The sequence below is a fragment of the Listeria booriae genome (assembly GCF_000766865.1).
GTDB classification, from domain to species: domain Bacteria; phylum Bacillota; class Bacilli; order Lactobacillales; family Listeriaceae; genus Listeria_A; species Listeria_A booriae.
This window is the reverse complement of the sequence record NZ_JNFA01000001.1, coordinates 1-115,343: the sequence shown is the minus strand read 5'-3', so window position 1 is coordinate 115,343 and position 115,343 is coordinate 1. Positions and strand designations below refer to the sequence as shown.

Genomic DNA, 115,343 nt, shown 5'->3' with positions numbered 1-115,343 from the left:
AGAAGGTGAATATATGCCGTTGCTTGAAAAACATATACACCGCATTGCGCATGTTCATTTTAAAGATGTTCGTAAAGACGTGATGGAGACGTGCAAACAAGAAGGGCTCTCCTTTTTGCAATCGTTTTTAAAAGGGATGTTTACCGTTCCTAGCGATGGTTGCATTGATTTCACAAAAGTATATGAGCAACTGTTGGCGCATGATTATCAAGGTTGGATTGTTATCGAGGCCGAGCAAGATCCGGCGCTTGCCAATCCATTGGAATACGCTTTAATGGTTAGAAAATATATAGATGAAAACTTACTACACGTAGGGGAGCGATTGGTATGAAGCAGGTAGAGCCAGACGGGACAGAGTTAGTGATGGAAAGCACGCCAGCCAGCAAGCGAACGCCAAAAGCTTATTTACGTTTAATTGCAATCATTTCGACGTTCGGTGGTTTGCTTTTTGGGTATGATACGGGGGTTATTAACGGGGCACTTCCTTACATGTCTAAAGCAGGGCAACTGAACTTAACGCCAGCCGGAGAAGGCATTGTCGCCAGTTCCTTATTATTCGGAGCTGCATTTGGAGCCGTGTTCGGTGGAAGGTTATCGGATCGTAACGGTCGCCGCAAAAATTTGTTAATGCTAGCAGTTGTTTTTTTCGTGGCAACGCTTGGTTGTACATTTGCGCCAAACATGGCTGTCATGGTAGTTTTTCGTGTTATTTTAGGGCTTGCAGTCGGCGGTGCTTCGGTTACAGTACCGACATACTTAGCAGAAATGTCACCAACGGAAAGACGCGGCCGAATGGTGACACAAAATGAATTAATGATCGTAACGGGGCAATTATTAGCCTTCACATTCAACGCCATCATCGGCACAACACTCGGCGAAGATGGCAACGTTTGGCGCTACATGCTCGTGATTGCGACGATTCCAGCTGTCGTTCTATGGTTCGGCATGTTTATCTTACCAGAAAGCCCACGCTGGCTCGCTTCTAAAGGCAAAATTGGCGATGCGTTACGTGTGTTACAACAAATCCGTGAGCAAAATGTAGCAGAGGCAGAACTAACTGAAATAAAAGATAATATTACCGCAGAAGCAGCGCTCGACAAAGCGACATTTAAAGACTTAAGTGTCAAATGGGTACGGCGAATCTTGTTTATCGGTCTTGGCATAGCGGTTGTCCAGCAAATCACTGGCGTTAACTCGATTATGTATTACGGCACAGAAATATTGCGCGACGCAGGATTTGGAACCGAAGCGGCTTTAATCGGAAATATTGCAAACGGTGTCATTTCAGTGCTCGCCACATTCGTCGGCATCTACTTACTCGGAAAAATAGGACGGCGACCGATGTTGATTACCGGGTTAATCGGAACGACAAGTGCGCTACTTTTAATCGGGATTTTATCGATGTTGCTCCAAGGAACCGAAGCATTGCCATATGTTGTGTTAAGTTTAACCGTTACTTTTTTAGCTTTCCAACAAGGCGCGATTTCACCGGTTACTTGGTTGATGTTATCCGAAATTTTTCCGCAAAGATTGCGCGGAATCGGCATGGGAACGACGGTATTTTGCCTATGGATTACGAATTTTCTTGTAGGATTTTCATTCCCTATTTTGCTCGCGCATGTTGGTTTATCGATCACATTTTTCATGTTCGCGGTGCTCGGTGTTTTTGCGATTCTATTCGTTAAAAAATACTTACCAGAAACAAAAGGCCACTCGCTAGAACAGATTGAGTATTACTTCCGAAATTATATGAAGTTCAAATAAATGTAAGCGTTATAAAACAAGGAGGAATTGACAATGAATTTACGATTTGGAGTTATTGGAACAGGTGCGATTGGACGGGAACATATTAAACGGATTAGCCAAACATTGGCAGGCGCAGAAGTCGTTGCGGTAACAGACGTTAACCAAGAGGCCGCAAAACAAGTCGTGGCTGATTTCAAGCTAAACGCGAACGTGTATCCAGATGACAAAGCGCTCATTGCTGCCGAAGAGGTCGACGCTATCCTTGTTTCTAGTTGGGGCCCAGCCCATGAAGCAAGCGTACTCGCAGGAATCGAAGCTGGAAAATATATTTTCTGTGAAAAACCATTGGCTACAACGGCAGAAGGTGCACGTCGCATTGTGGACGCCGAAATCAAACATGGCAAACGCTTGGTACAAGTGGGTTTTATGCGCCGTTACGATCATGGTTACGTCAAATTAAAAGAAGCGATTGAAACCGGAGCAATCGGTGAGCCGCTCATGATTCACGCTGCCCATCGCAATCCGACCGTTCCAGAAACCTACTCCACAGACATGGCAATCACAGATACGCTGATTCATGAAATTGACGCCTTGCACTGGCTTGTAAACGACGATTATGAAAGCGTTCAAGTCATCTATCCAAAGAAAACGAAAAACGCACTGCCACACCTTCGCGATCCACAACTCGTGATTATCGAAACGAAAGGCGGTATTTCCATTACTGTAGAAATTTTCGTGAATTGTCGTTACGGCTATGATATTCAATGCGAAGTCGTTGGCGAAGAAGGTATCGTGAAGCTTCCTGAGTTCTCCAACATCGTCACACGCAAAAGCGGCAAGCTCAGCCAAGATATCCTAATGGATTGGAAAGACCGTTTCATCGACGCCTACGATATCGAAATTCAAGATTTCATCGATTCTATTAGCAAAACGGGCGAACCAAAAGGCCCAACATCGTGGGACGGCTATATTGCTTCCGTAACCGCCGCAGCATGTGTCAAAGCCCAAGAATCCGGCGTAACCGAAACAATCGAATTAGACGAACGACCAACATTCTACGAAGAAGGAGCGAAAACCAATGAAGTTAGCGCTTGATCCCAGCATGTTTCGCGACAATATGAGTCTCGAACAAATGATTTACAAAACCGCCGAACTAGGCTACAAATACATCGAACTCAGCCCGCGCGAGGACTTTTGCCCATTTTACAAATATCCTAAAGTCGATAAGGCAAAAATTAAACTCGTGAAAAAATGCTTGCGCGACACGGGGCTTGAAATTTCGTCCTTGTTGCCGTTATACAATTGGGCTGGCCCTGACGAAGACCGCCGCGTGGCAGCTGTTCGCAATTGGAAGCGAGCCATCGAAATCGCCGTCGAACTGGACGTCGACCTTATGAACAGCGAATTCAGCGGCACTAAATATAATCCGGTTGTCTGCGAAGAGAAGTTCGTCAAATCGATGGATGAACTCATGCCAGTTTTCGAAAAAGAAGGCGTGCGTCTGAATTTGCAGGCCCACCCGCTGGATTTTATTGAAACAAATACTGGCGCCATCGATATGATTCGCGCGCTCGATAAAGATTGGATTAAACTCGTTTACTCGACGGCGCACACGTTCTTTTACGACGACGGAATCGGTGACGTTGGCAAAATGCTAGACGAAGCGGGCGATTTACTCGATCATGTCTTGTTCGCCGATACATTTAATCACAAAGCTGCGTATGGCTTGCGTTACATCGTTAACCCACCAGACGCCGAAGTGACGATTCACCAACATTTGAATATCGGAGAAGGCGAAGTCGATTTTGATACCATTTTTCGCAAAATGCGCGAGATGAAATTTGACGGAATTGCAACAAATGCCGTTTTTGCTTGGGTAGATAAAGCTGAGGAATCCAGTAATTTCATGCTCCAAACAATGAAAAAAGGGCTCGGCCTGAACGAATAAAGAAAAGAGGGACACGACATGAAGCTATGTTTCAACGAAGCAACCACACTCGAAAATTCCAATTTAGAAAAAGATCTCACAATTTGCGAACAAAATGGCTATGACTACATCGAAATCCGCACCATGGACAAACTTCCAGAGTACTTAAAAACGCATACATTAGACGATTTAGCGACCTATTTCCAGAATCATCACATCAAGCCACTAGCACTTAACGCCCTTGTTTTCTTCAACAACCGCGACGAAGCAGGGCATGCCGCTATCATCCAAGAATTCCAAGAAATGATGCACATCTGCGATAAAATCGGCGCCAAATATGTCGTTGCCGTCCCGCTCGTCACAACGGAGAAAATCCTCAAAAAAGACATCAAGCAAAGCTGCATCGAGGTACTCCAAGAACTGTCCAACATTGCAGAAAGCCACGGCGTAAAAATTGCTTTAGAATTCGTCGGTCACCCGGAATGCACCGTCAACACATTCGAAGACGCCTACGACATCGTTCAAGCAGTCAACCGCGATAACGTCGGACTCGTATTTGATTCCTTCCATTTTCACGCAATGGGCTCCAAAATCGAAAATCTAAAAAACGCAGACGGCTCCAAAATCTTCATTTTCCACATCGATGACACCGAAGATTTCCAAATTGGCTTGCTAACCGATGACGACCGCGTATGGCCAGGGCACGGCGCGATTGACCTCGAGGCTCACATCACGACACTCAAACAAATCGGCTACTCCGACGTCGTTTCCGTGGAACTTTTCCGACCTGAATATTATCAATTAACAGCCGAAGAAACCATCGAAAAAGCAAAAACAACCACATTAGAAGTCATTTCGAAATATTACTAAGCGCAAATCCACGAGTGGCAACTAAAACTCGTGGATTCTGCTATTTATAAAAGGAGGTACCATTATATGCTAGTAACACTAAATGAAGTATTACAAAAAGCACACACAGAAAAATACGCCGTTGGGCAGTTCAATATAAACGGCTTGTCCTGGATTCACGCCATCCTCATTGCCGCCGAAAAAGAACAAGCACCCGTCATCATCGCTTCATCCGACCGAATGGTAGACTTCCTTGGCGGCTTCCAAACAATCACAGCTATGGTCAAAAACCTCATCGCAGAACACCAAATCACCATTCCCGTCGTACTTCACCTAGACCACGGCCTAACCGTCGAACGTTGCAAACAAGCCGTCGACGCAGGCTACACATCTGTCATGTTCGACGGCTCCAAATATCCAATCGCAGAAAATATCCGCCTCACCAAAGAAGTCACCGATTATGCCCACGCGCGCGGCGTCGATGTCGAAGCAGAAGTCGGAACCGTTGGTGGAAACGAAGACGGCATCATCGGTAACATCAACTACGCCAGCCTAGAAGAATGCGTCGCGCTCGTCCAAGCAACCAACATCGACGCCCTAGCCGCCGCACTAGGCTCCGTTCACGGCAATTACCAAGGTGAGCCCGTTCTCGGTTTCCAAGAAATGGCTGCCATCCAAGAAGCCGTCTCAATCCCGCTCGTCCTTCACGGCGCATCCGGCATCCCAAAACACCAAATCGACCACGCCATCACACTTGGGCACGCCAAAATCAACGTCAACACCGAATCCAACAAAGCGTGGCTTGCCGCCATCCGTCACGCACTCAAAGCCAATCCAACCACCCACGAACCCCAAGTCATCCTAGAACCAGCACGCGAAGCCATCATTCAAACCGTCCAATCCAAAATCCGCGAATTCGGTTCCGCAGGCAAAGCCACGATACATGCTTAATTTTTGAATCCTCTTACTAATCTTGCTATACTAAACAAGCAATCAAAACACATAGAAAAGAGGAATAAACTAATGATTAACAAAATCGGGCAAGTAATGATTTACGTCAATGACCAAGAAGCCGTAGCAAAATTCTGGACAGAAAAAGTAGGCTTCGTCATCATATCCGAAAATGCAGCAGGGGATGCAGAACGTTGGATCGAAATCGCGCCAACGAAAGATGCAGCAACAACATTCGTTCTTCAAGACAAAGTAGCGGTAGCTAAAGCCCAACCAGAAATGAACCTAGGCACACCGTCTATCTTACTCTATGGTGATAATTTAGAAGCGATGTACGAAGATTTCAAAGCAAAAGGCATCACAGTCGGTGAACTTGTTAACATCCCGAACTTTGGCCGCGTCTTCAACTTCGCTGACATCGAAAATAACTATTTCGCAATTCTTGAAAAATAAACGACAAAAAAACGGTAGCCTCCGAATATGGAAACTACCGTTTTTTATTTGCTAATTATTTCGTTGTTGAAGAATCAGACTCTGTTTTTGCAGATGAATCGTATTGTGCGAATGCATCTTTCAAATCTTTGTCGTCAATCTTAACGTCAGCATTTTTGTATAGTTTTTGCAATGCTGCTGTTTTAGCCTCTGTAGTTACTTTAGAAGCTAGATAATCTTTCTTCACTTGCGCTTTATCTTTTTCAAAAGTAGTTTTCGCAGGGTGGTCTAACATTTTAATAATGTGGTAACCAGCGTCTGTTTTAACAACTGGGCTGATGTCGCCTTTGTTTTTCAATGCGTATGCTGCTTTTTCGAACTCAGGTAACATTTTACCAGGACCGAATGGTGCTAATTTACCACCTTGTGTAGCAGAACCTGTATCTGTAGAGTTAGCTTTTGCTAATTCTTCAAAGTTACCGCCAGATGTTACTTTCTTGTGAAGGTCATCTGCTTTCGCTTTGTCAGCAACTAGAATGTGTTCAACAGTGATAGCTGGTTGCCATGTTTTGTAATACTCTTTCAACGCTTTATCGCTTGTATCAACAGAAGCTTCTGCTGCTTTCGTGTTCAAAAGATCGAATTTCAGATAGTCAGATTTAAATGTTTTCTCTGTGTAACCACTTTGTTGCAACATGCTTGCAAGTTGGTCACCATATTGATCTTGATACGTTTTGTATGCTGCATCGATTTCTTTGTCTGTTACTTTGTATTTATCTTCTAAAATCTTCGTCATTGCAAGTTGAGATACGTACTGATCTCCAACTTTCGCTTTCATGGCATCATAAAGTTCTTGTTGTGTTACGTCTCCAGCTTTTGTTTCAACAACAGCGTCATTTGCTGAGTTGCCACATGCGGCTAAACTGAAAAGACCCATCATTGATACCATACCTAATACTAATTTTTTCTTCATTAACTAATACACTCTCCTCAAAAGTTTTAAATAAGTTCTGCTTAACTACACATACATCATACCACAAAATAGGTGGCAATAAAGTAAAATGTCAAAAATCTAATCCATTTCTAATTTTGCCTCTAGCGTCTCTCATTAGGCGTTTATGATAGCATAATACCGTCAAGCGTTGCCGAAAAGAGAAGCAGTAATACGGAAATATTTACAATACGATAAAATAATTGACATTGTTTCGGGTTAAAATCTTGTTTTGTTGCATATCGCTCGACTAATAAATTAAAAGCAAGCAAAGCAATCACGCCAAATACGGCGTATACTACGTAAAGAAACACAATTTTCCTCCTTACTCTTCTGAAACAAGCACTGAAAAACCACGATCAGCATCTTCAACAAAAGTATGTTTTGGCGTTCCAAGAATGTTTTTGATATGGAGAAAATCCGGATAACACATACCCACATGAATCGCAATTAAAATGAGAAACAGCGGAGAATGAAAAATCGGCGTCGTAAGCATTGCCACAATTAAAATCACCGATATCACCACAAACGGAAAAATTAAAGAAACGATGTAGCGCCATTTCGGAATGACACGACGAATCCGAACTTGCAAACAAGGCAATACATAAAAATGCCGTTTCACTCGAATTTGCACACCATCACGATAACGCATCAGCGCAAGAATATGCAGTCCCTTATGAACAGGGTACAACGCAAGTAACGCAATAAACGTTGGCAGTTCAAAGACCATCACAAACTGGTTCGGAAAAACCAGATTTTCAATTAAAAATAATACGCACATAGCGGCTAACGAAACTAAGCTGGATTTAAAAAAGACGCGGTTATACTCATCTTTTCGCTCCACATTGATTGTCTTTAAACAACGCATGGATAACTAATCCTCCATTACTAAAAAATGTCTATGATGGCATGCATCACCTTAGTATTGTAGTCCCTGCCAGCCAATTTTTCAACCCCTATTTGCACAATGGTCGTTTTCCTGTGAAAAATGTGTGACGAATCCGCGTTTTTACGCGAAATAAAAAGCGCAAACCGACTGTCCGAGAGGGCTTTGCGCTTTCATGACTTAATTGCTTTCTTTTTTATCTTTTTTTAGTGTTTTTTCGAGGTCAGAAATGGTTTTTTGCATGTCTTTGATTTCTTCTTTCAGACGCGCTTTTTCTGGTTCCATTTCTTCGTTCCAATTAGCCACCGATTCTTTAATGTCAGTCGATAGGTCTTTTAGTAATGTTGTGCCTTCTGTGCTTAGAACTTGAACAGATTGTAGTAAATCCGTCGCATTGTAAGCCAGTTCTTTCAGGATAACGCCAGCTTCGCCAGATTTTGCAGCGATATCTTGACGCAGTTCACGTCCTGATTTCGGGGCTAAAATAATTGCCGTTGCAGCGCTGGCAATACCGCCAATAAGTGCGCCGAGTATTATAGATTTTGCATTCATAGTCGATCACTCCAGATTTCTTTAGTTTTATACCTCTTTAGCTATTTTGTCGGCCAGTTCTTGGAAAGCTTCTTTGGAATACCAGTTGGCATTGTCCGCCCATTTCAAGCCGAAATCATCTTTGTTCGTATAGCGCGGAATGAGGTGGATATGATAATGAAAGACGCTTTGAGACGCGATTTCCTCATTATTATTTAAAATGTTAAGTCCTTTTAGTGGCAAAGCCTTCTTCATGCCCGCCGCAATCTTAGGTACCCGACGGAAAATCTCCGCTGCCGTTTCTTCAGGCAAGTCAAAAATATTGCGCGCATGCTGTTTCGGAATGACTAGTGTGTGGCCCTCAGTAACTTGACCTAAATCAAGAAAGGCATACACTTGATCGTCCTCATAAACTTTAGCAGAAGGAATCTCGCCCTTCACGATTTTGCAGAAAATACAATCATCCATATTGAAATAGACACCTCCGAAAAATTTGACTCTCTTTGTATCTAATGTACCATAAAACAGAATAAAACGCATGTATAAAAGCAAGCGAAATAGTGAATGTATAGCAAAAACGATGGCATCTGTGCTATTATAAGGTCAATAAGATTGGATAATAGGAGTGATAACATGGCTTTAGTAGAAATTCATAACCTGACTGGCGGCTACACGAAACGCCCCGTTTTAAAAGATATTTCTTTTCAAATCGAAGAGCGTCAAATCGTTGGTCTAATCGGCTTAAACGGCGCCGGTAAAAGTACAACAATTAAGCATATTACTGGTTTAATGCAGCAGAAACAAGGCACGATAACCATCAATGGTCATTCTTTAAAAGAAAATACAGAAGAATACCGTAAACAATTCGCATACATTCCAGAAACGCCTGTATTATATGAAGAACTTACATTAAAAGAGCATTTGGAATTGACCGCAATGGCTTACGGCTTAACAGAAGAAGAATTACAAACACGGATGGCACCGCTTCTAAAAGAATTCCGTTTGGAGAAGAAGTTGAACTGGTTTCCAGCGCATTTTTCAAAAGGGATGAAGCAGAAGGTAATGATTATGTCGGCGTTTCTTATTGAGCCGAATTTGTATATTATCGACGAACCTTTTGTCGGACTTGATCCGCTCGGTATTCAGTCGTTGCTTCAGTGGATTGGAGAAATGAAAGATACGGGAGCTAGTATTTTAATGTCAACGCATATTTTAGCGACAGCTGAGAAATATTGCGATAGTTTTATTATTTTACATGATGGCGTGATTCGTGCGCAGGGGACACTTTCTGATTTGCAAGCTGATTTTGAGATGCCAGGAGCTTCGTTGGATGAGATTTACGTACAATTAACGATGGAAGAAGATCAGGCCGATGAAGTTTGATGCGGTAGATTTATTTAAGAAGCGTTACAGCAGTTACTTAGAAGAAGTAATGCGCTATTTGCGGTACATGCTGAACGATCATTTGCTCTTCGTTCTAATTATTGGCGTTGGTGCGTTTGTATATACCTATTCTGGCTGGGTCAAAACGCTAACTCCAGAGTTTCCAGCGATTCCTCTGATGGTAATTCTGCTCACAGCGGCGATTGCAGTTACTTCTATTTACACGCTGTTAAAACGCCCTGATGCAGTCTATTTGATTGTCCAAGAAAAAGCGATGGGAGATTATTTTAAAAAGGCCCATATGGCGAGTTTCTGGATGCAGATTTATATTTTTATTTTGGTGTTAGCTGCGTGTATGCCGATGTATGCTGCGGTAACAGGCTTTAGTTTTTCGCGATTTTTCCCGTTAGTGATTGTGATGTTGTTGATGAAGCTGTGGAATATTTATTTCCAGTGGGAGACGGCGAAGCTTGAGAATACAGATACAACGTGGTTATTTACGCGAATTATTATTAGCGCAGCGCTTATTTATTTGGTGCTAGCTTTTAATCTGATTTGGTCAATTCCTGTGGCACTGGTCGTCCTTCTTGGCAGCTATTTGTGGATAAAAAATAAGACGGCAGGGCTAACGATACGTTGGGAATACCTGATTGATAAAGAAGAAGCGCGGATGAATCGCTTTTATCGTTTGGCGAATTTGTTCACTGATGTGCCTCATTTAAAAGGAACGGTGCGTCGCCGGGCGTATTTAGATTTCTTATACCGCCCAATTCCGTATGCGAAGCGTAAAACATTTGCGTATTTGTGGAGCAGGACGTTTGTGCGGACGAATGAATTTATGGGACTGTATGTACGCTTAACGGTGATTGCGTTCTTGTTACTTGTTTTTGTGCAAGGTTTCTATTTGAATATTATTTTCTCGCTATTATTTATCTATTTGACCGGATTCCAGTTTATTCCGATGCTGCGCCATTTCGATGGGCAAGTCATGATGAAACTGTATCCGATTAGCGATGCGTTCAGAACACGCTCATTCATTCATTTCTTGCGGATTTTGCTAGTCGCCCAAGCATTATTGTTCGGCATTATCGGCATTGCGCAGAACGGCTCGATTGGCGGCGTCATTATATTAGCCGTGAACTTAGCCTTTGTGGCGGTATTTACGTTCATGTACGTACCGTTTAGAGTGAAGAAGATGTATCAGTAAAGTGGAATAAAAAAGTGATGCAAAAATCTATGTCAGATTCGCATCACTTTTTTTGTTCTATAATGGTTAGATCTATTTTAATTTACGCGTTGTTATTAAAAAATCACATCCGAAGAAAATAATCAGTAGTAAGAAAATCGAGCTAGGAAGTATGAAAATAAACATTGCCTCGTTGAAACTAAGCATATTGACGTATGGCAGAACAGCGAAAATAAGGCTTAGTATTAGCAAGAGTAACGTAACAATTCTTCTGATTCGAATGTTGGTTGCGGAAAAAGAGAAGCAAGCTAGACTTAGAGAAATTATGGCAACAATATATCCTACAAGCTGATTATCATCTAATTTAATACCGTTGCCAACGCCTGTAGCAAAGATTAAAGATAAGATGCCAATAGCGCTGTAGCAGATTGCTATTACGAGTGTGGCGTAATATTTGTTATTTGATTTCTGAGTCATTAAGTCATCCTCCTATGCCAATCTGTTTAAATCAATCTCCTCCCCATTCTAAAGTAAATACAAGAAAAAATCTAAGGATATTTATCTTTTTGTGAACTAAAACACAAAATATTTATAAAATTGTAAGCGTATCAAAAAAATGATAAGATGATATAGGCTAACAAGAAAGAGATTCACATCACACAGCATAAAAAAACCTCTCACTCAGCGAATCACGCTTTGTTAGAGGTTCAGATATTATTATTTACTTCTCATCATGAAAATACTCAGGGAAATGATACACGTCCACATGTGAGAAACCGCTTTGCGAACTATTATGGCGAATCAAGTCCATAATTTTATTGTGTTCTGTGCCGTTTTTCCAATGTTGATACGCATCTCCGCTATCCCAGAACGTTAAAATAAGATATTTGCTTTCTGTTCGGGATTGCAGTAATTGTGTGCATTGTAAGCCAGGTGCTTCATGTAATTTTAAGGAAATAGATTGGTATAATTTCTGGAAAATGGGAGCTTCTTCGGAACGTAGATGTAAGTATTCAAATGTGACTGTGCCGTGGCCTTTCATTTCACCATAGCTGTGGTTGATTCGGTAAGCGCTGCCTTCCTTAAATACGGTGGATTCTTCTGTTTCCTCTAAAAGGATGGAGTCACCGAAATTTTGTAGTAATGTAATATTGCGTGTTGGGTGCTCGGCGAGAATTTGACGTAGAAAATGTTCAGTCCCGCTTGTGATATACGCATACTTCATAGTGATTGCCTTCTTTCTATTCGTAATATGTTGCTTTTATCTAATTAGATACTACAACTATTTTCCTCTTTCTGCAAAAATAAAACGTCGGGAAGTTACATATCTGGTTTTTCATTGTGTTTTTTGGTATGCTGTAGATTGTAATCATTATAAAGTGGTGTCATTTTTTATGTGCTGTAATGAACAATGAAGGGGTTTTGTCATGAAAAGGTTAGAAAATGATTTATTTTTACGTGCCGCGAGAAAAGAAGCCGTGGAACAAATTCCCGTTTGGTATATGCGCCAAGCAGGGCGTTCTCAGCCGGAATATCGCAAATTAAAGGAGAAGTATTCATTATTTGAAATAACGCATCAGCCAGAGCTATGTGCTTATGTGACGCGTCTTCCTGTGGAGCAATATGGTGTGGATGCAGCGATTTTGTATAAGGATATTATGACGCCGCTACCTGGTATGGGTGTAGATGTCGAAATTAAGAGTGGAATTGGTCCTGTTATTGAGAATCCAATTCGTGATGGCAAGGATATTGAGAAGCTCGCTTTGTTCCAGGCAGATTCGCATGTTCCGTATGTGCTGGACACGATTAAGTTGTTGACGCAAGAACAGTTAACGGTGCCGCTTATCGGTTTTGCTGGTGCACCATTTACACTGGCGAGCTACATGATTGAAGGCGGGCCATCGAAAAGCTACCACCAAACAAAAGCATTTATGTACACGAAAGAAGCAGAATGGCATATGTTGATGCAAAAACTAGCCGTGATGACTGCGGATTATTTATTAGCACAAATCAAGGCGGGGGCAAGTGCTGTTCAGATTTTCGATTCGTGGGTTGGATCGCTTAGCGCAGCGGATTACCGTACATATATTAAGCCGGCAATTACGCAAATTGTAACAACGATAAAACAGCATAGTCCTGCGACGCCAGTCATTATGCAGGCAGTTGGCGCGACGCATTTGTTAGGGGAATGGCAAGATATTGACGTGGATGTTGTCGGCGTGGATTGGCGGATGTCGATCAAAGAAGCAAGAACACACGCGGGGAACAAAGCGTTGCAAGGGAATCTTGATCCAGCACTACTTTTGGCGCGCGATAAATGTTTGACACAAGCAAATCAAATTTTGCAAGAGGGTACGCAGGAACCGGGCTTTATTTTCAATCTTGGGCATGGTGTTTTCCCAGAAGTGCCACCTGCGATGTTGAAGGAACTAACGACATTTGTTCACGATAGAAGTGCAATTTTATTAAGGGGTGGAGAAAAGTGAGTAAAAAAGTTGGATTATTAGTAATGGCATACGGAACACCGTACAAAGATGAAGATATTGAGCGTTATTATACGGATATTCGTCACGGGCACACGCCAAGTCAAGAACTAATTGATGATCTACGTTCGCGTTACCATGCCATTGGCGGTCTATCACCACTTGCCAAAATTACGCAAGCGCAAGCCTATGGTTTGGCGGAAACATTGAACGCGATGCAATCGGATATCGAATTTAAAACATACATCGGATTGAAACATATCGAGCCGTTTATCGAAGATGCTGTACAAGAAATGAAGAATGACGGTATCGAAGAAGCGATTTCGATTATTTTAGCGCCGCATTATTCTAGTTTTAGCGTGAAAGAATACAATGGTCGTGCGTTGAAGAAAACCGAAGAAATTGGCGGGCCAACGATTCAAACGATTGATAGCTGGTATGATGAGCCGAAATTTATTACGATGTGGGCTGACCGGATTAATGCTGTCGATATTCCGCAAAACGAGCTTGACCAAGCGGTTCTTATTGTTTCTGCGCACAGCTTGCCAGAAAAAATTAAAGAACATGGCGATCCATATCCAGACCAATTAGAAGAAACCGCAAAATTAATTTTTAATAAAGTAAAAGTACCGAATTATGCGTTGGGCTGGCAAAGTGAAGGAAAGACTGGCACGCCTTGGCTTGGGCCTGATGTGCAAGATTTGACGCGCGCCTTATTTGAAGAGCATAAATACAAGCATTTCATCTATACGCCAGTCGGTTTTGTGGCGGAACATCTAGAAGTTCTGTATGATAATGATTATGAGTGCAAAGTAGTAACTGATGAGATTGGTGCGACATACCATCGTCCGCCGATGCCAAATGACGATAAAGAATTTTTAGACGTATTAGCAACCGTTGTTTGGAAAAACTGGTCAAAATAGAGAAATATAACTAAAAAGGTGAGTGTTTCCTGTGGTGAGAAAGAAAATTGTTGTAATTGGTGGGGGAATTACAGGATTATCAAGCACATTTTACTTAAAAAAAGAACTTGAAAAACAAAATCTAGACTATGAATTAGTATTATTAGAAGCAGGTACAAAAGTCGGGGGAAAGATTGATACGATGAAGCGGGACGGCTACATTATTGAGCGCGGTCCCGATTCATTTTTGCGCCGAAAGCCGGAAATGCAAGATTTGGTGAAGGATCTTGGGATGGAGGACTGCCTTGTGGAGAACGCGACGGGCGAGAATTTCGTGTTGGCAAAGCAAGGACTGCATGCGATTCCTAAAGGTTCTATTATGGGAATTCCGACGCGATTCCGCCCTTTTTTCAAATCAAGATTGTTATCGTCAAGCGGTAAATTTCGCGTGCTCGGTGATTTGTTTTTAGGCAAGAAACGCGTGGCTAACGAGGACATGGCGCTTGGTACGTTTTTGCGGGCGCGTGTTGGCGATGAGATGGTGGACAATATTTTGGAGCCGCTCATGTCAGGCATTTACGCCGGCGATTTAGATGAAATGAGCGCAGAAGCTACGGGAGAACAGTTTCTGAAATTAGAAGATGAGCACGGCAGTCTTTTAAAAGGCGTTCGCCAAATCTATAATGAAACGACGGCGAAACAACCGACGGAAGCCACGTTCTTAACTGTTCGCGAAGGCCTTTCTTCGGTCGTATCAGCGCTAGAACAAGAACTTTCCACAAAAATTATAAAAAAAGGCAAGCGTGTCCAAGCGATTACAAGACAACCGCGAGGCTATGAAATCACGATTTCTAAGAAAGAAAAGCTTCAAGCAGATAGTATTTTTATCGCTTTACCGTACCAAGAAATTGTTCCATTGTTCCGTGGCGATGCTGTTTTTGAACAGATAGGAGAAATTCCAGCGGCAAGTGTTGCGACGGTAGCCATGGTGTTTCCGAAAGATGCGGTGGTAGAAGACATTAAAGGTAGTGGATTTGTCGTATCGCGAAACGAAGATTTTTCGATGGCTGCATGTTCTTGGATTCACCGAAAATGGCCGCATACTGTGCCGGAAGATAAAATTTTGCTTCGTGCTTTTGTTGGGCGTCGTAAAGAAGAGTCGATTGTTGATTTAGCGGACAAGGCGATTGAAGAAACGGTTCTAAGCGATCTAAATAGAATCATGAAAATCAATCAAGCACCAGAATTCACCACGGTGACAAGATGGCGTAATAGCATCCCGCAATACACCGTGGGCCACGAGCGCCGTAAAGAAGCCATTTACAGCGAGTTCAAGCAATCCTATCCAGGTATTTTTGCAGGTGGCGCTTCTTTTGAAGGTGTGGAATTATCCGAATGTGTCCGCCAAGCAAAATCCGGCGTCACATCCGTACTAAATTTCTTAAAAAACTAAACTCAGAATTTTTTCTGGGTTTTTGTTTTGGCTTAAACACTTGTTAGTAAGCGCTATCATGAATTATTACCATAATACTACCTAGTTTTAATCATATTCTCATTTTACTCGGGCATAATAACAGCATAGACATACCCAATACGGGAGGAAAAGAAAATGGATAAAATAGAAAAGAAACGAATCGCAGAAAATATTAATTTATATATAAGATTGAACGGCTTTACGAAACGCTCATTTGCAAAGGCGACTAATTTTTCACAAGCCACGGCGGAAGCGATTTTGAATGGCAAAGTTAGAAGTAATACCAAATTCAATAAATACATAGTTAGAGTGACAGAAAAGCTAGGTTTGGATACACATTACTTTAAACAAGATAAAGAAACATTGTTATCGATGCCTATTCATTATCAAGAAGATGACGAGAAAATTCATATCGGTGATGACAAGTACAATACGATTAGCGCAATGCTACAAATTGGCGATGTCTATTACAACAATAACTAATAATAAAACCGGTTTGCTCAAATGCGAATCGGTTTTTTGTGTGGTTCAAATATGATAAGGTGGAAGAAGTGAAATCGGGAAAGGATTTGATTTTTTGAAACCAGCAGCTATTTGTTTTTTTGATTTAGATGGGACGTTACTGACGAGCGATTCTGTGGTGGCGCCCAGTTCTGTCCAAGCGTTACAAGCATTACGTGCCAAAAATATTATGCCAATCATTGCGACTGGACGGACGTTATGCGAAATCGAGCATGTACTTGAAGCGACAAAAATGACTTCTGTTATTGCGATGAATGGCCAATATGTGATGTATGATGGCAAAGAAGTTTACACGAATCCAATCGATGTGGCGGAAATTAAAGCGTTGCACGAAGGCGCCCAGTCACAATGTGTCGAAATGGCTTTTTATACGGAAGAAAAAATACGTGCGACGGCGCAAAATGAGATTATGGAGAAGCATTATCGTTATTTAGGCGAAGCATCACCAGAAATCGACGCCGAGCTTTATTTAAAAGAGCCAATTTATATGTTACTGCTGTTGTTAGAGCAGGGCGATGACTTTTTCCCAGAGCGGTATCCGTATTTTCAATTTGTACGCAATACGCCGTTTAGTAATGACGTTGTGCCAAAAGGCGGTTCGAAAGCGCGTGGGATTGCTAAATTATTAGAGGTAATGGGATTTGAAGATGTGCCAACGTATGCATTTGGTGATGGTATGAACGATTTGGAGATGTTTGAAGCGGTGGATTATGCGGTTGCGATGGACAATGCCGTACCATCATTGAAGGAAAAAGCAGCCTTTATCACAGCAAATAATAACGAGGATGGCATCGCAAAAGGCTTGCGGTTATGCGGATTACTTGAATAAATGAAAAAACAGGATTTTCAGTCTCATAAGAAACTGGAAATCCTGTTTTTATAGCGCCCTTAAACTGCCTTCCACAAAGCATTGATGTTTAAGGGGTAGGCAGTGATTATTTCACACTGCTTGTAGGCTCATCGCATAAAACTAATAGTAACACGCAAGCCGTTCAAAGTAAAGCTTTATTTTAAATGCAGCATCAGCGCTTCATACGGTTGCAAAGTCACCTGATTTTCTAACGTTTCGCGCCCATAGTTAGATGCCAGAATTGCGCAATCCTTATTTTGATACTGTGCAGGCACATGCCACGCCATTTCTTTCTCGCTAAAATTACCAACGACAACTAGCGCCTCATTTTGCCATTCGCGCGCATAATCATAAATGACTTCACTTTCGGCATCGAGCAGCCGGAAATCACCATTCGCAAAAATCGCATGCTCCCGACGCAACGCAATTAAATGCTGATACGTATAGAAAATCGAATCAGGATTAGCAAGCGCTTTGTCGACCGTCCAGTTGTCCTCATGAATCGGCGCAAGCCAAGGCTCCCCAGACGTGAAACCATGATGCGGCGTGTCATCCCACTGCATTGGAATCCGCGCATTTTCCCGTGATTTCTCTCGCAAAATTTGCAACGCATCGGCTGCCGTCACACCATCCGCAAGCAAGTGCGCATACGCATTCCGCGACTCCGCGTCATCATACTGCGAAATATCCGTAAAATTGGCATCCGTCATCGCGATTTCCTCACCTTGATAAATAAACGTCGTGCCCTGCAATCCGAACAAAATAATCGCCAATAATTTCGCACTCTGTTCCCGGTACACCGTGTCATTTGCAAACCGTGCCAAAGCACGAGGCTGATCATGATTCGTCCAGAACAAGGCGTTCCAGCCACCACCAGCCGCCATCTTCAACTGCCACTCCGTCATAACCCGCTTCAAGTCCGTCAACTGGAACTTCGCGCTCGCCCATTTCTTCCCGCCTGGATAATCCACCTTCATGTGATGGAAATTAAAAGCCATACTCAGTTCCTCACGCTCCGGATTCGTATACTTAATACATTGTTCCGGCGTCGTAGAAGACATCTCACCAACCGTCACCAAACCATACTTATCGAACACATGACGGTTCATCTGATGCAAATATTCATGCACATGCGGCCCGTCCACATAAAACTTACGCCCATCGTCCTGCGCCGTTGCCAACGAATCGTTCGGGAAATCCGGATTTTTAGAAATATTATTAATCACGTCGAGGCGGAAACCATCGATTCCTTTCTCGCCCCACCAAGCCATCATATTATAAATTTCCTCTTGCAATTTTGGATTTTCCCAATTTAAATCAGGCATCCCAACCTCATACAAGTGCAAATAATACTGACCAGACGCCGCGTCCAACTCCCAAGCCGAACCACTGAACTTCGACAACCAATTATTCGGCGGTCCACCATCAGCCGCAGGGTCCTTCCAAATATAATAATCACGATACGGATTATCCTCGCCCTTCAAAGCCTCCTGAAACCAATGATGCTGATAGGACGTATGATTGACTACCATATCCATCATAATTTTGAGCCCACGCTGATGCGCTTTTTCTAAAAGTTCATCAAAATCAGCCATCGTCCCGTACTGTGGATCAATATTGAAGTAGTCCGCAATGTCATAGCCATTATCGCGTTGCGGCGAGACATACATCGGCGTTAGCCAAAGCAAATCCACGCCAAGTTTTGCTAAATAATCTAGTTTTTCGATAATACCGCGGATGTCGCCGATACCATCTCCATTTGTATCATAAAAGCTACGCGGGTAAATTTGATAAACCGTCCCTTTTTGCCACCATTCGTTATTCATATGAAACATCCTCCTAAAATCCTGCATTTCCTTGTTTCCGTCTTGCTAAACCGATAATGAAAGTGAGCACAAACGGCACACCAATCGCGATAACCATCCCAATCGCATAGGCACTCCAGCCCGCTCTTGTAATTGACAGAATCGAGAACAATCCGCTGACACCAATCGATTGCGAAATAACGCCATTATAAGCGATGAAACCACCGGCCAGACCAGCACCAATCATCGAACAAACAAACGCATACTTGGCTCGCAAGTTGACCCCAAACATCGCCGGCTCCGTTATCCCAAGATAGGCGGAGAGGGCAGAGGTGAGCGCGATACTACGGTTCTTTTTATCTCGTGTTACAAAAGCCATTGCCAATGCGGCAGAACCTTGCGCCGTATCAGACAACGCTTGAATTGGCCAAAACATCGTTCTTCCAGTTGTTGAAATAAGTTGTAAGTTAACCGCCAGAAACGCGTGATGCATCCCAGTAATAACAAGTAATGCAAAACAAGCACCAAACAAAATCCCGGTAATCATCGGCGAAATATTAGATAAGTTCACGATACCATCTGTAATCCAGTTGGAAATAGCAAGCGTAATCGGTCCAATCGCAATCAACGACAGGGCACTCGTCACAAGTAGCGTCACAGGCGCCACAATAAGTAATTGGAACGCATCCGGAATGACACGTCGCAACCCTTTTTCAATCGTCGCGTATACCCAAGCAGCGACTAATACCGGCAAGACTTGGCCTTGATACCCGATTTGTGCCACTTCTAGTCCGAAGAAATTCCAGTAATGCGGTTCCTTCACACCAATGTCATACGCACTCATCAACGCAGGATTTACAAGTACTAACCCAAGCACAATCCCCATCAATGGATTCCCGCCGAAATACTTCACAGCAGACCAACCAACGAGCGCCGGTAAGAATGCAAACGCTGTCCCGGCAATCATACTAATCATTCCAGCAATACTCGCCAGATTTGGATACATATCCACAAGCGACTTACCTTCTACAAAAATCCCAACACCAACTAAAACATTATTAATACCAAGTAAAAGACCACTAGCTACAATCGCTGGCAAAATTGGAATAAATACATCGGCCAGCATTTTAACGATTTTTTGCAATGGGTTGAGTTTCTTTGCGTTTTCTTCTTTTAATTCGGCAGTCGTTACTTCTTTGACATTTGTTTGGCGAATGAGTTCTTCGTATGCTTTATCCACCGTTCCTTGTCCAATAACGACTTGATACTGCCCGTTAGAGCTGAAATTACCACGTACAATATCGATTTCTTTTAAGGCTGCTTCATCTACGATTGACTCGTCTTTTAGTTGAAAACGGAGTCGGGAGATGCAGTGTGTTGCCATGTTGATATTATCTTCGCCACCAATTGCTGCAATAATTGCCGCGACGTTCTTCTTTGTTACCTTTACCATTTTAAATTCCCCTCTTTCTGAGCTAATCAAAAATGTAATCGATTTCATTGGTTTTATTATAAGTTGTTTAAACAACTTATGCAAGCTTTTTTTTGAAATTTGTTTAAACATATTTTTCGAGGAGCGTACAAAAAAGCCTCGCCAATGATGGACGAGACTCACATAGTTAGAGGACTTCTACTAGTTGTTTATTTTTTAAGGTCAAGGTGATATCGGATTCTTTAGCAATAGCTTTGTCATGCGTAACCATGATGATACATTTGTCCATTTGATGCGCGAGGGCTTTGAACAAGTAGATGATTTTATCGGCGGTTTCTCCGTCCAGATTACCGGTGGGTTCATCTGCAAAAATAATTTGGGCACTGCCAGACAAGGCGCGGGCGATGGTGACACGTTGTTGTTGACCGCCGCTTAGTTGCAAGACGGGGCGCTTCATTTGTTCAGGCGTTAAGCCTACTTCGGTTAACATTTTGACCGCATGGGCGCGTTTGTTTTTCATTCGGGGATGTTGGATGCCGATTGCTGTGATAACGTTTTGCAAGGCCGTCATGTATGGTATCAGATTGTAGGCTTGAAAGATGATGGCGCAATGGTTTTTACGATATTTCTGTAGGCTGAGTGATGTGCCGAGACTTTGTTTTTGATATAATACTTGGCCTTCGTTCGGTACGTCAAGACCAGACGAAATCGAGAGCATCGTTGTTTTTCCTGAGCCAGATGGGCCGAGAATCGTGTAGAACGTTCCTGCTGTGAAGTCATAGTTCGCATTTTCTAGAATAGCTTGGCGCTTACCACCAGATTGATAATGATACGAAATATTATTTAACGTTAAAATTGTTTCCATAGGGGTCACCTGTCCTTTAATCGTTTTTAGATAAAATCATTTTTGGTTGTAGTCTGATGATGAAGAGGCAAGGGAGGAGCGTTGCGATAATGACTACAAGTAAGCCAATTCCGCCGACTTCTACCATGTCTTGTTGGGAAATGTGGACGTCTACTTTGTCGATCACTTCACCTTTTGGTTTATCATCTTGTTCGCCGCCTATAACAGTAGCCATTTGCATGCCACCAGACGGTGTATTTGCTTCTTCGTCTTTTGCTTGTTGCACTTCTTTGTTAAGCATTTGATTTGTCACGGTTTGGCCAATAGCTTCGCTCGTTAAACAAGCTGCAGAAAAAGCAATCATCCCAATCAAAATCACTTCGACAAGAAATTGTCCGATTAGCTTGGCTTTGTTTTCACCTAAGGATAGTAAAACTCCCATTTCAAAACGGCGTTCACGAATGGAAAGCAGTACGAGTAATGCTAAAATAAGTCCACCTGCAAGTGCTGTAATAATAACGATAATATTGGCAAAGGAGGCGACATTTTGAATGGGCTGCATCATTGTTTTGTAGGCCGCGTCATTTGCATCCCATTTATAAAAGTCTTTGTCAACAGAACTAACATCGGCTGCTGCTTTTTTGAAAGAATCAATTAGCTTCGGATCGGTCATGCTATATTTTGCAGAAGCTAAGCTACCGTTGTGAGAGAACGGCATTGCTCCGTCTACGGTTGTGTAGATTTTGTTTGCTGGCTCCATGAAATCGACTGGGAATTGCTGTGAACCGGATACTTCTTTATTTTCGTAGATGCCATGGACGGTGAATTTCTGTGATTTGTTCGTTTCTAAGTCTTTTAGTTGGAAAGTGTCGCCTACTTTTAATTTGTTTTGATCGGCGAAACGTTTTTCGATGAGAGCGAGATTGCCCTTGTCTTTGTTTGTAATTGGTTTACCGGAAATGATTTTTTCTTTGCCATTTTTGAACGTTGCTAGGCTGTTCGTGTTATTTGTACCTGTCATTGCGAAGTCGGGCATTTTTGCTTCGCCATCGCTGCCGCCGCCACCAGCTATTGCCATACCGCCTGCTTGATTGTCGCCTTCTTTTTTGTCGCTTTTGACAGGGCTTTTATCTACTTTTGCAGCGAAGGCGTCTACGATATATTGGTAATCCGCAACGGCTTTTAGATTCTTCACTTTTTCGATATCTTTAAGGGTTAGGGGAGGGACTTCACCCAAGTTGCCGTTGCTTTCTTCCATCTTTTTCATGAGTTTGTCCATGTCGAGTGTGAGAGTTACGTCTCCACCTAATTTCTTCCTTGCAATGTCTTCGCTGGCTCGTGTTGCTGATTGAATGGCGAATCCTGCAAAGACAAGACTGCACAGGACGAATAATAAAATGAGCATCAGGAATGATTTCCCTTTCTTCGCCCAAATACTGATGCATGCTCTTCTGATAAAATCCATATAAAAAACCTCCAAATTCTTTGATAAAACTAACTTTACACAAAGAAAATGGAGATTAGGTGTACTTCACATGTAATTTTGATGGATTAATTTTGCCAAATATGAAATGCAACGCCTTGCTTGGTATTTTCAAGTTTGTAGGAGAGGGAGGACTTCTCGAGGAATGTAGCGGTGATGAATAGGCCAATGCCGCTGCCGCCAGTCTCTTTATTGCCTGATTTCTCTAGTCGGTAAAACGCGTCAAAAAGCTTGTCCAATTCTTCTGTCGGGATTGCTGGCGCATCATTATAAATCGAAAAATGCCATCCAGTTGCGGATTCATTTAAGGAAATGGCAATGGTGTCGTCGTTTTGGGAATATTGAAAGGCGTTATGAATGACATTGGAAATTGCTTTTTCAACGAGAGGTTGGTTGTTATAGATCGTTATATTTGGCGTTATTTCATTGATAATACGCCGCTTTGAAGCATCCGGATGCCATTGTTCTTGCGCTACAGATTCGCTCAGGAAGGCGCTGAGGTCAAATGTTGTTTTGCTACGTTCAAAATCATGACTATCAATACGCGAAATTTCAAGCATATCTTGGACGAGTGCCGACATTTGTTCCATCGTTTCATAGGAGCGTTTTAAATAGGTATCACGATCTTTATAGGGACCGACGCGGTGAATCATAGCTTCCAACTGCCCCATAACGGATGCGATGGGCGATTTGAGTTCGTGGGAAACCGCTGTGATAAACTGTTTACGCGTTTCTTCCTGCGCTCGTTCTTTCGCGATTTCAGCTTCTAATTGCGTATTCACTTTTTGCAAATCGATGAGCGTGCCTTCTAACTCGCGCGCCATTTCATTGAGATGATGCGACAATTGACCAATTTCATCTGTCGACTTCACCGGCAGCTCCTCGGAAAAATCAAGTTGCGCCATTTTATTTGCCACCATATTCATGCGAAGTAACGGCTTAACCGTCCTTCTGGAGAAGAAATAAGCGGAAATAAAACTAAGAATGACGACAAAAAGCAGAAAATAAGGTGCAAAAAGTAATAATACCGCGGAAATATCAGTAAGTGGCTGAATATTAATAAAGTATTGCATGGTAAAAGGGACACCATTAATCTTCAAGCTCTTCTGGACGCTTGTACTTTCGTCTGTTTCTGGTGTGGAGACAGCAAGCGGAGAAGCAGGGGCAGTAGTTGTAAAGGTATTAGTACCGCTCTGTAGCATCACATACGGAATGTAAACAATTTGATCCGCGCTATTTAATAAAAATGGTGAAATATTATTGTTATCTGCGAACTTGTCCATGGCAGCTTGAACATCTTCGAGCGAATTGCTTTTCGATGCTTCAACGACTTGGTTTGCCCCATCTTCTAGTTTTTGCTTTTTATAATCATAGTAAAAATTCGGTAGGAATAGGAGTAGCATCGCGTAAATTAGTGCTGTGAAGACGAGTAGTAGGGCTAATGTGATGAAGAAAATCTTCGCACTGATTTTGGCGCGTATTTTAGTAATCCATTTTATAGCCAGCACCCCTTACTGTTTGGATTTTGTCGGTCGCCAGTTTTTTGCGTAGGTTTTTGATATGCGTGTTGATGATTTTGGTGTCGACAATGTATTCGTAGTCCCAGGCTTGTTCTAGCAACATTTCACGTGTGAAAACGCGACCTGGATTTTGCATTAATAGTCGCAAAATATCGAATTCTTTGCGGGTTAGTTCTACAGGGAAATCGCGCGCGGTTACTTGGAAAGTGTCGGTGTTCAGCGCGATATCGCCAACTTGCAATAGATGAGGGCTTTCCTGTTTAGCTGGTACACGACGAAGCAAGGCCTCCACACGTTTTATGAGCACTTTATAGGAAAAGGGCTTTTGAATATAATCATCAGCGCCGAGTTCGAAGCCTTTTAATTCAGAGTCTTCTTCGCCGAGCGCTGTTAACATCAAAATAGGCGTATCGGATTTCGTTCGGATGAGCTCACATAATGTATAGCCGTCCATTTTTGGCATCATAATGTCCATAATAATTAGATCAAATGTTTGATTTTCAAAAAAGCCAAATGCCTCCATACCGTTTTCTGATGTGGTTACTTGATAGCCTTCATCGACTAAAAAAGCACACGTAACATCGCGGATATTGGCATCGTCTTCTACAACGAGTATGTGTTTCATAATAACCTCCTTATTTGCCCTTATTATAACGTGCGAAGGTGGAGTTTAGGTGGAGCTGGCTTATTTTAATCGTTGCGCAGAGTCAAAGAAGACAAAACGATCCGGGCGATGGCGTGATTCGGTGTATTCAAACATTGTCCCATCTGCGTCATACGCGTAGTTTTTAACGACAGCCAGGCAATCGAAACCGTTTAGATCCATATACTTTTTGTCATCCGTGAGTGCTTTTTCAACGACGATGTAGCGTTTAGATGTCACGATTTTGACGTGAAGTTCTTCTTCAATATATTCGTAAATAGATTCGGCGGCTTTTTCGGGTGTTAGATCACGAACAATCGCAGCATCAAAATAGTTCACATCGAGAATCAACGCCTCATCTTCCACTAGTCGTAGTCGCTTAATATAGTAAACATCTGTACCCTCGGGTAACATTGTTTTTTTTGCTAAGTTTTTATCAACCGTTATTTGTTCAAAATGAACCACTTTAGTATGGAAGTTTTTATGATTACGATTTAGCGATTCTTTCATACTTTCAACGCCGCCAAACATGAATTCGATTGACTCGTGTTGGTGAATGACCATGACGCCTTTGCCGCGGACGCTCTGAACGTACCCATCTTTCACGAGTTCCGAAATAGCACGGCGAACGGTGTTGCGGCTACAGTCAAAACGTTGCACCAGCATGTGTTCGGTTGGCAACATCTCTTTGAAGGAGTAGCGACCTTCGTCAATATCTTTCTTTAAATCGGCGTAAATTGCTTGATAAACAGCTTTCCCCAAGGTCTTTCCCTCCAATTTTGCTGACTTGTTTAAACAGCTTTATCACCTACATTGTACTAAAGAAAAAGGAATAAAGAAAGGGATGGTTTTCATTGGATGTATATGCCAAATGGTGATATATTAGTATTGGGTGGAAACAATCAAGAGGAGGAGTGGGATGAGACTAAAAATCAGTTGTGAGCTGTCGTCTAATAAAATCCCTGCTGACTACAGACGCAAAGTCGTGAGTGTGATGAAAGCGGGGCTCTCCAGGGCGAATGAAGCGAAATATAAAGAGATGTATAGCGGGAACAAACAAAAAAACTTTACATTTTCTGTCTATCTTCCAAAACCAATTTTTAATGGGGGAATTATCAAATTGGCGCAAAATGAAATCGTGATTAATTTTGCGACAGCGGATGCCGAACTAGGTATTAATTATTACAATGCTTTGATGAACGTTAAGGGGAAGCAGTTGCCGTTTTCAGAGATGAATAAAATTCGTGTGCAGACGATTCAAATCGTGCAGGAAGAATCGATTGTCTCCGAACGCATTGCCTTTAAAACATTGTCACCAATCGTATGTCGGGACCATAATAAAGAAACAAAGAAGGACTGGTTTTATTGGTGGGAAGAAGAGGCTTTTGAGCGCGTTCTAAAACGAAATTTATATTTTCAGTTACGCGATAAGTTCGGTGAATATGTCAAAGCAGACATAGAAGCACTTCAATTTAAAAAAGTGGCTATTAAGAAAACTGTGGTAATTTGTTATAATCTTCACGTAGCTTGTTCGCTTGGCAAATTCGAAATGATTGGCCAGCCATATTTACTTAACCATTTCGTGCAAGGCGGCATTGGCTCGATGCGTGGCATGGGTTTTGGTATGATCGAAGTAATCTAGTATTTTCAAACATTTTGGGAAATGGTATACTAGTACGTATAAATAGTAGATTGGAGTGAAGTAAAACAAAATGAATGAAACATACAGAAGTGCAGAACACGCTACGGCTGGCGCTACAAAAGCCGAAATTATGCAAAAAGTGCTTAACTGGTTTGTTATTTCTCTAGTAATGGCAACAGTTGGAACAGTGATTGGTCGTGAAATTCCATTCGCATTTTATATTCCGCTCGTCGTTTTGGAATTTGCGTTATTAATCGCGATGATTTTCGTAAGACGCAGCAAGAGTGCTTCCAAAATCGGTTACGGTTTATTGCTTGCTTTTGCGTTCGTAACGGGGCTTGTATTAGCGCCAACATTACAATATTACTTAAACGCTGGAGCAGGGAATGCTGTTTTAATGGCGTTTGCTACGGCGACGGTAACATTTACTGTACTTGGTTTTGTCGGAGCTAAAATGAAGACCGACTTATCGTTTATGGCAAAAGGCTTATTCGCGGCATTACTGATTGTCGTAGTCATTTCGTTGATTTCGATTTTCTTCCCGCTAAGCTCGCTGATGTCAACCATTTTCGCAGGAGCGGGGACGTTATTGTTCTCCCTTTACATCCTGTTTGACTTTAACCAAATTATGAAGCGCGACGTGACAATGCAGGACGTACCATTGTTAGCGATGAGCTTATATTTAGATTTTCTAAACTTGTTCTTGTTCTTGCTACGCTTGTTTGCAGGACGAAACTAAAAAAAGGAAGGCCCACGCATGACTCGTATCATGAATGGGCCTTCCTTTTTTCTATTCTAAATCGTAAAAACCTAAAACAATATCAGCTACAGCTTTTGCGGCAACTGGAAGCGCGTCTTCGTCAATATCGAATTTTGGGTGGTGGTTGAAGTACGCGTTTTCCACGCCTTTTGGCCTTGCGCCAACGTAGAGGAAGGCACCAGGTATTTTTTCAAGATAGTAAGCAAAATCTTCGGAGCCTGAAACCATATCGGCTTCGGTAACGCTTTGCAAATAGTCGCCGACACCTTTTTGTAAGTAGTGAACAGCGTTTTCTGTTGCTTGCGGATCATTATAAAGTGGCGGATAGTCAGCGGTGTAAGTGAATGTGGCTTTAATGCCAAACATCGCTTCAAGTCCAGCAACAATGCGGTGCAACTCCGTATCAATCAGCGCTTGCGTTTCCTTCGTCATATAGCGGACATCGCCTTCAAGCTCAACATAATCCTTAATGACGTTAAAACTGCCTTTTCCATCAAAAGAACCGACCGTCACAACGCCAGTATCAAAAGGATTTAAACGGCGACTGACAATTGTTTGAATCGCATTAACAAAATAAGCAGCAGCAACAATCGCGTCATTTGCCATATGTGGTGAAGAACCATGACCTCCCGTTCCTTGAATACCGAGTTTGAAATACGTCCGTCCAGCCATCGAAAAACCGCTGCGATACGCAATATTTCCAGCATCAAAAAACGGAAACACATGAATCCCGTAAATCGCATCGACATCATCTAACCGTCCCGATTCCACCATTCCCTTCGCGCCACCAGGTGGTGTTTCTTCGGCGTGTTGGTGAATAATTTTGATCGTGCCGGCGAGTTCTTCTTGCAATTGAATCAAGCAATCCGCAAGAATGAGCAAGTAGGCAGTATGCGCGTCATGCCCGCAAGCATGCATCACACCAGGATTCTCCGAAGCAAAGGGAAGTCCCGTTTCTTCCGTAATTGGCAAAGCGTCAAAATCAGCACGCAAAGCCAATGTTTTCCCCGGTTTGGCGCCCGAAATCGTCACGATAATCCCGTAACCATTCCCAACATTGCGTTCCAGCGTCACATTTTTACCTTCATAAAATTGAGCGATATAGTTCGCTGTTTCTTCTTCATGAAAAGACAGCTCTGGATGCGCATGAAGATGGCGCCTAATTGCAATCATTTCATCGGTTCGAGCATCAATCATGGCCATTAATTTTTCACGTAACATCGTTTATTCCTCCTTATAATCCCCATAATCGGCCACCAATGTTCCCATCGCTTTTGCGGCAATTAGTAAGGACGCTTCGTTAATATCAAATTTCGGATGATGGTGCGGATAACAAACCCCATTCGCAGGCATTGCGCCGACATAAAAGAAAGAGCTAGGCCGTTCCTTCGCATAATACGCAAAATCTTCAGAAGGGGGCTGCGGCTCACAGCGCACAATCGTTGTAATTTCAGGAATGTTCGCATCTTGCAACGACGAAGCCACAAAAGCCGTTAAGTTCTCATCATTCATAAGTACCGGATAATCGTTTTTGTAATCCAAATCGTACGTAATACCGAACATCTTCGCTAGCCCATCCAAAATTCGGCGGAATTCCTTCTCAATCAACACGCGCGTTTCTTCCGTCATTGCTCGCACGTCGCCCTCAAGTTCCACCGCATCTTTAATCACGTTAAAACTACCTTTCCCGTCAAAAGAACCAATCGTAATCGAGCCAACGTCAAACGGATTCAGACGGCGACTAATAATAGTTTGAACGGCAAGTACGAATTCGCTAGCGGCAACAATCGCGTCATTTGCCATGTGCGGCGAAGAACCGTGACCGCCACGTCCAGCAATTTTCACTTTAAAAGCGGCGCGTCCCGTTTGAATAGCCCCTTCACGATATGCGACTTCACCAGTTGGCATCGTTGACATGACATGAATACCGAGCACATGATCCACGCCGTCCAAGCAACCATCACGAATCATCGCAATCGCACCACCCGGCGGTGTTTCTTCGGCAGGCTGATGCAAGACGACAATTTTGCCAGTAAGCTGCTCTTTCATTTCGATTAACGTTTCCGCGAGAATTAGCATGTAAGCCGTATGCCCGTCATGCCCACACGCATGCATCACGCCAGGATTTTCCGAGGCAAAAGGAAGGCCTGTTTCCTCCGTAATTGGCAGCGCGTCAAAATCCGCCCGAATCGCAAGCGTCCGTCCAGGTTTGCCACTATCAATCGTTACAACGACGCCATGCCCACCAATATTTGTTTTTACGTCACAATCTTTTCCTTCATAGAAATCGGCAATGTATCGCGCCGTGTTCTCCTCTTGAAATGATAACTCGGGATGTGCATGTAAGTACCGTCTAATTTCAATGATTCTGTCCTGTTTTGCTTCTAATTTCGCCATTAATTGTTGTCTCATTATGCCCCTCCTCCAAAATAAAAATATTTGTTCCCTCGATGCCATTATAGATGGTTGACGTGAAAGTTATAAGCATATTTTTGTTGTAAAATAGGCTAGTTTTTGTCATTGTGTAAAAATGAAAAGATCGGAATGTCAAAAATGCCTCAGTATTTATGACATAATTTTAAATTTTTAGATAATTTCTTGCTCTGCGGAATCAGGGTGTTATAATGATTGTAAGCGCTATATTAAAATGTTCCCTCAAAACATTGATTACAAAAAACGGAGGAGAAGTCATGAAAACTGAACAACAAGGGAAGGTCATTTTGCCAATATTGTTTCTAGGTTACATCGCGATTTACATTGACAAGTTAGTCATTGGCGTCATCGCAGTACCACTTGCTGAACAACTACATCTGAGCATTGACGAGAAAAGCTACATATTCTCTGCTTTTTTCATCGGTTATTCGATTATGCAAATTCCGTTTGGCTATTTAAATGATAAGCTAGGATCTAAGTTTGTATTAATTATTTCACTGTCTATAATTACCGTTGCATCCATTGTTTTTGGCTCTGCATCAACATTAATCGCACTTGTCGCAGCACGCTTCTTCGCAGGAATCGGACACGCAGGCTACCCAACATCATCCGCTAGAACCGTAACCGACACTTATCCTATGGAAAAACGAACCTGGGCGCAATCCATTTTAATCTCCACATCCGGCATCGCCTCAATCATCGGACCGCTACTAATCCCGATTATCATTGCCCAATTCGGCTGGCGAGGCGCGGTATTCTGCATTGCATTTATTTTCGTTTTGGCATTAATCCTCGTCATTTGGAAATTGCCAAACACACATAAAGAAAAACAAAAAACAGCACAAAAAAGTGATACACCAGCCACACCATTTTTAAAAGTATTAACGAATCCCGTTGTGATTTTACTATTTATCGCGATGTGTAGCATAAATATTGCGCTGTACACTGTCGCGAACTGGATGCCGACATATTTTGTAGACGAACGCGGCGTATCTCTGGTTACTAGCTCTATCATCGTAGCTATCGCCGGACTTGGAAGCTTGCTCGGAAGTTTCGGAACAGCCTTCATCGTTGGCCGTTATTTCCAGCACCGCGAAAAACGCGTCATCTTTGTTTTGGCAGTCATATCAGCCGTGGCAGCAATACTTGTTTACCGTACAGAAAACATCGCGGGCGCCACATTCTGGCTTTTCCTTAGCTACTTGTGTTCCGTCATGATTTTCTCCACGATGTTCACCTTACCATTAAAACGACTACATGAATCCATCGTCGGAACAGGTGTTGGCATCATCAACACAGGCGCAACACTGGGCGGCGTTTTCGCACCAATGCTTGTCGCGAATCTCGTCGGCAAATTCGGCACATACGAAAGCGTCTTTACCGCAATCGCCGTCGTATCTATCATTACCGCGGTGTTTGTTGGACTAATGCCCAATATGAAAAAAGACAGGTTGGGTGCATAACTAAAGTAAATCGACCGCAACTGCTCGATTTGTATAAAGCCGAGTCTACGTCTTACCCGTTTTAATTGGTAAGGCAGTCCTCGGCTTTATTTGGCGTTTATTTTCTACAATGTCCGCCTAAATTCATAAAACTGAATCGCATTCACATCCAAATACGCGTAAAATGACCAATTCTCCGTAATTAATTCATCACTCACCGAAAGCGTCGGCTGCGCATCTTGCACAATGTAATCCATAATTTCCGAATCGAGTCCGTGCTTACTATTCAACTGCCAATACTTCGAATAAAGCGCACCATTCTCACGGTCGAACTGGAACTTGCGCAACTGATATTCCCCTGGCACGAGCCCGTCCAACTGCACATGAAACTCCTTACGATAATCCCGCAAAAACGAGTCTTCCACCGAGTAGAGCGGGTTCATGTTCGTACAATTCAACAATACGAGCTGGTACCCATCCTCATTTTCCGTCATCACAAAATGCTCGCCACGCGCCACAATTTTCCCACGTAACCGTTCCTTAAATTTAAGCGAAAAATACGCCGGCCGCTTCCCATTGAAAAAATGAAACAATTCCAATCCATCCAACCGGATATTGCGTCCACTCAAATCCTCTTCATGCAGCTCCGTATTAATCCAAAAACCAAGCCCCGCAACCTCCGAACTAACCGCCAAAACCGTCTGAAAAATAAGCGCCCCTCTAAAAAATGTCCCATTCGTATACCGGGTGTTTCCCGTCAACGTGTTCCAATTCGTCAACATCAAAGGCTTATCCCACCGGTTTTCCTTCAAATACCGCTTCAATTTCTGCGTTTTCGACAAAACATAATCTTTCGTAATAATGAAGTCTTTCTGCGCACTTTTCGTAAAATCGACCGCTTCATTTTGGTTCGCATTAAAGCCAATAAAGTCTACCGCATCCCGATTCTGTAAAATCCACTCATGATTCGCAAGCGGCGTTTCCCGTCTCTCAGAAAACGGCAAATAACTTCCAACCTGAATCGACGCATGGAAACTCTTAATCACGTCGCGTAATTTCAAATACACCCGTTGCAATTCCTTCCGTGAAGCAACCGTATTGTACGGCTCATAATACATAAAGTACCACGTCTTCACATAAGGCGACCCGTACACTTGAATCATATACTGCATAAACTGTGTCAGTTTTTCAAAATAAAGCGTCTCGTCACTCGAAATATCCTGATACTCCACGCGAATAAACAAGCTGATACCAAGCTTTTTCAAGTAATCAATCGCCAAAGAAGCGTTGGCATACGGGGAAGAAGTCGGCATCGTTTCATCTGTTTCTTTTTCCGAAAGCAATGTGGAGCCGAAGATTAAATGGCGAATGCCAACATAGCGCACACGAAGCTCTGCCGCGGCCGTCTCAATCTGGGTTTGCACATTATGATGCAGCACTTCCTTCAATTCCACAATCGTCAAAATATGTAATGGCCGAGGAATCGTTTCTTGTTTTCCAAGCGAAATGGCAATCTGTTTTTGCTCAAACGGAATCTCATTCATAAAGCTCACTTTCTCAGCATCTTGCCGATAATGCGAAAGCTTCACTAACACAGCAGGAGACGGCTTAATCGGCGTTACTTCAGGAATCGGTGTCTGCTGTTTGTCCAAAGCTTGCGGCGCAGCAAGGAAATCCCGACGATAAGAAGCAGGGGACTTGCCGTAATACGTTTTAAAAGAAGTCGTGAAATTTTTAGAAGAAGAAAAACCGTTTTTCTGGGCAATTTGTGAAATCGTGGCGGAACTATAACACAAATCTTCCAAACTGTGTTCCAAACGAATATGGGTCAAATATTGCAAAAAGCCAAGACCAGTCATCTTTTTAAAATAACGAGACAAATAGGCAACCGATAAATATTCCTGTTCCGCGATACTTTGCAACGTAATCGGCTCATCAAACTGTTGCTCCAACTGCTGAATAATCCGTGTAATCCGCGTATCATGAACCGCCAATTTATCTTCTGAAACATGCTCATTTTTGAAAAAGCGAGTCAGCAACAACATCATTTGAAAAAGCGCACTTTGTGACTCCAAAACACTATTTTCCAACCCATTCGCCGTCGCAATCATCATATTCGCCAAGTTTTTGCGCAACAAAGTCACCATCTTCTCGCGCCCCGTATCAAGCCCACTTGAGAAACAATCGAAAGAATACTGAAAATAAGCTGGATAATACAACGCGAAAAACGGTCCAGTAATCTGCAATTTCATCACAATATTAGGCGTCACACCACGAATCGAATAATGTTGCTGATGATTGATCACAATTAAATCGCTCTCCTGTAACAAAAACGTCTGACCAGCCGAAGTAACTCGAAGTTCCCCTTCCAAAACGAAAAAGATTGTCGTGCCACTGTTTGTCGTCGGCGCTAAATAATGAATGTTTTCCAATTGAATCGTATAACCGTCTTTTTTCACCATGCTTTTGCCCTCCTTAGTTGCTCATCTTGTCTTCATTATACTAGAAATCACGCAGTATGACGATTTAAATTCGCAGATGTTTTTCTTTGGACAAAATTAGGAGAAAGTACTATAATAACTATATGGTCAAAAAAGGTCAGATTAGAAAAAACTCCATCTTAAAGCGGAGGTTATTTGAAACAAAGAGACCTATAATAAAAAGAAAATCAAGAAATGAGGTGCATCATTTTTATGGAAATGCAGAAATTTACACAACAAGTCCAAGAAACGATTGCGTCGGCACAACAACTGGCTGTAGACGGCCAGCAACAACAAATTGACACGCTACATGTGTTTGCCGCACTTTTAACACATAGCGATTTTACAAAACGGGTGTACGAAGTGGCGGGTGTGGATGCGAAACACTTACTTCGCGTCGTAGAAACCGAAATAGAGAAGTTGCCGAGCGTAACGGGAAGCAATGTGCAATACGGCCAAGCGATGAGCCCAGCTTTATACGAACTCATGCGCGACGCAGAAAAAGAGCGTCAAACGCTTGAAGACGACTACGTATCGACCGAACATTTATTACTAGCGATTATGAATCAGAAAAAAAGCCCGATTACAGAAGCAATTGGGATTCCGAAAAAACAATTAAATGAAGCCATTCTACAAATCAGAGGAGGAAAACGAGTGACATCACAAAACGCAGAAGAACAATATGAAGCATTACTAAAATACGGCCGCGATTTAGTAGCCGAAGTCCGCGCTGGGAAAATCGATCCAGTCATCGGACGCGACACAGAAATTCGCAATGTCATCCGGATATTATCACGGAAAACAAAAAATAACCCAGTCCTAATCGGCGAACCAGGTGTTGGTAAAACGGCTATCGTTGAAGGTTTAGCTCAACGTATCGTGCGTAAAGACGTTCCTGAAGGACTAAAAGATAAGACGATTATTTCACTAGATATCGGTTCACTCATCGCAGGTGCGAAATATCGCGGTGAATTTGAAGAACGTCTAAAGGCTGTTTTGCAAGAAGTAAAAGATAGCGACGGCGAAATTTTGCTGTTCATCGACGAAATTCATACGATTGTCGGCGCTGGAAAAACAGACGGTGCCATGGACGCAGGTAATATGTTAAAACCGATGCTTGCCCGCGGCGAACTTCATTGTATCGGCGCAACGACATTGGACGAATACCGCCAATACATCGAAAAAGACCCAGCCCTAGAACGACGTTTCCAAAAAGTCCTTGTTCCGGAGCCAACCGTGGAAGACACAGTTTCCATTTTGCGCGGACTAAAAGAACGTTTTGAAATTCATCATGGGGTCAATATTCACGATAACGCGCTTGTCGCAGCGGCGAGTTTGTCAAACCGCTACATCACCGACCGATTTTTGCCAGATAAAGCGATTGACCTTGTCGATGAAGCTTGCGCCACAATCCGCGTGGAAATCGATTCAATGCCAAGCGAACTGGACGAAGTGACGCGTAAAGTGATGCAGTTAGAAATCGAAGAAGCAGCGCTAAAAGAAGAAAAAGATCCAGCCAGCGAACGACGCCTTGAAATGCTACAAAAAGAATTGGCTGATTACAAAGAAGAAGCAAACAAAATGAAATCGAAATGGGAATCGGAAAAAAGCGAAATCAGCAATATCCGCGAAGTCCGCGAACAAATCGATCATTTGCGCCACGAACTAGAAGAAGCAGAGAACAATTACGACCTAAACAAAGCCGCAGAGTTGCGTCATGGCCGTATTCCAGAAGCGGAGAAACATCTTGCCGAACTAGAAGCAGAAAACCGCGAAAAAACAGCAAACGAAGACCGCTTGTTGCAAGAAGAAGTAACCGAGAACGAAATCGCAGACATCGTTGGCCGTTGGACAGGTATTCCAGTCAGCAAATTAGTCGAAGGCGAACGCGAAAAACTACTAAAACTCGCCGAATCACTCCGAGAAAAAGTCATCGGACAAGAAAATGCGGTAGAACTAGTAAGCGACGCTGTTATCAGGGCTCGTGCAGGTATCAAAGATCCGCGCCGCCCGATTGGTTCTTTCATTTTCCTAGGCCCAACCGGTGTCGGAAAAACCGAACTGGCAAAAGCACTCGCATTCAATCTTTTTGACTCCGAAGATCATATGATTCGCATTGATATGTCCGAATACATGGAAAAGCACGCCGTATCAAGACTTGTCGGCGCACCTCCAGGCTATGTTGGATATGAAGAGGGCGGCCAGTTAACCGAAGCGGTTCGCCGCAACCCGTACTCCATCATTTTGCTAGACGAAATTGAAAAAGCGCATCCTGATGTTTTCAATATTTTACTTCAAGTTTTAGACGACGGACGTATCACGGATTCTCAAGGTCGCCTGATTGATTTTAAAAACACGGTCATCATTATGACGTCTAACATTGGCTCTACGATGTTGCTGGAACGGACGGTAGACGGCGAAATTTCTGAGAAACTAGAAGAAGACGTGCTGGAAGTTTTGCAAGCTTCATTCAAGCCGGAGTTTTTAAACCGTGTGGATGACATCATTCTCTTCAAACCGCTAACACTGGAAAACATTAAAGGCATCGTTGAAAAAGTGGTTGCGGAATTGGAAGTTCGTCTTGCAAGCCAAGAAATTGCGATTACGATGACAGACGATGCGAAACGTTATATTGCCGAAGAAGCGTATGATCCAGTTTACGGAGCGCGTCCACTGAAACGCTACATTACACGCCAAATCGAAACACCACTTGCCCGCGAAATCGTAGCTGGAAAAATCATGCCACATTCCAAAGTCGCGATTACATTGCAGGACAATAGTTTCCAATTTGATATAACCGAATAAAAGAATGCTTTGGTCTCAGCGTGTCGACAAACGTCCATCTTCGTCGTTAAAAGCTCCGTTCCGATGCTCTTCTACGCTGCGCTACGCATAACTTCTCACATGGTCGAGGATACGACTCTCTCCCTGTTTTCAGTCAACGTACCCAAGTACGCTCCGCTTTGTTGGAACTGTTCGACGTGTAACGAGTTACAGTTCCAATATAAGCGTGAACGAAGTGAAGGGTTAGTCCATGCCTAGAACCTGGGCATTTGTCGACACGCTGAGGTTTGGAGGCACGGACAGGTTTTTATTTAAAATATAGTTTGTCTATAGTTCGTGTTTAGATTAGATTTTCTAGGCAAAGCGTTTTATACTTAGAGAAGTAGGGAAAATTGTTAGTGTATGAAATTGAAACGTGGAGAGGATGAAAGAAATGAAATTAGTATTGATTCGTCATGGACAAAGCGAATGGAACAAACTGAACTTATTCACCGGCTGGCACGATGTCGACTTGTCGGAAGAAGGTGTCGAGGAGGCTAAACGAGCAGGGCAGCTAGTTAAAGAAGCGGGTCTAGAATTCGATGTTGCCTTCACATCTGTCCTAACCCGCGCGATTAAAACGTTGGATTACACGTTAGAAGGTTCCGAGCAATTATGGGTTCCCGTTCACAAATCATGGCGTTTAAATGAACGTCATTACGGCGCGCTTCAAGGTCTTAATAAACAAGAAACGGCCGATAAATATGGCGCTGACCAAGTGCAATTATGGCGTCGTAGCTACGATACATTGCCACCATTACTAGAAGACAACGACGAACGCTTAGCTAAAAACGATCGCCGCTACCAACTTCTAGACACAAGCGCTATTCCAAGAGGCGAGAACTTAAAAGTCACATTAGAACGCGTCATCCCGTATTGGATGGACACGATTGCCCCAGAAATCAAAAGCGGTAAACGCGTCGTTATCGCAGCACACGGCAATAGTTTGCGTGCTTTAGTGAAATTTCTCGAAGACATCAGCGACGATGACATCATGGAACTAGAAATCCCAACAGGTGTCCCGCTAGTTTATGAACTAGACGAAGACTTGAAACCTACCAATAAGTATTACTTAGGTGAATAAACATAAAAAACGATTGAAAATCCAAATTTGGACGCTCAATCGTTTTTTGCATTCTTATTTTTTCCGAGCAGACACGAGTAGCATCATTGGTCTACGCAATTCATCAGGCATATCCGGGTGACTGTTTAACATCGCCGCGTCCGGTTCTGGTTCTACTAATTTCACAAGCTCGAACCCAGTTTCCAGCAGCGTATTCACATAAGTCGTCAATGTTTTGTGGTACTTCGTCACATCTTCCCCAAGAAAATTCGCCGTCCGCAAACCTTCCGTGAAATACTTGTCCACAGGCCAATGCAACTTGTTTCCATCCGCATCATAATACCAGTCCTGCGTGCCTTGCGCTGTAAAAACAGGATGCTCCACCGAAAACACAAACGCACCACCACTAACTAAACACTGGTTCACCTTCGAACAAATCGTCTCAAACGATGCCACATAATGAAGCGCAAGCGAACTAAGCACCACATCAAAACTATCCGCTTCAAACTCAATATCCTCAAGCGCTTGCTGTACATAGTTAATTTTTGGTGAGTCAGTCTTTTTACGGGCTTCCGTCAACATTTTCTCAGAAATATCGACACCAACCGCAGACGCTGCCCCATTTTCCACAGCGTACAGGCAATGCCAACCAAAACCACAGCCTAAGTCGAGCACCCGTTTACCATGAAAATCGGGCATCATTTTCTGGAATTCATGCCATTCTCCAGCACCTTTTAAACCTTCCACAGAGCGATTCATCTTGCTATACTGCTCAAAGAAAGTAGGGTTATCATATATATTTTCTTTCAAGTCCAAACACCTCTTTCGCGCATATTATAACATAAAAAAAGCGGCTAAACACTTGCCAATCCAAAGATCAACACATGCTTATAGCCACTTTCTTTATTTGATATCGTAAGTTTCGCTTTCTTTTGGCATCAGTACAGGGATTAAGAAAATCGCAATCGAAATAGCGACCGCCATAATAGTACCCATGGTGAAATCATACGTTGTTGCAATAACAGACGCAGCAACATATTCAGACATTTGCGCCAAAATAAACACCCAGAAAAAGGTCACGATATAACGCATGACACAACACCTCCATTCAAGGATTCCTTCTGTTATTCTAGCACAAATAAAACAATTAAACCAATATTTATTCCCCAACCTAAGGATAATTTGGTTGTGGAAATAGGGATTGTCTGTTAGAATTAGGACCAGGTAATAAAAAAAGCCGAACGCGCTCGTCCAGCCCCGACAGAAATAGTGGTCTAAGCGGTGAAAGCCGTCACTTTGGCTTTTGCCGTTTAGACCACTATTTCCGAGGAGCTAGCGCGTGAGGCTAGATTGACCAAAAAAGCCAGGCAAAGAAAAAAACACGAAAAAACAGATTCTCGCACTACTTATTCATCTATCCGTATCAATTTTATCTATACCAGAGCTCCCAAACAAGCTCAAACTATTATTTTCTTGGAGGAATACAAAATGAATGCAGGTATTTTAGGTGTTGGCAAATACGTACCAGAACGCGTCCTAACAAACGCAGATTTAGAAAAAATGATGGATACATCCGACGAGTGGATTCGCACAAGAACAGGCATCCAAGAACGTCGCATCGCACGTGAGGACGAATACGTACACGATATGGCGTACGAAGCAGCCAAAGCCGCAATCGAAAACGCTGGTCTCACACCAGAAGACATCGATTTATTTATCGTAGCAACCGTAACACAAGAATCCAATTTCCCATCTGTCGGAAATATAATACAAGACCGCCTAGGCGCAAAAAACGCCGCAGCAATGGACTTAGGCGCAGCATGTGCTGGCTTCACTTACGGCACAGTAACAGCAGCCCAATTCATCCAAACAGGCGCATACAAAAACATCGTCGTTATCGGCGCTGACAAATTATCCAAAATCACAGATTGGGAAGACCGTAGCACAGCCGTTCTTTTCGGAGATGGCGCCGGAGCAATCGTGATGGGACCAGTTTCTGATGGTCGCGGCTTATTAGCGTTTGACCTTGGCTCAGACGGTTCAGGCGGCAAACATTTAAACCTAAACGAAAAGCGCAAATTATATATGAACGGCCGCGAAGTTTTCCGCTTTGCAGTTCGTCAAATGGGAGACGCTTCTTTACGCGTTCTTGAAAAATCAGGAATCGCCAAAGATGATTTAGACTTACTCATCCCACACCAAGCAAACATCCGCATCATGGAAGCATCACGCGAACGTCTAGAACTACCAGAAGAAAAACTAATGAAAACTGTGCATAAATACGGCAATACATCTGCGTCATCGATTGTTTTAGCATTAGTAGACGCTGTAGAAGAAGGCCGCATTAACGATGATGATAACTTACTATTAGTAGGTTTTGGCGCTGGCTTAACATGGGGCGCGCTAGTTATTAAATGGGGTAAATAAAAGCGTGAATAAGCCTGGAGCGAACGATGTTTTGTTTCAGGTAACGCTTTCTCTTTAGGAATTTTCGGGAAATCGTGTATTATTTATGATATAATGAGTTTGTCTTTATATTTTTTTGTTATGAGAAATTGCATTTTTAGCAAGTTTAGCTACTGTTGTACGCGAACAGAAGTTTATTTTTATGAGAACAGGAGATGAAATAATGGAGAAGAAACGTGTTGTAGTAACGGGAGTCGGTGCCGTTACACCAATAGGGAATGACGCTAATACAGCTTGGGAGAACGCAAAAAAAGGTGTGAATGGTGTCGGAGAACTTACACGACTTAATCCAGACGACTACCCAGTGAAAATCGCTGCGGAAGTAAAGGATTTCGATATTGAGCAATACCTTGAAAAGAAAGAAGCTCGCAAAATGGACCGCTTCACGCATTACGCCATCGCAAGTGCGGATATGGCGGTTGCCGATTCAGGTTTAACAATTGACGATTCAAACGCAGAACGTGTCGGTGTTTGGATTGGCTCAGGAATTGGCGGTATGGAAACATTCGAAACACAATATGATACCTTTTTAAATCGCGGTCATCGTCGTGTTAGTCCGTTTTTCGTACCAATGATGATTCCTGACATGGCGAGTGGTCAAGTATCCATCCGTTTCGGCGCAAAAGGCATTAACTCGGCGACCGTAACAGCATGTGCCACAGCGACGAACTCAATCGGAGACGCATTCAAAGTCATCCAACGCGGCGACGCTGACGTGATGATTACTGGTGGCGCAGAAGCCCCAATCACAAAAATGTCCGTAGCAGGATTCGTTGCGAATAAAGCATTATCCTTAAATCCAGATCCAGAAACGGCATGTCGTCCATTCGACGCTGACCGTGACGGTTTTATCATCGGAGAAGGCGCGGGAATCTTCATTTTAGAAGAACTAGAACACGCCAAAGCCCGCGGTGCTAAAATTTATGCTGAAGTGGTTGGCTACGGCGCAACCGGTGACGCGTATCATATTACAGCTCCAGCTCCAGGTGGCGAAGGTGCAGCCCGCTCTATGCAAATGGCGTTAAATGACGCTGACATTGCAGTAGAAAACGTAGATTACATTAATGCCCACGGAACAAGTACGCCATACAACGATGACTACGAAACACAAGCCATCAAAACCGTATTCGGCGACGTTGCTCCTAAGCTAGCAATCAGCTCTACCAAATCAATGACAGGCCACACACTAGGTGCATCAGGCGGAATCGAAGCGATTTTCAGTGTCTTAGCAATCCGCGACAGCATTGTCCCACCAACAATTCACCTAAAAAATCCAGACCCAGTATGCGACTTAGACTATGTACCAAACGAAGCCCGCGAAATGAACGTAGACATAGCAATGTCTAACTCATTCGGTTTCGGCGGACATAACGCCACATTAGTATTTAAAAAATATCAATAATAACAAAAAGAGATGTCCCGATTCTGGTGATATCTCTTTTTTTGAGCAGAAAAATAGCTTTCTTTAAAAATATAGCTTACAATTAAATTGTGCACAAATCAATTAGGAGGAAAGAACGATGGCAAGCCAAAAAAGAATCCTAGACGAACAATTATGTTTTTCCATCTACACCGCCTCACGAGAATTCACGAAATTTTACCGACAGGCGCTAGAACCTTTCGAGCTCACCTATCCACAATACTTAGTTTTACTAGTGCTTTGGGAAGAACCGAAGCTTTTAGTAAAAGAACTAGGCACGCATCTCGCCTTAGACAGCGGCACTTTAACGCCAATGCTTAAACGCATGGAGACGATGTCGCTCATCAAACGAACACGTAGTAAAGCCGACGAACGCAAAGTTTACATTGAACTGACAGACAAAGCAATCGCCATGAAAGACGGCGTATTGACAAACGTAGCAGACTGCATTTCCAAATTATCATTCACCGAAGAAGCATACTTTCAACTATTAACGGGAATGAAAGAACTAACGACCAAAATTCAAGAAAATAATGGAGGAACTAAAAATGAAAAAATTGTATGAAACAACAGTTATTAATACCGGCGGACGTAAAGGAGAAGTACACTCTCCAGACAATATCTTTTTCCAAGACATCGCTTCACCGAAAGAACTAGGCGGAGAGGGCGGTTCAGGCTCAAACCCAGAACAACTTTTCGCAGCAGGTTACTCGGCATGTTTCAATAGCGCATTAGAACTTGTTATGTCCAAACAAAAAATCGAAGCAGCAAGCACTGTCGAAGGAACTGTATCATTATATAGCGATCCAGAAGATAATGGCTTCAAAATTGGTGTTGTTCTAAGCGTACACATCGAAGGCGTTGATCCAGAAACGGCGCAACAACTCGTTGAAACAGCGCACCAAGTATGCCCGTACTCCAAAGCAACTCGCGGCAATATCGAAGTAGAATTAAATATTATTTAAATAAAAAAATCCCGTCACGCGAGCAACCTAAAAGCGTGACGGGATTTTCTTATCTTTTTTTGCGACCAAGACCAATCGTGTTTTCCATTTTCTTCAATGTTTTATTCGCAACACGTGCCGCTTTTTCAGCACCTTGATCTAGAATGTCATCTAATTCTGGAGAAGCTAAGAAGTGCTCATAACGCTCTTGAATTGGCGCAAGTTCACCAACCACAACTTCTGCAAGGTCCGATTTGAAATCGCCATAACCTTTTCCTTCATACTTCGCTTCCAAATCTTTGATTGATTCACCAGTCATAGCCGAATAAATCGCAAGCAAATTCGAGATTCCTGGTTTATTTTCCTTATCAAACTGCACGATACCCGAAGAATCCGTCACAGCACTTTTAATTTTTTTCGTAATCACGTTTGGCGGATCAAGCAAGAAAATCGCATTCTTTTTATTATCATCCGACTTGCTCATTTTGCGAGTAGGATCTTGCAACGCCATCACGCGCGCGCCTTGCTCTGGCACATAAATCTCAGGAACGACAAACACATCCGTGTCTGCATTTTTCTTATTAAAACGCTCCGCTAAATCACGCGTCAACTCAATATGTTGCTTCTGATCATCGCCAACCGGAACCAAATCCGTTTGATATAACAATATATCAGCAGCCATAAGTGGTGGGTACGTCAACAAGCCAGCGCTAACTCCAGCTTTTCCAGAAGACTTATCTTTAAACTGCGTCATCCGCTCCAATTCACCAATATACACATTACATTGCAAAATCCAAGCAGCCTGCGCATGTGCCGGAACTTCCGACTGAATAAACAATGTTGACTTCTCTGGATCAAGCCCAACCGCCAAATAAAGCGCCGCTAAATTACGAATGCTTTGGCGTAACTTCAAACGGTCCTGCGGCACAGTAATCGCATGCTCATCCACGATACAATAAAAACAGTTATAATCCTCCTGAAACTGTCCAAACTGCTTCAAAGCCCCAATATAATTTCCTAACGTCAAATCACCACTCGGCTGAATTCCCGAAAAAATCGTCTTTTTCATCATCATTTCCTCCTTCAATTAACTACAAAAAAACGCCCATCCCTACATCAAAATAGGGACGAACGTTAAAATCCGCGGTACCACCCTAAGTACTCCATTCCAGAGCCACTTAGCGAGATGCAACAACATCTCTAGAGATAACGGTCTAACCCGCCATTTGCTACTTCACTGTTCACAAATGATGCCAAAGAGTCCATTCCAGAAAAGCACGTTATCTGTTCCCACCAACCACAGACTCTCTAAGAAACGCCGCTAAACTATACTACTCTCTTTGCTAACACATTCACTGCTATTCCACTTAATAGTATCAATAAATCACGAACTCGTCAATAATAGTAAAAAGCCAGTGCAATAAAGCTTGTAGCCAGCACTGCCAGCGAACTAAGCAATAAACTTACATAACCAACATGCATCAATTCTGACAAAGGAACATTCGCAAATTCATTCTCATCCTCACGCTTCATCCGTCTCAACACTTTGCGCATCCCCGAATGAATCAAATCAAAGAATCCTGACTGCATCACATAGAGTAGCAGACCAACAAGAAATACAATCGCCGCTACAATAAACGACACATTAATATAATAAAGCAGCGAAACCTGCCAATAAAACGTCAACATAATAAAGAAAATCAAAATCTCTTGAATTACCGCAAAAATTGTTACACGCTTGAGCAAGAAATGTCACCATCCAATCAAAAATTCTCTCTTCACTTTATCATAAGAAGCGCATGAAAACCACTATGTTTTCATGATTTTCCAAATATAATGAGTCAATCTTTCTTTAAAATTAGAAATAGCCCATTCATGAGAGCAGCTATGCACCCATGAATGAGCTATTTTTTTGGATACCATTAGCTAATTGACATTTACTATTACTGATGTTCGTTTCAATTCATTACTTCCACTAAAGATAGCAACTTCAACCGTTTGGCTACTACTGGTGATACGATTACTTGCATAGATTCGGAATGTTTTCGCAGTATGATTGAACGCACCATTTTGTACGATAACGCCATCGACTAAGAGTACGATTTTCGTTATAGCATCTAAATCAGTACCGGAATAGGTGCCAGTAACATATGAACCGCCAAGTTTGAATGGTGAAGCTTCTATACCATAGTCACCAGGGCTAGAAACTGAAACTTCTGTTCGCCCTAATTCCATATTCCCTTTAAACAAGACCACTTCTACTTTTTGCGTACTACTAGTAATAAAACCATTAGCAGAGATTTGGAAAGTGTTTGTAGAAGTATTGAAAGTACCGTTCTTAACGATAACCCCATCAACTGCCAGTACTACCTTAGTGATTAAATCAAGCCCAGTGCCAGAATAAGTTCCAGTAACGAAACTACTTCCAACGCGATAAGGCGAAGCAATTAGATTATAATTTCCAATCACTTGAACGGACGCGCGCTTTAATTCTGTATTGCCATTAAAAATAATTACCTCTGCTCTTTGATTCAAATTAGTAATGAGACTGGTCACAGGAATTTGAAAGGTGTTTGTAGAGGTATCTAGCGACCCTTCTTTAACAAGGAGTCCATCAATTGCTAGTGCAACTCTAGTAATGTTGTGTAAATTAGTACCAGAATAGGTGCCGATAACAGACTCAGCTCCTAGTTGATAAGGAGAAACTGCTAAATTATAGTTGCTAACAATGGAAACGGATGATCGCGTCAACTCTTTATTTCCCTCAAACAAAGCGACTTCGACTTTTCGATGGATATCTGTAATATTACCATCTGCCGAGATTTGGAATGTTTTCGTAATGTGATTAAAAGCACCATTTTTAACGATAACACCATCAACTAGCAGTACTGCTTTAGTAATGGCATTGAGGTTTGTACCAGAATAGGTACCAGTAACAGAGATATTTCCTATTTGATACGGCGCAGGAGTTATCACGTAGTCATGGGTAGGTGGTTCAGTCACAGATACAGCTTCCCGTTTTAACTCTGTATTTCGATTGAACAAAGCAACTTCGACTTTTTGACTAGCATCAGTAATGAGACCAGTGGCATAAATTTGAAAAGTGCCTGTGGTATGGTTGAAAGCTCCATTTTTCACAATGACCCCATCGACTAATAATACGACTTTGGTGATGCTACTTAAATCCGTCGCAGAATAAGTGCCGGTAACATTGGTATTCCCAATTTGATATGGTGCAGGTGTTAGTGAAAACGTGTTTTTGGCTGAAATAGATTCTGTTTGGTTAAATGTTTTCATGTTAGGTTCTTTCGTTCCTGTAATTGTTGATTCTAGCTTTGGTGCCTCCCCGTTAAGTTCAGCGCTATTTGTGTTTTCTTGCGCCTGCACTTGTTGAGGATAACCAACCCCCAATAGTAAACTAAGTACGGAAACCCCTGCTAACACAATTCCTAAAATTGTTTTCATTTTTCTAATCTCCTCCACTTTTTTATATACTTGAATCTTCGAAGGGGAAATGCAATTCATACCTTCTAACTCAAGTATAGGGGATAAACTAATGCAATACTGTAGATATAATGTGAATCTTTTCTAGTATATGCCATTTTTGAAAACGCTTTCCAAAAAGTGTTTAATATGTGACGATACATAAAATCCGAAGTAATACTTTCCAGTGTCTAAGTAAAAAATAAAAAACTTTAACACATAAAAAGACTAACGCGCGCAAGGTTTTTGCATTTATATAAAATAATGAAATTAATCGAATTTGTAAAAAATACTTTATTTTTCTGAAAAAATAGTATATAGTATTCCTACATCCAAAAAAGGGGAGAGTGTAAAAAATGAAGTTGAAAAAAAGTTGGGTATTAGCACTTGTACTAAGTGTAATGGCTGCAGTTCTTGTAGCATGTGGAGGAGGCGGCGACACGAGCAAAGATAGTGTCAACAAATCCAGCAAAAAAGAAGTAAGCTTGATGGAATCAGCAGAAATTCCGTCGATGGATTCTAAAAAAGGAACAGACGGTGTTAGTTTCACGGCTCAAAACACTGTATTTGAAGGCTTATACTACCTAGACAAAGACGATAAAGTACAACCAGGCGTTGCAAAAGCAGACCCAGAAGTAAATGCAGATCAAACCGTATACACTATTAAATTACGCGATGACGCGAAATGGTCTAACGGTACACCAGTTACTGCCAATGATTTCGTCTACTCATGGAGAAAAATCGTTGATCCGAAAACAGCCGCAGAATACGCCGTTATTTTTAGCGGAGTTGTAAAAAATGCTACACAAATCACGGCAGGTGAAATGAAACCAGAAGAACTTGGCGTCAAAGCAATTGATGACACTACATTAGAAGTAACTTTAGAACAACCGGTACCATATTTCCATTCCTTGCTAACATTCCCGACATTCTATCCACAAAATGAAGAATACGTGGAAAAACAAGGCACTGATTACGCCAAAGATAGCGATCACATGATTTACAATGGCGCATTCACAATGAAAGGCTGGACAAACACAAGCAAATCATGGTCTTACGAAAAGAACGATAAGTATTGGAACAAAGGCGACATCAAACTAGACAAAATCAATCTTGAAGTTATCAAAGACCCAGGAAGCGCAGTAAACTTATATACAACAGGCAAACTAGACCGCGCGACACTTTCAGGTGACTATGCGAAACAAAAACAAAACGACAAAGACTTCACATCCAATCTTGATGCCTTCGTCTATTTCTTGAAATTTAACCAGAAACTAGATGGTAAGCAAACCATTTTTGCAAATGAAAATGTTCGTAAAGCAATTGCCACAGTTATTAATAAAGAAACAATGGTCGACACAGTACTTGCTAACGGGTCACAGCCGATTGACGGTCTCGTACCAGCCAAGTTCACATTCAATCCAAAAACACAAGAAGACTTCCGTAAAGAAAGCGGCGACCTCATCACGTATGACAAAGCTAAAGCACAAGAGTATTGGAAAAAAGCAAAACAAGAACTAGGCCAAGACAACATTACGATTGAATTCCTAGGCGATGACCAAGAGTTCAGCAAAAAAATGTCCGAATACATCCAAAATGAACTAGAAACAAGCCTAGACGGTCTAAAAGTCAACATCAAAACAGTGCCATACAAATCCCGTCTAAAACTGGATGAAACACAACAATACGAACTACAACTATCACGTTGGGGCCCAGACTACCAAGATCCATCCACATTCCTTGGCGTATTTGAAACAACAAGCAGCTACAACCGTTCAAGCTATTCCAACCCAGAATACGACAAACTACTAAAAGAAGCTGCAACAACACTAGCAACACAACCAGAAGCACGTTGGAACAATCTCTTAAAAGCAGAGAAAATCCTAATCTCAGACGACACAGCCATTGCGCCACTATACCAAAACGGTGTAGCCGCACTACAAAATCCGAAAATGTCAGGTTTTGTATCACATCTATTCGGTGCGCCATATTCGTATCAATGGATTACAATTAAATAACGCGAAGAAGAAGGTATTCCATCACCAAATGGGAGTACCTTCTTTATCCCTATTATGGTAAACATAACCACGAAACTTAGAATATCTAACAAAGATTGTGAAATTTACTGTCATCGACAAAAACACGTTAAAACCGCGTATATTAAGGCTTTGTAAAAATTTTTTTAAACTTTATTGATTTTTTGATGTATTTATGTAGACAGAAGGCAAAAAAAAGTATATAAATAAATATAATCCAACTAAAAGTGTTAGTGGATTGCTTTTCGAGAATAGTATACTTTCTAAAATATGTTTTCATTCTACATAGGTATGTATGAAACAGTGAAGTTTTGGGGGAATTTTATTTTAATCGATTTATTTATTCAGAAAACTTAATAAAAGGTGAAAGTGAATTGTAATCTATTTTAGCCAAATGATTAAAACAGCGTTATCTTTGTGCCACAAAAGCGCGAGGATAGGCTAATTGGGTCATCTTGCGGAAATTTTGCAATAACTTATAACTTTCATCCTTGTTTTCGTATATTTCGAAAAAATAATTTACAAAGCTTAAATTTTTAGAGTATAATAGTAATCGAAATGATTTTTCAGAAAAATAAAAAAGGGAGGTTTACTAATGAAAAAATCTAAATTGTTTTTAGTTTTAGGATTAACATTAGTACTAAGCTTAGTATTGGCAGCATGTGGCGGCGGAAGCGATTCAAAATCCGGTAGTGGAGGCTCAAAAGATTCTGAACAAGTATTGAACTTGATGGAATCTGCACTTATCCCATCCGCTGACAGTACAAAAGCTGATGATGCAGTTGGATTAAACGTAATTAACCAAACAAACGAAGGTTTGTATGCACTTGATAAAGATGGTGTAGCACAACCAGCAGGCGCTACTGAGAAAGCAACAGTAAGCGACGACAAAAAAGTTTATACATTCAAATTACGCGATGACGCTAAATGGTCAAACGGTGACCCAGTTACAGCGAAAGATTATGTATATTCATGGCAACGTGCCGTTGATCCAAAAACAGCAGCCACTTATTCTTACTTATTTGATGGATTAGTTCAAAACGCTTCTGAAATCATCAAAGGTGAGAAAAAACCTTCTGAATTAGGAATTAAAGCAGTTGACGATACAACACTTGAAGTAACATTAGTTCAACCGACAGCTTACTTCGATTCACTATTAGCATTCCCAACATTCTTCCCACTTAACCAAAAATTCGTGGAAGAAAAAGGTGACAAATATGCACTTGATAGCGACAGCATCCTTTACAACGGACCATTCAAATTAACTGACTGGAACGGAACAGGTAAAACTTGGGCGTTCGTACCAAACGATACGTACTGGGATAAAAAAGCTGTTAAATTGAAGAAAATCAACGTACAAGTAGTTCAAGACTCTGGAACTAGCGTTAACTTATACAACACAGGTAAACTAGACAAAGCGCTACTATCAGCTGAATATGCTGTACAAAACAAAAACAAAGATGACTACACGGTAGAAGAAGAATCTTCTGTATTCTATATTAAATTTAACCAAGAACGTAATGGTAAGAAAACGCCATTAGCAAATGAAAACATCCGTAAAGCATTGGCATTGTCAATGGACAAACAAAGCTATGTGGACACTGTATTACAAAATGGTTCTATCCCAGCAAACGGTTTAGTACCTAAGAAATTCACTTTCGATCCTAAAGATAACAAAGACTATCGTGATGAAGTTGGCGATGTTGGAACTTATGATTTAGCTGCAGCGAAAAAAGCATGGACACAAGGTCTGAAAGAACTTGGTGTAACATCTCTAAATCTTGAATTTACAAGTGATGATACAGAAAATGCGAAGAAATCAAGTGAGTTCTTACAAAACCAATGGGAGAAAAACCTATCTGGCCTTAAAGTAACACTTAAAAACGTACCATTCAAAATTCGTTTAGCAAATGACCAAAAACAAGATTATGATTTCTCTATGAGTGCATGGGGTCCTGACTATCAAGATCCATCTACATTCTTGAACTTGTTCAGAACTGGTAACACTCAAAACAGAATGAGCTATTCAAATGCTGATTATGATAAGATTATCGATCAAGCTGCAGGTCCACTTGCAGGCGATACACAAGCTCGTTGGGATGAAATGCTTAAAGCAGAACCAATTCTAATCACGAAAGACCAAGCAATCCAACCGCTTTACCAACGTGCGAAAGCATTCTTGCAACAACCGTACGTAAAAGATTTACAAAAAAATGCGTTTGGTCCTGACTACACATTCAAGAACACATATATTGACGGAAAATAATTGAGAACGCATATGATTTAAGAAATGCTTGACTTTAATTGAGAGAGTATATTCTATATACTCTCTCTTTTGATGATAAATAATTGAATTCCTATTAAGTAAAGTAGTGGTCCTGTTCACAAGTGCAGAACACTGGAAATGAATTTTTAGATAGTTTGTCTTCGAAACTCTGTAAAATGATGCAATGATACTTAAAAATTAATTAAATGAGAAAACAAAGCTCGCTATGGTAGCAGGCTTATGATAAAATAAGAAAATATTCTACAAAATAATTTTTTCGGGGGGTGTAGAGATGATTAAATATGGATTAAAAAGGCTTCTATACATGGTGATTACTCTTTTCATTATCGCGTCAGTGACATTCATTTTAATGCAATATCTACCAGGTTCACCGTATCGTAATGAAGCTAAGATGACACCAGAACAAATCCAGATTATGAACGAACAATATGGATTAAATGATCCAATGCCAGTACAATATCTTCGCTACATGGGAGACTTGTTACAAGGAAATTTAGGGGTATCTTTCCAACTAGATAATCGTCCTGTTTCAGAAATATTAGGAAACTTAATTGGTCCATCGATAACTATTGCTGTTGAAGCAATTGTATTTGGTCTGCTCTTCGGGATTATTCTCGGGGTTATCGCCGCGATGTACCAGAACAAATGGCCGGATTATACGAGTACCTTTGTAGCTATTTTAGGTAAGTCGATACCTTCATTCGTATTTGCTGCACTCTTACAATATTGGATTGGGGCAAAACTACAATGGCTACCAGTAGCCGGGTGGGGGACGTTTGAATATACGATATTGCCTGCCTTAGCGCTCGCGATGTTCCCACTAGCCACCGCTGCCCGTTTCATGCGGACCGAGCTGATTGACGTATTCGGCTCTGATTATGTACTACTTGCGAAAGCGAAAGGGAATAACCGTTTTGAAGTTGCTTGGAAGCATGCGATTCGTAATGCACTTATTCCGCTTATTACCGTTATTGGACCACTAGCCGTTGCGCTAATGACTGGTTCACTTGTTATTGAAAATATCTTTGGTATTCCAGGTATCGGAAGCCAGTTCGTATCATCTATACAAACAAATGACTACCCAGTAATCATGGGAACAACATTACTCTTCGCAGCAATGCTTGTCTTCGTAATTCTAGTGGTAGATATTCTTTACGGATTGATTGATCCTCGTATCCGTGTGTCGGGAGGTAAATAATTATGTCTGAACAGAAAATTTCAAAAGAATTATTCCAACCCGCACAAATGAAGGCTTCGGAACATGAGAAAATCACGCGTCCTAGTTTGACATTTATGCAAGACTCTTGGATTCGGATTCGCAAAAATAAAGCGGCTTTAGTGAGCATTATTGTGCTTGGTCTCATTGTAATCATGGCTTTTATTGGACCACTTATTTCTGGGTACACATTTGAGGAGCAAAATACACCACAAGCTTCTCTTCCACCAAAAGTACAAGGTTTTGAAAACATGCCTTTCTGGAATGGTAAACAAAACATTGGTGGCGAAGAAGTCGATGTGTATAAACAAAAGAACGTACCAGAAGACACTTACTACTGGTTCGGTAGTGATACATTAGGTCGTGACCAATTCACACGTGTGTGGAAAGGAACGCAAATCTCACTATTTATCGGTTTAGTAGCAGCATTCTTTGACTTAATTGTCGGTGTTACTTATGGTATGATTTCAGGTTTCTCCGGTGGACGTGTCGATAACGTCATGCAACGTATTCTAGAAGTTGCTTCGGCAATTCCGAACTTGGTTGTTGTTATTTTGATGTTACTCGTGCTCGATCCGGGTATCATGTCGATCATTATCGCGATTGCCATGACCAGCTGGATTACGATGGCGCGGGTTGTCCGTGGACAAGTTTTGAAATTAAAAGATCAAGAGTTCGTTCTAGCTTCTAAGACGCTAGGCGGTTCTACTCCGAGCATTTTATTCAAACACTTATTGCCTAACTTATCAGGCGTTATTATCATTAATGTTATGTTTAGTATTCCAAGTGCGATATTCTTTGAAGCATTCCTAGGATTTATCGGATTGGGTATTCCAGCACCGATGGCATCTCTTGGAACATTGATTAGTGAAGGGTATAAGACATTGCAAGTATTGCCTTACATGGTTCTTTATCCGACGCTCGTACTATGTATTATCATGATTGCATTTAACTTAATTGCTGACGGCTTACGTGATGCGTTTGATCCGAAAATGCGTGATTAAAGGTGAGGTGAGGAAGAATGGAAAAACTATTAGAAGTAAAAGACCTGCATATTTCGTTCCATACGTATGCTGGTGAAGTAAAAGCAATTCGTGGCGTAAGCTTTGACCTTATCAAAGGTGAAACATTGGCTATCGTTGGTGAATCTGGTTCTGGTAAATCCGTAACGACCAAATCCATCATGCGTTTGCTGCCTGAAAGCAATTCCAAAATTAAATCAGGAGAAATCCTATTTAACGGTATAGATATCGCGAAAGCATCTGAAAAACAAATGCAAAAAATTCGCGGTAAAGAAATTTCAATGATTTTCCAAGATCCGATGACCTCATTAAATCCAACAATGACCATCGGAAAACAAATTGCAGAGCCAATCATCAAGCACCAAAAAATTAGCAAAAAAGAAGCCTTAAAAACAGCGCTTCGCTTGTTACAACTAGTTGGTATTCCAAAAGCAGAAGAACGTTTGAAGCAATATCCACACCAATTTTCTGGTGGTATGCGTCAACGTGTGGTTATCGCGATTTCACTTGCATGTAACCCGCAAATTCTAATTGCCGATGAGCCAACAACTGCGCTTGACGTAACTATTCAAGCACAAATTCTAGATTTAATGAAAGACTTACAACAAAAAATCGATACATCGATTATCTTCATTACGCATGACCTTGGCGTTGTTGCGAATGTAGCCGATCGTGTAGCCGTTATGTACGGTGGTAAAATCGTTGAAATCGGAACAGTAGATGAAATTTTCTACAATCCGCAACATCCGTATACATGGGGTCTTATTAGTTCGATGCCAACGCTTGATACAGAAGAAGAGGAACTTTTCGTTATTCCAGGTACGCCACCAGACTTGCTAGATCCTCCAAAAGGGGACGCATTTGCTGCGCGTAACCAATTTGCGATGCAGATTGATTTGGAACAAGAACCGCCAATGTACAAAGTTTCTGATACGCATTATGCAGCGACATGGTTGTTGCACCCTGATGCACCAGAAGTGACACCTCCAGATGCTGTATTGCGTCGTCAAGAACAATTTGCAACAGAACATCCTGGAATGCAAGCTGTTCACGCGAAGGGGGTTGAAGTAGATGGCTGATAAATTACTTGAAATCAAGAATCTAAAGCAATACTTTAATAAAGGAAAAGCAAGTGAAGTTCGCGCTATCGATGGTATTTCTTTTGATATTTATCGCGGTGAGACACTTGGGCTTGTAGGTGAGTCTGGTTGTGGTAAATCAACAACTGGTCGTACGATTATTCGTCTGTACGATGCGACAGATGGTCAAGTACTTTATGATGGGAAAGATGTGCATGGTCGCAAATCCCGTTCTGAAATGCATGAATTCCGTCGCAAAATGCAAATGATTTTCCAAGATCCGTATGCGTCGTTAAATCCACGTATGAAGGTCAAAGATATTATTGCAGAAGGCATTCGTATTCACGGCCTAGCAAAAACACCATCTGAACTGACGAATCAAGTATACGATTTGCTGGAAACAGTTGGTTTGAGCAAAGAACATGCTGGGCGTTATCCGCATGAATTCTCTGGTGGCCAACGTCAACGTATCGGTATTGCCCGCGCGTTAGCCGTTCAACCAGAATTCATCATTGCCGATGAGCCAATCTCAGCACTAGACGTTTCTATCCAAGCACAAGTCGTGAACTTATTGAAACAGCTTCAAAAAGAAAAAGGCCTAACCTATTTATTCATCGCGCATGATTTGTCGATGGTTAAATACATTAGTGACCGTATCGGCGTTATGTACTTTGGGAAACTAGTGGAACTGGCGCCAGCTGATGATTTGTATCGTGCACCGCTACATGCTTATACAGAATCATTGCTTTCTGCGATTCCATTGCCTGACCCGAATTATGAGCGCACACGTATTCGTAAAACATACGATCCTGCGATTCATAATTATACAGGTAACGAAGATTTACAAATGCGTGAAATTGCACCAGGTCATTTTGTATATTGTTCTCCAGAAGAAGTAGCTAGTTATAAAGAGAAACATGCTAAATTGACTGCGGAAGCTGCAGTACCCGCTGAATAATAATACAGAGCCATCTTGAGCAAAATCAAGATGGCTTTTTATTTGGGTCCAATTGCTTTTTAACATCATTCTCATCAATTTCTAATATAATTGCCCGTTTTTTCATCTGATTCTTGTTTTAAAGCGGTATAGTAAGGGTAACATACATATAACGGCTTACTTTCAAAACATCATATCTTGGAGAACTTTTTTTAAAATAGTATATTGCTTTTGGCTATTTTGGTGTATAATGAAAGTAGATCTTATAAAGAGATCGTTTCCAATAGATATATTGTTAGGAAATTCGTTACTTGAATGAAACAATAAACCAATAAGGAGTGTGAATGTCTAATGGTAACGTTATACACTTCACCAAGTTGCACGTCTTGTCGTAAAGCTCGTGCTTGGTTAGAGGAACATGATATCCCTTATAAGGAAAGAAACATTTTCTCTGAACCATTAAGTTTAGGGGAAATCAAAGAAATTTTAAGAATGACAGAGGATGGTACGGATGAGATAATTTCCACACGTTCTAAGACATTCCAAAAATTAAATGTGGATTTAGATAGCTTGCCGCTTCAAGAACTGTTTGAACTAATCCAAAAAAATCCAGGATTGCTAAGACGTCCAATCATTATTGATGAGAAACGTTTGCAAGTAGGCTATAACGAAGACGAAATTCGCCGTTTCCTACCACGCCGCGTTCGCACGTATCAATTACGCGAAGCACAAAAACTGGTTAACTAATCTTATTTATTTGGACTACCAATGCTTTTTTAGGGGTATTGGTAGTTTTTTTTGAGGAAATGAAGGATTTTAAGGCCTAATTCGTTGTTTTATGAATAAATATCGGGTTTTTCTTGAAATGAGGAGTTTCTACCCTTGAAATATGGGTAAATATAGGCTAAGATAGTATTCATCAATAAAATCGGGTTTTTTAAAATCAATTATTAGCCCTTTTTTTTGAATTAGGCTACAATGATACTAACAACAAATGAATTACCCTTCATTGTCAATGTTGAAGATGGAAGGGAGAGTGTGTGACGATGGAAATTGAACGTATTAATGAGAATACCATAAAGTTTTATATCTCTTATATGGATTTAGAAGAGCGCGGTTTTAACCATGAGGAAATTTGGTATGACCGTGAGAAGAGTGAGGAGCTTTTTTGGGATATGATGGACGAACTTAAGTACGAAGATGAGTTCTCTCCGGATGGACCGCTCTGGATTCAGGTACAGGCTTTAAAGCATGGTCTAGAGGTGCTTGTTACCAAAGCCAATCTTGGTAAAGGTGAGTCTGGTTTTGAGATTAATATGGATCAGGCCGACGACTTAGCGGAGGAACGTATTGAGAAACTGCTAGAAGAGCATTTTACCCCTACTACAATTACGGAAAGTGGGGAAGATGACACGCTAGAGTTTATCTTACAGTTCCGCGACTTTGAGGATTTGATTACCTTATCGAAAGCGACAGGGCTTGAGCAGTTATCAACGAAGCTTTATCACTACAAAGATAGTTACTATTTATATGTTGAGTTTCCTGAAGCGAAATTTGACGAAAGAAACATTGACAATGTTGTCAGTATTTTATTAGAATATGGCGATGAAACAAATTTAACTGGGTATGTCCTAAATGAATATGCCAAGGTTATTTTTGATGACCCTGCCTTACCGCAAGTAAAGAAATACTTTAACTAAAAAGCTTTTTTGGCTCGATTTATGCTGTTGAAAAACACGTAGATCGAGTCTTTTTGCGTTTTTCGAAAAATGGGAAGGAGATTTGGAAATGGGGGCGAATATAATTAGTATAGACGGACAAGAGAGGCAGTGATGATGATGTTTACCGCGAAAGATAGAGATGGGCATGATGTTGTTGTGACACGGGGGAATGTGAAGCGTTTGAAAGATAGGCGGGAGCAGTATACGTGTGGTTGTTGTGGGGAACGGGTGATTTTGAAGGCTGGGGAGATTAATATGCCACATTTTGCGCACTTGAGTTCTAGTCGGTGTAGTTTTGCTTCAGAGGGGGAGACGCAGAGGCATTTGAGTGGGAAGAAATACTTCTTAGAATGGTTGATTTTGCAGGATCGCAGGGCGGATTTAGAGGTGTATTTGAAGGGGATACAGCGGCAGGCGGATATATTGGTCGATGAACAGATTGTGATTGAGTATCAGTGTTCGACGGTATCTGTAAAGGAGTTGGAGCAGCGGACGGAAGACTATCAATTGGCGGGATTGCAAGTGCATTGGATTTTAGGGCAGGATTTACGAATGGTGAAGGGGAGGTATTACTTAACGGCTTTTCAGCAAGCGTTTATTCGAAAGGATGCGGATTTGGGTTATTATTTAGTGCAATATTTGCCGGAGAATAATCGGTGGACGATGATTTATCATATTACGATGGATACGGCGAATCGTTTTTTTGCGAAAGCGTTGACATTTGAGGGGCGCGTGAAGCTTGAGGTGATGAAGCAGGCGGTGTCTCATATTAAGTTTGCTACGCTATATGTGAAGCGTGATTTGGCGTTTGAAAGGCAGAAACAGTGTTACTTTTATACGCGTTTTAAGAAGCAGAATAAGTTTATGCATGATGTGTATGAGCAAGGCCTTTATTTGCAGCATTTGCCGCTAGATATTGGTGTTATTTTGCCGACGCAGTTTCGGGCGAAGACGCCGGCGCTTGAGTGGCAGTATTATGTATGGGTGTCATTTTTACGGATGTTGGATATTGGGGATTCATTTCCTTGTGCGGACGTTTTACAAGTATTTGAGAAGCATATAATTTGGATGCCGTTGATTTGGAAAGAGGAGCGGACGGCGCTTTGTATGGAGTATTTGCATTATCTTTGTAAACAGGGGATTTTGCGTGCAGATGGGATGGGGCGCTATACTGTATTGAAGCGAATGAAAGAAGTGGTGAATGAAGAAGCTCGATTTTTGGATATCTGATTTTTGCATTTTGATAGAGATTAGCTCATAATGAATGAAAAGATGTTATTGGAGGTTTTCGATTTATGAGTGAGAAGAAGATAGCGGCATTGCCTACGCGTGAAGAGGTTCCAGTGAATGCAACGTGGGACTTAACGACGATATTTAAAGATGATGAGGCTTGGGAGTCTGAGTTTACGTTATTGAAGGATGAAATTAAGGTAGCGCAGACGTTTCAAGGAAAGCTCGGTGAGAGCAGTGAGACATTACTGAAGGCATTGCGTTATCAAGATGAGTTATATGATCGCTTGGGTAATTTATATGTATACGCGCATCTAAAACAAGATCAGGATACGACGAATACGACTTATCAAGGGTTGTATAGCCGTGCTGGTAGTTTATTAACGGAAGCTTCGGCAGCGATTTCGTATTTTGAGCCGGAAGTTTTAGCGATAGATGAGGATAAGTTGAAGGGCTTTGTAGCTGATAATGCGGATTTGCAATTGTATGCGCATTTGTTAGAGCAGGTGAACTTGAACCGACCGTATGTACTTTCTGAGAAGGAGGAGGCTTTGCTTGCACAGGCTGGTGAAGTTCTGGGGAATGCTTCGCGGGCGTATAGTATTTTGAATAACGCAGATATGAAGTTTCCTGAGATTGAAGATGAGGACGGCAACAAGGTAGAAATAACGCATGGTCGTTATGGCAAGATGATGGAAGGCAAGAATCGTGACGTTCGTAAGGCTGCATTTAAAGGCATGTATAGCTCGTATGATAATTTGAAGAACACGATTGCTACAACTTTGACAGGGCAAGTGAAGAAGGGCAATTTTTATGCGAAGGTTCATGGGTTTGAGTCGGCGCGTCATCGTGCTTTGTTTGGGAATCATATTCCGGAGGCTGTGTATGATGCTTTAGTGGAGGCTGTGAACGACCAGTTGCCGCTGTTACAGCGATATGTGGGACTTCGTAAGGAATTGTTAGGCTTAGATGAATTACGGATGTACGATATGTATACGCCGCTTTCAACGGATGTGCACTTGGCATTTACGTATGAGGAGGCGAAAGACATTGTGTTGAACGGTTTGGCTCCTTTGGGAGAGGAATATCAGGCGATTCTGAAAGAGGCGTTTGAGAGCCGTTGGATTGATGTCGTGGAGAACAAGGGTAAGCGTAGTGGTGCGTATTCTTCTGGTGCGTATAGTACGAATCCGTATATTTTGATGAACTGGCAGGACACGATTGATAATGTGTTTACGTTAGCGCATGAGTTGGGACATAGTGTGCATAGTTATTATACGCGCAATAACCAGCCTTTTGTGTACGGTGATTATTCGATTTTCTTGGCAGAAGTGGCTTCGACGACGAATGAGAATTTGTTGACGGATTACATGTTGAAGAAATATGAAGACCCGAAAGTGCGTGCTTACTTGCTGAATCATTATTTGGATGGATTTAAGGGAACGGTTTTCCGTCAAACGCAATTTGCGGAGTTTGAGCATTTTATTTATCAGGCGGATCAGCGTGGGGAAGCATTGACAGCGGAGTTCTTGACGGAGAATTATTTTGCTTTGAATGAGAAATATTATGGTAATGAGATTGTGTATGATGAGGAAATTGGCCTCGAGTGGGCGAGAATTCCGCATTTTTATATGAATTATTATGTGTATCAATATGCGACGGGGTTCAGTGCGGCATCTGCGCTTAGTGATTTGATTTTGCATGGTGGACAAGAAGCTGTAACGCATTATTTGAATTTCTTGAAAGCGGGCAGTTCGGATTTCCCGATTGAGGTATTGAAGAAAGCTGGGGTTGATATGACGACGGCGAAACCTGTGACGGATGCGCTGAAGGTGTTTGAGCAACGATTGAACGAGTTGGAGAAATTGGTGAAATAAGCAGTAGCTATCTCGCGACTTTGTGAAATTAGTTGTTAAGTAAAAATATTTTTTTGAGATTTTAAATGATAAAATAGGATTCTTAATTGAGAATCCTTTTTTTTATTTTAGTGGGTTATTGTGTAGAGATGGCGCGTTTTATTTGGTTTTGGCTACGAATAAATACGGATTGACGTGATTTTTAGTTTATTATGGTAGATGTATTGACTATTACTTACGAATAAAAATTATGTATGTGATGCGGATGTCTTTTTGGATGAAAAATAAACTTTGTGAAATGTTGAATTTCTGATTTAGATGTGGTATATTATTGTCGTGAAATAAATCACAATACAAATACCCCCTTTATTTGATTGTGTGAATTTCTCCTTTTGATTGCGCTGAGAAAAGCCGTGGCATTGTGCCGCGGCTTTTTTCGTATTTCGATTAACCAATTCCAGATAGTGTTTGGATAATTAGTTGGATATTAAGGACGGTTAGTACGGCGGTAATTGCCCAAGCGAGGACGGTTACCCACATACGGTTTTTGAATTCGCCCATTAGTTTTTTGCTGCTGGTGAAGATGGTGAGCGGGATCATGGAGAATGGTAGGGCGATGCTTAGGAATACTTGGGTGTAGATTAGGAGTTGCTCGACTGCGTTTTCTTGGTCGCCGTAGACAACGATACAGATGATGACTGGAATGATGGCTAGAAGGCGCGTGACGAGACGGCGAATCCAGACGGGTAACTTCATATGGATGAAGCCTTCCATGACGATTTGGCCTGTTAGGGTGCCTGTGATTGTTGCATTTTGACCGGATGCGAGTAGTGCTACGGCGAACAGGACGCTTAGGACGGGACTTGCGATGGAGCCGACAATGGCGTTGTTTTGCAAGGCGTCGTAGAGTTGGGTGAACTGGCCGAGATTGCTTGTGTCTTGTCCGAAGAATAGGGCTGCGCCGAGTATGAGTAGTAGACAGTTGACGATGAATGCGGCGGTTAGCTGGATGTTTGAGTCGATAGTTGAGAATTTGATAGCTTCTTTTAGGGCTTTTTTGTCATTGCGGTCGTATTTTCTAGCTTGGACGATGGATGAGTGTAGATACAGGTTGTGGGGCATGACGGTGGCTCCGACGATGCCGAGTGCTAGAAATAGTGCGCCTTTGTCTGTGATAATTTCTTTTTGTGGTACGAAGCCGCCGAGCATGTCGGATACGTTTGGTTGGGATAGGATGACTTCGTATAAAAAGATGAGTAAAACGGTAAGTATAAGTGTGATAACGATGGCCTCTATTTTGCGGAAGCCGAATTTTGCAAGTATAAGTAGTAGGAAGACGTCAAGAACGGTGATGATAACGCCTAGTATTAATGGAAAGCCGAATAGCAGGTTTAAGGCTACGGCGCTACCGATAACTTCGGCGATGTCTGTGGCCATGATGGCGAGTTCGGCGATAAGCCATAGTGCGAAGCCGCCTTTTTTGCCTGTTTTTAAGCGGGTTGCTTGGGCTAGGTCGAGTCCTGTGACAATGCCGAGTTTGGCGCACATGCTTTGTAGGAGCATTGCGATAAGGCTGGACATGAGGATGACGCTCAGTAGTAAATAGCCGTAGTGAGCGCCGCCTTGAATGGAAGTAATCCAGTTGCCCGGGTCCATATAGCCGACTGCGACAAGTGCGCCTGGGCCTGAGAAGGCGATGAGTTTACGCCAAAAGCCGCCCTTGGTTGGAATGTTTACAGAATTATTTATTTCGCCCAAACTGGAACCGTTTGGTGGTGTGTGTTTGATTATTTTTTTATTGGTCATGTTAAAAATCCTCTCAATGTTTCCTTTGTGCAACAAATTTAGTTTAATGCAATGGGAGCGAAAATGCAAGTTTTTTGTTAGTTATTAGTAGAAAAAGTTACCGCGTTGAAACGATAACTTTTTTGGTTTAATATAATGTTCGCCATAGATAAAATGTTGCGTATGCTTCCCAGTTTGACCAATTTTGTGCGAGGTTGAGGATTTCTTGTTTTGTGGGTTTTTGCTCCATCTGTAGTGCGTGTTTGATGGCGTTGATAAGGCCGATGTCGTCGATTGGGAAGGCGTTTGGATAGCGGAGGGAGCGCATCAGGACGTAGTTGGCTGTCCATGGGCCAATGCCGCGGATCTTGGTGAGTGATTTTTCGATTGCTGGGAGGTCGGGGAGTTGTTGGAGGGTTTGTTTGGATAGTTCACCGGTTGTGATGAGTTTGGCGATGCCGATTGTGTATTCGCTTTTGCGGGTGGTGAATTGGATGGTTGTGAGGTCTTCGGGTGTTAGTTTGGCTATGGTGGCTGGGGTTGGGAATGTCCAGTAGGTGATGCCGGCGTGTGTGGTGCTGGTGCCGAATTTTTCGACGAATTGGCGTTTTAGTGTGTAGGCGAACGAGAGGTTGATTTGTTGGCCGATGATGCCCCAGATGAGTGCTTCGAAGAGGTCGGGGATGCTGATGATGCGCAGGCCGTAATGGGCTTGGACTGCGGGATGAAGTAGTGTGTCGGTTTCGGCGAGTTGGTAAAATGGCGTGATGTCGCGGTCTAGGTCGAACCAGTCGTGAAAGTATTGGGTGATTTCTTGTTGATGGGACGTTGGGACGGGGCTTGTTATGGCTGGGAGCGTGATTTGTAATGTGTTTGGGGCTGGCTCGCGGACTTGGATGAGTGTGTTGCCGTGGCTTGTGGGAATGAGTTTGCTGACTTGGTCGTTTTGGATGTGATGCATGCATTCTTTTGGGTCGCGGTTTAGGTATGCGAGATTTGGTGCGAAACGGAATGTTGAGGGTGTTGGGATGGTGAATGTGTTCATGTGGGGCCTCCTTGGTTTTCTTGGTACTTATAGTTGTACCATATTTTTGTGGGGTTGACTTTACAAATCTTGCTTTTATGTGCGGGGACGGTTATTTTTTTGTGGGGGAAGGGGTATAATGGGTGTATGGAAAAGTTCGGAAGGGGTGGCGAAAATGGTGACGGAGGAGCAGTGGCGCGCGATTTGTGATAATGACGCGAGGTATGACGGGAAGTTTTTTTATGCGGTGAGTTCGACGCGGATTTTTTGCAGGCCGTCTTGTAAGTCGCGGGTGCCACGACGGGAGAATGTGAGCGTTTTTCGGAATGCGGAGGATGCGATGGCTGCGGGGTACAGGCCTTGTAAGCGATGCAAGTCTGGTGGGGCAAGGATGCCGGATGTGGAATGGGTGGCGCAGATTGAGGCGTTTGTGTTGGAACATTATGCGGAACATTTGACGCTGGACAGGATTGCGGAAGGCTGTCATGGTAGTGCGTATCATCTGCACCGTGTTTTTAAAGCGCAAAAAGGGATGACGCCGCTTGATTTTGTGCATCAGGTGAGGATTCGCAGGGCGTGTGTGTTGCTTGAGACGACTGGGATGAGCGTGATGGATATTGGGGTTGCGGTCGGGATTTCGAATGCTGCGCAGTTTGCGACGCTGTTTCGGAAATTGGAGGGCGTGACGCCGAGTGTGTATCGAAAAAGAAGGATGGTGGGTATTGATGGAGAATAGGAAGGTTTATTATGGTTTGATGGAAGTGGCTGGGATGCGATTGTATGTCGGGGTTAGTGAGCGCGGATTGATGTTTGTAGGCTCGGATGGTGCGGATATTGGGGAATTGGAACGGTGGACAGTGCGGAAAAAGGGGATTGATTTGACGGAGAATCAGGATAAAATTGCTCCCTTTGCGCGGGAATTGGCGTTGTATTTGAGCGGGGCGCGACGGGAGTTCGATTTGCCGCTTGATTTTGCGGGGACGGCGTTTCAGGAGGCGGTATGGCAGGCGTTGCTTAGGATTCCGTATGGTCAGACGCGGACGTATTCGGACATTGCGGCTGAGATTGGTAAACCGGATGCGGTGCGTGCTGTCGGGACGGCGATTGGTGCGAATCCAATTTTGATGGTCATTCCGTGTCATCGCGTCATTGGGAAAAATGGCAAAATAACGGGCTACCGTGGCGGTGTCGCGATGAAGGAACAGTTGTTGCGTCTGGAATCAGCCGGCTCAGCCTTGCCAAAAGCAGCGTTTTAGTTGAACGTTACCGCCTGGTGTGAATGGAACGCCTTCTGCGCGAAGTAGTTCATACTGGGCGTGCCAGCCAGGAACGAGGCGACCATTTGCACCGACAACACGGTGGCTTGGAATTTTGGCATCACTTGGTGTTAACCGCATCGCTTGACCGACGAGGCGCGAATTTTTCGGACGTCCAAGCATGTATGCAATTTGTCCATAGGTCGTGACTTTTCCAGCAGGTATTTGTTTCACGATTTGGTAAACTTCTTTTTGAAAAGCAGCGTGTTGCATGTTTTTCCTCCTTATATAGAAAACAAGAGAGCAGTCAGCGAAACTACTCTCTTTTTTGCGTGTGAATTAGCGGTTTTGGATAACTTCGGTTTTGTAGCCGTCGGGGTCCATAACGAAGAAGTACGTTGGTTTCGTTCCTGGCAGACCTTTCAAGTCGGTTACACTGTAGCCGGCTTTTTCGAATTGTTCGTGGGTTGCGGAAAGATCGTCAACGCCAACTGCTAAATGCCCGTAGCCGTTACCAAGGTCATAAGGTTCTGCTTGATCGTAGTTATACGTTAATTCTAACTCAAAGCCACCTTCTTCAAATGCCAAATAAACAAGTGTGAATTTATGATCTGGAAAGTCTTTGCGACGTGTTTCTTTTAAACCAAATGCTTCTGTGTAAAAGGCTAGCGATTTGTCTAGGTCTTTGACGCGAATACATGTATGTAGCATTTTAATACTCATGGTAAAATTCCTCCTAAATATAGATTTTGTCTCGGTTTCATTGTAATATATCCGCGCTTTGATTACAAATGTTGTTGTTTATAGGAGTCGATGATGACGTTTATGAAGGCGCCGAGTAGTAGGATAATCGAGACGAAGTAGAGCCATAGCATAATGACGATCATGATACTAAGGCTGCCGAACCCTAGGATTTTATCACCTTGAAAACTAACATACGCGGAAAGTAGTTCGGTTGCAGCGAGCCAGCCGATTGTGGCGAATAGAGCACCAATGACGCTTTTTCTGATTTTCCATTTTACGTTTGGAACGAGCCAGTAGATGATGAGGAATAGGATAAATAAGAAAATTGGCGTGATGAACCATTTCGTGGCGCCTAAATCAGCGAGAGCGTCAAGCTTCAGGTCGAATTGGTCTTGCAAGAAAGTCACGATTTGTTCGCCAAATGCGAAGACAAAGACGACGGCACCGAGAACCACGATGATAACGAGCATCATCAGGAAAGACATGATGCGGGTCACGATGAAATTTTTGCGGTCAGGGGCTTGGTAGACGATGTTTAGCACTTCTTGTAATGCGCTGAAACATTTCGAAGCGGACCAGATGGCGGTGATTAGACCGAGTGAAATGGCGGTGCCGCTTGCGTTGGTGAGCATGCTTTCGATGATGGGGTGCAGGATATCGTACACTTCTGGTGGCATGAATGTTTGGAGCGTGGTGTAGACTTCCTCTTTTGGAATTGGCAGGAGTGGTATCAGATTGCCGAATACGAGCATCATTGGGAGAATGGATAGCAATATGTAAAAGGTGAGCTGGGCAGCGTGGGAGGTAACTCGAGCGCTTTTCCAGTTTGTTTTGGCGAGTTCTCCTACTTGTTTTAGTTTGGTTTTTGTTTGGTTTTTTAGTGGCATGTGTGTTACATCCTTTCGTGAAATGGCTTCCTTTATATAGGTTTCCCCTTCGTTTGTTGGTCTTAAACGTTATCTTGTTGAAGTGTCTATTTTTAACGTGATAGTAACTTTTGTTACTCTGTTTTTCCTAGATATAGTTCGATTTTTATATATTTTTCTATGAAAATGACATTTTAGACATAAAATAAACACATAATTAGTGATGTAATAGCAGTCGTTTGCGAGGCTGAATACGAAATTACAAGTTTAAATCGTTGTAATTTAAAAATTAACATGCAAATTAGTGTTTTTTAAGTCTATAACGTCAAAATATTATGCTTTATGCTAAGTAATGTAGTTTGCATTATGGGGAGGCGTTCTATGGATTTTCTTGAGGTTCACAGTTTATTACTTAGGGAACCTAACTTATTGTTACCATTGTTAGGTTTGTCGAATATAAACAAAAATAATTCGGATGTTTGTCAAGTAACAGTATTAAAAAATCGTCAAGACCTTGTTTTGACGGATGCTGGTAAATTGATTCATGTCGTAAAAGGACAATTATTGCAACAAATTAATCACTCGAAACAAAGTGTTAACGCTATATGGATGGAGGATGATTTTATCTTTCATAATGTTTTTCAGCCTGACCCATATGAATATGTTGCATTTGGGCGTGTAGAACTAGCTATTTATGATGCCAAAGCAGTACTCCAAGAACTTTCGGAGCAACCTTTTTTCCCGGATCTTTTAATTGACACTTTAAAGCGCCAAGAATCTCAGTTTTATCGCTATTCGCTTATGCTAACTAAAAATGTGCAAGAACGTGTGTTGGATATTATTAAGCTACTTTCTAAAAAGGAAGAGGCAGGTTATCATATCCCCAAAACGGTGAATTATTTACTCCTTTCTAAATGTTGCCAAATATCGCCGCATACTGCTAAAAAGGCGATACAAGAATTAGAGCAAGCGAATAAAATTGTATATAAGAAAGACAAACCTATCTTGATTTATGATCCCGAAGACCTGGGTTTATAAGTTCATCCCGCCCACAAAAAACTTAAATCTGATATGGAGAACAACATGGGAATACTACTGAAAATATTTATTAAAAGGAGAATGATCAATGCAAAAGCAAAAAAGGGTTATGAGTAAAGCATTAAAAGTGATGGCAGCAGGGACTATTGTATTTTCTAGTTTAGGGACAATCCCATTTAATACATTGGCCACTGGTGTAACAGCGACGCAAGAGGAAAATGAGAAAGTTACTATCCAACATGGTGTGAAAGCAGCTTATACGAAAATTATTAACAAAAGTCCGTGGCAGGGTGATTTACTTGGGTCCGTTTATGTTGAAAAAACATTTAGCGAAAATTTTGGCACGAGTGTACCATTTCCTGGATTAGGAAACACAGATTATTCTGTGTATAAAACTGGTTATGTTGTTATCCCAGTATCTGGACAATATATTTTTAGATCAGCGGGAGATGATAGAACCTCTGTCATGATCGATGGGGTGAAAAAGTTAGCAACAGATGCTTATAATGCTGTTGATGATAGGACTATAGGACATTTCCATGGTGGTGATGTTGTAGAAATCATACAAACGGTGGATCAAGATGGAGGCGTTGCTTCCATGTCATTACAATGGAACATGCCTAACTTGGTATTGACGAATCCAGATGGTAGAAGGTTAGATGTCCCTCTTTCTAGCACATATCCTACCAGAGAACAAGCAGAACAGGCAGCAGCTGAGATGAAGAAGCATGGTGTGATGACAGAATATTATGATGGTGTTACGTCTACTGTTTTTAAAGGCCAAGCGATTGAGCCTGAAAGTTTTACAAAGCATTACGGAACATTTGAGCCATACCCAGGTTTGGGATCAGATTATTATACTGTAAAGAAAACAGGTTACATTTATATTTCTGAAACTGGAAATTATCGTTTTGAAGGTGGCGCAGATGATATTTATTCTCTTGCCATTGATGGAAAAGAAATAATTAAAAATTTGAATTACCCTAATTTTGCACAAACTGGAAATATTTATTTGGAAAAAGGGGCTACTATCAAAATTGAGCAGACAATGGCTAACAATCAGAGTGCCGGTTACTCATCATTGAAGTGGACAACGCCTAGTCAATCGACGTTTAGTGACATTCAAGTAACAGATGTGTATGAATCTAAGGAGAAAGCGTTGGCATCGAACGAAGGAGCGCTTTTTGATGAAGCTAGCAAAGCCGTGAATAATTTATTCATCAACAAAGACCCGAACGGTAAAATTACGGATATATTGAAACAAGCAGATATCGATGCCGCACAAGCGCTAGTTAACAAAGTAGTAGACCCAACGGAAAAGGCTACACTGCAAGCTAATTTGAATAAGGCACAAAAACAACTAGATGATAAAACATCAGAAGCAGAAGCAGAAAACAAGGCGCGTGAGGCAGTAAATAATTTATTCACTAGTAAAGATCCAAACGGAAACATCACGAGCACAATGACACAAGCAGATGTTGATGCAGCACAGGCATTAATCAACAAAGTGAATGATCCAACGAAAAAAGCGGAGTTACAAGCAGATTTGGATAAGGCACAAAAACAACTAGATGATAGAACATCACAAGCAGAAGCAGAAGACAAAGCACGTGAAGCAGTCAACAGCTTATTCACAAACAAAAATCCAAATGGTAGTATCAAAAGTCCATTGACACAAGCAGAAATCGATGCAGCCCAAGTCTTGATCAATAAAGTAACAGATCCAACAAAAAAAGCGGCGTTACAAGCAGATTTGGACAAAGCTCAAAATCAATGGAATGCAAATGTAGCGGTTGTTGCACCTACTGCAAATGCTGTCACGAATAAGGACAAAGTTGTGACAGGTAAAGGAACACCAGGTCTGACAGCCGTTGTTAAAATTGGCACAGCAACTTACACAGGTATCGTTGGAACAGACGGTAAATTCTCTGTCACTATTCCTGTACAAAAAGCAGATACCATTATCACGGTTGCACAAAAGAACGCTACGAAAACGGGTCCATCAGTCAATGTGAAAGTTGGCAATTACATCCCAGCAACAGCACCAATCGTAGATGAGGTTGGGCCTTTCCAACAAGCGATTACAGGGAAAGCACCAGCTGGTGCAGTATCCGTACGCTTAGTCGTTAACGGAGTGCCCCAACGTTTAGTGGAACCAGATGCGAATGGTAATTTCTCATTCTATAGCCGTTTTGTTTCGGATGGCACTGTATCCAACTTACGCTTGAAAATGGGGGATATTGTAACAGTAGATTACGGGAGTAAAACACCAGCGAATTTAGCTACTTCTGTGAGAGTTAGCCTTTCTGCTAAGCCAATTATTGATACCGTTATTGCAGAATCTGACTACATCACTGGCTTAGTACCAACCGGAACACAAGTATTGCGACTATCTATCAATGGCATTCCACAACGTACCGTAACACCACAAGAAAACATTGAGACAGTTACAGCTGGTGGTATAGGTTCTAATGGTAGATTCAAAATTTATAGCCGCTTCTTTAAAGACGAAACAGGCGTATCACGTAAATTGCAAGCTGGCGATAAAATTACTGTCGATCTTGGTGCACAAATCCCAGGAGATACAGGTACGACGGTAACCGTTATCGCAAAATAAAGGAGAAGAGCATCCAAAAAACATGTGGAATCAGGTGAGACAAGTCTAGTATAAGCAAAAAAACGATGACAACCTAGAGCGAGTGATTTACAAGCAACGTTCGCGAAATGAATTTTTATTTAATGATATGAAATCTAAGCTATAGGAGTGTTTTATACAATATGAAAAAGCAAGATTTATTGAAAAAAGGAAGCAGTATCGCACTAGTAGCAACACTTATCGGAAGCCAATTAATGACTACAATACCATTTAACGTATTGGCAGCAGAAAATACAGTAAACGCGCAAGCTGTTCCTTATAATGCTGTAACAGTTAATAATTGGGCGGAATTAAAGGCCGCTCTAGCAAGCACAGCGGTTACAGATATTTATTTCAGTGCCGATATTACAGTTGGAGCTACAACAAGTGTGACCAGTACAACAAAAAATATCCATGGGAACAAATATACGTTAAATGCTAATAATCTTAATATTGAACTTAAAACGGCAAATGCTGTAGCTCTAGTGGAAGATCTAACTATTACGAACACAGATGATTATGGGGTGTTTTGGGGTAGACCAGATGGTATAGAGGTTACGTATAAGAATGTAACTCACAGTGGGAGAGAAATGATGTTTTTACCACTTGGACACCTGATTGTTGATGGGAAGGTAACTAGTACTGCAACAGTTTATTCAGCTTTTTGGGGCAAACAATTAACAATTAAGGATAATGCAATTGCCAATTTTACTGGGACTGGAACTGATAGAGAAACTATCTATCTATCGGCTGACTCGGGAGTACTAACTGTTGGAAATAATGCTACTTTAACAACTCGCTCAAAAGTGGGTTCAATGTATGGCGCGAACAATACTACTATTATGAATTACGGTACTATAGATATGCAAGCTGATACCAGTAAAAACATTGCTATATACGCTGGTAATGTATACCTCAGAGATGGAAGTTCTTTAAAAACATTTACAGCTGAAAAAACCCACGAATCGATTTTGGTGCAGAATGGTAGTCTTTTTGCGGAATCAGGGTCAACTTTGGATGTAACAAGTAGTAACGTCGAAACGGCTGTGCAGACAGGCAGTTTGCTTAAGCTAGCTAACGGGTCTAATTTCTCCATAACGAACCTCGGTACAGGCGCAGCACTTGGATCGTATTCTAATGCGACAGATGTAATTATAGAGTCAGGCCAAGGTATTAGTACATGGAATGTTAAAAATGTTACTAAAACTATGCCAGATGCATCTTATCCAGGTCTTTTCAATGCTAAGTTTACATTATCAGGCTATAGTAATCCGACACAAACAAATATGACATCAAACAATGCTTTGTTTGCTAGCCAATTCAAATCAAGCAACATTGGTAAAATTACTGGCGGAAGTTTTTCTTCAAAAGCAATCGGTCAAACAAAGCTTGATACAGTAGATTCAGATGCTACTACGGTAACAGGAACAGCAGAGCCAGGGGCAGATATTGTACTCAAAGTTGGAACGACTATCATTGGTCAAGGAAAAGCTGGAGACGACGGCAAATACAGCATTACTATTCCAAAACAAGCAGCTGGAGTAACCGTTACAGCAACAGCAACATGGAACTCTCAAACTTCTGATGCAACAACAGTAGTACAAAAAGGAACTGCTGATCAAGATGCAGCTAAAAAAGCAATTGATGCCCTATTCACAGATGGAACAAAAACTGACATCAAACCAACAACAGACGCAGAAGCAATCAAAAACGCACAAGATTTATTGGATAAGGTACAAGACCCAACTGTAAAAGAAACTTTACAAAAAGATATCGACAAAGCTAAAGAATTACTAGCTAAAAAAGCGGTCGATGAACTATTCAAAAATAATGACCCAACTAGTAATGCGATTAAAGACACAACAGATGACCAAGCTATCAAGGACGCAAAAAAAGCAGTTGATGCTTTAGAACCAGGTGCTGTGAAAGACGGGCTTACTAGTGATTTAGAAAAAGCACAACTCTTACTTGATGCTAAAAAAGAGCAAGCTTCAGCTGATCAAATTCAAAAAGCAATAGCAGAATACGTAGTGAACCAATTATTTGTGGATAACGATCCAAAAACAGATGCAATCAAAACTACTACGAATCAAGATGCAATTGATAACGCACAAAAAGAAATCGACAAAATCAAAGCCCCAAATCTAAAAAAAGACGCACAAAATAACTTGAATCGCGCACAGCAGCTACTAGATGAACGAAATGCAGCCACTACAGCCGCAGCCAAAAAAGCAGTAGATGAGCTATTCATCAACAACACACCATCAAGCAACGTTATCAAACCAACAACAGATCAAGCCAAAATCAATGCAGCACAAGCTTTGATTAACAAAGTAACAGATCCAACGAAAAAAGTAGAACTACAAAAAGATTTGGACAAAGCTCAAAATCTTTTGGATGCGAATGTAGCGGTTGTTGCACCTACTGCAAATGCTGTCACGAATAAGGACAAAGTTGTGACAGGTAAAGGAACACCAGGTCTGACAGCCGTTGTTAAAATTGGCACAGCAACTTACACAGGTATCGTTGGAACAGACGGTAAATTCTCTGTCACTATTCCTGTACAAAAAGCAGATACCATTATCACGGTTGCACAAAAGAACGCTACGAAAACGGGTCCATCAGTCAATGTGAAAGTTGGCAATTACATCCCAGCAACAGCACCAATCGTAGATGAGGTTGGGCCTTTCCAACAAGCGATTACAGGGAAAGCACCAGCTGGTGCAGTATCCGTACGCTTAGTCGTTAACGGAGTGCCCCAACGTTTAGTGGAACCAGATGCGAATGGTAATTTCTCATTCTATAGCCGTTTTGTTTCGGATGGCACTGTATCCAACTTACGCTTGAAAATGGGGGATATTGTAACAGTAGATTACGGGAGTAAAACACCAGCGAATTTAGCTACTTCTGTGAGAGTTAGCCTTTCTGCTAAGCCAATTATTGATACCGTTATTGCAGAATCTGACTACATCACTGGCTTAGTACCAACCGGAACACAAGTATTGCGACTATCTATCAATGGCATTCCACAACGTACCGTAACACCACAAGAAAACATTGAGACAGTTACAGCTGGTGGTATAGGTTCTAATGGTAGATTCAAAATTTATAGCCGCTTCTTTAAAGACGAAACAGGCGTATCACGTAAATTGCAAGCTGGCGATAAAATTACTGTCGATCTTGGCGCGCAAATTCCAGGAGATACAGGCACGACGGTAACCGTTATCGCAAAATAATTGTATTCTCGAACTCTTAGCTGACATGAGTCAGTTAAGGGTTTCTCTTTCCATAAAAAAATTCACATGGAGGTCACAACTTTAATGAAAAAAAGAACTATTTTGCCCATTTTTGCAGTCATAGCCTTAGTACTTGGTGCTTGTGGAAATACAGCAAGTGACACGAAAAGCGACACATCAAAGTCCGAGATTAATACTAAAAAAACATCAGAAGAGACAGTGAATATGACGAAAAAAGTAGACGGTGTAGCCATCGAAGTCAAGGAAGTCAACAAACTTGATAAAGTAAAAAAAACAGATGATACCATCATAAAAATTCGTTTTAAAGGAAAGAATAATAGCGCTGATCCACAAGCCTTAGATTCGATGCTGCTAAATGTAAAAAACAGTAACGGAAAATCACTTAAAATATATCCATCGACAAGTATCGGAACGATGTTAGACCCTGGTAAAGAAGCGGAAGGTGACGCATTCTTTGTTCTAGAAGGTGAGGCACCATTAACGGTTACCTATGAAAACCCAGAGACAAAGTCAAAAGCAACATGGACGATTCAAACAATCAAGGATGCGAGGTAAATGGATAAGACTCTTGATATAAAATATATCGGCCATTTTTTCAAAAAATATTGGTACATCGTTATCGCCACTTGTATTATAGGTATGCTAGCGATGACCGTATATACCTCTTACTTTATTACACCAGTGTACCAAGTATCTACAGATGTTCTCGTCAATCAAAAAAAAGAAGAACAAGTGACAGCCGCGGATGTCCAATCGAATCAGCAGTTCGTAAACACATATTCCGTTATCTTGACAAGCAGTCGTATTTTAGATCAGGTCAAAAATAATTTAAATCTAACGCAATCAGCTAAGCAGTTAAAACAACAAATTATTATTGAAAATGTAAATAATTCGCAAGTCATTACGATTAAAGTGACAGAAGATACACCAGAAGACGCAGCTTTAATTGCTAATGAAATGACAACCGTATTTAAAAGCGATATTAAAAATATCATGGATCAGCAAAATGTTACGATCCTTTCAGAGGCAAAAGCCGAAGATAGCAAAACACCAATTGCACCGAATAGAAAATCAGCCATGGCAATAGGTGCTTTCGGAGGATTAGTTTTGGGAATCTTATTATCTTTCCTATTCCAACTCCTCAACACAACAATCAAATCCGAAAAAGACATCGAGGCAATAACAGATATCCCGATTATGGGTTCCATTCAAAATGAACGGAAGAAGGTGAAGAAACGTGCAAAAAGAACGATCGAAGCTACTGATTAGGCATCAAAAAGGCTCGAGAATAGCAGAGCAATTCAGAATAATTCGAACCAATATTGAGTTTATCAGTAAAAAAAGAGCGCTAAAAACAATCATGATTACATCAACGAAACCACAAGAAGGAAAATCAACAATCATTGCGAATTTAGCGGATGTCATGGGGCGCCAAGAATTAAAAGTGTTAATTATAGATGCAGATTTGCGGTTACCGTCGCAACACTATATTTTAGGAGTAGATAATTCGTTGGGGTTAACTGATATTTTAAAAGAGAAGGCTACCATCGAAACAGTGATTCAAAACACGTCTTTATTCAATGTCGATATTATTGCAGCAGGTCAAAGCCCAAATAATCCGTCAGAATTACTATCTAAGACGGTCCTAAAAGACTTACTTGAAACGGTCAAAAAATACTATGATTACATTCTGATAGACGCGCCACCAGTCATTGTCGCAGATACAACGATTGTAGCGCAAAAAATTGATGGTGTTATCATGGTGGCTGAAGAAAACAAAACACCGAAACAAAAATTTCAAAAAGCATTAAACACTTTAAAAAGCACGAATACCCCAATTTTAGGAATCATTTTAAACAAAACGAAGCAAGAAAAGAGTAGCAAATATTATTATTACAATAAATAAGTTGGCAAAGGGGACCTTTCAAATGAAGAAGCAAATGCACATACCACAGAGTGACGTTTTCGCTGAAGAATTATTACAGCGAAAAATAAGAACACCACTTCCCGCCGATATTTATCCGAAAATACATCAAAAAAAAGTACTTATTACAGGAGCAGGAGGTTCTATTGGTTCAGAAATTTGTCGGCAGGTTTATGCGCTAAATCCAGCTGAAATCATTTTAGTTGGTCACGGCGAGAATAGCATTTATCTGATTCAAAATGAACTTATGAACTTGACTAATAAAACAATCAAAATTACAGCTGAAATCCAAGAAATTCAAGATAAAAAAGGGGTTCGCCGATTGATGGAAAAAGTCAAACCAGATTTTGTATTTCATGCAGCGGCGCACAAACACGTTCCACTCATGCAAAATAATCCACATTCCGCAGTGATGAATAATATTATCGGCACGAAAAATGTTGCTGAAGTTGCTGGTGAAGTTGGCGTTGGAACATTTGTCCTTGTTTCGACTGATAAAGCTGTTGAACCACAAAATGTCATGGGGGCAAGCAAGCGTATTGCAGAAATGATTGTCGCCCATTTAAACAATAAGTATGTCACAAACTATACGACTGTAAGATTTGGTAACGTGCTAGCGAGTCGTGGCAGCGTTGTCCCGCTTTTCCTAAAACAAATTGAAAAAGATGAGCCGCTAACATTAACTGATTCTGAGATGACGCGTTATTTTATGACGATTGAGGAAGCGGCGAGCCTTGTTGTGCAGGCTGGAACAATGACGAACGGTGGCGATATTTTTGTTCTCAATATGGGGGAAGCTATAAAAATCAAAGACATTGCCAAGCGTCTGATTACGATGTCTGGAAAACGAAATATAGTGATTCAGTACACAGGTATTCGTGATGGCGAAAAGCTTCATGAAGAGTTGCTTGAAGTTGATGAACGTGTTCAAATGGAAGCGACGGAAGAAATGTTTATTGGAAAAGCAATTGTGACACGAGAGTATCTAGTAGAACATTTACTCATGAATTATGGGAACCTATCTAAAGAAGCGCTAACTGTAGAGCTTTTAAAAGTAGCCAATCGAAATGAAGTGCAGATTCCACTGGAGGTCTAGTTATGTATTATGAAACAATGCAAGAAAAAATAAATACGAAAAATTGCACGGTCGGTGTTATCGGACTCGGTTATGTCGGATTACCTTTGGCGATTGAGTTTGCTGGGGCGGGATATAATGTCATCGGTTTTGATATACATGCTGGTAAGGTCAACCAACTCACGCAAGGCGATTCTTACATTATTGATATCACGAATCAAAAACTAGCGGCAGTTAGGCAAAGCGGACATTTTATACCGACGACTGATTTTTCGAAGTTAGGTGAAGTCGATGCAGTATGTATTTGTGTTCCGACGCCGCTTACGAAATCTCAAGAACCTGATATGTCCTATATCATTGCAGCTGTTGCAGAAATTAAACGATATATGAAGCCTGGAATGTTAATTACGCTTGAAAGTACCACTTATCCAGGTACGACAGAAGAACTTATTCAAGCAGAAATTGAAGCGCTAGGTTACCGCGTAGGGAAAGATTTTTTTCTTTGCTATTCACCCGAACGCGTTGATCCTGGAAACAAAACATTCCAAACGAAAAATACGCCGAAAGTACTTGGCGGTACGACGCCAAATTGTTGCAAACTAGGCGATGCACTATATTCGAATGTGATTAATCACGTCTATCTTGTTAGTTCTACTAAAGTCGCAGAAATGAGCAAGCTACTTGAAAATACGTTTCGCAGTATCAACATCGCGTTTATGAATGAGATGGCGATGTTATGCGAGGCGCTTGGCATGAATGTTTGGGAAGTCGTGGATGCAGCGGCAACGAAACCATTTGGCTTTATGAAGTTTACGCCTGGTCCCGGCATCGGCGGACATTGTATCCCGCTAGATCCAATGTACCTTTCATGGAAAGCAAAAGGAGCTAATTTTTTCAGTCGGTTTATTGAGTTGGCGCAAGAGACGAACAAAAAAATGCCAGAGCAAGTGATTCATAAAGTAAGTCAAGCGTTGAATGTGGATTATAAATCGATTCGTGGTTCGAAGGTGCTGTTACTAGGCATGGCTTACAAGCCGGATATTGATGATGTGCGTGAATCACCAGCACTAGAAGTATATGAGTTATTGCACAAAAATGGTGCTTATGTCTCTTACTATGATCCGCATGTGGAATTCTTCTACAGTGAAGACGGGACGCGGCTATACAGTGAAGAAGATGTGCGGTATAACGATTATGATGTTGTTGTAACCTTGACGAATCACAGTGTCTTTAATACGGCTGAAATTGTTACCGAGGCGAATCTTATTGTCGATACTCGAAACATGTTTCAAGGGGAAAATAGTGAGAAAGTTTTCCGTATTGGTTCTGGGATACCAGAGCGTCTTGCGATGATGCAGTAGCCGATGAAGAACGCATTCCAGTCTTCTTTTTTGAGAAACTTAACGAAAGTATTTTCTGGGAATGTTGTGGCCCAACTTATTTTAGTCGGGCTATCCCCCATTTTGACACGGATTTTTACACCAGAGGACTTTGGGGTTTTCGGAACGTATACGAGTTTATTAGGGATTTTTTTAGTGATTTCAGCACTCGCATATGAAAAAGCGATTCCAATGGATGATGATCACAATGATGTTCGACATATCGTGTGGCTTTGTATCGGGATTTCGTCTGTGTGGTTTTTGAGTGGTTTGATTTTGTATTTGGCAACGGGCTGGTCGGTGTTTCAACTGATTGGGGTTTCTGTTTCTTATGTTGTGCCGATTTTATTCGGAGTTGGTGTTTTTGCGGCTAGTATACAGCAGATTTTGAGTTATTGGGCGATTCGGAATAACCATTACGGTCACATTTCTTTCGCGAAAATATCACAGAGTGGTGTGAACGGAGTAGCGCAAATTGGCTTGGCTGGAGTGATAACAAAGACGGGTGTTGGTCTTGTCACAGGGGATGTGTTAGGTCGTATTACTGGATCGTTGAACTTATTTGTTCGGTTTGTGAAGCAAGAAGGGTTTTCTTTACAACGAGGCAGATGGCTATTATTGCTGAAGAAGTATCGACAGTTTCCGCTTCTAGGGATGCCTTCACTCGTATTGAATAATGTGTCGATACAGTTACCGACGCTACTATTTGTTGTTTTTTTTGGAGTTGCTTCTAGTGGTCAGTTTTCGTTAACGCAACGGATGGTTGGTATTCCCATCGCGATGATTACGACGGCGTTAGGGCAAGTGTTTTACGGCAAAGCGAGTGAATTACTACGAGAAAATCCACGGGCTTTGCAAAAAGTGTACTGGAAATTAATGAGCCGACTGTTTCTTATTTTTCTCTTGCCGATGGGTTTGTTTGCTACGGTATCTCCCATGCTCTTTACTTGGTTATTTGGACCGAGTTGGGAGATGGCGGGTGTGTATGCGCAAATGCTCACGCCGATGTTTTTTGCCCAACTCGTAGTGCTCCCTGTGTCGCAAATTCTATATATTACCGAAAATCAAGGCTTGCAATTACTGTGGGATAGTTCGCGTTTTGCATTGCTGCTTGTAGGTTTTTTCTTAATCTATCAATTTCAAATGGGTATGACAGCGGCGGTACTATTTTTCAGCATAGCGATGACGGGGAGTTACGTTTTATTGTTTATCATTGGCAATTGGGGAATTAAACGAGAGGATACGGTATATGAGAATCAAATGGAATAAAATTTTACTGTGTATCGGTATGTCTTTTTATGTATATGGCTTGAAATTAGCGTATACCGATTTCATTTCCCCAGCCTTTTCTTATTTTGGATTTATTAATTTACATCCGAGTGTGGGTGGGCAGTTCGTGTCGATTATATTTGTGTTTATACCACTTTTATGGTCCAATACACATGCTTATCGACCGTCGCGAATTGTTTATTGGATATTGTACATGATGGTCTACATACCTGCGATGATTGTTCCGGATTATGTGCGTGTAGACATATTTGACGATATTGTCATTCTGAAATTGGTATTGCTGTTTTGTATGGCGTTAATATATATGACTGGGAGTTTCTCTTTAATACCCATCTACTACACAAAAATGAAGAAGAAAGTGATGTTTTTATTTATCGGCTTAACGTCTCTTTCTCTATGGGGAATTATTGTCCAGACGTTCGGGATTCATGTTAACTTTTCGCAAGTGGATGATGTGTATGATTTGCGGGAGTCTTATAGGGAGCAGGTAAATCGATTATCAGGATATGCGATTAATTGGCAGTCAAAAATTGTCAATGCTTTACTTTTAGCGCTTGGATTTGTGAATAAAAATAAGCTACTCATTTGCATCGGTGTGTTAGGGCAACTATTCATCTTTTCTATTACTGGGCAAAAAAGTGTTGCTTTATCTAGCGTTTTTATTCTTGTTATTATCTATTGTTTACGAAAAAATGGGCATAATTTTGTCTTGTATTTTGTGTATGGGATTACGGCGCTGGTTTTTTTGACAATGGGATTGGATATATTGACAGATAGCTCGGAGTTTACCTCTTTATTTATTCGGCGGATGCTTATTACGCCAGGGCTTTTGCTGAGCTATTATTTCGATTTCTTTTCAATCAATCCGCAAGTTCAACTTTCGCACAGTATTTTAGCGCCGTTCCTAAATTATCCTTATGATAAATTGCCGCCGTTTTTGATTGGGGAGCATTATTTTAAGCGAGTTGGCTTGGCGGCAAATGCAAATATTTGGGCAGACGGTTTTGCGAACTTCGGGTATGCGGGTATTATTGGCTTTACTTTTTTGCTCGTAGGTATTTTGTATCTTTATGATAGTATTTCGGCAAATCGGAATTTTATTGTTAGTGCAACATTAATCGCTATGCCAGCTTGGAGTTTGGTTGATACGTCTTTAATTACGAGTTTGCTGACCCACGGTATTTTAATTGCTTTCATCATTAATTATTTTTTGAAAACAGAGAGGGAGATTAGTACAGGTTATGAAAAAAATCCTTATTTTAAGCTCGGTTCATCCTTGGAATGATTCGCGGATTTATCATAAAGAAGTTCTGACCTTACTGCGTGCGGGGTATCAGGTGGATTACTATGCGATAGAAGGGGCGCATGATGTGCTACCAGATGAACCATATTTAACCGTGACGCTGTTGCCAAGAAGAGGACTGGAAAAGCGTTTTCTAACGTGGCGATATTTTTTGCAGGAAGTGAAGAGGAAGCAACCAGACGTTGTACATTTACATGATCCAGAGTTGCTGTTTTTAGTGCCGCAAATAAAAAAAAGGACACGCGCAAAAATTATTTTTGATATGCATGAAGATTTTCCTTCTGCGCTGAAAAGTAAGCGAATCATGGGCTTTTCAGTGCCTAATGTGTGTATAAACAGGATTGCCAGCGTTGAAAAAAAGCGATTGGCTCAGGTGGATGCGATTTTATTTGCGGAACAATATTATAAAGAGCATTATGCGGATATCGCGGTGCACAAGGAAGATGTGCTGAACTATCCATTTTTGAAAGCGGCACTGGACGTTGATGATAAATTCGATGTGACTACGCTAGTTTATGCGGGGGCTATACACGAGATTCGTGGGTTTAAGGAGATGCTGGGCGTGGCGAGTATGTTGCGGCAACGAGGATATGTTTTTCAGATGCTCATTATTGGCCAAGTTCCGGAACGTTTGCGCGCGTGGAGTGCAGATTATATGGAAACGCATGGACTGACAGGCGTAGTGCAATTAAAAGGACGGATGGATTTAGAAGCGCTAAATGGATACTACGAAAAGTCTGATATTGGGCTTGCCCTCCTGCATCCAGAACCGAATTATTTGAAATCGCTGCCGACGAAACTTTTTGAATATATGTCGTTTGGATTGCCATATGTTGCTTCTGATTTCCCACTTTGGCGAGAATTAATGATGGATAGTGGGAGCGGAATTCCGGTTGATATTAAGGACATATCAGGGATTGCGGATGCGATTGAGCTGCTTTTAAACGAACAAGGGATGTATCTAGATTACATGGAAAACGGCAGAAGGGCGCATATGTCTCGATTTAATTGGGAAAATGAGGCGGATAAACTTTTAGAAACGTACCAACTACTTTTCGAAAGGATTTAATATGAAATTATTGTATATTCATCAACATTATGAAGAAAATCAAGGTGCCACACGATCGTATGAGTTATCCAAGCGTTTCTTAGAAAATGGAGCGGAGGTAGTCATGATAAGTGGTCAAGGTGATTCGCATATAACGGAGGAAGGTCTTGTCGTCAAGTCTACTCAAACAGCATACAATCAAAAAATGTCAAAAATGAGACGGATAGTAGCGTTTATTCATTTTTTCTTATGGAGTATTATCTTGGGAATACGAGAAAAAAATATTGACAAAATATATGTGACGTCGACTCCGCTGACAGTTGGTTTGGTTGGCCTTATTTTAAGTAAATGGAAGCGAAAGCCGTTTATTTTCGAAGTGCGAGATGTGTGGCCAGATATTCCTATTCAACTAGGATATATTCGAAATATATGGATGATTAGGATACTGAAATGGCTCGAAATGAGGATTTATAAAGCTGCCACACACATTATTGTTTTATCAGAAGGAATGAGGCAGAATTTGTTGAAAAAAAAAATTCCAGCAAGCAAAGTGACGGTAGCTGAGAATTTTTCGAATCAATCACTTGTCCAAAAGAGTGATGGACAGCAGCTAGAGGATGTATTTTTAAGGCGCTGGATGGAAGATAAATTTGTAGTGGTGCATCCTGGAACGATTGGGTTTGTGAATGGCGTGAATTATTTAATTGCTTGTGCCCAAAGATTAGAAAATAAAGATTCGGTTCATTTTTTGCTCATCGGCGAAGGTTCTGAAAAACAAAAAATGCAAGCGCAAATTAAAGAGAAAAGGCTATCGAATATTCGAATCTTAGATGCAAAATCGAAAAAAGAGACGCTTCAGATCGCTTCTCGTTGTCAAATGGGGACGATGCTTGTTAAAAATGAGCGAATTTTATGGGATAACAGTGCGAATAAGTTTTTTGATTTTTTAGCATGTGGGTTGCCAGTGGTGCTTAATTATCAAGGTTGGCAGAAGCAAGTGTTAGAAGATAGTGGTGCTGGAAAAGGATTCGCTCATAAGGATGTGGAAGCATACTGTGATTATATAGCGCATTTGGCTACAGATCAGCAGAGTTGGCATCAGGCGCATCAAGCATCAAAGCGGTTGGCAGAGGAATATGATGTAGACAAAATTGCCAATCGGATTTGGCGAGTTATTACAAATGGGAGGGGAATTTCTGGTGAAACGCTGGATTGATTTTTCTTTGGCACTCGTATTAGCTTTGCTTACGAGTCCGATTATTATAGTATGCGGCACTATTTTTTATGCATTATATCGCGAAAAGCCATTTTATATAAGTCAGCGTGCGGGTAAAGATGGTTTGGCTTTTACGATTTATAAATTGAAGTCGATGCGCACGCAATATGGTATAGATGGTCATCTGCTACCTGATGCTGATCGTTTAACGAAATATGGTAGCAGCATGCGCAAACTAAGCATTGATGAATTACCACAACTTCTTAATATTTTAAAAGGTGACATGAGTTTTATCGGGCCACGTCCATTACTCTTAGAATACAATCCCCTCTATACAGAGGAACAGAGGAAGCGTCTGAACGTGTTACCTGGAATGACAGGTTTGGCACAAGTAAAGGGAAGAAATAACCTTAGTTGGGAAGAAAAATTCTCCTTTGACTGCCATTACGTGACTCATCAATCGCTCCTATTAGACTTGAAAATAGCTTTATTAACAATCTATAGAATAGTGCAACGAGATGGCATTTCAGAAGACAGCCAAGCAACGATGTCGAAATTTACAGGATTGACTCCGTGAAACGAAAGGAAATTAAAAAATGAATAAAATTCCATTAGCAGTTCCTCACATGAGCGGGGAAGAACAAAAATATATCCAGCAAGCTTTTGATACGAATTGGATTGCGCCACTCGGGCCACACGTCAATCAATTTGAAGCTAATTTAGCTATGTATACAGGTGCCGCCGATGTAGCGGTTACGAATTCCGGAACGAGCGCGATTCATTTAGCGTTGACACTTTTAAACATACAGAGCGGTGACACGGTTTTTTGTTCCACATTTACGTTCGTCGCAAGCATTAATCCAGTCCTATACATGGGTGCAGTACCAGTCTTCATTGATTCTGAAACGGATACGTGGGGCATGAGTCCAATCGCCCTATCGAAAGCACTAAAAGACGCGGCTTCCAAAAATAAACTTCCTAAAGCTATCATCGTTGTACACTTATATGGTCAAAGTTGCAAAATGGACGAGATTATGGCACTAGCAAATCGTTATGATGTTCCGGTTATTGAGGATGCTGCGGAATCATTAGGCTCTACTTACAAGGGGCGTAAACTAGGGACTATTGGTACATTCGGCATCTACTCTTTTAATGGTAATAAAATTATCACAACGTCTGGCGGTGGGGCTCTCGTTTCTAATGATGTCAGTCAAATTGAAAAAGCGCGCTATCTTTCCTCTCAGGCAAAAGAAGAAGCACCGTACTATTCTCATAGCGAAGTCGGTTTTAATTACCGTCTCAGCAATGTGCTAGCGGGAATTGGTATTGCGCAACTGGAAGTTTTAGAAGAACGAATTGCCAAGAAACGCGCGATATTCGAAGCGTATGAAGCCGCATTTGAAAACAATTCAAAAATCTGCTTTTTATCAGAATGGCAGGAGACGTTCAATAATCGCTGGCTAACAACGGTTTTATTCGAAAAAAACTCGCCAGAAAAAATGATGCAGCAATTGGCGGAGAGAGGAATTGAAAGCAGACGCCTCTGGAAACCAATGCACAGGCAACCACTATTTCAGGATGTTGCGTATTATAGCGAAAATCGAGAAGGAAGTAACGCAGACATATTATTTAAGAAGGGGCTTTGCTTACCATCAGGTACACAACTTACAGATAAAAAAATTGATTACGTTTGTAAGGTGTTGAGGGAAATCAGCAAGTAGAGACCTTACATAAGTAGAAAATTGAATCTATAGCTTTGGAAGGCTACTAGATTTTTATATAGAGAGAATTAAAAGGAGGAGAAAGATGAAAAAATTAGCTAATATATTCATCATCTTAGTTTTACTTGTAGGTAGTGTTCCAACTGTAATCCATGCAGCAACAACTACACATAAGGTAGTGGAAACAAACATTGTAGGGGATACAGCGACGCATACGATTAGCGTCCCAATAAAAAAAGAACCTCGAGAAAAGAAATTGGATTTAGTCATTGTACAAGATTTATCGGGAAGTTTTCGAGATACGTACCCGAGCGTGGCGAATGAGTTAAAAAGAGCCATCGATTTAATGAGCCCAGTGATTGACCGCTCCGAGTTCATCGGTTTTACATCCATCAAGAGCACTGATACAGGGTTACCGATTTATAGTGATCCAAGAACTACGCTGGAGGTACAGAATTCAGGCCAATACAATGAATTTTTCAATGTGATTTATAAAACGGAGATGACGAATTCATTTGGGGACATAAAAGCGGCGATTGATGATGTCACATCGAAGCAACTGTATGGTAATGGCACACCAACAGCCTATGGGATTCAAAAAGCCTTAGAGGATTATCAAACGAACCACCCAGTAAAAGAAGCGAACCGTGAAACACTATTTCTAGTTGTAACAGACGGATTTCCGAATGGGGATATAAACGGGACGGCATTGACGCCAAGTACATCGATGGTGCCTCTACTTGGAACATCAACTGGTATAAACGCAGCATTAAGTAATATTACATCTGCGGGATACTTGACATCTTTTGGACTATGGCAAAATAAAGCGGCACTTGAAAAAGAATGGGGAACAAGTGCCTACAACAACTATAATAATTATATCAATGCAAATGTGCCGAATTTTGTCTCGCGTAATGAGTTCTTCTTCAATATGAATAACGATGATAATTCGATTGAAAGCTTTTCATCCGCGGTGAAGGACATTATTCAAACCAATCTAAATGACCAATTAAGTATTTCAGAAAAAATAAGCGTTGGTCAAACATATGTAGAAGGTAGCGCAAAGGTGAGAAATAGCTCTGGTCAAATAGTGCCTGTACCTGCGCCCTATCAAGAACCAACATTGTCCGATCAAACATTGACGTGGAATTTAGATGCTTTACCAGAAGGCGATTATACAGTCACTTTCGATGTTACCGGAAAAATTCCAGTTAGCAGTGCACCGAGTATTGCAGCACAAGACATGACGCTTTCTGAGGGGGCAATTTTTGATCCAATTCAAACAGTGAAGCCGACAGCGACAGATACAGCATCCAATAATCTGACATCCCAGATTAATGTGATTGCAAACGATGTAGACACTAGTAAACCAGGCACTTATCATGTGACATATGAAGTATCGGGAGTACTTCCTGCAAACGCAAATAAGAACATTTCACTGATAGATTCAGGAGAAGTTACTTATCGAAATGCTTTGTTGAAAACATTAGAAAACCTAAACTTCACACCGAGTGTAGCTGCCAAAAAAACCACTAAAACAATCACGATTACTGTAACAGGAAAACCGACGATTACAGCTGTTGATAAAACTATCTATGTAGGTGATGTCTATAATCCTAGAGCAGAGATTGAGGCAAATGATGCTGTTGACGGAGACATAACTAGCGCTATTGAAATTCTCAAAAACGATGTAGACAACACGAAACCGGGCATATACGACGTCACCTATAAAATAACGAATAGCGTGGGAGAAAGCGCAACGAAGACGATTCAAGTAACGGTGCTAAGTAGACCGACGATTGAGGCGAAAAACCATACCATATATGTAGGAGATAACTTTGATCCGAGGGCTGAAATAAGTGCCAATGATGCTAAAGATGGTGACCTTACAGATGCTATTGAAATTCTCAAAAATGATGTAGACAACACGAAACCAGGCATATACGACGTCACCTATAAAATAACGAATAGTGTGGGAGAAAGCGCAACGAAGACAGTCCAAGTAACGGTACTTGAGAAAGTAACGCCACCCGGAAAGGTAGATCCAGAAACACCAGAAACACCAGAGACACCAGAGACACCAGAGACACCAGAGACACCAAGAGTACCAGAAACGCCAATAAAACCAGTAAACCCAGTAAACCCAGTAAACCCAGTAAACCCAGTAAACCCAGTAAACCCAGTAAACCCAGCTCTTGAAGCAAACGATAGCTCGACAGAAAAAGCTCCATCTGCCGAGCGAAATCAAACCACGCCAATGTTGGAATCAGCGACTAGGTTGCCAAGAACAGGAGATAGTAGCGATTTATCCGTATTATTTGGTTTGGGACTTATTTTCTGTACAGCTATATTTTTACATGGTAGAAGAAAGTAACTACTTTTTACATTACATGTCTTAAATAAATGTAATCTCAAATTCTTAGCTGGCTCAGCTTAGCTAAGAATTTTCCATATAAATTCTTTAGACACAAAATATACATAAAATAATCTGTTGAGCCGCAAACGTTTAAGGACATTTATTTTAGTTTGCAAATTAAATTAGCTACAATAAAGAAAAAAATATGCAAATACGTGTTTTTTTAATCTGTCATATTAAAAAATAATGCATTATGCTAATTAAAGTAGCTCCTATGAAAGGAAGTTTTTTGTGCTGTCCGCTGTTTAAAACTAACTTGTTGTCACCTTTTCTAGGACTATGAAATATCGATAAGGAGAATCATCAAATTCTAGAATCTACTGTACGTAGCAAGTCCATAATCTAATCACTATGAATATATGGAGCTTGGCTGCCCATTATTCGTTTATAATTCAGACTTTTGTATAGACGTATCTACTGGTCAGCTACATATCAAAAAGCTCCTGATAATAGGAGCTTTAGGATGGTGTTTAAGAAAAAAGTTCGAACTAGTAACCACAAGAGTCATGCAGAAAATCAATATCTAGAATAACAATCTTTCCTTCCTTACTATATGTGATGACGTTCTCTTTTTGCAATTCAGACATAACATAAGACACACGCGTCCGACTCACATTCGCGACATTCGCTAAAATTTCATGCGTAATATATTTGGGAATGCTATACGTGTTGTCCCAGGGATTGATGCCGCGAAAACTATGAATGATAGACAAAATATAATAGATTTTCTCTTTCAAATTTAGCCCTAACATACGAGCCGCACTATCTTTCCAAAACAATTCACGCTGAATATTTCGGAGGAAAAGCTCGTTTTTAAGATCATCAGGATAAGTTTCCAAAGCCGACAATGGAATCTTTAAACCGCGAATATTACCAAGCGTCGTATATTCAAAGTAGTCATCAAAATAAAAAATATTAGGAAGTAAGCCGATAAAAGAATTACGCGTATAGAAATTATCATAAAGCATTTTGCCAAGCGGAGAAATATGATATTTAAGGACAACGCCTTCATAGACTAGAAATGCATACTTTTCCAAATCGACTTGGAACAAACCGGGGCCTTCGAAAACAAATTCTTGGGCTTCTGCATGATTAGCTGCGTACTCTGAAAACTTAGAATTAATACGAAACAGTTCTTTGTGAAACTGTATAAAGTTCATTATCATTACCTCCCTCGCAGATTACAGCATCTGAATCTCTCATATTTATTATACAACAAAGAGGTATAAAAATGTTAAATTTCGCCTCTTCCTACATATCTGTCTTTAAGAGAATAAATATGTAAGAACAGGCCATCGCATATCATCTAATCTTGAATAAATAAGTGCTGTTCTCTTTTTACGATGCGTTTTTCATGTTTTAAGTCTAGCAAGGCTTTTTTTATTGTAGCTGGCGTGGCTTGGCAACATTTCGATAGCAGCAAACTGTTGACACGTTTCGGAACCAAATAACCATCGGGATGTTTTTTTGAGAAACGCTTCATGACATCCAGGACACGTTCGCGAATATTTTTCGTTAGCATGTAAGAAAACTGAAAGAATTCCTCTTGTTGACGCCTATTATATTCAATTAAAAAATCCGGAAAAAATGGTTCTTTAGAAAGAGTATCTAACACAGTTCGCGCGTCAAATATAGCTACCTCCACATCACCGATTGCTAAGTACTCGTATTGGTTTTGTTGAAAAACATTATGGAATAGGACATCATCTTTCGACCAAATCGCATTCACACTGATTTTACAAATGTCTGGATTATTGACCTGCTGTAATAAAACGCCTTGCGTCACATGAATAATCTTCTCAGCATTGTCCATGTTTAAAGATTGGTAACTTTTTAGTTTTTGAAACTGACATACATCAGGATGCCACGTATCAAGTTCTGTCATCTCAAGCAGTGATACTAACAAGTTAGGTTTTTTAATTAATAGATCATGAACCTGTAAAAAATCCATTCTTTATACCCTCTCCATTCCTATTCGGATTTACTGGTAGCCCAATAACAATCTTACATTAACACATATAAATAGTTGGCATTGTAACATATGTTGTCTGTGTTTTCATGTAAATAATTTTCTATGCAATCTGCTTTTTTTGCATAAAAAATGAAACCTATTATAGAAGGAACAGAGATATGGAATGTCGAAAAGCCCTAATAGAATGGGAAGGGAAGAGGAATATCTTTTTCGATAGTTCGTATCATTGTTTGTTTTTTTTAGTCCTGTAACTTTTGTTACAAAGCACCAGTAGGAATCGTGTTATTCTCTTCAAGGGAGGAAAACAGACACATACCTACACTATGTAACGATATGCTAGCCAAACGAAAATATCCTAATTTATCTTTGTCGGTTCATCATGCTAAAATAGGCTTTTCTCAATGTACATCTTGCATAAGGCAAAATGAAAACATGGGATGAATAGCTGATATATCTTGTATAGAGACAAAAAAAGATAAATATAGAGCAGGTGTGAAACGAAAAAAAGCATCGAGTAACATATGTTACATCGTGAAATTAGGTTTATATATATACTAGTAATTGAGACAGGCAGTCAGGCATTAAAAATTCGAAATATCAGGAGGAAATGAATGAAGAGAAATTTTAAAAAGATTATAACTATCCTGTTGTTATGTGTACTGGTGATTAATCAATTATCCATGCAATTAATGGCATCAGCTGCAGGTGGATACAATTGGGGCAACCAATTTATTGACAGTGTTAAGCTTACCGATGGTAATGGTAATCCTATTACATCTGCTCCAGCAGATAAAGACTTCAGAGTTAGATATGAGTTTAGCATTCCAAATACGGTAGATGTCGACCAAGGCGATAAAATGGAGGTTACACTTCCTAAGGAACTTCAAACAGCGCAAAATAATGAACTTCAGTTTAAGGATAGTAATGGAGAACTTGTTGCGATTGGTCAAGCAACTACAAGAGGTGGGCAACAATATGTTGTCACATTTACAGATTACCCTGAGAGAAAATCAAATGTTTCCGGATATTTCGAATTTTTCGTTACATTTTCGGGTGATATTACTCCAGGGGAGGAAATTGAAATTGAATTTGATCTTCCCGGAGGAACGGTGGTAATACCAATTACACCAGAAACACCAGGCGGTGGTGGCTCAAACCCAGAGATACCTGAGTCAGGTGATATGTTTTATAAGTCGGGGACTTATCTACCGTCACAGAACATGATACGTTGGGAAATCCTTATTATTCCACCGTTGTTGCCTAACCCTGCTTTTCCCGTTTTATATGAGTCGATGAATAATGTGAAAGTGTATGATGAACTGGGACCAGGACAAGAATTTGCTGGCTTTATGAAGGAAGACGAGGTACTCCTGTCTAGAGTCTATAATAAAAATGGTATAGTAGGTATCGGCTATGGCCAAAATTGGCAACAAAAAATTGACAATTATGATGCTGAAGCAAGGACATTTGAAGTCGACTTGGGTAATATTAACGATGGTATGGGAAGAAAAATTCTTTATACTACTAGAATTACAGATCCTGATCAAGTTGAATTTACTAATAAAGCCCGTGTTGTATCAACAGAGAGAACAGAAGATATTGGTGGGAATATTAGGGTTGAAGGAGGGACCGGTGGAGCACAAGGTGACAATGCAGGGTTTACAGTTGTCAAACAAGATGATTCTGGTAATGCCTTAGCTGGAGCTAAATTTGATTTATATCGAATTTCTAATGGCAATAGAAATTTAATTAAAGAAAACATAGAATCTGGCCCTGATGGTAAAATTAGCCACGATGAAACTCTGAAATTTGGGAATTATGAATTAGAAGAAGTAGAAGCACCAGATGGCTATAAATTATTAGATAGACCATACGCTTTTGAACTTAATGAAAAAGGTATTACAGAATTAGAAATCCCGATTATCAATGAAAAATTAGAGACACCAGTAGGGTCTGTAGAACTCATTAAATATGACGAAGCAGATGAGAGCAAAGGCTTAGCAGGAGCAGAGTTCGATTTATTCCGAGGCACACGAGGATCAGGAACACTTGTGAGTAGCCATGTAACACCAGCATCTGGGAAGTTCCAAGTGAACAACTTAGAATTTGGAAACTACTATTTTGTGGAAACCAAAGCACCAGCAGGCTATGAGTTAGACGCGACAGCAAGAACATTTACAATTGGGGAAGGTCAAGTAACGGTACCATTTGAGTTGAAAGTTGCCAACAAAGCAATTGAAGCACCAGTAGGTTCCGTAGAATTAATCAAGTACGATGAAGCAGATGAGAGCAAAGGCTTAGCAGGAGCAGAGTTCGATTTATTCCGAGGCACACCAGGATCAGGAGCACTTGTGAGTAGCCACGTAACACCAGCATCGGGAGTTCCAAGTGAACAACTTAGAATTTGGAAACTACTATTTTGTGGAAACAAAAGCACCAGCAGGCTATGAGTTAGACGCGACAGCAAGAACATTTACAATTGGGGAAGGTCAAGTAACGGTACCATTTGAGTTGAAAGTTGCCAACAAAGCAACGATTGAACCACTTGGCAGCGTAGAATTTACAAAAGTAGATGCAGATACACAAAACCCGCTTGCAGGTGCAGAGTTTACCCTTTACGAAGGTACGTCAAGTGCGCCAGGTAATGCTTTAGGTGTCTATACAAGTGCCGCGACAACAGGTAAAGTAACAGTAAATGACTTACCATATGGTAACTACCACTTTGTTGAAACAAAAGCACCAACTGGCGGTTATATTTTAGATGGTAAGGCGATTGATTTTGAAATTGTGAGTGATACCACTGTTTTAGAATTAGACAACGTCACGAACAAGCGTGATTATCAACCACAAATCGAAACGTTAGCTTTTGAAACAGGAACGAATAACAAAGAATTATATCCAGGCATGGCAACACTAATCAGTGACCGTGTTATGTATGAGCAATTAACACCAGGCAAAAACTATCGTTTAGAAGCAAAACTAATGACGAAAAATGGTCAAACAACATTGACGCAAGGTTCGAAAACATTCACAGCGACAACAGAGAACGGCGAAGAAGTCGTAGAATTAGACGGATTTGACGCACGTGCATTGAAAGGACAACAAGTCGTTGTATTTGAGCGTTTGATCGATACAGCAACAAATGCAGTTGTCGCAACACATGAAGATTTAAACGATGCAGATCAAACGGTATCTTTCTTCACACCAAGTTTACAAACATTTGCATTTGAAACGAGCACAGGATTACAACATGATATTCATCCGCATCAAAACGTGGAACTTAGTGACCGCGTTGTGTACACGAACCTAAATCCAGGTGAGCGTTACACATTAGAAGCAACATTGGTAGACAAGTTAACTGGAAACATTGTATTCACACAAGGAACGCATGAATTCATCCCGACAACAGCATCTGGAGAAGTCACAGTACCACTCAACAATTTAGACGCGACAGACTTAAAAGGTAATTCGTATGTTGTCTTTGAAGTGTTGAAAGACGAGTCAGGACAAGTAATTGCTGAGCACACGGATAAAGATAGTTTAACACAAACCGTATCATTCATCGAGCCAAGCATTGGAACGGTTGCACGTGATAAAGAAACAGGCGAAAGCAATGTACACGCAGGACCAATCACGATTGTCGATGAAGTACAATATCAAAATCTAGATACAACGCAAACGTATGATATCGAAGGAATTTTGATGGACAAAGCAACGAATCAACCATTATTAGTAGACGGTCAAACGGTAACAGCGACGAAATCGTTTAGCCCAGCGAATACTAATGGCACGGAAGAAATCGAATTTACAGTAGACGCATCACAACTAAAAGGCAAAGACATCGTTGTTTTTGAAACGTTGAAATTAAATGGCGCGATCATGGCTGTTCACCAAGATATCAATGATGCGAAACAAACAATCAAAGTGGTAGATCCAGCTATTGGCACCACATTACGTGACGAAGAAACAGCAACACAAACACCGAGTCCAGAAGAGGAAGTAACATTAGTAGACGTAGTCCAATACGAAAACTTAATCCCAGGTCGTGAGTACACAGTTAAAGGAATCTTGATGGACAAAGCAACAGAAGCACCACTCGTGATTGACGGCGAGCAAGTAGAAGCAGAAACAACTTTCACACCGGAAACAGCGAATGGTGAAGTAGAAGTAACGTTCACATTCAACGCCAAAGGTTTAGCAGGACAAGACGTTGTAGCGTTTGAGCGCCTATACCAAAACGGTAAAGAAGTAGCCGTTCACACAGATATTAACGATGCAAACCAAACAGTTACGTTCAAAACACCAGAAATCGGAACAACAGCAACCGACCAAAACGGTGAAAAAGAACTAAATGCAGATAACGAAGTAACTATCATCGACGTAGTAGACTACAAAGACCTAATCGCAGGTAAAGAATACACGGTCCAAGGAATTTTGATGGACAAAGCCACAAATGCACCAGTTCTTGTAAAAGGTGAAGAAGTACGCGGCGAAACAACATTCACACCAGAAGAAACAGATGGTTCTGTAGAAGTAGCGTTCACATTTGACGCAAGTGACTTATACGGTAAGGACCTAGTAGTATTCGAGAAATTAATGCGTAACGGGAAAGAAGTAGTTACTCATGAAGACATCAATGATAAAGGACAAACAGTAACAATCAAAACACCAGAAATCGGGACAACATTACGTGACGTAGAGACAGGCACACAAAGCCCAAGCCCAGAAGAAGAAATCAGCCTAGTCGATACGGTTCGTTATGAAAATCTTACGCCAGGTCGTGAGTACACGGTTAAAGGAATTTTGATGGACAAATCTACAGAAGCACCATTATTAGTTGACGGTGAGCAAGTAGAAGCAGAAACAACATTTACACCAGAAACACCAAATGGCGAAGTAGACGTAACCTTCACGTTCAACGCCAAAGCTTTAGCAGGTCAAGAAGTCGTAGCATTTGAGCGCCTGTATACCGACGACAAAGAAGTAGCGGTGCATACAGACATTAATGACGCAGACCAAACCGTGAAATTCACGAAACCAGACCTAAAAACCATCGCGACAGATAAAAATGGTGAGAAAGAAATCATGCCAGAAGAAAAAGTAAGCATTATTGACAAGGTATACTATGAAGACTTAATCGTTGGAAAAGAATATACTGTCACAGGAAAACTCATGGACAAAGCAACAGGGAAGCCAGTCCTATCAAACGGTAAAGAAGTGCTAGGCGAAACAACCTTCACACCAGAAGAGCCAAGTGGTGTCGTAGAAGTAGCCTTTGACTTAGATGCACGTGAACTAGGCGGAAGCGAAGTCGTTGTCTTTGAGAAATTATTCCGCAATGGCAAAGAAGTTGTGGCCCATGAAGATATTAATGACTTAGATCAAACGGTTCGCTTTATCAAGAAACCAGATCCAGAAACTCCAGGACAACCAGAAAATCCAGGGAACCCGGGTCAACCAGAACAACCAGAACAACCTGAAAACCCAGGTCAACCAGAAACTCCGCAAAAACCTGAAAATCCTTCTAAACCAGATAATGGTTCTAGCAAATTAGAGAAGACAGGTAAAGATAAAGATCGCACAACGTTAATGAGTAAATTACCAAAAACAGGAGATAGTTTATCCTTGCTAACACTCTTATTTGGAAGCTTACTTGTAGCAATTGGAGCTATTATTTTCCTTAACAAAAGGAAACAAAATCGTTAAAAATTAAGAGATAAAAGAAAAACATTTTAGCAGTCGCTTGAGAACCTAATGAGGTTTTCAAGCGACTTTTTTTGCGTTCAAGAAGAGTTGGTCATAAAATCCAGTTGTCGTTTTTCTGTTTGGAAGTGCCAGCCTTTTCCTTTCGAGAGAGAGAATGATTTTCATATACTTTGAATGTGACGCTATACATAGACACATAATAGTCATAAAAGATTATATAATTTGCAAATGGTATATAAATGCATCTTTAACCAGTGTATAGAAGGGATTATGATGGAAGTGTATTCATTAAAACGATTGGGAGGCATACAGTTCAATGATTAACACTTGAAGTTTTATGAAACATAGCGCTTGAAATAAAGGAATAAAGGAGACAAACAATGGGGAAAAATAAAAAATTTATTGCGTGCTTACTTATTGCAATTCTATGTTTACCACTATTTGGTGTATTCGCAACTGCTCAAAGTGGCGCAACAAAAGAGGATAGTAGTTCCATTCAAACATCATTAGCAATCGTGACGGGGACAATTAAAAGTCGGGAAGAAGTCAATTTACGCGTCAACATTTCTGGGAGTGCAGGTGCTTTCGTATCGGATAATGGAAATATTGTTGTGACGATACCGAAAGAGATTGTGTATAACCCGAATGATTTCACGACAAAAACAAATATTCCGCAGCCGTTTAAACTAGAAAATGTAACGAGTGATGCGACAAATTATCGGCTTACATTTTCAATAGATAGAAGTACAATAGGAGCTAATGACGCGTTCAATGGTATTTTTGAGATTAAATTCGGTGCACCGGTAATGACTGTTGGTGATGCTTACCATGACACACAGACATTTGCCGTTGACTACGCGGGACAAAATAAGCAAGTAACAGCAGATGTGCAGAAGCAAAACGTTGCGATTATGCCGTTATTTGACAAGTGGTACAAAGGCGATTTTGATAAGGATGGCGTTGCGACACTAAATACGATGGATGCTGAGAATAATAGTTTTCAGTTGGTCGTGAATTATAGACGAATTGATTTGAAGAATGTTGTTATAACGGATACACTGCCAAAAGGGACATCGTTGATAGCGTCATCGACTAAGCCTTCGGTATCAGGTGATGCGATGGACAAAGAGGGAATTCGAATTTTGAAAGTGACGGGTTTTGATGCAAATGGGACAGCGACAAAATATAAGTATGTCACTGCAGATTTTCAAGATAAAATCCATCTAGATAAGGAAACGAATCGTTTTACAGTAGAATTAGGAGATTTGACTGTAGATGATACGTATTTCATTGAATATGCACTAAATGTGGATGATGTAAATACTGGTTTACAGCAAAATGTTGCCCAATTATCGGCAAACAATCGCGCAGATGTTGTCAAATCTGTGCCTGTAAAACCAATCAAACATTTTGGAACCAGCTATATTTTAAATAAAAGTGTGGATAAAACAGCGCTCAACTATGATGATAATGAACTGGTTTATACGCTGAGATTGACATCCTTAGATGGTGATGCTATTCCTGCGGGGACAACGATTACCGATCCATTGGATGAGAGAATTAAGTCACCCACCCTTTTGCCGTATGATGATAGCGTGGTAGATATGCAGCTAGTGGATAATGAGATTAGGATTACAACACTGGTTGATATACCGAAAACCAATCAGATGGAATGGCGATTTAAGGTGAATGTCGAAGCGCTGAAAATAGGCGATTTATTGTCTAACCAAGCTTATTTGACGGTGGAGAATAATGTAATCTATTCGAATGCTGTATCTACGAGGAAATATGACGGGCGAATAAGCATCCAGAAAGTAGACAATCATCAGAATCCAGTAGCTGGTGCAGTTTATGAAGTGAAGAATGACAAGGCAGAGGTTGTTTTTGAGGGAGCGACAGATGAAGCAGGATTTTTAGTAACGAAGGCACTTCCGCTTGGGAATTATACAGTAACGGAAATTGAGGCGCCTGTGGGATATGTCTTGGATAGTACGCCATATCTCGTCGTTGTTGCGGATCAGGATGTGACGCCGATTGTAGTTGGAACAGAGAATAAGTTGCAGACAGGAACGGTCACACTGACGAAAATCGAGGCGACCAATCGTGAGAATACGCTAGCTGGAGCATCTTTTGAGTTGCTGGATCAAGATGGGAATGTTTTATTAGAAGATTTAATAACGGATGAAGACGGAAAAGTAACGCTGGAATTAGATCCTGGCGTATATGCATTCGTGGAAACAGATGCGCCTCAAGGATATATGCTGGATGAAGAGCCAGTATCATTTGAAATTGAGTTTGGGGAAAATAATACTGCCGTGGAGGTAGTGAAGGAAAATAGCCATCTTTTCACGCCAGAACCTGTGTTACCGGAACCTGAAATGCCAGAGAGCAAGCCAGAAATTCCGGCCAAGGCTCCGACCAAACCAATGGATACGCCAATAGTAAAACCAGAAATTACACTTCCAGTTGAAAAGCCTGGCATTACTGACACACCGAAGATAGAGCCGATAGTTAAACCAGATAAGGCAGAATCAGAGTCTAAACCAGATACGAAATCTAAATCAGATGCAAAACCAATGAAATTAGCGAAAACAGGAGACCAATCGGAGGAACATTTCATTCTTCTTGGTGTCACGCTACTTCTTTTAGGAGCTGCTTTGCTTTGGTATAGAAAAAGTGTGAGGTAGTCACGCCGTTAACGCGAAATGAGCAGGAATCTTGTATGTCCATTTTAAAAAAATTGGGTTATACAAAGGTTTCTGCTTTTTTTGTATAGCTGAATAACATGTGAATCTACTTATGAAATGGCTTGTTTACAATGTTTTCACCCCTTTTAATACCCGCCACCATTTTTATGCACACAAAACGACAAAAACAAGAATTTCCAAGCTTCAAAAATCTATATACTTGTATTTGTAAGCAAGAGATGACAAATATCTTGAAGAATTTGAAGGAGGAAATATTAAATATGAATATGGTCAAAAATGAGTGGAAAAAACTATTTCATAATAAGGTACTACTAATTTCTTTTATAGCAATTCTTTTTATCCCAATAATGTATGCAAGCTTTTTCTTAAAATCAGTGTGGGACCCATATGGTAAGGCAAGTCATTTGCCAGTCGCGGTCGTGAACTTAGATGAAACAGTGGACTTCCAAGGACAGAAAATGGATGTCGGCGATCAACTAGTCGCTAAACTGAAAAAAGATGATTCGCTAGACTGGCGTTTTGTTTCTAAAGAAGAAGCGCAACAAGGCATGAAAGACCTTAAATACTACATGATCGTGACTCTGCCAAAAGACTTCTCTAAAAACGCGACGACACTTCTAGATGAGAACCCGAAAAAAATGGAGATTGGCTATGAAACAAATGGCTCTCTTAATTTCATTGGTGAAGAAGTAACGAAAATGGCGATTGAAGACTTGAAAGCACAAGTTGGAACGAGTGTGACGAAAGGTTATGCAGAAACGATTTTTGCACAAGTTGGTAAGCTAGGCAGCGGGATTGTACAAGCTGCCGATGGTGCGGAACAAATTGCTGACGGTGGAAACAAACTTAGTGATGGGAACAAAGAAATAACGACGAATCTTGATAAATTAGCAAACAGCACGATTACGTTTGAGAACGGCGCAGATACTTTTAATGTCGGCTTAGATCAGTACGTTGCAGGCGTCGAAAAAGCAAACAATGGCGCGGCGCAATTAGATGCAGGTACGAAAAAACTAGCCTCTAATGTCGGCCCATTAACAAATGGTGTTGCAGCACTTGACGCTGGTGCTAGCCAATTATCAAACGGTGTTGGACAATATACATCAGGCGTGAACGAACTAAATAAAGGTACGTCATCCGCTCTTGCAGGTTCATCAAGCCTAACGAAAGGTCTGAATGATCTAAATAATCAGTTACCAAACCTAGAAAACGGTGTTGGCGAACTACAAACAGGACTAGAAAAATTAAACACAGGTAGCGCACAACTAAAATCAGGACTAGAAACATTAGATTCTAACCTTTCAAGCCCGACGAGCAAATCACAAATCGCAGAATTACAAAGTGGCTTGAACCAATTTAAAACAGGACTTGCCGAATTAAATCAACAAGTTAATAACACAACATTAACGAGCATTGTTGACAAAGGCAAGGCAATCGAACCAACCGTTAACAAAATCGAAGAACGCCTAGCAGCACTAGAAGCATTAACAAACGGCAACCATAGCGAACAAATTATCGCTAAAATCGAAGCCTCAGAAACACTAGCTCCAGAAGACAAAGCTAATTTGATTAACGACATTAAACCAATTTTGGCAGATCAAGCACAAAAGCAAAACGAAATCATTCAAATGTTGCATAAAGATCTAGAAGAAATGAGTCAATTATTAGCAGATATCCCAGACAGCATCGGTGAAATTGAGGCATTACAATCTGGCGTTAGTCAATTAAACAATGGCTTTAACGGTAACCCAGGTATTTACAGCGGTACAAACGCTCTAATCGGTTCAATGGCTGATATTCAAAAAGCAGTAGGTAGCGCAAACGACCAGAACACATTACTTGGCGGCGCAACAGCACTTCATAGCGGTATTGCAGACGCGACAACAGGTGCCAAAGAATTAAACGCAAAAGTACCAAGTTTAGCAAGCGGCGTAAACCAATTAACAGACGGTAGCCAAGCTCTAAATAACGGTTTGAAAAAAATCAACGACGGAACATCTGAACTAGGTAGCAAATCAGCAGACCTAAATAACGGTGCAACAAAACTTGCAGGCGGCATGAATACTTTCTCAGGTCAACTACCAGCTCTAACAAATGGCGTAAATGCACTAAATAACGGCGCAGCACAATTAGCAGATGGCACGAACGAACTTGTAGCCAATGCACCAAAATTACAAAATGGCGCAGCAGCACTAAGCAATGGCGCAGGTGAAATTCACAACGGATCAGCACAACTAGCAGCAGGTTCCGCACAACTTGGAACAGGCATTGACAAACTAAATGCAGGCGCAACAGAACTATCTTCAAAATTAGCAGCAGGAAGCCGACAAATGGGTCAATTAAACCCAACAGATAAGAACTTCGATATGTTCGCAAGCCCAGACAAAGTAAATCACAAAAATTACAGTACAGTTCCAAATTACGGCGCAGCATTAGCACCATATGTCATGTCACTAGCACTATATGTTGGTGCCCTAGTATTCAACTTCGTATTCCCAATCAGAAAAATCTCAATGCGTGGTCAAACAAGTACAGCATGGTGGGCAAGTAAAGCATCAATTGGCGCTTTCGTAGCAATCGTGATGGCACTTATCCAAGCAACAGTTATGTTAGTACTCGGATTACACGTAGATTCACTGATTCAATTTTATGCAATGGCAATTACAACGTCACTGGCGTACATGTTCATCATCATGTTCCTAGCTATGACATTTGATAACCCAGGTCGCTTTGTTGCAATGATCTTACTCATCGTACAACTTGGCGGTGCAGGCGGAACATTCCCAATGCCACTAACAAACGGATTCTTCAACGCGATTCACCCATTCCTACCAATGACTTACTCTATCTACGGATTCAGACAAGCCATTACAAGCGGAATCGGCATGAACGTTTACTTCCAAAGCCTGTTCGTTCTTGTAGGAATCTTCGCAGTATTCGCCGGCCTACTATGGTTCGGAATGAAACAATTACAAAAGAAACATCTTGAAGGCGTATCTCAACTAGACAATAATCAAGAATTACAAGCAGTAGAAGATTAATCATAATGGCTCTGCATTCCATACGGGATGCAGAGTTTTTTTGTGTAGCTAAAATAGTAACAAAAAGTTCGAATGATGCGCGAGATTTTCTTGTTTTTAGAATCATAAAAAAGCCGATTGTGTTATACTTTTTCATATTAGAGGAGTATTTTAAGATGAATGTGGTATAGGTATTAATAAATAAATGTTAAATAATTATTGGATTGTGTTTTCTGGTCATTTTTTGAAGGGGGATTTCCAATGAAAAAAGATATTTATCTAGCTGGGGACCAAAGTACAACTAATAGTATGTTGCTTTTGCGAATGATTGCGGAGGAGCCGCGTTGGTATACGGTAAATGAACTGAGCGAGCGTTTGGACATGAATCAGAGAACGATACAGCGCTATCTTGCAGACTTGTTGGAGAAAATTGAGGACTATAATGACGAGAACATTCAACTGCATACCGCAAAAAATAAAGGTGTGTTCCTAGAAATTACGCTAGGCGCGGATGTACTCAATTTCGAATTGTATCTTCTAGAAGATAACGTGACAATTATGCTCATGAAAGCCATCTTTTTTGAAGAGTTCACCTCGGTGAAAAAGTTTGCGATGGATTATTTTTTGAGTGAAACGACGATTCGACGTTCGCTAAAATATTTTCAGGAGTTGCTAGAACCTTATGGGATTGGCTTGAAGCGGGAAACATATGAAGTGATAGGACCTGAGGAACAGGTTAGGATGTTTTTTTATAGCTATTATTGGCGCATATACCAAGGTGCAATGTGGCCGTTTGATATAGTAGATCGTAAAGCGGTCGAGGAGGCTGCATTGAAAGTGACTTCGAGTTTGCGGCAGAACTTAACCTATGTGCAGCAGTATCAGATTGAGTATATTATAGCGATTAATACGATTCGGATTCGGAAAAGGCATTTTGTCGAACTGAACCCGAATTGGAAAAACTATTTAGACTTGGATAATGATTTTAGAAGCTTGACCAAAATAAAAGCTGTGTTTGACTCGCTGAATATTCAGAAGGAGAGCGAAGTTTATTTCTTTTATCTACTGATGGAGACGCGACCTAAGTTGTATGAAAATAAAGAAGTAGCAAGACGAGCTATGGCACCGCATAAAAAGAATAAATCTGATGTTTATGTTGCTACAGAAGTGTTTATGCGTGTGTTTTCTGAAGAAATGGCGCCGATACCTGAGAAAAAATATGATACGTTTTTCAATAGTAGTTTTTCGGCGCATCTATTTTGTACGTTATTTAAGAATTTTTCGGTGGATATCAATGGGTATGAATATATGCGTAAATTGAAGGAGTATTATCCGAATTTGCATCAGAAATTGAATGAGCTGTTGGATAAGCTATACGCAGAGACTGGCAATGCGTTGTTTTTAGAGAAGGATTTTTTATTGACGAGGTACGGGCTACTGTTTTCAGCTATAAAGCGGTTAACGTATTTTGAGGAACAGATTCGGATTGTGTTAGATACAGATTTACCTAAGTTTGCAGAGCGGAATTTGCGTCTTCAGATTTTTGACACGTTGAAATATCGGTATAAAGTGCAGTTCTTGAATAAGAATAGTGCGCCACAAGCAGATTTGATTTTGACGACCGTTGCCACGCCGATGATGGTGGAGCGGTATAATCGTGAAAAGGTACTCCACATTGAAGCAGAACTTTCTGCGCGGGATTTCACTAATATCATTGATATTGTCATTGAAGCGATGTCTAGTAAATAGTATATAGAAGAAAGCTGCCAATCTTGGTGGCTTTTTTTTACGTTCGGTTAAAAATGTGCAGATAATACGACAAAATCGGAAATTTAGCGAGCGTAAAAACCGATATAATAGGTATTGTAAGTGAGAGAGACATGAGGATGCGACAACGTTTAGCAGGAAAACGAAGCAGTCAAAAATGTACCACTAAAACGACAAAAGAAGAAAATCATACGAAAAAAACCTCGCTATAATAAGTAGTATAGTAAATAAAATTTTGAAGGAGAGAATAAATTATGTGCACAAGCTTAGTATTAGAAACGTTGGATGGAAAACATTTATTATCAAGAACGATGGATTTCGCTTTTATTTTGGAGGCGAACCCAACGATTAGCCCGAGGAATTATGTGTGGCAATCATCGACAGACGGTGTGGAGTACACGAATGAATACGCATTTGTTGGAGCAGGTAGAGAGCTTGATAAATACATTTTCGCAGATGGATTGAATGAGCAAGGATTGAGTTGTGCGTCGCTGTATCTTCCAGGAGAAGCGGTTTATGCACCAGAAGCTATCGATGGAAAAATTAACTTGGCCCCGCAGGAATTCTTACTTTGGATGTTAGGTACATGTGCGACGATTGAGGACGTGGAGGCGAAGTTAGCGGATATTAACTTGGTGGATCAACCAGTAGCGCTACTAGGAATCACGACGCCGCTACATTGGATTTTCACGGATAAGAGTGGGCGCTGCGCGGTGATTGAGCCGACGGAAACGACACTTCGCATCAAAGAAAACCCGGTAGGTGTTATGACAAACACGCCACGCCTCGAATGGCACATTGAAAATTTGAGAAACTACACAGGCTTACAAGCCAAACAACTTGCGCCAGTGAAGTTCGGTGACTATGTCGCCAAACCATTCTCACAAGGAACAGGAACAAGTAAATTACCAGGCGGCTTCACACCACCAGAACGCTTTGTCCGCGCGGCTTACCTGAAAGAAAACGTCGTACCTGCGAAAAATGAAGAAGAAGCAATCACCAACGTATGGTACATCTTGAATAGCGTTCGCATCCCGAATGGCGCTGTCATCAAAGACAATGGCGACCCGGATTTCACGCAATACGTGGCATCGATGTGTTCGGAAAGCAAGACGTACTACTTCACTTCCTACGAAAACAACCAAATCAACAGTGTAACATTGACGGATGAAGTTTTAGAAAATACAAAAGAGCCTACCACGTATGTCGTGGATACAGTGCAAAATGTGAATAAATTAGTCTAAATAGCCCTTTTATATAACGGAATATTCAAAATAAAAAATTAATTATTGGAGGAATTTATATGTTTAAAACAAATGTAGAACAAAATAATGTACCGGTGTTTGGATCTTTTGAGTCAGGACAAGATTTACCAGAGAAACGCATGAATAAGGAATCGGTAGACCCGCGGATTGCTTACCAACTTGTGAAGGATCAATTGATTGATGAGGGTTCGGCGAGACAAAATCTAGCTACTTTCTGTCAAACATATATGGAACCGGAAGCGGAGCAAATCATGGCGGAAACGATGGAGAAAAATGCGATTGATAAGTCGGAATATCCGCAGACGGCAAAGCTTGAGTCGAGTTGTGTGAACATGTTAGCTGATCTTTGGAACGCGGATGATTCGGAGCATTACATGGGAACGTCGACGGTTGGTTCGAGTGAGGCTTGTATGCTTGGCGGGATGGCGATGAAATTCAGATGGCGCAATGCTGCACGCGAAAATGGACTAGATATCAATGCTAAAAAGCCAAACTTAGTTATTTCCTCGGGATATCAAGTTTGCTGGGAGAAGTTCTGTGTCTACTGGGATATCGAACTGCGCGAAGTACCGATGAGTGAAGACCATTTGAGCATCAATACGGATATCGTCATGGACTACGTGGATGACTACACGATTGGGATTGTCGGCATTCTAGGCATCACCTACACAGGTAAATTTGACGACATCAAAACGTTGAATGATCTTGTGGAAGACTACAATAATACGCATGACAATGAAGTCGTGATTCATGTTGATGGTGCGAGTGGTGCGATGTTTACACCGTTTGTTGATCCAGAGTTAGAATGGGATTTCCGCTTACCAAATGTTGTTTCGATTAATACGTCAGGACATAAATACGGTCTTGTGTACCCAGGTGTTGGTTGGATTTTATGGCGTGACAAGGAGTACTTGCCAGAAGAATTGGTGTTTGATGTGAGCTACCTTGGCGGACACATGCCGACCATGGCAATCAATTTTTCCAGAAGTGCGAGTCAGATTATCGGTCAATATTATAACTTCTTACGATTCGGATATGATGGTTACCGCCAAATCCATATGCGTACGAGAGATGGCGCCTTGCAATTATCACAAGCAGTTGCCGAAACAGGACTTTTCGAAATTTATAACGATGGCGACAATTTACCAATCGTTTGTTACAAACTAAAAGACGATGCCAATGTGGAGTGGACGCTTTACGATTTGGCAGATCGCTTGCAAATGAAGGGCTGGCAGGTTCCGGCGTATCCACTTCCAAAAGAAATGGGTAACACGATTATTCAGCGCTACGTTTGCCGCGGCGACTTAGGTCAAAACATGGTTACAGCTTTCAAAAACGACCTGAGCGAGAGTATTGAAGAACTTAACAACGCACATATTTTATACCATGATGTCAATACGTCTAAAACACATGGCTTTACACATTAAGAAAAACTGGAGAGTTACAAAAAATGGCACGTGACTCTCCCTCTATTTTGAAATGTTGCATACTTAAATCAAATTATCCTTAGGAGGAAATAAATAATGAAAAAGCAAGCTTCAGCAAAAACGTTATCACTATTCGGATTCTTCGCAATAACAGCTTCTCTATTTATCACCGTTTATGAATATCCAACATTCGCCACTTCTGGATTTTCCCTCGTGTTCTTCTTACTACTATGTGGATTCTTATGGTTCTTACCAGTCTCGCTTTGTTCCGCAGAGCTCGCGACAGTAGACGGTTACCAGGAAGGCGGAATTTTTGGCTGGGTAAGTAAAACACTTGGCGAAAAATATGGTTTTGCCGCGATATTCTTCCAATGGTTCCAAATCACAGTTGGCTTTGTCACAATGATTTACTTCATTATTGGCGCACTATCTTACGTTATTAGTTTTCCAGCACTTGATTCTAACCCAATGTATAAATTTATCGCTGTCCTTGTGATTTTCTGGGGACTGACATTACTACAATTAAAAGGCACAAAAGTTACTGCCATCTTCGCAAAATTAGGTTTCGTTGTCGGTATCACGATTCCAGTATTAGCACTATTTTTCCTAACTATTTTCCACTTAAAATCAGGTCACCACGCAGCAATTTCCTTCACAGCATCAAGCTTCATTCCAAAATGGACAGACATGTCATCACTTGTAATCTTCATGCTTGCCTACATGGGCGTCGAAGCCTCTGCACCACACATCAATGAAATGAAAAATCCAAAACGCGATTACCCGCTAGCAATGATTTTACTCATTTTTGTCGGAATTGCCTTAAACACAATCGGCGGATTATCTGTAGCTTCTGTCGTACCATCGCATGATTTATCACTAAGTTCAGGCGTTGTTCAAACATTTAAAGCCCTTATTTTACAAAATGGAAACAGCTTGGAGTGGGTTGTTAAACTAATCGCCTTCATGATCGCATTCGGCGTTATGGCACAAGTTAGCTCATGGATTGTCGGACCAACAAAAGGTATGCAAACCGTTGCTGATAAAGGCATTATCCCGTCTGTATTCCGCAAAACAAATAAACACAACGTTCCCGTACCACTTATTATGGTTCAAGGTGTCATCGTTTCTATCTGGGCAGCAGTCCTAACATTCGGCGGTGGCGGTAACAACGTATCATTCCTAACTGCCATTTCACTAACTGTTGTCATCTACTTGATTGGATACGTCCTATTCTTCCTAGCTTATTTCGTCCTTATTTTGAAAAAGAAAAATCTAGAACGTACGTATCAAATCCCAGGTGGCAAAATCGTGAAATTAATCGTTGCAGGCGTTGGACTATTAATGTCAGTAGCCGCAATCGTGTCCGCGTTCTTCCCACCAGCATCACTAAGCAAGAGCAGCGACATGTCTTATGAAATCATCCTTGCAGCAAGCTTCATCATCACCGTATTAATTCCATTCGTCATCTACGCCGTTCACACTAAAAAGGAAAAAAAAGCCATCAAAGAAGCAACTATCCAAGAAAAAGCTACTTTATCTGTAGAATAAGAGGTGATTCAGATGGGAAAACCACCGAGATGGAGACACTTTTACAAACCAGACGACTATTCTACAACTGCGAAATTCTGGATTTTGTTGCACCTCATCGCTCTAGATTTAGAAGATGAGATGCAACAAATCGAAGCAGAAATGAATTACCAAAAATACAACGAAAAAAATCAAGAAGAAAGGATTTAAACATGAAAAAAATGGTCGCTCTCATAACAGTAGTCATTATTACGAGCATGATAGCACTCGGAGGTTGCAGCACAGCATCTGCAGCCTCCGACATGCATAAAGCATACGAAACGAAAACGATAAAAATCAAACCTACAAAAGTAACCCGAGAAAAAACAGACTCCGATCATAAAGCACTTTTAAAAGTCGAAGTTACCGTGAAAAACAAATCCAAAGAACAACAAAGCATCGGATTGGGAAATTTCAGTTTGAAGGACCCGAACCACAAACAAAATTTGATGTATGGCATGAAAGAAGATAGTCTAGGGCACACGATGGCACCAGGACAAGAGCTGAAAGGGAATATTTATTTTGAAATTCCTGTCGATTTGGAGGAAGGTTGGATGAGCTATATACCCGAACCTGGCCACGATAAAGCGGCAGAATGGCTGATTGTATTCCCTAAAGATTAGGAGGTTTTTTAGATGAACAATAAAGAAACGAATATAGGATTACTTCACGCGGAATCCGATATTAGCAAAGATTTCAGCGAGATCAAGTTTCGCCAATTTATACAAGATGATTTTATTTTCCCAGTTCAAGGCGTGAAGAAGAACTATGTGAAGCAAGATATTCTCATTCGCGAAGGAGCGGATACCAACGACGTTTATTTTATTGAACAAGGTATGGTCGCGGCCACGCTGGATGGTAATGTAGCTGTCGATTTCTTTACCAAAAACGATGTCATTGGCTTATCTAATTTAACACTTGGAAGTAAATCAGACTACACTTTCACGGTTCTATCTGATGAGGTCGAAGTGACGCGTTACCGAAAAGAAAATCTGATTGAGAAAATAATGAATACGCAAGAAGGATATTTGTATCACTACATGCACATGCAAAATACGGCCAGTCGATTGCTTGCCCGTCAAGAATTATTGCAATTACCAACAGAAGAAAGAATCATTTTCGTGCTGTTAGAACTTAGTGAAAAATATGGAAATGAAGTGGACGATAAAGATATGCTCCGTTTCCCAAAACAAATAAACAAAGGCAGGATTGCGCAATATACGAATTTCAACGCGAGTACAATTACAACAGTCCTGCAAAAACTACAAGAAGAAGCGTGCATTTATCCCGTTCGTAGCGCCATTTTTGTCAACACGGAAAAACTAGAAACAAAGCTAGAAGCCATTTCATAAAACCGAGAAGGAGAGTCCAATTGTGAACAAGAAAAAAATGCAAAAAGTAGTCAGCAATATAGCTGTGGTGTCCGTTATTGGCGCGAGTCTTATAACACCGTTCAACACATCGGTAAGCCAAGTACGAGCAGCACAAGGCGTACGAGGCGTATCCGCTGATGATTATAACGCAGCACAACGAGAATTAAAAAATGCCACGAACGATACAACACCTAGAATGGATGATTAAATGCGTAGTAGTACGATAAAATATGATACTAAATAAAGCCGAAGCGTGTATCTCAAACGCTTCGGCTCATTTTATGATGGTTTACTTTATTTCTCTAAGCCTTGTAATTCCTGATTATTATCCAACTGCGAGATACCATCGAGATGTTTTTTCTGCAGAATTCGCATCGCGAACCACAACAGAACGTTGAAGACGATGAAAATGATGAATAGTATCGTGAGGCTTTGCGTGAAGAGACTCGTGCCGATACCGCCTGTGATGGCTTCCCGGAATGCGTAGATAGAATACGTCATTGGCAGGAATGGGTGAATCGCTTCAAAGAATGAGTTCGTAAGCTGGATTGGGAATGTTCCTCCCGCACCGGCTAGTTGAATGATGAGTAGAATCATTGCTGCGAAGCGTCCTGGATTGTCGAATGCCATGGCTAGGAACATGATAATCGCCATGTAAGCTAAGACGGTGACGAGTGCTGTCAGATAGAACTCGAAAATATTGTCTACCTGCAGTCCTAGTAAGAGCATGACGCTGACTTGAATAATCGCCATCGCTATTGCGGCAAATAAGCCGATACTTACTTTACTTGCCCACCAAGCTGTACTTGTTTGCTCTAACATAGATACTTTGCGGATTGGGAAAACAAAGTTTAGAACGAGACAGCCTACATATAACGCAAGAGACATCACGTATGGCGCCAAAGCTTGGCCGTAACTTTTCACAACACTGTACGGTTTGGAATCCAATTTGACAGGTGAAGCGAGCATTTCGATATTGTCTTTATTCACATTCAAGTCATTAAAAGAAGTTGCCGCTGCGTCTAATTTGGTGGCGAGCTCATCAGAACCGCTTTCAAGTTTGGTAATTCCTTGACCAAGTGTTTGTGAGCCAGCTGCTAGTTTTGCGGAGCCTGATTCGAGTTCATCCGAGCCAGTCGCTAATTTATTGGCTCCACTTAAAAGTTCAGGACTATTCGTGTTTAATTTATTTGTCCCAGCGACAAGTTGTGCGGTGCCGCTATTTAGTTGTTTGCTTCCGGCGTCTAATTTACCAACACCCGCAGCTAGCACGGGAACTTTGGCATTGAGTTCATTGACACCACCGGCAGCTTGATTGATACCAGCATTTAGAGCAGTTGCGCCGCCTAACAATGTATTTTGGTTTCCAGAAGTTCCTACTGCGCTTGAAATGGTATTTAGCGAACCAGCGAGTTGATTAGTGCCATTTTTGATTTGTGGGAAGTTGATTGCTAGTTCAGAAACACCGCCTTGTAATTGTTGCACAGCGGCTAAACCTTTCGGAATGTCTTCTAAATCATTTAATACGAGATTGATATCAGCTCTCATATCAGTAAGTAAGGCTTGATGGTCGCTTACTTGTTGATTGAAAATTTGGGTGATGTTGTTGATTAATGTTTGTTTCTCTGCTGGGGTCAAGCTCGTACTGTTAACTTGTGCAGTCATTTGGTCCAGATATTGTTGCTGCCCGCTAGGACTGAGCGCAGTTTCTAGGTCTGAGAGGTTACCCTCGATACGATTTAAAACGGGTGAAAAACTTTTAATTTTATTTTCTAGCGTATCGATTGCAGGATTATTCACTTTACTGTTTAGTAAGTTCAAACCTTGCTCAAACTGATTCATGCCGCTTTGTAGTTCTTTGATTTTCTGTTTTGCAGATGGTGCGTCTAGGTTTTGTTGTAGTTCTTGTAAACCATTTTCTAACTTCGCGGAGCCTGCGGAAAGCTGTGTGAGCCCGCTTTGTAGTTCGGATGTGCCGTTTTCAAGTGCTGGGATATTGCCGTAAAGTTCATTGATGCCATTTTCCAGTTGGGAGGAGCCGGAATATAGTTTGTTGGCGCCTGTGTCGAGTTCGCTAACCCCGTTTGTGTAGGTGACAAGGCCGTTCTGTAACTGATTCATACCACCCGAAAAAGTGACTGTGCTGGAGGCTAGCTTATCTAGATTATCTGTAATTTCTGTGTTGCCAGCTCCGAGTTTTTGCGTACCTTGATCAATTTGGTCAGCTCCGTTTGCGGCTTGTTTCATGCCACTACCAATTTTGTCGGCTACTTTTACGAGTGCATCACCGTAAGCTTCGGTTACTTGATTATTGACTTGTGACTCTACTTCACGGATGCCGATTTCGCCAATTTCTTCGGCAATGAAGTTGAGCGAGCCGTTTGTTTCATAAGTTAGATTCATTTTTTTAGGCTTTTCGTCGATTAACGTGATAGCGTTTGCTGAAAAGTCTTTCGGAATTTTCACGATTAGATAATATTTTAAATCTTTCATGCCTTTATTTGCTTCGTCTGCAGAAACGAAGTCCCAATCGAGGTTATGATTCTTTTTGAGTTGCGCGGTAAGTTGATCGCCCACATCGACTTTTTGCCCTTGGAAAGTGATGGATTGATCTTCATTGACTACGGCAACTGGTAAATGGCTTGTTTCTTGATAGGGGTCCCAAACGGACTTTAAGAAGAAACCGGCGTATAGGATTGGGATGGAAAGTATTGCAATAAAGGAGATTAGCAGGACTTTGTTTTGCAGCAGGTTTTTCCATTCTGCTTTTATCATTTTCACGTTAATCCCCTCCAGACTGATCTTTTTTACTGAATTCTGCCCGAATACGTCCCATTGGATGTGTGAATTTGTCTATTTTTGAGCTGTCGAGTGTTTTTAGTTCTTTTAAATGCAGTTGATTGTCTGGTGCGGTGAACATGTAGATGACGAATGGTAAAATCGTTGTTAGGGCAAGGCTAATCGCTAGAATGTGTTTGTAGGATTCGTATTCATCTGGTTTTAAGCTGGATGGGGGAACGAAGGAGTAGGCAATCGCTAGCACGGAGATGAATAGGCCAATACAAGCGATAAGTGTTTTAACAAATGGACCGCCGCCAATTTCGAAGGAACGTTCTAAGTTCTTTTTCTTGAACACTAAAACAAGATAGCCGAGGAAGAAAAGAACGTAGCCGACCAAGTAAATGACAACCGTAAGCGAGATGGCTGTTAGGAACGATACGTTATTTCCGCCACCGCCAAATGTTAGAATTGCTGCCCAAGCCGTCACCATAATGCCTTGGATGCCAATTAAAATGACCGGTACATCATTTTTATTTGTTTTAGCTAACTTTTTAGGAATAACGCCTTTTTGGGCGACTGTGTACATACCAGAAGTTGGCCCGACAATCCAAGAACTGACTTGCCCCATAACGCCAAAAGCGACAAGAAAGGCCAGCACTTTTACAAGCCAAGTTAAACCATCACCATTTTGTAAAATAAGTCTTTCGAAAGCTTGGACAACACCAGAACTAAGGCTTAGCTCATGCGCGGGAACGACAGATGCGACAGAAAGACCGCCGAGTGTACTTAGCCCAATACCGACAATAACGATCAAAACCATGGCAATTGGATAGTCGCGTTTCGGATTTTTCATTTCATTGATGTGCGGCGCCGATGCTTCAACCCCCATGTAGGCGAGAATGAAAATCGCAAGTGCTGAAAAATCAGTAATTTTAGGAACAAAACTGTCCATTGTAAACTTGATTTCAATCGGATTTCCTTTTGCAAAATAAAAAATAGCGAGGATAAACATTAAAATAACAGGAAGCGTAATCCCAAAAATAAAGCCGAGTTTGGTGATTTTCGCTGTTCTATTCGTTCCCCCAAGTGAAACAAACGTTAAAATCCAGAAAATAACAATAACACCTAAGAACTTTATGAGTGGATCATTGTCTAAAGCTTTAAAATCAAAGACATAAGCCAATGCTCCGAGAATGAAATAAATCATTGTCACAAAGCCGACAGTTACTTGAAACCATTGGAAAAAAATCGCCGCGAAGCCATAACGTTCACCGAGTGTTTTTCCTACCCAAGTAAAAATACCGCCTTCTTGCCAGCCCTTGACTGTCGCCATCTCTGCTGAGCAAAGCGCCACAGGCAAAAACCATAAAATACCGCAAAAGATAAGAAAGAAGGCCAGTTTAAATCCGGATGTAGCGAAGGTAGGATATTCATAAACGGTGATAAAAAGTGATGCAGTGATTGCGAAAAAGCCGAATAATGTTAACTCCTTTTTTCCAGCCATTTTGAAAACCCCTTTCTAATTTTAAATGGATCACGAAAAACGGGAGTGCTTCTCGTGATCCATCGCCATTTTAGTGCGTAAATCCTCTTGTTTCTTTTTTGCCATCTGTCGTTTCGGCTTTTGGTGCTAGAATTCTTGCTTTATCTAGTTCTTCAACAGCTTCATTTAAATCGGCTACAAATTCTTCGGCGACGTTAAAACCTAAGTCAGCCCGGCATACGTAGCGTTGAATTAAGACGTCCTCCATATCTTTTGGAAGTGGATAGGTCGGAACTTGCCAGCCTTTCATTTGTAAGCGGTCGGTTAAATCGTACAAGGTCCATTCTTTGTCTGTATCAGCTTTTAACGTGTAACAGACGATTGGCAAATTAGCGCCGTCATTATAAATTTCAAAAAGTCCTGTTTCTTCAAGCGCTTTGGATAGGAAGAGGGCTACTTTCTTCGTTCTTTCATGAATGCCGCGATAGCCATCAAAACCAAGACGTAAGAAGTTGTAGTATTGCGCGATGACTTGGCTAGCGCTTCTCGAGAAATTGATTGCCATGGTCGGCATGTGACCTCCTAAATAACTCACATCGAAAACCAGCTCTTCAGGCAAGTATTTCTTATCTTTCCAAAGCACCCAGCCAATACCAGGATAAACGAGACCGTATTTGTGACCGGATGTATTAATCGAAACGACATGTTTAAGACGGAAATCCCAAGGTAATTCAGGGTTCACGAATGGTGTAAACATCGCACCGCTTGCGCCATCGACATGGATAACGAGCTCATGCCATTTGCTCTTCTTGTTATAGTCGTCAACGAGATGGTTTATTTTTTCGATATCATCGAATTTACCAGTGTAAGTAATCCCCAGAATGCCAACGATTCCAATGGTGTATTCATTGACGTAATCCATGAGAATATCTGTATTAATACTCATATGTTTGCTATCCACAGGAACTTCAATCAAATCAACATCCCAATAGACACCGAATTTTTCCCAACAAACTTGAAAACCGGACGAAATAATCAGGTTTGGTTTTTGTGCATTGATATCAAGGCCGTTTTCTTTAGCCATCGTGCGCCATCTGAATTTCATTGCCATCCCAGCGAGCATACACGCTTCACTCGAGCCAACTGTGGACGTACCAATGAAGTCATCGTCTTTTTGGACACTCCATAAATCAGCCAAAACATTGACGCAGTAATTTTCTAGTTTTGCGGTTTGTGGGTATTCGGATTTATCAATGGCGTTCTTTTCTAGCGTTTCACTCATTAATTGTACAGCTTCTGGTTCCATATAGGTTTGACAAAATGTCGCGAAGTTCTGACGTGCGTTACCTTCATCCATTAGTTCGTCGGAAATTAGGCGGTAAGCTATTTGTGCGTCAATCGGAGACCTTCTTAATGATGTTTTAACGATAGCAGAATCCTCCGCATAGCTTCCGTAAATTGGCATTTTAGCGTCGTGTTTTTCATTTCTTCGATCATGTAACATAATTATCGCTCCTTATATAAGATATCTTCGGTTTGCAATACATCCCACTCGTATGGGGTTTGTGAATGATTGATAAAATCGTCGTCAAGCTTGCATCCTGTAATGCGTTGATTGCCGTATGGTGTAAAATAATAAGTCAGTGAAGACACGCACATAGAAGACGTATATTGCGTTAAATCGGGTGTTCCATCGGATTTGATGACGGCGCCTTTAGGTATTGTAACGCTTTTTAAAACGTACCAAACATTGGTGACACCTTCTTGCTCATTGTTTGCTTCCTGAATATGTTCTTTCAAATAAGCCGCGCGGACAAAGCGTTCTGGCGGTGTATATCCACCTGGCAAGCCCAAAGTTCCACCACCTTGTGAAAAAGGATGTGCTTCAAATTTGCCAAATTTTGCGGAAGTTTTTTGCTCAGGTGTAATATCAATATAATTAGTTAAATTTTTAAAATGCCATTCAAGGGAAGGTGTGTTAGTCATAACGCCAACGGGATTTTCTTTCAATGTTAATTTGAACGAAGGATCTGTCGGCTCAATAACGGCAACGTTTCCTGATTTATCATAGAAAATCCAGTGAAGTGGCGTGGTGATGCCGAGTAGGTCTACTTTTTGATCAACCAGATGAATGGTTTGGAGCACTTCTCTTAATTCGCTAACATCTTTACAGAAGGACAAGGCCCAAAGTAAGAATTCGTGAGGCGCGAGATTGGTTTTACCCGCTTCGGTATTTTTCGAATAGACAGCTTCACTAGGTAGATACAACGAGGCGCAGGCTAGCCCATGTTCATTAACCCCATCTGCTAAAATATATTTTCCTAAATTTCTGCCAGCGCCAATCAATGCGTATTTTCCCGAATAGCGTTCACCATCAACATCGGATTCAAAAGTATATCCACGCGGCAGAGCCACCGGTTTTGCATCCAGCGTAAATCCAAAATCCATGGTTCGAGATAAAAATAAATTTTCGCCTTTCGTTTGATAAACAAAACTTGTACACATGCTACTTCCTCCTTTTTATAGAATGACTAGAAATATATATCAAAAGCATAATATATATTACAGTCATAATACCCCTGAACTTATAAACAAAACTAAAAAAGAGGAAAACTTTACAAAAATAGTACAATTTCTGAAATGTTAATAGACTAGTTATTTTTTAGCTAGAACAGAATTACCAAAAAAGGGCAAACGATACGACAAAAACAAGGATTTGCAACGTCTGGAATTCGATATAATAGGTATTGTAAGTGAGAGAGACATGAGGATGCGACAACGTTTTGACAGGAAAATAGGACAGTTAATAACGTACCGCCAAAACATCAAAAGTATAAAAACATACAAAAAACTAGCTATAATAAATAGTAAATAAAATTTTGAAGGAGAGAATAAATTATGTGCACAAGCTTAGTATTAGAAACGTTAGATGGAAAACATTTATTATCAAGAACAATGGATTTCGCTTTTATTTTGGAGGCGAACCCAACGATTAGCCCGAGGAATTATGTGTGGCAATCATCGACAGACGGTGTGGAGTACATGAATGAATACGCATTTGTTGGAGCAGGTAGAGAGCTCGATAAATACATTTTCGCAGATGGGTTGAATGAAAAAGGATTGAGTTGTGCGTCGCTGTATCTTCCAGGTGAAGCGGTTTATGCACCAGAAGCTATTGATGGAAAAATTAATTTAGCCCCGCAGGAATTCTTACTTTGGATGTTAGGGACATGTGCGACGATTGAAGATGTGGCAGCGAAGTTGGCGGATATTAACTTAGTGGATCAGCCGGTAGCGTTACTAGGAATCACGACGCCGCTACATTGGATTTTCACGGATAAGAGCGGACGTTGCGCAGTGATTGAACCAACGGAAACGACATTACGCATCAAAGAAAACCCGGTAGGCGTTATGACAAACACGCCACGCCTCGAATGGCACATTGAAAACTTGAGAAACTACACAGGCTTACAAGCCAAACAACTCGCGCCAGTGAAGTTCGGTGACTATGTCGCCAAACCATTCTCACAAGGAACTGGAACAAGCAAGTTACCAGGCGGCTTCACACCACCAGAACGCTTTGTCCGCGCGGCTTATTTAAAAGAAAACGTTGTTCCAGCTAAAAATGAAGAAGAAGCAATCACAAATGTATGGTACATCTTGAACAGTGTCCGCATCCCAAATGGGGCTGTCATCAAAGACAATGGCGACCCTGATTTCACGCAATATGTGGCATCGATGTGTTCGGAAAGCAAGACGTACTACTTCACATCGTACGAAAACAACCAAATCAACAGTGTAACATTGACGGATGAAGTTTTAGAAAATACAAAAGAACCTACCACGTATATTGTGGATACAGTACAAAATATAAACCAATTAATATAAATATTTCTTGAATACAAAGAAATATTGCATATTAGAAAAAGGAGGCTGTAAACCTCCTTTTTCTTCACAATTTATAACATTTAACCCTAACGAATCTAACAAGCCTTGGAAGCTAAAATACACCTATAAATAATCTAAAAAGTCATAAAATGTTCAAAAAACTATATTTGTATTCTGGTTTATAGAAAATGAATCCAGATTTATGTTCTATACTAAGTTCCGTTCACTACTATGACGAAGGCACATAAAAATTGAAATAAAACAGAGAGGAGGAATTTACATGCGGCAGAAAATGATAGAAATGAATAACCTATACAGTGAAGAGTCTATAACAAGCCAATTCAGCGAGCGCAAATTTCGTCAATTTATAGAAACAGACAGTATTTTTCCGACAAGTGGTGTGAAGAAGATATTCAACCGAAACGATACTATTTTTAAAAGCAATTCTGACTTAAATGCGGTTTATTTCATCGAGGAAGGCATTGTAACAGCTACTATCGAAGGTGAGGTAGTGGTCGATTTTTACACAACAAGTGACGTTCTTGGCTTTTCTAATTTGATGCTTGGAAGCGATGCGTTCTATAAGTACCAAGTTCTATCCGACGAGCTAGTTGTGACTAGATATGCTAAAGAAGACATCATTGAAAAAATAATTAACACACAAGAAGGCTATTTTTACCACTATGTGCATATGCAAAATCGCGTACACCATATGGCGAAAAAAGAGGAGTTACTTAGACTTCCAACAAGACAAAGAATCAGCAAAGTGCTACTCGAATTCGGCGAGAAATACGGGGAAACAACATCAGAAAAAAACATTATCAGCTTCCCTAAACAAATCAGCAAAGGCATGATTGCGCAATATACGAACTTAAATCCGAATACTGTGACCAACGTTTTGCAAAAACTACAAGAAGAAGGCTACATCTACACAATTAAGAGTGCGATCTATATGGATAAATCGAAGCTAGAAACGAAATTAGCAGTTTTTTCGTAAGAAGACACAAATTATTCGCAAATTGCCCTATTTTTTCCTGAATCTTAGAAAACGACTTCGAAATCCTATTATATACTTGGACAAGAAAGTAAGCGAAATAGGCACAAATGAATGAAATATTGCGAAAGTAGTATTTTAGCTAACTAAACTTAAATAAGAAAGGATGTATGATGATGGGAAAACGACAAAGTCCGATTGATTCAAGCTAAGAGTTTTGAACTCAGTCCAAAAAA

General features: G+C 41.1%; 97 protein-coding genes and 1 other annotated feature (1 of these 98 running past the window's edge). Of the genes, 64 read left to right on the top strand and 33 right to left on the bottom strand.

What is annotated here, in order from left to right; genetic code table 11:
* The 7 genes from iolE to EP57_RS00450 form a co-directional block, all read left to right on the top strand.
* A protein-coding gene (gene iolE, locus EP57_RS00480; RefSeq protein ID WP_036083115.1) for a myo-inosose-2 dehydratase crosses the window boundary here: on the top strand, positions 1 to 331 show its 3' portion. 575 nt of this gene lie to the left of the window's left edge; 331 of the gene's 906 nt are visible here — the last part of the coding sequence; its start codon lies beyond the left edge, outside the window; its stop codon occupies positions 329 to 331.
* Positions 332 to 363: 32 nt separating this feature from the next.
* On the top strand, positions 364 to 1,764 hold the full coding sequence (locus tag EP57_RS00475; protein WP_036083193.1) for a sugar porter family MFS transporter: 1,401 nt from the start codon (positions 364 to 366) through the stop codon (positions 1,762 to 1,764).
* A gap of 33 nt (positions 1,765 to 1,797) precedes the next feature.
* Positions 1,798 to 2,841 carry a bifunctional inositol 2-dehydrogenase/D-chiro-inositol 1-dehydrogenase gene (gene iolG / locus EP57_RS00470; protein WP_036083113.1) on the top strand — a complete coding sequence of 348 codons (1,044 nt, stop codon included), beginning with the start codon at positions 1,798 to 1,800 and terminating at the stop codon, positions 2,839 to 2,841.
* A complete protein-coding gene (locus EP57_RS00465) occupies positions 2,825 to 3,694 on the top strand; it encodes a sugar phosphate isomerase/epimerase family protein (protein WP_036083112.1) in 870 nt (289 codons plus the stop codon). The genes iolG and EP57_RS00465 overlap by 17 nt, the downstream gene beginning before the upstream one ends.
* A gap of 18 nt (positions 3,695 to 3,712) precedes the next feature.
* Complete coding sequence (iolI, locus tag EP57_RS00460) at positions 3,713 to 4,543, top strand: 2-keto-myo-inositol isomerase (RefSeq protein ID WP_036083111.1); 831 nt, start codon at positions 3,713 to 3,715, stop codon at positions 4,541 to 4,543.
* A 66-nt stretch (positions 4,544 to 4,609) separates the two neighbouring features.
* Positions 4,610 to 5,473, top strand: coding sequence for a class II fructose-1,6-bisphosphate aldolase (gene fba, locus EP57_RS00455; RefSeq protein WP_036083110.1), 864 nt, complete (start codon positions 4,610 to 4,612; stop codon positions 5,471 to 5,473).
* A 72-nt stretch (positions 5,474 to 5,545) separates the two neighbouring features.
* Positions 5,546 to 5,926, top strand: a complete 381-nt coding sequence (locus EP57_RS00450; RefSeq protein WP_036083108.1) for a VOC family protein — start codon at positions 5,546 to 5,548, stop codon at positions 5,924 to 5,926.
* Positions 5,927 to 5,981: 55 nt separating this feature from the next.
* Here the strand turns inward: EP57_RS00450 and EP57_RS00445 are convergent, their stop codons facing one another.
* The 5 genes from EP57_RS00445 to EP57_RS00425 all read right to left on the bottom strand — a co-directional run bounded on the left by EP57_RS00445 (position 5,982) and on the right by EP57_RS00425 (position 8,781).
* Positions 5,982 to 6,878: a peptidylprolyl isomerase gene (locus EP57_RS00445; protein WP_036083106.1), complete on the bottom strand. Its 897-nt coding sequence runs from the start codon at positions 6,876 to 6,878 to the stop codon at positions 5,982 to 5,984.
* A 143-nt stretch (positions 6,879 to 7,021) separates the two neighbouring features.
* The gene (locus EP57_RS00440; RefSeq protein ID WP_036083105.1) at positions 7,022 to 7,210 is read right to left on the bottom strand and encodes a hypothetical protein; all 189 of its coding nucleotides are present in this window, start codon (positions 7,208 to 7,210) and stop codon (positions 7,022 to 7,024) included.
* A gap of 11 nt (positions 7,211 to 7,221) precedes the next feature.
* Positions 7,222 to 7,764: a DUF3267 domain-containing protein gene (locus EP57_RS00435; RefSeq protein ID WP_036083102.1), complete on the bottom strand. Its 543-nt coding sequence runs from the start codon at positions 7,762 to 7,764 to the stop codon at positions 7,222 to 7,224.
* A gap of 198 nt (positions 7,765 to 7,962) precedes the next feature.
* On the bottom strand, positions 7,963 to 8,334 hold the full coding sequence (locus EP57_RS00430; RefSeq protein ID WP_036083099.1) for a YtxH domain-containing protein: 372 nt from the start codon (positions 8,332 to 8,334) through the stop codon (positions 7,963 to 7,965).
* A 27-nt stretch (positions 8,335 to 8,361) separates the two neighbouring features.
* Positions 8,362 to 8,781: an HIT family protein gene (locus EP57_RS00425; RefSeq protein ID WP_036083097.1), complete on the bottom strand. Its 420-nt coding sequence runs from the start codon at positions 8,779 to 8,781 to the stop codon at positions 8,362 to 8,364.
* 165 nt (positions 8,782 to 8,946) lie between these two features.
* On the opposite strand from EP57_RS00425, the gene EP57_RS00420 reads away from it, so the two are divergent.
* Positions 8,947 to 9,696, top strand: coding sequence for an ABC transporter ATP-binding protein (locus EP57_RS00420; protein WP_036083095.1), 750 nt, complete (start codon positions 8,947 to 8,949; stop codon positions 9,694 to 9,696).
* Positions 9,686 to 10,903, top strand: coding sequence for an ABC transporter permease (locus tag EP57_RS00415; RefSeq protein WP_036083093.1), 1,218 nt, complete (start codon positions 9,686 to 9,688; stop codon positions 10,901 to 10,903). The genes EP57_RS00420 and EP57_RS00415 overlap by 11 nt, the downstream gene beginning before the upstream one ends.
* A 72-nt stretch (positions 10,904 to 10,975) precedes the next feature.
* Here EP57_RS00415 and EP57_RS00410 read toward each other — a convergent pair whose 3' ends face one another.
* Both EP57_RS00410 and EP57_RS00405 read right to left on the bottom strand, forming a co-directional pair.
* The gene (locus EP57_RS00410) at positions 10,976 to 11,359 is read right to left on the bottom strand and encodes a hypothetical protein (RefSeq protein WP_036083091.1); all 384 of its coding nucleotides are present in this window, start codon (positions 11,357 to 11,359) and stop codon (positions 10,976 to 10,978) included.
* A 244-nt stretch (positions 11,360 to 11,603) separates the two neighbouring features.
* A complete protein-coding gene (locus EP57_RS00405) occupies positions 11,604 to 12,107 on the bottom strand; it encodes an antibiotic biosynthesis monooxygenase family protein (RefSeq protein WP_036083089.1) in 504 nt (167 codons plus the stop codon).
* A gap of 202 nt (positions 12,108 to 12,309) precedes the next feature.
* Here EP57_RS00405 and hemE point away from each other — a divergent pair, with 202 nt between their 5' ends.
* From hemE to EP57_RS00380, 5 genes are all read left to right on the top strand, one after another.
* Positions 12,310 to 13,368 carry a uroporphyrinogen decarboxylase gene (hemE, locus tag EP57_RS00400; protein ID WP_036083087.1) on the top strand — a complete coding sequence of 353 codons (1,059 nt, stop codon included), beginning with the start codon at positions 12,310 to 12,312 and terminating at the stop codon, positions 13,366 to 13,368.
* Complete coding sequence (gene hemH, locus EP57_RS00395; protein ID WP_036083085.1) at positions 13,365 to 14,288, top strand: ferrochelatase; 924 nt, start codon at positions 13,365 to 13,367, stop codon at positions 14,286 to 14,288. The genes hemE and hemH overlap by 4 nt, the downstream gene beginning before the upstream one ends.
* A 34-nt stretch (positions 14,289 to 14,322) precedes the next feature.
* The gene (gene hemY / locus EP57_RS00390) at positions 14,323 to 15,720 is read left to right on the top strand and encodes a protoporphyrinogen oxidase (protein WP_036083191.1); all 1,398 of its coding nucleotides are present in this window, start codon (positions 14,323 to 14,325) and stop codon (positions 15,718 to 15,720) included.
* A gap of 156 nt (positions 15,721 to 15,876) precedes the next feature.
* Positions 15,877 to 16,224 carry a hypothetical protein gene (locus tag EP57_RS00385; protein WP_036083084.1) on the top strand — a complete coding sequence of 116 codons (348 nt, stop codon included), beginning with the start codon at positions 15,877 to 15,879 and terminating at the stop codon, positions 16,222 to 16,224.
* Between the two features lie 94 nt (positions 16,225 to 16,318).
* The gene (locus tag EP57_RS00380; protein WP_036083082.1) at positions 16,319 to 17,092 is read left to right on the top strand and encodes a Cof-type HAD-IIB family hydrolase; all 774 of its coding nucleotides are present in this window, start codon (positions 16,319 to 16,321) and stop codon (positions 17,090 to 17,092) included.
* A 176-nt stretch (positions 17,093 to 17,268) separates the two neighbouring features.
* Here the strand turns inward: EP57_RS00380 and EP57_RS00375 are convergent, their stop codons facing one another.
* The 7 genes from EP57_RS00375 to treR form a co-directional block, all read right to left on the bottom strand.
* Positions 17,269 to 18,939, bottom strand: a complete 1,671-nt coding sequence (locus tag EP57_RS00375; RefSeq protein ID WP_036083080.1) for an alpha,alpha-phosphotrehalase — start codon at positions 18,937 to 18,939, stop codon at positions 17,269 to 17,271.
* Between the two features lie 13 nt (positions 18,940 to 18,952).
* Positions 18,953 to 20,371: a PTS trehalose transporter subunit IIBC gene (gene treB / locus EP57_RS00370; protein ID WP_036083078.1), complete on the bottom strand. Its 1,419-nt coding sequence runs from the start codon at positions 20,369 to 20,371 to the stop codon at positions 18,953 to 18,955.
* A 166-nt stretch (positions 20,372 to 20,537) separates the two neighbouring features.
* Complete coding sequence (locus EP57_RS00365; RefSeq protein ID WP_036083076.1) at positions 20,538 to 21,215, bottom strand: ABC transporter ATP-binding protein; 678 nt, start codon at positions 21,213 to 21,215, stop codon at positions 20,538 to 20,540.
* A 16-nt stretch (positions 21,216 to 21,231) separates the two neighbouring features.
* Entirely contained in the window at positions 21,232 to 22,659 is a 1,428-nt protein-coding gene (locus EP57_RS00360; RefSeq protein ID WP_036083075.1) for an ABC transporter permease, read from the bottom strand.
* Positions 22,660 to 22,745: 86 nt separating this feature from the next.
* Positions 22,746 to 24,185, bottom strand: coding sequence for a sensor histidine kinase (locus EP57_RS00355; RefSeq protein WP_052167447.1), 1,440 nt, complete (start codon positions 24,183 to 24,185; stop codon positions 22,746 to 22,748).
* Positions 24,160 to 24,822: a response regulator transcription factor gene (locus EP57_RS00350; protein WP_036083073.1), complete on the bottom strand. Its 663-nt coding sequence runs from the start codon at positions 24,820 to 24,822 to the stop codon at positions 24,160 to 24,162. Before EP57_RS00350 ends, EP57_RS00355 begins: the two co-directional genes overlap by 26 nt.
* 60 nt (positions 24,823 to 24,882) lie before the next feature.
* On the bottom strand, positions 24,883 to 25,602 hold the full coding sequence (gene treR, locus EP57_RS00345) for a trehalose operon repressor (RefSeq protein ID WP_036083071.1): 720 nt from the start codon (positions 25,600 to 25,602) through the stop codon (positions 24,883 to 24,885).
* Positions 25,603 to 25,759: 157 nt separating this feature from the next.
* On the opposite strand from treR, the gene cas6 reads away from it, so the two are divergent.
* Both cas6 and EP57_RS00335 read left to right on the top strand, forming a co-directional pair.
* Entirely contained in the window at positions 25,760 to 26,482 is a 723-nt protein-coding gene (cas6, locus tag EP57_RS00340; RefSeq protein WP_036083070.1) for a CRISPR-associated endoribonuclease Cas6, read from the top strand.
* Between the two features lie 70 nt (positions 26,483 to 26,552).
* Complete coding sequence (locus EP57_RS00335) at positions 26,553 to 27,221, top strand: Bax inhibitor-1/YccA family protein (RefSeq protein ID WP_036083068.1); 669 nt, start codon at positions 26,553 to 26,555, stop codon at positions 27,219 to 27,221.
* A gap of 51 nt (positions 27,222 to 27,272) precedes the next feature.
* On the opposite strand, the gene EP57_RS00330 is transcribed toward EP57_RS00335, so the two are convergent.
* Entirely contained in the window at positions 27,273 to 28,463 is a 1,191-nt protein-coding gene (locus EP57_RS00330) for an amidohydrolase (protein WP_036083066.1), read from the bottom strand.
* Between the two features lie 3 nt (positions 28,464 to 28,466).
* Complete coding sequence (locus EP57_RS00325; RefSeq protein WP_036083064.1) at positions 28,467 to 29,654, bottom strand: M20 family metallopeptidase; 1,188 nt, start codon at positions 29,652 to 29,654, stop codon at positions 28,467 to 28,469.
* Between the two features lie 278 nt (positions 29,655 to 29,932).
* Between EP57_RS00325 and EP57_RS00320 the strand changes: the two genes are divergently transcribed.
* A complete protein-coding gene (locus EP57_RS00320) occupies positions 29,933 to 31,138 on the top strand; it encodes an MFS transporter (RefSeq protein ID WP_036083062.1) in 1,206 nt (401 codons plus the stop codon).
* A gap of 104 nt (positions 31,139 to 31,242) precedes the next feature.
* Here the strand turns inward: EP57_RS00320 and EP57_RS00315 are convergent, their stop codons facing one another.
* Entirely contained in the window at positions 31,243 to 33,579 is a 2,337-nt protein-coding gene (locus EP57_RS00315; protein ID WP_036083060.1) for a helix-turn-helix domain-containing protein, read from the bottom strand.
* 231 nt (positions 33,580 to 33,810) lie between these two features.
* Here EP57_RS00315 and clpB point away from each other — a divergent pair, with 231 nt between their 5' ends.
* On the top strand, positions 33,811 to 36,402 hold the full coding sequence (gene clpB, locus EP57_RS00310) for an ATP-dependent chaperone ClpB (RefSeq protein WP_036083059.1): 2,592 nt from the start codon (positions 33,811 to 33,813) through the stop codon (positions 36,400 to 36,402).
* Positions 36,403 to 36,814: 412 nt separating this feature from the next.
* Positions 36,815 to 37,504 (top strand): 2,3-diphosphoglycerate-dependent phosphoglycerate mutase, encoded by a 690-nt coding sequence (gene gpmA / locus EP57_RS00305; RefSeq protein ID WP_036083187.1) that lies wholly within the window; start codon positions 36,815 to 36,817, stop codon positions 37,502 to 37,504.
* Between the two features lie 54 nt (positions 37,505 to 37,558).
* Here the strand turns inward: gpmA and EP57_RS00300 are convergent, their stop codons facing one another.
* Positions 37,559 to 38,293 (bottom strand): class I SAM-dependent methyltransferase, encoded by a 735-nt coding sequence (locus tag EP57_RS00300; RefSeq protein WP_036083057.1) that lies wholly within the window; start codon positions 38,291 to 38,293, stop codon positions 37,559 to 37,561.
* Positions 38,294 to 38,386: 93 nt separating this feature from the next.
* Positions 38,387 to 38,575, bottom strand: coding sequence for a YjzD family protein (locus EP57_RS00295; RefSeq protein ID WP_036083055.1), 189 nt, complete (start codon positions 38,573 to 38,575; stop codon positions 38,387 to 38,389).
* A gap of 396 nt (positions 38,576 to 38,971) precedes the next feature.
* Between EP57_RS00295 and EP57_RS00290 the strand changes: the two genes are divergently transcribed.
* From EP57_RS00290 to EP57_RS00275, 4 genes are all read left to right on the top strand, one after another.
* Positions 38,972 to 39,910, top strand: coding sequence for a beta-ketoacyl-ACP synthase III (locus tag EP57_RS00290; protein ID WP_036083053.1), 939 nt, complete (start codon positions 38,972 to 38,974; stop codon positions 39,908 to 39,910).
* 202 nt (positions 39,911 to 40,112) lie between these two features.
* Positions 40,113 to 41,351 (top strand): beta-ketoacyl-ACP synthase II, encoded by a 1,239-nt coding sequence (fabF, locus tag EP57_RS00285; protein WP_036083052.1) that lies wholly within the window; start codon positions 40,113 to 40,115, stop codon positions 41,349 to 41,351.
* A 118-nt stretch (positions 41,352 to 41,469) separates the two neighbouring features.
* Positions 41,470 to 41,934: a MarR family winged helix-turn-helix transcriptional regulator gene (locus EP57_RS00280; RefSeq protein WP_036083050.1), complete on the top strand. Its 465-nt coding sequence runs from the start codon at positions 41,470 to 41,472 to the stop codon at positions 41,932 to 41,934.
* The gene (locus EP57_RS00275) at positions 41,918 to 42,334 is read left to right on the top strand and encodes an organic hydroperoxide resistance protein (protein WP_036083047.1); all 417 of its coding nucleotides are present in this window, start codon (positions 41,918 to 41,920) and stop codon (positions 42,332 to 42,334) included. The genes EP57_RS00280 and EP57_RS00275 overlap by 17 nt, the downstream gene beginning before the upstream one ends.
* A gap of 49 nt (positions 42,335 to 42,383) precedes the next feature.
* On the opposite strand, the gene trpS is transcribed toward EP57_RS00275, so the two are convergent.
* The 3 genes from trpS to EP57_RS00260 form a co-directional block, all read right to left on the bottom strand.
* Entirely contained in the window at positions 42,384 to 43,382 is a 999-nt protein-coding gene (gene trpS / locus EP57_RS00270) for a tryptophan--tRNA ligase (RefSeq protein WP_036083046.1), read from the bottom strand.
* Between the two features lie 51 nt (positions 43,383 to 43,433).
* Positions 43,434 to 43,667: a binding site (T-box leader), on the bottom strand.
* 41 nt (positions 43,668 to 43,708) lie between these two features.
* Positions 43,709 to 44,059, bottom strand: a complete 351-nt coding sequence (locus EP57_RS00265; RefSeq protein WP_036083044.1) for a DUF3899 domain-containing protein — start codon at positions 44,057 to 44,059, stop codon at positions 43,709 to 43,711.
* Positions 44,060 to 44,239: 180 nt separating this feature from the next.
* Complete coding sequence (locus EP57_RS00260) at positions 44,240 to 45,778, bottom strand: immunoglobulin-like domain-containing protein (protein WP_036083042.1); 1,539 nt, start codon at positions 45,776 to 45,778, stop codon at positions 44,240 to 44,242.
* Between the two features lie 374 nt (positions 45,779 to 46,152).
* Here EP57_RS00260 and EP57_RS00255 point away from each other — a divergent pair, with 374 nt between their 5' ends.
* From EP57_RS00255 to pepF, 10 genes are all read left to right on the top strand, one after another.
* A complete protein-coding gene (locus EP57_RS00255; protein ID WP_036083041.1) occupies positions 46,153 to 47,814 on the top strand; it encodes a peptide ABC transporter substrate-binding protein in 1,662 nt (553 codons plus the stop codon).
* 613 nt (positions 47,815 to 48,427) lie between these two features.
* Positions 48,428 to 50,098 carry a peptide ABC transporter substrate-binding protein gene (locus tag EP57_RS00250; RefSeq protein WP_036083039.1) on the top strand — a complete coding sequence of 557 codons (1,671 nt, stop codon included), beginning with the start codon at positions 48,428 to 48,430 and terminating at the stop codon, positions 50,096 to 50,098.
* Positions 50,099 to 50,390: 292 nt separating this feature from the next.
* Positions 50,391 to 51,317, top strand: coding sequence for an oligopeptide ABC transporter permease (gene opp3b, locus EP57_RS00245; protein ID WP_036083038.1), 927 nt, complete (start codon positions 50,391 to 50,393; stop codon positions 51,315 to 51,317).
* A 2-nt stretch (positions 51,318 to 51,319) separates the two neighbouring features.
* Positions 51,320 to 52,339 carry an oligopeptide ABC transporter permease gene (gene opp3C, locus EP57_RS00240; RefSeq protein WP_036083037.1) on the top strand — a complete coding sequence of 340 codons (1,020 nt, stop codon included), beginning with the start codon at positions 51,320 to 51,322 and terminating at the stop codon, positions 52,337 to 52,339.
* 17 nt (positions 52,340 to 52,356) lie between these two features.
* Positions 52,357 to 53,436, top strand: a complete 1,080-nt coding sequence (locus EP57_RS00235; RefSeq protein ID WP_036083036.1) for an ABC transporter ATP-binding protein — start codon at positions 52,357 to 52,359, stop codon at positions 53,434 to 53,436.
* Complete coding sequence (locus tag EP57_RS00230) at positions 53,429 to 54,394, top strand: ABC transporter ATP-binding protein (RefSeq protein WP_036083035.1); 966 nt, start codon at positions 53,429 to 53,431, stop codon at positions 54,392 to 54,394. Before EP57_RS00235 ends, EP57_RS00230 begins: the two co-directional genes overlap by 8 nt.
* A 330-nt stretch (positions 54,395 to 54,724) precedes the next feature.
* Positions 54,725 to 55,120, top strand: a complete 396-nt coding sequence (gene spxA / locus EP57_RS00225) for a transcriptional regulator SpxA (RefSeq protein WP_036059428.1) — start codon at positions 54,725 to 54,727, stop codon at positions 55,118 to 55,120.
* A 299-nt stretch (positions 55,121 to 55,419) separates the two neighbouring features.
* On the top strand, positions 55,420 to 56,073 hold the full coding sequence (gene mecA / locus EP57_RS00220) for an adaptor protein MecA (protein ID WP_036083034.1): 654 nt from the start codon (positions 55,420 to 55,422) through the stop codon (positions 56,071 to 56,073).
* A 132-nt stretch (positions 56,074 to 56,205) separates the two neighbouring features.
* Positions 56,206 to 57,324 (top strand): competence protein CoiA family protein, encoded by a 1,119-nt coding sequence (locus EP57_RS00215; RefSeq protein WP_052167445.1) that lies wholly within the window; start codon positions 56,206 to 56,208, stop codon positions 57,322 to 57,324.
* Positions 57,325 to 57,389: 65 nt separating this feature from the next.
* Positions 57,390 to 59,201, top strand: coding sequence for an oligoendopeptidase F (gene pepF / locus EP57_RS00210; RefSeq protein WP_036083032.1), 1,812 nt, complete (start codon positions 57,390 to 57,392; stop codon positions 59,199 to 59,201).
* A 426-nt stretch (positions 59,202 to 59,627) separates the two neighbouring features.
* Here the strand turns inward: pepF and EP57_RS00205 are convergent, their stop codons facing one another.
* Both EP57_RS00205 and EP57_RS00200 read right to left on the bottom strand, forming a co-directional pair.
* The gene (locus EP57_RS00205; RefSeq protein ID WP_036083031.1) at positions 59,628 to 60,986 is read right to left on the bottom strand and encodes an Nramp family divalent metal transporter; all 1,359 of its coding nucleotides are present in this window, start codon (positions 60,984 to 60,986) and stop codon (positions 59,628 to 59,630) included.
* A gap of 127 nt (positions 60,987 to 61,113) precedes the next feature.
* The gene (locus EP57_RS00200; RefSeq protein WP_052167444.1) at positions 61,114 to 62,010 is read right to left on the bottom strand and encodes a DNA-3-methyladenine glycosylase family protein; all 897 of its coding nucleotides are present in this window, start codon (positions 62,008 to 62,010) and stop codon (positions 61,114 to 61,116) included.
* Positions 62,011 to 62,128: 118 nt separating this feature from the next.
* Between EP57_RS00200 and EP57_RS00195 the strand changes: the two genes are divergently transcribed.
* Positions 62,129 to 62,725, top strand: coding sequence for a bifunctional transcriptional activator/DNA repair enzyme AdaA (locus tag EP57_RS00195; protein ID WP_052167443.1), 597 nt, complete (start codon positions 62,129 to 62,131; stop codon positions 62,723 to 62,725).
* The gene (locus EP57_RS00190) at positions 62,715 to 63,245 is read left to right on the top strand and encodes a methylated-DNA--[protein]-cysteine S-methyltransferase (RefSeq protein ID WP_036083030.1); all 531 of its coding nucleotides are present in this window, start codon (positions 62,715 to 62,717) and stop codon (positions 63,243 to 63,245) included. Before EP57_RS00195 ends, EP57_RS00190 begins: the two co-directional genes overlap by 11 nt.
* On the opposite strand, the gene EP57_RS00185 is transcribed toward EP57_RS00190, so the two are convergent.
* The 3 genes from EP57_RS00185 to EP57_RS00175 all read right to left on the bottom strand — a co-directional run bounded on the left by EP57_RS00185 (position 63,219) and on the right by EP57_RS00175 (position 64,876).
* Complete coding sequence (locus EP57_RS00185; protein WP_036083029.1) at positions 63,219 to 63,518, bottom strand: MGMT family protein; 300 nt, start codon at positions 63,516 to 63,518, stop codon at positions 63,219 to 63,221. The two genes, EP57_RS00190 and EP57_RS00185, sit on opposite strands and share 27 nt — an antisense overlap.
* Positions 63,519 to 63,584: 66 nt before the next feature.
* Positions 63,585 to 63,968, bottom strand: a complete 384-nt coding sequence (gene gloA / locus EP57_RS00180; RefSeq protein WP_036083027.1) for a lactoylglutathione lyase — start codon at positions 63,966 to 63,968, stop codon at positions 63,585 to 63,587.
* Between the two features lie 62 nt (positions 63,969 to 64,030).
* A complete protein-coding gene (locus EP57_RS00175) occupies positions 64,031 to 64,876 on the bottom strand; it encodes a YihY/virulence factor BrkB family protein (protein ID WP_052167442.1) in 846 nt (281 codons plus the stop codon).
* A gap of 360 nt (positions 64,877 to 65,236) precedes the next feature.
* Here EP57_RS00175 and EP57_RS00170 point away from each other — a divergent pair, with 360 nt between their 5' ends.
* From EP57_RS00170 to EP57_RS17255, 15 genes are all read left to right on the top strand, one after another.
* On the top strand, positions 65,237 to 65,893 hold the full coding sequence (locus EP57_RS00170; RefSeq protein WP_036083024.1) for a Crp/Fnr family transcriptional regulator: 657 nt from the start codon (positions 65,237 to 65,239) through the stop codon (positions 65,891 to 65,893).
* A gap of 88 nt (positions 65,894 to 65,981) precedes the next feature.
* Positions 65,982 to 68,510, top strand: coding sequence for a toxin Cry1Ac domain D-VI-related protein (locus tag EP57_RS00165; RefSeq protein WP_036083023.1), 2,529 nt, complete (start codon positions 65,982 to 65,984; stop codon positions 68,508 to 68,510).
* A gap of 161 nt (positions 68,511 to 68,671) precedes the next feature.
* Positions 68,672 to 71,764 (top strand): toxin Cry1Ac domain D-VI-related protein, encoded by a 3,093-nt coding sequence (locus EP57_RS00160; RefSeq protein ID WP_036083021.1) that lies wholly within the window; start codon positions 68,672 to 68,674, stop codon positions 71,762 to 71,764.
* Positions 71,765 to 71,848: 84 nt separating this feature from the next.
* Positions 71,849 to 72,340: a hypothetical protein gene (locus tag EP57_RS00155; protein WP_036083019.1), complete on the top strand. Its 492-nt coding sequence runs from the start codon at positions 71,849 to 71,851 to the stop codon at positions 72,338 to 72,340.
* Positions 72,341 to 73,054, top strand: coding sequence for a YveK family protein (locus EP57_RS00150; protein ID WP_036083018.1), 714 nt, complete (start codon positions 72,341 to 72,343; stop codon positions 73,052 to 73,054).
* Positions 73,023 to 73,691, top strand: coding sequence for a CpsD/CapB family tyrosine-protein kinase (locus tag EP57_RS00145; protein ID WP_036083016.1), 669 nt, complete (start codon positions 73,023 to 73,025; stop codon positions 73,689 to 73,691). The genes EP57_RS00150 and EP57_RS00145 overlap by 32 nt, the downstream gene beginning before the upstream one ends.
* 22 nt (positions 73,692 to 73,713) lie before the next feature.
* Positions 73,714 to 74,805 carry a UDP-N-acetylglucosamine 4,6-dehydratase family protein gene (locus tag EP57_RS00140; RefSeq protein ID WP_052167441.1) on the top strand — a complete coding sequence of 364 codons (1,092 nt, stop codon included), beginning with the start codon at positions 73,714 to 73,716 and terminating at the stop codon, positions 74,803 to 74,805.
* 2 nt (positions 74,806 to 74,807) lie between these two features.
* Positions 74,808 to 76,145 carry a nucleotide sugar dehydrogenase gene (locus EP57_RS00135; protein WP_036083014.1) on the top strand — a complete coding sequence of 446 codons (1,338 nt, stop codon included), beginning with the start codon at positions 74,808 to 74,810 and terminating at the stop codon, positions 76,143 to 76,145.
* A 3-nt stretch (positions 76,146 to 76,148) separates the two neighbouring features.
* Positions 76,149 to 77,432 (top strand): lipopolysaccharide biosynthesis protein, encoded by a 1,284-nt coding sequence (locus tag EP57_RS00130; RefSeq protein ID WP_036083012.1) that lies wholly within the window; start codon positions 76,149 to 76,151, stop codon positions 77,430 to 77,432.
* Complete coding sequence (locus EP57_RS00125) at positions 77,413 to 78,738, top strand: hypothetical protein (RefSeq protein ID WP_036083010.1); 1,326 nt, start codon at positions 77,413 to 77,415, stop codon at positions 78,736 to 78,738. Before EP57_RS00130 ends, EP57_RS00125 begins: the two co-directional genes overlap by 20 nt.
* On the top strand, positions 78,695 to 79,825 hold the full coding sequence (locus tag EP57_RS00120; protein WP_036083008.1) for a glycosyltransferase family 4 protein: 1,131 nt from the start codon (positions 78,695 to 78,697) through the stop codon (positions 79,823 to 79,825). The genes EP57_RS00125 and EP57_RS00120 overlap by 44 nt, the downstream gene beginning before the upstream one ends.
* 1 nt (position 79,826) lies before the next feature.
* Positions 79,827 to 81,020 (top strand): glycosyltransferase family 4 protein, encoded by a 1,194-nt coding sequence (locus EP57_RS00115; protein ID WP_052167440.1) that lies wholly within the window; start codon positions 79,827 to 79,829, stop codon positions 81,018 to 81,020.
* Positions 81,004 to 81,597 (top strand): sugar transferase, encoded by a 594-nt coding sequence (locus EP57_RS00110; protein ID WP_277619742.1) that lies wholly within the window; start codon positions 81,004 to 81,006, stop codon positions 81,595 to 81,597. The genes EP57_RS00115 and EP57_RS00110 overlap by 17 nt, the downstream gene beginning before the upstream one ends.
* A gap of 19 nt (positions 81,598 to 81,616) precedes the next feature.
* Positions 81,617 to 82,741 (top strand): aminotransferase class I/II-fold pyridoxal phosphate-dependent enzyme, encoded by a 1,125-nt coding sequence (locus EP57_RS00105; RefSeq protein ID WP_036083005.1) that lies wholly within the window; start codon positions 81,617 to 81,619, stop codon positions 82,739 to 82,741.
* 85 nt (positions 82,742 to 82,826) lie between these two features.
* The gene (locus EP57_RS17255; RefSeq protein WP_052167439.1) at positions 82,827 to 85,115 is read left to right on the top strand and encodes an immunoglobulin-like domain-containing protein; all 2,289 of its coding nucleotides are present in this window, start codon (positions 82,827 to 82,829) and stop codon (positions 85,113 to 85,115) included.
* Positions 85,116 to 85,645: 530 nt separating this feature from the next.
* Here the strand turns inward: EP57_RS17255 and EP57_RS00095 are convergent.
* Together EP57_RS00095 and EP57_RS00090 are read right to left on the bottom strand one after the other, a co-directional pair.
* Positions 85,646 to 86,317: a Crp/Fnr family transcriptional regulator gene (locus EP57_RS00095; RefSeq protein ID WP_036083003.1), complete on the bottom strand. Its 672-nt coding sequence runs from the start codon at positions 86,315 to 86,317 to the stop codon at positions 85,646 to 85,648.
* Positions 86,318 to 86,463: 146 nt separating this feature from the next.
* Positions 86,464 to 87,108 (bottom strand): hypothetical protein, encoded by a 645-nt coding sequence (locus tag EP57_RS00090; RefSeq protein WP_036083001.1) that lies wholly within the window; start codon positions 87,106 to 87,108, stop codon positions 86,464 to 86,466.
* 632 nt (positions 87,109 to 87,740) lie between these two features.
* On the opposite strand from EP57_RS00090, the gene EP57_RS00085 reads away from it, so the two are divergent.
* The 12 genes from EP57_RS00085 (at position 87,741) to EP57_RS00035 (ending at position 106,169) form a co-directional block, all read left to right on the top strand.
* On the top strand, positions 87,741 to 89,579 hold the full coding sequence (locus tag EP57_RS00085) for a SpaA isopeptide-forming pilin-related protein (RefSeq protein ID WP_036082999.1): 1,839 nt from the start codon (positions 87,741 to 87,743) through the stop codon (positions 89,577 to 89,579).
* Positions 89,518 to 92,835, top strand: a complete 3,318-nt coding sequence (locus tag EP57_RS16260) for a VaFE repeat-containing surface-anchored protein (protein ID WP_052167438.1) — start codon at positions 89,518 to 89,520, stop codon at positions 92,833 to 92,835. The genes EP57_RS00085 and EP57_RS16260 overlap by 62 nt, the downstream gene beginning before the upstream one ends.
* A 380-nt stretch (positions 92,836 to 93,215) precedes the next feature.
* Positions 93,216 to 95,522 (top strand): SpaA isopeptide-forming pilin-related protein, encoded by a 2,307-nt coding sequence (locus tag EP57_RS00075; RefSeq protein ID WP_036082997.1) that lies wholly within the window; start codon positions 93,216 to 93,218, stop codon positions 95,520 to 95,522.
* A gap of 281 nt (positions 95,523 to 95,803) precedes the next feature.
* A complete protein-coding gene (locus tag EP57_RS00070) occupies positions 95,804 to 98,584 on the top strand; it encodes a YhgE/Pip domain-containing protein (protein WP_036082995.1) in 2,781 nt (926 codons plus the stop codon).
* A gap of 240 nt (positions 98,585 to 98,824) precedes the next feature.
* On the top strand, positions 98,825 to 100,312 hold the full coding sequence (locus EP57_RS00065; RefSeq protein ID WP_036082993.1) for an AcpB/EbpR/MafR family transcriptional regulator: 1,488 nt from the start codon (positions 98,825 to 98,827) through the stop codon (positions 100,310 to 100,312).
* Positions 100,313 to 100,584: 272 nt separating this feature from the next.
* On the top strand, positions 100,585 to 101,574 hold the full coding sequence (locus EP57_RS00060; protein WP_036082991.1) for a choloylglycine hydrolase family protein: 990 nt from the start codon (positions 100,585 to 100,587) through the stop codon (positions 101,572 to 101,574).
* Positions 101,575 to 101,633: 59 nt separating this feature from the next.
* Positions 101,634 to 103,022 carry a glutamate decarboxylase GadD1 gene (gadD1, locus tag EP57_RS00055; RefSeq protein WP_036082989.1) on the top strand — a complete coding sequence of 463 codons (1,389 nt, stop codon included), beginning with the start codon at positions 101,634 to 101,636 and terminating at the stop codon, positions 103,020 to 103,022.
* Positions 103,023 to 103,118: 96 nt separating this feature from the next.
* A complete protein-coding gene (gene gadC / locus EP57_RS00050; protein WP_036082987.1) occupies positions 103,119 to 104,570 on the top strand; it encodes a glutamate/gamma-aminobutyrate antiporter in 1,452 nt (483 codons plus the stop codon).
* A gap of 12 nt (positions 104,571 to 104,582) precedes the next feature.
* The gene (locus EP57_RS17045) at positions 104,583 to 104,759 is read left to right on the top strand and encodes a hypothetical protein (RefSeq protein ID WP_173405073.1); all 177 of its coding nucleotides are present in this window, start codon (positions 104,583 to 104,585) and stop codon (positions 104,757 to 104,759) included.
* 2 nt (positions 104,760 to 104,761) lie between these two features.
* Positions 104,762 to 105,211: a DUF4352 domain-containing protein gene (locus tag EP57_RS00045; RefSeq protein ID WP_036082985.1), complete on the top strand. Its 450-nt coding sequence runs from the start codon at positions 104,762 to 104,764 to the stop codon at positions 105,209 to 105,211.
* A gap of 12 nt (positions 105,212 to 105,223) precedes the next feature.
* Entirely contained in the window at positions 105,224 to 105,940 is a 717-nt protein-coding gene (locus EP57_RS00040) for a Crp/Fnr family transcriptional regulator (RefSeq protein ID WP_036082983.1), read from the top strand.
* A 22-nt stretch (positions 105,941 to 105,962) separates the two neighbouring features.
* Positions 105,963 to 106,169: a hypothetical protein gene (locus EP57_RS00035; protein WP_036082981.1), complete on the top strand. Its 207-nt coding sequence runs from the start codon at positions 105,963 to 105,965 to the stop codon at positions 106,167 to 106,169.
* 86 nt (positions 106,170 to 106,255) lie between these two features.
* On the opposite strand, the gene EP57_RS00030 is transcribed toward EP57_RS00035, so the two are convergent.
* The 4 genes from EP57_RS00030 to EP57_RS00015 all read right to left on the bottom strand — a co-directional run bounded on the left by EP57_RS00030 (position 106,256) and on the right by EP57_RS00015 (position 112,730).
* Complete coding sequence (locus EP57_RS00030) at positions 106,256 to 108,736, bottom strand: YhgE/Pip domain-containing protein (protein WP_221641572.1); 2,481 nt, start codon at positions 108,734 to 108,736, stop codon at positions 106,256 to 106,258.
* A gap of 7 nt (positions 108,737 to 108,743) precedes the next feature.
* Entirely contained in the window at positions 108,744 to 110,246 is a 1,503-nt protein-coding gene (locus tag EP57_RS00025; RefSeq protein ID WP_052167437.1) for an amino acid permease, read from the bottom strand.
* Positions 110,247 to 110,316: 70 nt separating this feature from the next.
* Positions 110,317 to 111,729 carry a glutamate decarboxylase gene (gene gad, locus EP57_RS00020; RefSeq protein WP_036082977.1) on the bottom strand — a complete coding sequence of 471 codons (1,413 nt, stop codon included), beginning with the start codon at positions 111,727 to 111,729 and terminating at the stop codon, positions 110,317 to 110,319.
* 2 nt (positions 111,730 to 111,731) lie between these two features.
* The gene (locus EP57_RS00015) at positions 111,732 to 112,730 is read right to left on the bottom strand and encodes a choloylglycine hydrolase family protein (RefSeq protein ID WP_036082975.1); all 999 of its coding nucleotides are present in this window, start codon (positions 112,728 to 112,730) and stop codon (positions 111,732 to 111,734) included.
* Positions 112,731 to 113,123: 393 nt separating this feature from the next.
* Here EP57_RS00015 and EP57_RS00010 point away from each other — a divergent pair, with 393 nt between their 5' ends.
* Both EP57_RS00010 and EP57_RS00005 read left to right on the top strand, forming a co-directional pair.
* Positions 113,124 to 114,113 (top strand): choloylglycine hydrolase family protein, encoded by a 990-nt coding sequence (locus EP57_RS00010; RefSeq protein WP_036082973.1) that lies wholly within the window; start codon positions 113,124 to 113,126, stop codon positions 114,111 to 114,113.
* A 280-nt stretch (positions 114,114 to 114,393) separates the two neighbouring features.
* Positions 114,394 to 115,110, top strand: coding sequence for a Crp/Fnr family transcriptional regulator (locus EP57_RS00005; RefSeq protein ID WP_036082971.1), 717 nt, complete (start codon positions 114,394 to 114,396; stop codon positions 115,108 to 115,110).
* The last annotated feature ends 233 nt before the right edge of the window (positions 115,111 to 115,343 follow it).

Coding starts and splice junctions, on each gene's coding strand:
- EP57_RS00475 (WP_036083193.1), top strand. CDS start 364: ATGGAAAGCACGCCAGCCAGCAAGCGAACGCCAAAAGCTTATTTACGT.
- iolG (WP_036083113.1), top strand. CDS start 1,798: ATGAATTTACGATTTGGAGTTATTGGAACAGGTGCGATTGGACGGGAA.
- EP57_RS00465 (WP_036083112.1), top strand. CDS start 2,825: ATGAAGTTAGCGCTTGATCCCAGCATGTTTCGCGACAATATGAGTCTC.
- iolI (WP_036083111.1), top strand. CDS start 3,713: ATGAAGCTATGTTTCAACGAAGCAACCACACTCGAAAATTCCAATTTA.
- fba (WP_036083110.1), top strand. CDS start 4,610: ATGCTAGTAACACTAAATGAAGTATTACAAAAAGCACACACAGAAAAA.
- EP57_RS00450 (WP_036083108.1), top strand. CDS start 5,546: ATGATTAACAAAATCGGGCAAGTAATGATTTACGTCAATGACCAAGAA.
- EP57_RS00445 (WP_036083106.1), bottom strand. CDS start 6,878: ATGAAGAAAAAATTAGTATTAGGTATGGTATCAATGATGGGTCTTTTC.
- EP57_RS00435 (WP_036083102.1), bottom strand. CDS start 7,764: ATGCGTTGTTTAAAGACAATCAATGTGGAGCGAAAAGATGAGTATAAC.
- EP57_RS00430 (WP_036083099.1), bottom strand. CDS start 8,334: ATGAATGCAAAATCTATAATACTCGGCGCACTTATTGGCGGTATTGCC.
- EP57_RS00425 (WP_036083097.1), bottom strand. CDS start 8,781: ATGGATGATTGTATTTTCTGCAAAATCGTGAAGGGCGAGATTCCTTCT.
- EP57_RS00420 (WP_036083095.1), top strand. CDS start 8,947: ATGGCTTTAGTAGAAATTCATAACCTGACTGGCGGCTACACGAAACGC.
- EP57_RS00415 (WP_036083093.1), top strand. CDS start 9,686: ATGAAGTTTGATGCGGTAGATTTATTTAAGAAGCGTTACAGCAGTTAC.
- EP57_RS00410 (WP_036083091.1), bottom strand. CDS start 11,359: ATGACTCAGAAATCAAATAACAAATATTACGCCACACTCGTAATAGCA.
- EP57_RS00405 (WP_036083089.1), bottom strand. CDS start 12,107: ATGAAGTATGCGTATATCACAAGCGGGACTGAACATTTTCTACGTCAA.
- hemE (WP_036083087.1), top strand. CDS start 12,310: ATGAAAAGGTTAGAAAATGATTTATTTTTACGTGCCGCGAGAAAAGAA.
- EP57_RS00385 (WP_036083084.1), top strand. CDS start 15,877: ATGGATAAAATAGAAAAGAAACGAATCGCAGAAAATATTAATTTATAT.
- EP57_RS00375 (WP_036083080.1), bottom strand. CDS start 18,939: ATGAATAACGAATGGTGGCAAAAAGGGACGGTTTATCAAATTTACCCG.
- treB (WP_036083078.1), bottom strand. CDS start 20,371: ATGGTAAAGGTAACAAAGAAGAACGTCGCGGCAATTATTGCAGCAATT.
- EP57_RS00365 (WP_036083076.1), bottom strand. CDS start 21,215: ATGGAAACAATTTTAACGTTAAATAATATTTCGTATCATTATCAATCT.
- EP57_RS00360 (WP_036083075.1), bottom strand. CDS start 22,659: ATGGATTTTATCAGAAGAGCATGCATCAGTATTTGGGCGAAGAAAGGG.
- EP57_RS00350 (WP_036083073.1), bottom strand. CDS start 24,822: ATGAAACACATACTCGTTGTAGAAGACGATGCCAATATCCGCGATGTT.
- cas6 (WP_036083070.1), top strand. CDS start 25,760: ATGAGACTAAAAATCAGTTGTGAGCTGTCGTCTAATAAAATCCCTGCT.
- EP57_RS00335 (WP_036083068.1), top strand. CDS start 26,553: ATGAATGAAACATACAGAAGTGCAGAACACGCTACGGCTGGCGCTACA.
- EP57_RS00330 (WP_036083066.1), bottom strand. CDS start 28,463: ATGTTACGTGAAAAATTAATGGCCATGATTGATGCTCGAACCGATGAA.
- EP57_RS00325 (WP_036083064.1), bottom strand. CDS start 29,654: ATGAGACAACAATTAATGGCGAAATTAGAAGCAAAACAGGACAGAATC.
- EP57_RS00320 (WP_036083062.1), top strand. CDS start 29,933: ATGAAAACTGAACAACAAGGGAAGGTCATTTTGCCAATATTGTTTCTA.
- EP57_RS00315 (WP_036083060.1), bottom strand. CDS start 33,579: ATGGTGAAAAAAGACGGTTATACGATTCAATTGGAAAACATTCATTAT.
- clpB (WP_036083059.1), top strand. CDS start 33,811: ATGGAAATGCAGAAATTTACACAACAAGTCCAAGAAACGATTGCGTCG.
- gpmA (WP_036083187.1), top strand. CDS start 36,815: ATGAAATTAGTATTGATTCGTCATGGACAAAGCGAATGGAACAAACTG.
- EP57_RS00295 (WP_036083055.1), bottom strand. CDS start 38,575: ATGCGTTATATCGTGACCTTTTTCTGGGTGTTTATTTTGGCGCAAATG.
- EP57_RS00290 (WP_036083053.1), top strand. CDS start 38,972: ATGAATGCAGGTATTTTAGGTGTTGGCAAATACGTACCAGAACGCGTC.
- fabF (WP_036083052.1), top strand. CDS start 40,113: ATGGAGAAGAAACGTGTTGTAGTAACGGGAGTCGGTGCCGTTACACCA.
- EP57_RS00280 (WP_036083050.1), top strand. CDS start 41,470: ATGGCAAGCCAAAAAAGAATCCTAGACGAACAATTATGTTTTTCCATC.
- EP57_RS00275 (WP_036083047.1), top strand. CDS start 41,918: ATGAAAAAATTGTATGAAACAACAGTTATTAATACCGGCGGACGTAAA.
- trpS (WP_036083046.1), bottom strand. CDS start 43,382: ATGAAAAAGACGATTTTTTCGGGAATTCAGCCGAGTGGTGATTTGACG.
- EP57_RS00260 (WP_036083042.1), bottom strand. CDS start 45,778: ATGAAAACAATTTTAGGAATTGTGTTAGCAGGGGTTTCCGTACTTAGT.
- EP57_RS00255 (WP_036083041.1), top strand. CDS start 46,153: ATGAAGTTGAAAAAAAGTTGGGTATTAGCACTTGTACTAAGTGTAATG.
- EP57_RS00250 (WP_036083039.1), top strand. CDS start 48,428: ATGAAAAAATCTAAATTGTTTTTAGTTTTAGGATTAACATTAGTACTA.
- opp3b (WP_036083038.1), top strand. CDS start 50,391: ATGATTAAATATGGATTAAAAAGGCTTCTATACATGGTGATTACTCTT.
- opp3C (WP_036083037.1), top strand. CDS start 51,320: ATGTCTGAACAGAAAATTTCAAAAGAATTATTCCAACCCGCACAAATG.
- EP57_RS00235 (WP_036083036.1), top strand. CDS start 52,357: ATGGAAAAACTATTAGAAGTAAAAGACCTGCATATTTCGTTCCATACG.
- EP57_RS00230 (WP_036083035.1), top strand. CDS start 53,429: ATGGCTGATAAATTACTTGAAATCAAGAATCTAAAGCAATACTTTAAT.
- spxA (WP_036059428.1), top strand. CDS start 54,725: ATGGTAACGTTATACACTTCACCAAGTTGCACGTCTTGTCGTAAAGCT.
- mecA (WP_036083034.1), top strand. CDS start 55,420: ATGGAAATTGAACGTATTAATGAGAATACCATAAAGTTTTATATCTCT.
- EP57_RS00215 (WP_052167445.1), top strand. CDS start 56,206: ATGATGATGTTTACCGCGAAAGATAGAGATGGGCATGATGTTGTTGTG.
- pepF (WP_036083032.1), top strand. CDS start 57,390: ATGAGTGAGAAGAAGATAGCGGCATTGCCTACGCGTGAAGAGGTTCCA.
- EP57_RS00205 (WP_036083031.1), bottom strand. CDS start 60,986: ATGACCAATAAAAAAATAATCAAACACACACCACCAAACGGTTCCAGT.
- EP57_RS00200 (WP_052167444.1), bottom strand. CDS start 62,010: ATGAACACATTCACCATCCCAACACCCTCAACATTCCGTTTCGCACCA.
- EP57_RS00195 (WP_052167443.1), top strand. CDS start 62,129: ATGGGTGTATGGAAAAGTTCGGAAGGGGTGGCGAAAATGGTGACGGAG.
- EP57_RS00190 (WP_036083030.1), top strand. CDS start 62,715: ATGGAGAATAGGAAGGTTTATTATGGTTTGATGGAAGTGGCTGGGATG.
- EP57_RS00185 (WP_036083029.1), bottom strand. CDS start 63,518: ATGCAACACGCTGCTTTTCAAAAAGAAGTTTACCAAATCGTGAAACAA.
- gloA (WP_036083027.1), bottom strand. CDS start 63,968: ATGAGTATTAAAATGCTACATACATGTATTCGCGTCAAAGACCTAGAC.
- EP57_RS00175 (WP_052167442.1), bottom strand. CDS start 64,876: ATGCCACTAAAAAACCAAACAAAAACCAAACTAAAACAAGTAGGAGAA.
- EP57_RS00170 (WP_036083024.1), top strand. CDS start 65,237: ATGGATTTTCTTGAGGTTCACAGTTTATTACTTAGGGAACCTAACTTA.
- EP57_RS00165 (WP_036083023.1), top strand. CDS start 65,982: ATGCAAAAGCAAAAAAGGGTTATGAGTAAAGCATTAAAAGTGATGGCA.
- EP57_RS00160 (WP_036083021.1), top strand. CDS start 68,672: ATGAAAAAGCAAGATTTATTGAAAAAAGGAAGCAGTATCGCACTAGTA.
- EP57_RS00155 (WP_036083019.1), top strand. CDS start 71,849: ATGAAAAAAAGAACTATTTTGCCCATTTTTGCAGTCATAGCCTTAGTA.
- EP57_RS00150 (WP_036083018.1), top strand. CDS start 72,341: ATGGATAAGACTCTTGATATAAAATATATCGGCCATTTTTTCAAAAAA.
- EP57_RS00140 (WP_052167441.1), top strand. CDS start 73,714: ATGAAGAAGCAAATGCACATACCACAGAGTGACGTTTTCGCTGAAGAA.
- EP57_RS00135 (WP_036083014.1), top strand. CDS start 74,808: ATGTATTATGAAACAATGCAAGAAAAAATAAATACGAAAAATTGCACG.
- EP57_RS00130 (WP_036083012.1), top strand. CDS start 76,149: ATGAAGAACGCATTCCAGTCTTCTTTTTTGAGAAACTTAACGAAAGTA.
- EP57_RS00125 (WP_036083010.1), top strand. CDS start 77,413: ATGAGAATCAAATGGAATAAAATTTTACTGTGTATCGGTATGTCTTTT.
- EP57_RS00120 (WP_036083008.1), top strand. CDS start 78,695: ATGAAAAAAATCCTTATTTTAAGCTCGGTTCATCCTTGGAATGATTCG.
- EP57_RS00115 (WP_052167440.1), top strand. CDS start 79,827: ATGAAATTATTGTATATTCATCAACATTATGAAGAAAATCAAGGTGCC.
- EP57_RS00105 (WP_036083005.1), top strand. CDS start 81,617: ATGAATAAAATTCCATTAGCAGTTCCTCACATGAGCGGGGAAGAACAA.
- EP57_RS17255 (WP_052167439.1), top strand. CDS start 82,827: ATGAAAAAATTAGCTAATATATTCATCATCTTAGTTTTACTTGTAGGT.
- EP57_RS00095 (WP_036083003.1), bottom strand. CDS start 86,317: ATGAACTTTATACAGTTTCACAAAGAACTGTTTCGTATTAATTCTAAG.
- EP57_RS00090 (WP_036083001.1), bottom strand. CDS start 87,108: ATGGATTTTTTACAGGTTCATGATCTATTAATTAAAAAACCTAACTTG.
- EP57_RS00085 (WP_036082999.1), top strand. CDS start 87,741: ATGAAGAGAAATTTTAAAAAGATTATAACTATCCTGTTGTTATGTGTA.
- EP57_RS00075 (WP_036082997.1), top strand. CDS start 93,216: ATGGGGAAAAATAAAAAATTTATTGCGTGCTTACTTATTGCAATTCTA.
- EP57_RS00070 (WP_036082995.1), top strand. CDS start 95,804: ATGAATATGGTCAAAAATGAGTGGAAAAAACTATTTCATAATAAGGTA.
- EP57_RS00065 (WP_036082993.1), top strand. CDS start 98,825: ATGAAAAAAGATATTTATCTAGCTGGGGACCAAAGTACAACTAATAGT.
- EP57_RS00060 (WP_036082991.1), top strand. CDS start 100,585: ATGTGCACAAGCTTAGTATTAGAAACGTTGGATGGAAAACATTTATTA.
- gadD1 (WP_036082989.1), top strand. CDS start 101,634: ATGTTTAAAACAAATGTAGAACAAAATAATGTACCGGTGTTTGGATCT.
- gadC (WP_036082987.1), top strand. CDS start 103,119: ATGAAAAAGCAAGCTTCAGCAAAAACGTTATCACTATTCGGATTCTTC.
- EP57_RS17045 (WP_173405073.1), top strand. CDS start 104,583: ATGGGAAAACCACCGAGATGGAGACACTTTTACAAACCAGACGACTAT.
- EP57_RS00045 (WP_036082985.1), top strand. CDS start 104,762: ATGAAAAAAATGGTCGCTCTCATAACAGTAGTCATTATTACGAGCATG.
- EP57_RS00040 (WP_036082983.1), top strand. CDS start 105,224: ATGAACAATAAAGAAACGAATATAGGATTACTTCACGCGGAATCCGAT.
- EP57_RS00030 (WP_221641572.1), bottom strand. CDS start 108,736: ATGATAAAAGCAGAATGGAAAAACCTGCTGCAAAACAAAGTCCTGCTA.
- EP57_RS00025 (WP_052167437.1), bottom strand. CDS start 110,246: ATGGCTGGAAAAAAGGAGTTAACATTATTCGGCTTTTTCGCAATCACT.
- gad (WP_036082977.1), bottom strand. CDS start 111,729: ATGTTACATGATCGAAGAAATGAAAAACACGACGCTAAAATGCCAATT.
- EP57_RS00015 (WP_036082975.1), bottom strand. CDS start 112,730: ATGTGTACAAGTTTTGTTTATCAAACGAAAGGCGAAAATTTATTTTTA.
- EP57_RS00010 (WP_036082973.1), top strand. CDS start 113,124: ATGTGCACAAGCTTAGTATTAGAAACGTTAGATGGAAAACATTTATTA.
- EP57_RS00005 (WP_036082971.1), top strand. CDS start 114,394: ATGCGGCAGAAAATGATAGAAATGAATAACCTATACAGTGAAGAGTCT.